Source organism: uncultured Formosa sp. (genome assembly GCF_947500765.1).
Lineage (GTDB): Bacteria > Bacteroidota > Bacteroidia > Flavobacteriales > Flavobacteriaceae > Formosa.
In genome coordinates this window covers 1-115,343 of sequence record NZ_CANMTH010000004.1, presented here as the reverse complement: position 1 = coordinate 115,343, position 115,343 = coordinate 1, and the positions used below count along the sequence as shown (strand labels likewise).

Below are 115,343 nucleotides of genomic sequence, written 5' to 3'. Positions count from 1 at the left end.
AATTGTAAAGTAAGACACATGCGATTGCTAATTTTTTTTTCATTTTATAGCCTTTATAAGTTTTTGTTTGTCAGAAAACAGATAGCATTTAAAGATACCAATTATGTGTTAAAACAGGAAAAAATGCTTTGCGAAATATGACTATAAATCCTTTGTTTTAGTAATCTTTTTTTAGTTAAAAAATCCAAAAAAAATAACAATCATGCTGTTAATAGAAAGCATTTTTGTTTTTTAGTAGAAGTTAAGCCTAAAACCATTTACATATTATGAAAGATATTCACATTAAAGATTTCAAAATAGATTCTAAAATCTCAATAAAAAACTTAGAAACTAAAGTCAATGTACATGCTTCAGATAAAAAGATAGAGAAAGAATTAGAAAAAATTAGAGTGAAATTAGGAGACTTGCAAAATACCATGTACGCTCATGGAAAATATTCCGTTTTAGTGTGTTTTCAAGGTATGGATACCGCAGGAAAAGATAGTTTAATTCGTGAAGTTTTTAAAGATTTTAATGTAAGAGGCATAGATTGTCATAGTTTTAAATCTCCAACAGAATTAGAACTAAAACACGATTATTTATGGCGCCATTACACCCGTTTACCTGCTCGTGGTAAGTTCGGAATTTTTAACAGAACACATTACGAGAATGTATTAGTGACTCGTGTGCATCCAGAATATATTTTAGGTGAAAATATTCCAACAGTAAATAACGTGTCTGATGTTAATGAATCGTTCTGGGATCAACGTTTTGAAGAAATTGTAAATTTCGAGAAACATATTTCAGATAATGGAACTATCATTTTTAAATTCTTTTTAAACTTGTCTAAGGACGAACAACGTGATAGATTAATTCGCCGGTTAGATAAGAAAAACAAAAACTGGAAGTTCTCTCCCGACGATTTAAAGGAACGTGAATTATGGGACGAATATCAGGATTGCTATGAAGATGCTATTAATAGGACTTCTAGTGCTAATGCGCCTTGGTTTAATATTCCAGCAGACGATAAACCTGTAGCGCGCTTAATTGTAGCAAAAATTATTTACGATACATTAAAAGAATACAAAGATATAAAGGAACCAGAATTAGATTCTGAAACATATTCTAATATCAAATTATATAAATCACAGTTGGAGAACGAGTAAGAATTTAAACGTTTTTTAACTATTACTAATAGTTATATTCCCTATAAAAAAAAATTATGAAAAAAATAATCGTCTTAATTGCATTGAGTTTAAGTTGTCATGTTTTTGGTCAAACAGATGCAGAAATGATAAAATCAATCTATAAATCTGCTTTAGTTGAAGGTCAAAGTTATAGCTGGCTAGAAACGTTATCTTTAGATATTGGAGGCCGCTTGTCAGGATCTTTAAATGCCGAACGTGCTGTAGATTGGGGAAAGGAAGAGTTAGAGCAGTTAGGATTAGATAAAGTGTGGTTGCAACCGGTAATGGTGCCAAAATGGGTAAGAGGAGCTAAAGAATATGCTTATATAAGAGCAGGTAGCGGAGAAACAACGAGTGTTAACATTTGTGCATTGGGCGGATCTGTATCTACGAATCCGTTGGGTGTAACGGCGTCTGTTATTGAAGTTCAGAATTTCGAAGATTTAAAGACTTTAGGAGAAGCCGGTGTAAAAGGGAAAATTGTATTCTATAATCGACCAATGCAAGTCGATTTAATTAACACGTTTGAAGCTTATGGTGGTTGTGTAGATCAGCGTTACATGGGAGCTGTACAAGCAGCTAAATATGGGGCAGCTGGAGTTATTGTAAGATCGATGACTTTAAATATAGACGATTTACCACATGCAGGAAGTATGACGTATAACGATTTACCTGTGTCTAAACGTATTCCTTCGGCAGCAATTAGTACTAAAGATGCTAATTTATTAAGTAGTATGTTGAAACTAGATAAGTCTCTTCAGTTTTATTTTAAACAAAACTGTAAACAATTAGAAGATGTAAAATCCTATAATGTGATTGGAGAAATTACAGGTTCTCAATATCCAGATGAATATATTATTGTTGGGGGACACTTAGATTCTTGGGATTTAGGAGATGGCTCTCATGATGATGGTGCTGGAATTGTACAATCTATGGAAGTGCTTAGATTATTTAAAACGTTAAATATTAAACCAAAACATAGCATTCGTGTTGTTATGTTTATGAATGAAGAAAACGGATTAAGAGGAGCAACCGAGTATGCAAAAGTGGCTACAGCTAAAGGAGAAAAACATGTGGTATCTCTAGAAAGTGATTCTGGAGGGTTTACTCCTAGAGGGTTTTCTTTTGATTGTAGTGATGCTACTTTTAATAAAGTATTGAGTTGGAAGCCTATTTTTAAACCCTATTTAATTCACTATTTTGAGCAAGGCGGAACAGGAGCAGACGTTGGTCCGTTAAAAACAGCAGATAATGTAACTGTAGGATTAAGACCGGATTCTCAGCGTTATTTCGATCATCATCATGCGTCTAACGATACGTTTGATGCTGTAAATAAACGTGAATTAGAATTGGGAGCAGCATCTATGGCTTCACTTGTTTATCTATTCGATATTCATGGAATTTAAACAATGCAATTTTAAATGAAAACTTTACTCTCTTTAATTTTAATAATCTTTAGCATGTCTGTTTCTTCACAAAATATAAATACATTACCATATTATCAAATTCCAGATCATCCAGATACATATACAGCAGGAACAGTTACAGCTCGAATGATTGATGGTTTGGGATTCCGGTTTTATTGGGCTACAGAAGGATTAACGCCAAACGATTTAGATTTTAAATTGAAAGCAGATGGACGTCCCATTCTAGATCTTATGACACATGTGTATAGTATGTCGACTATAATTAGAGATGCGGCTTTAAAAGTACCACATACAAGAGAAACGTTTAAAAAGCCTTTGTCTTATTCCGAATTGAGAATGCTTACCTTAAATAACTATAAAAAAGCATCAGATATTTTGAAAAAGGCAGATAATTTAGAGTCTTTTAATATTGTGTTTAAAGGAACTGATAGCGATCGTGTTGTGCCTTTTTGGAATGCGATTAATGGGCCAATAGAAGATTCTGTTTGGCATTGTGGTCAAATAGCGGCATCTAGGCGTATTTCAGGAAACCCAATCAATTCAAATATCAATCATTTTACGGGAACTGTTAGAGAGTAACATATCTTTTCAATAATAAAAAAGCGCTCTTGAAATTGTTCAAGAGCGCTTTTTTATGTTATAAGTTTTATTGTTTCTGCTTATAAATTAATTTCTTTTTTTATGGCTTGATCTAATTCTTCTAAGAGTTTAATAAACTTTGTAACATGTGTTTTTTGATAGTTATAATTTTCTAATTTCTGATTTAGAATATTCCATAATTCTAAGTTGTTAAATACCATATCGAAATTAGACTCAGGACCGCCAACGACTAAGTTTTTTTGTTGTTCTGAGGTTGCAAGTTGGCTATAATTAAAATATTTATTTGTTAACGGAGCAATAATTAATTGATACTCGTTTATATTGTAAAGGTGTTTGGCATTTAAAACTTTAAGTTCAAATTGCATTTTTCTAAATAGCTTCGCAGTTTCTCTGTTTTTTAATTTAGCTACTTTACCAGAATTTATATAGTCTTCTATGGCTGGAAAAGAAAATTCCTGATTTCTAACACGAACTAAAGAGCCAATGTTTTGTTTTAAGAATTTAATAGAATCTTTATTCTTAGTATTTATAATTTGTAAGCAGGTTTTAAAATCTAAAATAAGTTTTTTGTCTTGTTTTAATTTATCACTCCCTAATTCTATTGCAGGAACTATTTCTTTATGCATGCTTAAAAATGTAGCTTGCATTTGCTTTTTTTCTTTGTAATCTTGGTATATTCCGTAAATGGCTAAGGCTAATAAAATGCCTACTTTAACTAAGATTATTTCAACTAATCTGTTTTTTAATACTTTTCCAGATTTGTCTTCATTTATTTTATAATCAACAATTTGTTTTACAAATTTCTTGTCCATAATTAAGCTGGTTGGTTTAGATTCTAAACATACTAAATATTAAAATAAGTTATAGAGCTTTTTTATTTGGTTTTTTTGAGTAGAAAAAGAGATTGAAATTGAAGTATTATTCTCAGTAAAAATGAAATACTACATTAAAACATTAAATAAACATTATAAAATTCATTAATTTTACGCTTCATTTTAACAACTAATATGGATTCTGTAAAAGAAAGTATTAAAGAACTTGGATATATTCCAGTGTCGGAAGAGTCAAAGAATATTGATTATGTCGCGGAAATTAAAAAGCTAAAAACAGAGAAAAACGCTGTTATTTTAGCACATTATTATCAAGAACCAGCCATTCAAGATTTAGCAGATTATGTAGGGGATAGTTTAGGATTATCTTATAAAGCAGCAGAAACAGATGCCGATATTATTGTATTTGCGGGTGTTCATTTTATGGCCGAAACTGCAAAAATTTTAAATCCCACAAAAAAGGTTATACTACCAGACTTAAATGCAGGATGCTCTTTAGCAGATTCTTGTAGTGCTGAAGATTTGGCAACATTCAAGAAAAAATATCCAGACCATATTGTCATTACCTATGTAAATACATCGGCAGAAGTAAAGGCTTTAAGCGATTTATGTTGCACGTCTTCAAATGCAAAAAAAATTGTAGATTCAGTGCCTTTAGATCAACCTATAATTTTTGCTCCAGATAAAAACTTGGGGGCTTGGATACAAAAAGAAACCGGACGCGATATGGTGTTGTGGGATGGTGCATGTATTGTACACGAAGCCTTTTCTATGGATAAGTTATTGGCGGTTCACAAAGAACATCCGAAAGCAAAAATTATTGCACACCCAGAATCTGAAGCTCATTTATTAAAAATAGCAGAATATGTAGGGTCTACAGCTGGACTTATTGATTATGTAAAAAATAGTCCTGCAGACGAATTTATTGTAGCGACAGAAGTTGGTATTTTACACGAAATGCATAAAGAAGTACCAAATAAACTTTTAATTCCAGCTCCAGCAAAAGAGAATAATACTTGTGCATGTAGCGAATGTGCTTATATGAAAATGAATACGCTTGAAAAACTATACACGTGTATGAAATATGAATTACCAGAAGTTAAGGTCGATGAAGCTATTCAAAAAAGAGCTTTAATTCCTATACAACGTATGCTAGAAATTTCTTAATAATAAGCATGAGTCAATATAATACAGATTACCTAATATTAGGATCAGGTGTTGCTGGTCTTACTACAGCCATTCGTTTGGCAAAATCTTTACCAAATAAAGAAATTTTAGTCGTTACTAAAGCGAATAAAAGCGAATCGAATACAAAATATGCCCAGGGCGGAATTGCCGTAGTTTGGGATAAATTTGATTCGTTCGATGATCACATCAAAGACACCATGATTGCAGGAGAATATCACAACGATCCTGAAGTTGTAAAAATGGTTATTGAAGAAGCTCCAGGTTGTATGAGGCAACTTATGTCTTGGGGCGCAGATTTTGATTATAATGGAACGGGAGAATTTGACTTAGGAAAAGAAGGAGGCCATTCTGCTCATCGTATTATTCACCATAAAGATATTACGGGTTTCGAAATAGAGCGTACTCTTTTAGATCAAGTAGCGGGCTTAGAGAATATAAAAGTATTGCCTTATCATTTTGCTATTGATTTGATTACAGATCATCAATTGAGGGATTCTCAATCCGGTGACGATAAAATTAGATGTTACGGTGCATATATAATGAATCAGAAAACTAATGCAATCGAGCCTTATATTGCTAGTAAAACCATTTTATGTGCTGGTGGAATAGGTCAAGTTTATGCATCTACAACCAATCCGTTAATAGCAACAGGAGATGGGATTGCTATGGCATATCGTGCTTTAGCTAATATTAGAGGGATGGAGTTTGTACAATTTCATCCTACAGCTTTATTTGAGCCAGAGCAAAGTCCTGCGTTTTTAATATCTGAAGCTGTACGCGGATTTGGAGCCTATCTTAAAAATAAAAAAGGAGAACGTTTTATGCTTGCTATTGATGAGCGTGGAGAATTAGCACCACGCGATATTGTAGCTAGAGCAATAGATAATGAAATACATACCACAGGAGAACGCCACGTGTATTTAGATTGTACACATTTAGATTACGATGCTTTTATTAAACATTTTCCGAATATCAATGAAAAATGTTTAGGCTTGGGAATAGATATAAGAAAACATATGATTCCTGTAGTACCTGCTTGCCATTACGCATGTGGTGGAGTAGAGGTTAATACGTATGGAGAAACCACTATTGAAGATTTATATGCAGCAGGAGAATGTACTAGTACAGGTTTACATGGTGCAAATCGATTAGCTTCAAACTCATTATTAGAAGCTTTAGTCTATGCAAATCATATTGCAGATCATGTTATAGAAAATGTAGATGAGGTCAAACCTGTAAACGTAAAAGCTCCGGATTGGAACGACGACGGAACATCTACACCAAAGGAATTAATTTTAATTACACATTATAGAAATACAATACAGCATATCATGTCAGATTTAGTTGCTATTGTCAGAACTAATAGTAAACTAAAAGAGGCTACAAAACATTTACGTTATGTAGAGGATTCTACAAGAGACTTATATGTAGGTTCTAAATTATCGGTTCAAATTTGTGAACTTCGTAATTTAAATACTATTGCAAATTTAATTGTAGAACAATCTGCAAGCCGTAAAACAAATATGGGAGGTTTTTATAATTCCGATTTAGTTAAAGAGGAATAAGTCAATTAAAAATAATAAACACATATCCTGCAAGAAAAAACGGATATAAGTCCATTTTAGTTTCTCTTAGCAGGATATTGTATGTTAAGTAAAATTATAAAAAAAGCGTTAACTGTTTAGGTTAACGCTTTTAATTTATAAAGTCACTTCTATTTGATTTTTTATAATATCTTCAAAAGTTTCTCGCTCTCTAATTAGTAAAGCTTTGTCTTTATGCCAAAGTACTTCGGCAGGACGGAAGCGTGAATTATAGTTAGAAGCCATAGAATAACAATATGCTCCAGCATTTTGGAAACCAAGGATGTCACCTTCAGTAATTTCGTTAATTCTGCGATTATTGGCAAATGTATCTGTTTCACAAATATATCCAACTACAGAATAAAAACGTTCGCGTCCTTTAGGGTTTGAAATGTTAGTAATAACATGTTGAGAGCCGTATAACATAGGTCTAATTAAGTGATTAAAACCAGAATCGATTTGTGCAAACACAGTAGATGTTGTTTGTTTTACAGCATTCACTTTTGCTAAAAACACTCCAGATTCACTCACTAAAAATTTACCAGGCTCAAAACCTAAGGTTAATTCTTTTCCGTATTCTTTACAAAACTCATTAAAACGTTTAGATAATTTAGTTCCAAACTCTTCAATGTTAGTTTCAATATCTCCTTTAGAATAAGGGACTTTAAAACCAGATCCGAAGTCTAAGAAATCTAAGTCTTTAAAATGTTTAGCGGTGTCAAATAAAATTTCACTGGCATATAAAAAAACGTCAATATCTAAAATATCGCTTCCTGTATGCATGTGAATTCCGTTTATATGCATGCCTGTATTTTCCACAATTCTTAAAATATGTGGAATTTGATGTACAGAAATACCAAATTTTGAATCGATATGTCCTACAGAGATATTCGCATTTCCACCAGCCATAACATGCGGGTTAATACGAATACAAACAGGAACTTCAGGATGCTTTGTTCCGAATTGTTCTAAAATTGAAAGGTTATCTATATTGATTTGAACCCCCAATTCAGAAGCTTCTTCAATTTCTTCAAGAGATACACCGTTTGGTGTAAATATAATTTGATCTGCAGAAAAACCAGCTTTTAATCCCAATTGGACTTCTTGGATAGATACAGTATCAAGTCCTGCACCAAGATTTTTCATCAATTTAAGGATCGTAATGTTAGATAATGCTTTTACTGCATAATTTACCTTAACCTGTTTCACCTTATTAAATGCAGATGTTAAACGTTTATACTGAGACACTATTTTTTCAGAGTCATACACATACACCGGACTTCCAAAGTCGTTTGCAATTTTTAATAAAGTGTTATTATTCATTTTATGATAAATTAAATTCGCCGCAAATCTATAAAGTTTTTATCAGTTTAAGAGTTATTATTTGTCAAAAAATCAAAGAAAAGAATGTAGTATTAATAATATATGTATTAGATGGTAAAAAATATTGGTTAAAACATATTGGTTGATTACATTTGTGAGGCAATAAATTAAAATACTAATGAACTTACACGAATATCAAGGAAAAGAAATTTTAAATAGTTTTGGCGTACGTATTCAACGCGGGAAAGTAGCACAAAATGCTCAAGACGCTGTTGAAGCTGCAAAAGAATTAACAACAGAGACAGGAACTAGCTGGTTTGTTGTTAAGGCTCAAGTTCACGCTGGTGGACGTGGTAAAGGTGGTGGCGTAAAATTAGCCAAGAGTTTACAAGAAGTAGAAAAAATTTCTGGTGAAATTATAGGTATGGACCTAGTAACACCTCAAACTTCTGCAGAAGGTAAAAGAGTACACCAAGTTTTAATCGCAGAAGATGTGTATTACCCAGGAGAAAGTGAAACAGAAGAATATTACATGTCTGTTTTATTAAACCGTGGTACAGGACGTAACATGATTATGTATTCTACAGAAGGTGGTATGGATATCGAGACTGTTGCAGAAGAAACACCTCATTTAATTTTTACTGAAGAAATAGATCCTGCTGTAGGTGTTTTACCTTTTCAAGCAAGACGTATTGCTTTTAACTTAGGGTTATCTGGAAATGCTTTTAAAGAAATGACAAAATTCGTTACTAATCTGTATACAGCTTACGTAAAGTCAGATTCTTCTTTATTTGAAATTAACCCAGTTTTAAAAACAAGCGATAATAAAATACTTGCTGTAGATGCTAAAGTTACTATTGACGATAATGCATTATACAGACATAAAGATTATTTAGCTTTACGCGATATACGTGAAGAAAGCGCAATTGAAGTTGAAGCAGGAGAACTAGGATTAAATTATGTAGACCTTGACGGAAACGTTGGTTGTATGGTTAACGGTGCTGGTTTAGCAATGGCAACTATGGATTTAATTAAGCAAGCAGGTGGTGAACCAGCTAACTTTTTAGATGTTGGAGGTACTGCTGATGCTGCTCGTGTAGAGGCTGCTTTTAAAATTATTTTAAAAGATCCTAACGTTAAAGCTATCCTTATTAATATATTTGGAGGTATTGTACGTTGCGACAGAGTTGCACAAGGTGTTATTGATGCTTATAAGAACATGGGTAATATTAATGTACCAATTATTGTACGTTTACAAGGAACAAATGCAGATATCGCTAAAGAATTAATTGATAATTCAGGACTGGATGTAATGAGTGCTACTCAATTCCAAGAAGCTGCAGATAAAGTACAACAAGTTTTAGCATAGTCTAAACTTAGTAGTATACTATAAAAATTAAAGCGTCTAACTTAATTGTTAGACGCTTTTTTCTTTGATACTGTTTTGTTAGCATCTGATTTTTTAGAAACTATTTTTTTAGCATCAGTCTTTTTTATAGGCGATTTTTTATCGTCACTTTTCTTAGCTGAAATTTTCTTTGGTAGTGGTCCGCGTAAATGAATTACTAATCCGTTTAAGAAGTTTCTTAAAATTTGGTCACCACATTCCATATACTTTGGATGATCTTCTTTTCTGAAAAAGGCACCTAATTCACTTTTACTGATTCTAAAATCTACTAATTCTAAAATCTTCACGATATCATCATCTCTTAATTTTAGAGCGACACGTAATTTTTTAAGAACATCATTGTTTGTCATATTACTATGTTTTAATTTTTAATTATTGTTACAGAAAAAAGCTTTTTAATTTTATAAATCTACGTTTTTTAGATTTTTTATTATAATTCCAATTTTTACAGTGTTTTTATTCATCTTTCTGCTTCATTCGTATTAAAATGAAATAGGTTTAATTATTTGATAATCAATTTTTTATATTGAATATCTCGTGGTAAATAATACCAAAATATGTTAATGTTAACTATCTAACTATCATGTTTTAAGGGGCTTTAGATAGATAAAGGTTCAAGAAAATCGATTAAATACATTTAATTTTTCGACAAGTTACATTATATCCACGATTATAAAATATCTATTATAATTAACTTTATAATATTAATAAAAAGACTCCCTCTATTATGATAAATCGTGTTGAAAAATTGAGTTTACTATCTGAAATGATTGCATTCGCTAAGACAGATACAAAAATAAAATCTATAGAATATAATTTTCTATTGGGTGTGTCTCAACAACTCGATATTTCTCGAGAGGATTTTGAGTACTTAATGAAACATCCTATCGCTTATAAACATATCTCGTCTTATAGTGAACGTATTGTACAGTTTCACCGTTTGGTGTTGTTAATGAACTTAGATAGCGAACGTACCGAAAAAGATGTTATAAAACTTTTTAACTTTGGATTGCGAATGGGATTAAGTCATGAGTGCATAAATAAAGTATTGTATTTAATGGACGGTTTTCCTAATAAAATTGTTCCACCAGATGTTTTAATCGATATTTTTAAGGTTCAGTACAATTAATATTACGCGATAGATGTAATTTGATTATTCTGCTGTATATTCTCTAAATAAAAATTATTTTGAGTTCCTTTTTAAGAACCAACAAAAAACGGGTATTCTATTTTAATTTTTCAAGTTTATCTTGATACTGTTTTATTTCGTCACGAATTTTAGCGGCTAGCATAAAATCTAAATCTTTAGCAGCGGCTTCCATTAATTTACGCCTATCTCTTATGTTTTGTTCTAATTGAGGTTTCGTTAAATATTCACTTTCTGGTTCGGCAGCTTTTAGAGCTTCTAGTTCGTAACTATATGTACTTACAGAGTTTTTTGCTAAAGCACTGTCTAAACTTTTGTTTAGTGCTTTAGGTACCATATTATGTGCCGTATTGTAATTAATTTGCTTTTCGCGTCTGTAATTAGTTTCGTCTATTGTTTTCTGCATACTTTTAGTCATCTTATCAGCATACATTATAGCTTTACCATTTAAGTTCCTAGCAGCACGACCTACAGTTTGTGTTAGCGATCTTGCCGAACGTAAAAAACCTTCCTTATCTGCATCTAAAATAGCGACTAAGGATACTTCCGGTAAATCTAAACCTTCACGTAATAAGTTTACTCCTACTAAAACATCAAACAAGCCTTTTCTTAGGTCTTGCATAATTTCTACACGTTCTAAGGTATCCACATCACTATGTATATAACGGCAACGAATTTGAATACGATCTAGATATTTCGTTAATTCTTCAGCCATACGTTTGGTTAGTGTTGTTACTAAAGTACGTTCGTCTTTTTCTATGCGAAGTTGAATTTCTTCAATTAAATCATCTATCTGGTTTAAGCTAGGGCGGACTTCAATAATAGGATCTAAAAGTCCAGTTGGTCTAATAATTTGTTCAACAAAAATGCCATCACTTTTTTCTAATTCGTAATCTGCTGGAGTTGCACTCACATAAATAACTTGATTTTGAAGTGCCTCAAATTCCTCAAATTTAAGAGGTCTGTTGTCCATTGCGGCAGGTAATCTAAAACCGTAATCTACCAAGTTTTCTTTTCTACTTCTGTCTCCTCCATACATGGCATGTACTTGCGAAATGGTTACGTGACTTTCGTCTATTACCATTAAAAAATCTTCTGGAAAATAATCTAATAAACAGAACGGTCTAGTTCCGGGGTGTCTGCCATCTAAATATCTTGAATAGTTTTCAATACCCGAACAATATCCCAATTCACGAATCATTTCTAAATCGAATTCTGTACGTTCTTTTAGACGTTTTGCTTCTAGATGTTTTCCTATTTCTTTAAAATAATCGTGTTGTTTTACTAAATCGTCTTGAATATCTTTAATAGCTCCCTGAAGTACATCTGGAGATGTTACAAACATGTTTGCTGGATAAATAGTAAGGCGATCGTATTTTTCAATGATTTCGTTGGTCTGCACATTAAAAGCTTCAATCTCTTCAATTTCATCTCCAAAAAAGTGAATACGGAAAGCATCGTCTGCATAACTTGGAAAAACATCTACAGTATCTCCTTTAATTCTGAAACTTCCATGACTAAATTCGGCTTCTGTTCTAGAGTATAAACTCTGCACCAAACGGTGTAATAATTTGGTTCTAGAGATAACTTGATCGCGTTCTAAAGAAATTACGTTTTTCTGAAATTCTACAGGGTTACCAATACCATATAAGCAAGATACAGAAGCAACTACTAATACATCTCTTCGGCCAGAAAGTAGTGATGAGGTTGTACTTAAACGGAGTTTTTCAATTTCTTCGTTTATAGATAAATCCTTTTCAATATATGTTCCAGAAACTGGAATATAAGCTTCTGGCTGATAATAATCGTAGTAAGAAACGAAGTACTCAACGGCATTATCTGGAAAAAACTGTTTAAATTCTGAATATAATTGTGCTGCCAAAGTTTTGTTATGTGCCAAAACTAGGGTAGGGCGTTGCACTTCTTGAATTACATTGGCAACGGTAAAGGTTTTACCTGAACCTGTAACACCTAAAAGCGTTTGAAATTTTTCGTCGGAGTTTATACCTTGTGTTAATTGCTTAATAGCTGAAGGTTGATCTCCTGTAGGTTCGAATTCTGATTTTATTTTAAATCGCATATTACAAATTTAAACAATTTGAGCGTAGTAAGAATACAAGAAGGTTGACTGTTTTTTTAGCGTTTTAAACTAAAATGAGAATTAAACATCGTACCATTTTTTAATGTTAAAGTAAACCAATAATCATCGGATGGTAAAGGTGTTCCGTTCATGGTTCCATCCCATTCTTCTAGTGTGTTTTTTAATTCTTTCACTAATTTACCATAGCGGTTAAATATTAAGATGGTAGATTGTAGTTCTAATGTGTTTGATGCATTGTCTATCTTCCAAGTGTCATGATAACCATCTCCGTTAGGTGTGAAAAATTTAGGAAAACCTAAAATGTCAAGATCCTTTTCAGAAATTCCGCAACTGTTTTTTACATCTTTTACTTTTACCGTATAATGTCCAGGATAAACGTCTGTAAAATAATTACTACTTTGGTAAGAGATGTAAGGCATACCATCTTTATATAAAGCATATTCATAAGTTCCTAATCCAGTAACACTAACTGTTACAGTATTAATGTCTGTAAGATCTTTTACAGCAATATTGGTTATAGTTGCTGGACCAGATTCTTCCAAGTTAAATGTCGATAATTCTACGCAACGAGTTGTTTTATCTGTAATAACAACTTCATAATCTCCAACAGTATTTAAAGTGTACTGATTACTTGTTGCTCCAGAAATAGCTACGTTATTATTAAGCCATTGGTACGTGTAATTATTTATTTCAGAAGTAGATATTCCTGCATCTAAAGTTGCTAAAGTATCTGAGCAGTAATATACAGTTTGTAGTGTTATAGGTGCGTCTGTAGAGATTAATATAAACGATTGGTCTGTGTAACAACCTGTTTTGCTATTTACAGCACGAGCATAAATAGTTTGATTTTTTACAGTATTTGTATATGCAGTAGGTGCTGCAATAGAAATAGGATTAGATGTTGTTTCTGGATTGGTATTGTAATAAGTTACCTCTGCATTGGTTTCTACAATACCATTGGTTAAATTAAAAACCGATATACCATCATTATAAGGTGTAATAATATCACATACTGTTATGTCTTGTGTTTGTAGTTCTGGAGATGTTATTAATGTAATAGAAAATGTGGTAATTGCGTAACAATTGGTGTTATTTACATTTTCTACTCTTGCATAAATATCTTGCTGACTAAAAAGGTTTTCGTAACTCGTTGGGGTTGTAACTACATTTGTGTTTGCTTCAGCATCTGCTAGTGTTTCAAAATATTTTACTTGATAATTTGCTTCATCTTGATTGCCTAAAATAGCTTCGCTTTTAATGGTTAAATCTATTTGTTCTATACCATCATTACCAAAATCACAAATGTCGTTTAAGTCTGTTGTTGGATTAGCAATAGGAATATCGTAATAGGTTACGTAAGCTTCTCCTTCAATTAGTTCACAAATTGTTGCGCTTGCAGGTGTAATAAGTACTTTATAAAGTCCTTCTTGGTTAACCTCCATTTTCCAAGGTTCAGACAGGTTTGTTAACTCTGTTCCGTTTAAGGTCCATAAGTAATCTGCATTTGTAATCTCTTCGGCTTGTAGTGTATAAATATTTCCAGAGCATAAAGGTAATACACTCGTTTCTACACCATCGCTTGCATGAATGATATCTATTTTTTGATTGAAAAAAGATTGAATAAATGGAGGTAACCCCTGTGTAGAACTATTTCCGTTTAAATCTATAGCATTGTGTTTGTAATTGGCAGATGTTCCTGCTGCATTGGGAGTTTCTATAACGCCTAAATATGGTAATCCTACTTGGTAAGAAGCTGCAAGTGCTCTGTAAATTTTTCCATCAGGACCTAATTGCAAAGCTCCTCTAAATAAACTTCTGTTATCTAAAGTTACTTGAGAGCCTGAAATATCTTCAGCTTCTAAGTCATATTGAATTAAAGAAGATTTGTGATTTGAAGCATTATCAGAATCAGATGCATTATAATCGTTAGACGAATTTACGTATAGGTATTTATTGTTTGATGAAAATTCTACACCGTAAGATTTGTTACTTGTAGTGGTATTAATTGTAAGTTGTTGCTGATTGGTAACAGCTCCTGTATCTGTGTCGAAATCGTATAAAAATAAACCATCGTCCATATTTGCACTTACCATTTTTGTGCCATCTGGAGATAATTTTAATGCGCCACGAGGGTCGGATATGTTAGATACAATTGTAGATTTTACAGGTGTTGTATTAATAGATCTATCATTAATAGAATAGGCGTAAAAGGTGTTGAATACAGATCCACTACTGCCGCTCGCTGTAGACAACGTGATTACCCAAATAGATTGTGTAGAGCAATCTTTAACAACAGCACTTAGTTTTTCTGATCCATAAGAAAGCAGATTTTTGTTTTTTAAAGTTACTTTTCCTAGACCTCCATTTTCTGAAATGTCTACAATAGAGTAATTAAAACCATCATTAGAACTTACTCCGTTTACACTAGATCCTACAGTGAAAACATAATAAATTGTATCGTCATTAGGTTTAGGAACTACAATTGCAGATTGTGTACTAGATGAGTTTCCATATAGCCCTGTTCCATTATCCATAATACTATGATTCTTATTATAAATAATGGATCCGTCTGTGTAAAATAAAAGATTTCCATCTTCGTCAGAAATAGAAGAAGAGCCTTCTAGAGTGTTTAATTTACCATCAGATAAAGCAGAAACTTCTCCTGTATTAGCATCAAAATGTATTCCTGCATTTTCACCAAAATACCAATTGGCAGCTTCGTATTGAGCAAAAAGATAACCATGCATTAAAAATGCAACAACAATAAATAAATATTTCATGAATAAAGGAGTACTAAGCTATTGGTGCCCCTAATATATTACAAATCTCTTTTCATTAATAATTTATGAGATAAAAATATGAAAATAGAAGTCCATGCTAAAACAATAATAATATCTGTACTATGCACCGCATAATCGTAAACCATTTCTGTCTTGTCCGGAAATTTGGTCATCATAACACGTTGGAAAGGTTGTTTTATAAGATTATACATAGATTTTAAAGGGAAAAAACCTTGAACCTTTTCTGCCACTTCCATACTTGTTTGCCATGCTAAAAGCCCGAAAGCAATCCATTCTACTATGTATAAAACAAATAGAGCACCTAAAGCAAAGGCAGAGCGTTTAACCAACATTGCTAAAAATAAACACAAGCTAAAGAAGCCTACAAGTTTTACAAAATAAGCAAGTAAGAAATTGGTCTCTCTAAAAATAATACTCAATTCCGTATAACTTGAATAATATAAACCTATACATAATGTAGCGACACCTATTAAAATGGTTGCTATTAATGAGAAAAATACAATGGTATAGAACTTAGATAGTATAAATTCTTTTTTACTTAAACCATCAATCAGGTTTTGTTTAATGGTCTTGTTGCTGTATTCGTTACCTATCATACTCACTACAACAATAGCAAAGAAAAACTTAAATTGTGAAGCAAAGAATGTAGTGATGTGCCAAATAATAGGGAAATTGAATATTCCTAATTCGCCTAATTCTAAGGTGAATAACCCAAAGAAGTTTATTTTTATAGATGATAATATTAATACTGTAAAGGGTAAAATAAATGAAATAAAAATCAATACTTTACTGGCGCGATTAAGTAGAAGTTTTTGTAATTCTAAATTTAAAAGTCTTAACATAGTTTTGATTTTTGGCTTATTGGTTGTCTGTTAATTGTAAAAATTGTTCTTCTAAACTTTGTTTACGTTTTACTAAATGAGATAAAAAGATACCTTTTTCAAATAAAATTTTGTTTAATTCTAATGCTTCTAAGGGTTCATTTAAAAGCACTTTTAAAATACCGTGATCCTCAGTAATTGTTCCGAAGGTCTCATTTGTTTCTAAAAATGTTTTTAAGGCTGTTTCGTTATCAGATTTTAGTTCAAAAAAACCATGACTAGCAATCATTTCATCTACACGACCTGCGTACAGTTTTACGCCTTTGCGAAGTACTACCACATGAGAGCAAACTTTTTCAACTTCATCTAATAAATGTGAAGCCAATAAAATGGTTGTTCCATTTTGGGCAATTTGTTTTATAATTTCTCTAATTTGATGAATTCCTTGTGGGTCTAATCCGTTTGTAGGTTCATCTAAAATCAATATTTCAGGATCGTTTAATAGTGCAGAGGCAATAGCTAAACGCTGTTTCATCCCTAAAGAAAAGGTTTGGAATTTACTATGCGTTCTATCTAACAGACCTACAATTTCAAGTTTTTCTTCTATTTTACTAAAATCGATGCCCTTAATTTTACAAACTAATTTTAAATTTTGATGAGCTGTCATGTACGGATAGAAATTGGGGCGTTCTATAATAGCTCCAACTTTTTTTAATGCATTGTGTGTAGAAATTGTACCATCAAACCAGCTAAACTCTCCCGATGTTTTATTTACAACATTTAAAACAATACCTAATGTGGTCGATTTTCCGCTTCCGTTAGGTCCTAAAATACCATAAACGTTCCCTTTTTGTATTGTAAACGAAAGATTATTTACGGCGGTAAGTGCGCCGAATTTTTTTGTAAGATTCTGAATTGTGAGTATGCCTGCCAAAATGGATAGTTTTGTGGTTATGTTAGTAAGACGAATATCTATTAAATTTGTTACAAGCTAGTAAAATAAAGCATAAAATTGACTAATTTTGTATTTATGGATGATTTAAAAATATCAAAAAAGAAACCTTCATTTCCTATTATTAAAAAGTTAGATCATTATCTCTCTGAGTATAATAGAAATTTTGAATTGCCTATTTTTTACGACGATTTATTGCGTTTTCAAGGTTCGGTTACGGTTTTTGATAAAGATGATGAGGACACATTGTGGCTTCGTGTTTATTATAATGAATATGACCGTAAGGAGATAGATTTAGCTTTAAAACGGGTATATTCTAATTTGGTGTCTGATGGTAGTGAAAAGATTTTTCAGTTTTTAAATGTAGATTGTATAGACTTTTGCACTTTTGGAAATTCGCAACCATTCAGAGTTAAAGTCCGTAATATTTTAAATGATAACTACACTCATTTTTATATTAAAAAAGCAGATGCATCTCGTATTTATGGTTTGGAATTAGAACATATGTTATCTCCAAATAGCCTTAACTTTTTGGTGTATAAAGATACTTTGATTGAAGAACATATTGCGGGTATACCAGGAGATGTGTTTATAAAAGATATGCTACCAAATTGTACAAAACCTGAAAAAGCCCAAATTGCCAAAGAATTTGTAAAATTTAACGAACGTTGTATGATTCGTTTATTGGGAGATATGCGTTCTTATAACTACGTTGTAATTCCGACTCACGATTTTGATCAGATTGTATATAAAATACGTGCCATAGATTTTGATCAGCAATGTTACGAAGGGAAATTCAATATTTATCGTCCTCAATTTTTTAAAGAAAATTATAATATGGTAAAATTGGTAAAGGAGAGAATTAGTGACACTTCTATAGATCAATATAAAGTTGAAGAGCGTTCTATTATAGCTAAACGTGTTATTAGTTATAAAAAACGTCTTAATAAATTGATTGATTGCATGATGCACGATACATTATCTACAAAAGAAAATATAGAGCAGTTACAGTCTGTAATTTATAACTATACACTAGATATGAATTTTAGACATAGCGAAACCATGGGGGAAATATTAAAGCATGCTTTAGACTTTGTAAAACGTAATTATGAGGATGTTAATATGAGAAAATTGTTGTAATTAATTCCAGTTTTCATCAAAATCTAAGTTGTCGTAATCGTCTAAATCAAGATCGTCTTCAAATTCATCAAAATCGTCTAGTTCATCTTCAGCTTCAAAGTTTCTTTCTGGAACTTCATCAGGAATTTGACCATGAACAAACATTAAGTTCGGGTAATCTACGCCTTCATCTATTTCTGCAATTTCTGCAAGTTCAACGAAGAATGTCCACATGTTGAAGAAGTCGTAAACATAAATTAATTTTGTTTCTTCAGTATTTAAAATATTATCTAGAGTTATATTAGTCATTAAGCTTACAGACTCTTGTCCGTCGCTTAAATCAAATAAAGAAAATTCTTCACCCTGATTCCACTCATCATCACTTTTATAAAAAGAGGCCATTTCATTACCGTCAAAACCAAAAGCTTGAGTAATAATATTATGCAAATCTTCTAAGGTATCATCTTTACGGATTTCTAAATCGCGAAAAACATCCTCTTCTGTGTCGTTGTCTAAGACTACTCTAAATCTATAAATCATACTAAAAAATTAAAAGGCAAATATACTGTTTTTATGATTACTTGCTAAAACGATGTAGCATAAATGTCATGGCTGTTAATAAGAAAAAAGCACCTATTTGATGCATAACTCCTAGCCATACAGGAACGTATAAAATAAGAGTAAAAACACCTAAACAAAACTGAAAGAAAACTAAAATTAAAAGTGCATATATAGCCTTTTTTTGATTATTGGTTAACTGTAATTGTTTCGATTTGTACCATAACAATACAATTAATGATACCACAACTATAGCAAGGATTCTGTGTACAAATTGAATTCCGCTAGGGTTTTCTAAAATGTTGGCTAAAAACGAATCATAAGCATATACGCTTGGGTGTATAAATTTATTTTCGTTCATTAAAGGCCAATGATTGTGTAGTAAACCCGCTTTTAAACCAGCAATAAAAGCACCATATATAATCTGAACTAATAACACGATGTAAGTTGTTATAATAAGGTTTCTGTATTTAGTGTTTACTAATTTTTTATTCGGATATATTAAATCTAAAGCGACCCAAAGTGTTGCTGCAAATGTTAAAAACGCAGCTGTTAAATGAGCTGCAAGTCTAAAGTGACTTACATCAGGCATGTCTACCAAGCCACTTTTAACCATATACCATCCTAAAAAACCTTGAAAAGCACCTAAGCAAAGAAGCACAATAGATTTTTTTATGGTAGATTTTGTAAGTTGTTTGGTGATTAAAAAATATACGAATGGGAAGAAAAAAACCAATCCAATTACACGACCAATTAAACGATGTAGCCATTCCCAAAAGTAAATGCTTTTAAAATCATGGATTGTGAAATGAGAATTGTAATGTTTAAATTCTGGATGTTGTTGGTATAATTTAAAAGCTTCTTGCCATTCTGCATCTCCAATAGGAGGAATAGTTCCTGTAATAAGTTTGTAATTAGAAATTGAAAGTCCGGAGTCTGTTAGGCGTGTAATACCACCTACAATAACCATAATAAAAATTAAAAAACAGCCGGTAAATAACCAGTATATTACATTTTTGTTGTCTTTAGTCTTCATGCCCAAAAGTTTATAATTATGCTTACTGTGTTTATTTGCTTTTTTTTAATTATTCTTTAGAAATTTTTAATCCTAATTTGGCACCTTTTTCTAACATTAATTGAAAAGCAGCTTCGTACTCGTTGGGGATTTCACCTTCCAATATTGCCTCTTTTATAACGTCTTTAATTAAACCAATTTCTTTTGAAGGTTTTAAATTGAAGGTTTCCATAATTTCTTCACCAGAAATTGGTGGCTGGAAATTACGAACATGATCGCGAGCTTCTACTTCAACAATTTTATCTCTTACGATTTTAAAATTATTGTGGTATTTTTTAAATTTCTTCGGATTTTTGGTCGTAATGTCTGCTTCGCATAATGTCATTAAATCTTCAACAGCATTTCCTGCATCAAAAATTAAGCGTCGTACAGCAGAATCTGTTACAATATCTTGAGCTAACACAATAGGTCTTGAACTCATGAATACCATTTTCTGAACAAACTTCATCTTGTCGTTTAAAGGCATTTTTAAACGTTTAAATAAATGATAGGCCATTTTAGAACCTTCAAATTCGTGTCCGTGAAACGTCCAACCTACCTTTTTACTAAACTTTTTTGTGGGTGCTTTCCCTATATCATGTAGTAAAGCGGCCCAACGTAACCAAAGATTATCTGTGTGTTTAGAAATATTATCGACCACTTCTAATGTGTGGTAAAAATTGTCTTTATGTTTTTGTCCTTCAACTTCGTCTATGCCTTTTAAAGCTGTAATTTCTGGAAGAATATAGTATAGTAGTTTTGTTTGTTCTAGAAGTAAAAAACCAATAGATGGAACATTGCTTTCTAAAATTTTATTTAACTCTACAACAATACGCTCTTTAGTAATAATCTTTAAACGGTCACTATTTCTAGTTATGGCATTTAACGATTCGGTTTCTATCTCGAAATTTAATTGTGTAGCAAACCTTATAGCTCGCATCATACGTAACGGATCGTCGCTGTAAGTTATATCAGGATTGAGGGGCGTGCGAATTATTTTATGTTCTAAATCGTGAATCCCATTAAACGGATCTAAAAGATTCCCAAAACGGTTTTCGTCTAAATCTAAAGCCAAAGCATTTATTGTGAAATCACGACGGTTTTGGTCGTCTTCAAGTGTTCCGTCCTCAACAACAGGATTTCTGCTGTCTTCGTTATAAGACTCTTTTCTAGCACCTACAAATTCAATTTCAATATCATTATAACGTAACATGGCGGTACCATACGTTTTAAATACTTGAACTTTAGGTTTGTTTGGTAAGTTTTTTGCGACTTGCCTGGCTAAATCGATACCGCTACCAATGGCAACAATATCGATGTCTTTTGCTGTGCCACGATCTAATATAAAGTCACGTACAAAACCACCAATAACGTAGCTGTCTAATTGCAATTCTTTAGCCGATTGCGAAATTATTTTAAATATGGGGTTCTGTAATGCTGCTTTGTAATTCATGTATTCAATTCCAATTTACAAATCCCAAATTCCAACATGTAGTAGTAAGAGATTTGGTGCTTGAAATTTAAGGTTTTACTTTCGTATAACTTTTACAATACCACTGTTGCTTAATTTAATAATAGACGATGGTTTTGTGTTCTTTTTTTCGTGGGGCAAATTTACGACATAGTCTACACCTTTTAAAATATCGGGAGCGATTTCTTTAAATGATTTTGGAGTAGGGTAACCACTTATATTTGCTGATGTAGAGACAATAGCACCATTACATTTGCGAGAGAGTTGAAAACAAAACTCGTCGTCAGGGATACGAATTGCTATGGTGTTATCTTCGGCGATTAAATTTGGAGCTAGATTTTGGGGCTCGTCGTATATAATTGTTATTGGTTCTTCATGAATATCGAAAATACTATATGCTGCTTCAGGTATTTTTTTTACGTATTTTTTTAGCATTCTATCGTCTGCAACTAAGCAAATGAGTGCTTTACTGTCTTCGCGTTTTTTTAATTTAAATATTTTTTCTACAGCTTCTGGATTAGTCGCGTCGCAACCAATTCCCCAAACGGTATCTGTAGGATAAAGTATTAGTCCTCCTGCTTTAAGAACGGCTACTGCATTTTTAATTTCTGTGTTCATGTGTTTAATTAACTGTGTTTTTTATAATACAAAGTAACCAAAACAATTTTAAATAGGAATCAATTGTTATTAAAAGCAAAAAAGTAATTGTAATTTTGTGTTATGAAATATGTAGTAAATAAAAACTATTTAAGCGCTCAGGAATTCTTAACAGATTGTATTATACATTTTGATACAAAAGGAGAGGATTTTGGTAACCAAAAAAGAAATGCTTTAAAATTATTTAAATTTGAAGCAGAAACTCTAAACTTTAAATCTTTTAAGGTTCCTAATATAGTAAACCAGATTGCATATAAATTTTTTAGAAAAAGTAAAGCTCAACGTTCTTACGAGTATGCTTCTAAGCTTAAAAGTTTAGGAATTAATACTCCAGATCCTATTGCGTATTATGAGTTTTCTACTCCATTTTTGTTTAAAAAGAGTTACTACATTAGTGCACAATTAGAGTGTGATTTAACGTATAGAGAGCTTACACGCGATTTAAATTATCCAGATCATGAAGCTATTTTACGTGCTTTTACAAGGTTTACATACAAGCTTCATGAAAGTCATATTAAATTTTTAGATCATTCTCCAGGAAATACTTTAATTAAAAAAGTAGGTGAGGCGTATGAGTTTTATCTAGTAGATTTAAATAGAATGGAATTTAAAGCCATGTCTTTTGAAGAACGTATTAAGAATTTTTCGCGATTAACTACTCATAAATCTATAGTGAAAACTATGAGTGATGAATATGCTAAAGTTTCTGGTGAAGATTTTAATGCAGTTTTTAGTTTAATGTGGATGGAAACGGAAGCTTTTCAAGAGAAATCTAAAAATAAAAAGGCTTTAAAAAAGAAATTAAAATTCTGGAAAAACTAAGTTTATTCTCTTCCTTTTCTCAATAACCATAATTTTAAATAACGCATAAAAATAACATAAGCCTGTAAGTTACCAATGGTAAAACCTACAAGTCCATCTCTAAATCCTGCCTGTAAAATGTAATGTTTAAAAAATCCCCAAAACGGTTTTATTACAAAATGGTAAGGCGTTAATGTTCCTGTTTTTTTATCGTAATCTTTAGCTTGCCACCATGCATAGCGATTCATTTTTTCTAAATACTTATCGAAAGTAATATAAGTGTTATGATAAAATTTATGCTCTAATTTCCCTACAGAGCCTTTTACTTTAATCTCAGCATGTACATGTTTGTCTTCGTATGTACATAAATCACGTTTAAAGAGACGGATTACTTTGTCGTTTCTCCAACCACTATAATGTACACGTTCTCCCATAAAGTGGTTCATCCTACCAATCCAATAGGCAACATGTTCTGGAGCTTTTAGAGTGTTTAGAATTTCAGTTTTTAATTCAGGAGTAACACGTTCGTCTGCATCTACTAATAAAATCCATTCGTGTTTAGCTTGAGGTATAGCCCAATTTTTTTGAGACGCAGAATATTCATATTCACGACGGATTACTTTGGTTGCTAATTTTAGTGCTTGGTCGTAAGTGCCGTCTGTACTAAAACTGTCTACTACTAATATTTCATCTGCAAAATCTACAGATGAGATCACATCTTTAATATTATGAATCTCATTTCCTGTAGGAATGATCGCTGTAATTTTAGTCATTTTGTTTAGGTAGGTTATATGGGGTGTTAAAACTTTTAAGGGTGAAGTAATTTAAAAGTTTTCGAATTTTATATTTTCGGATTAAATTTAATGGTTTTCGTTTTAAATAACTTTTATCTTCATTTAAAAACGAAATTGTAGCATCTATGACACGTGAACTAGATTTTCCGTCGAAATAAGGGTGTAAGTCTTTAATAAAAATTTCGATGTTTTTTATTAAGTCTTCTGATGGATTTAAAGCTGTATTAAAAGCAGATTCTAGTTCTTTGGCTTGATGTGTATGGATTAGATAATTATGATTGAATGTATGATTAAAAGCTACTACGGGTTTTTGTTGTAATAAAAATTCTTGAATAGCAGAAGTCGTATCTGCAAACATAATATCTGCCTGTTTGTATAAAGGAACTAAATTTGTAGTGTTATGAAAAGTGAAATTTTCACTGTCTAATGCTTGCCATTTCTTTACAATATTTATAGGTGATTTAGGGTGTAATACCATAATGAAATTGAAAGTTCCGGTAGTCGATAATCTTTTAATTTCTTGATAAACATCGTCGTTATAAGCTAAACTTAATCGTTCTGTAAACGTAGAGGCTATCATTACAGTTCTTCCAGATTCTTTTTTAGTAATTGGAAATAAAGGATCTACCTTACTCCAACCGGTTTCAATGACTTTAAAGTTTTTGTGTTTTTTTTCTAATTGTTTAAATATAGAAGTGGTGCTGGGACCTTGAGTACAGTATAAATCAAAAAAACCACGAATGCGGAAGTGTGTAAAGGAATTGGTCTTTTCTGGCCTTTTTTCAGCGTTAAAACCATGAAATACTTGTGCCTTTATACCTGTAATAAAATCAGGAACATAATTAGTTGCAGTTAAAACAATATCTGGTTTATAATTAACTACATCTTTTATATTTTTCAAAACATTAGTTTTTGTATTTAATGCTTTGTATCCATCTTCTAAATCGCTAAACCATTTTACATCGTAACCTCTGCTTTTTATTTCTTCTTCTAAAGGATTACCAATTGGCAATGCATAACTGTAAGATATATATATTAAGAATTTATATTTCAAGGTGATTGTGCTTAAAATTTATAATTAAAAGTCTCTATATCTTCTGCAAACCAAGCTGCCACAATGTTTTTGGTTTCCTCATCATAAAATTGTTTATACCCACTAGGTTTAGTCGAGTTTAGGTGTGGCAAATTGGGATCTATACCAATAGTGTTTGCAACAGCTTTATACTCTTCGTTTAAATTCTCAAAATGAATTATTGTATCTAAATCAATTTCTTCATTATTATTTTTAAGCCAAAACACTTGCGGAGCAAATAAAAGAGGTCGTTTTCCGTAGTAAAAATCGTCTTGTTCAACAAAAACTTTAGTTACCCAATCTTTAAAAGAAATGGGATTATCTTTCATGTTAGATTTATTTGTTTTTGTTCTGAATTTGTACTGAGAGACAACTTTAGCCCATGGATTTCTAACCACTGCAAACTTATAAACACTATCCCATTTTTTCTGCCCAATGTATTTAATAACTTCTTTTACAGTTAAATGCTTACGGTATGCTTTCCCAGTTATACTAATAATACTAGTCCCGCCAGTTTTTGCGATGTGAATGAAAACAAATTTTTTATGTTCTCCACTTTTTACCGGAGAGTTGAAAAATAGACCAATACGGTTATTGATTCTTTTATAAAGTTTTGTTTCCATGTAAATAAATTATTACGCAAAGATAACAAATTGTTTAAGCTTATTTTTTTAGAATCAGGTGTTCTTTATATAATTTGATTTTGAAATCGTGTTTAACTTAAAGAAATTGTTTATGCCAGAAATATCAGTAATATTAAGTACTTATAATGCAGAAGCTTGGTTAGAAAAAGTGTTATGGGGTTATAATTGTCAATTGTTTAAAGATTTTGAAATTGTAATTGCAGATGATGGTTCTAAATCAAGTACCAAAGATTTAATACATAGGTTTAAAAAGACTACGAGTTTACAATTAATTCATATTTGGCAAGAAGATGATGGCTTTCAGAAATCTAAAATTTTAAATAAAGCCATACTTGCTTGTAATGCAGAATATATTGTAATGAGTGATGGTGATTGTATACCTAGATTAGACTTCTTAGAAGTACATAATAAACATAAACAAAGTGGATATTTTTTGTCTGGTGGTTATTTTAAGTTGCCTATGGGGATTTCTAAGAAAATTAAAGAAAAGCATGTGCTTTCTGGTAAATGTTTTAAAATAAAATGGCTTAAGAAACAGGGGCTAAAATCGTCTTTTAAAAATAATAAACTGAATGCAAAAGGTTTTAAATCTGAACTTTTAAATACCGTAACACCGACTAGAATGACATGGAATGGACATAATTCTTCCGGATGGAAGGACGATATATTAGCCGTAAATGGATTTGATGAACGTATGCAATACGGCGGACAGGATAGGGAACTAGGGGAGCGTTTATTTAATTACGGTATAAAATCTAAGCAAATACGTTACAGTGCAGTTTGTGTACATTTAGATCATAAAAGAGGTTATAAAACAGAAGAGTCTATTGCTAAAAATAAAGCGATTAGAAAATACACAAGAGATTCTAAAACGATATGGACCTCCTATGGGATTACTCAAGAAAGTATTGTGCTTACTGCTTAAAACTTTAAATTTAGTGTAAAAGCTTTTATATGGTTAAGATCTCTAAAATTTTTTAATTCCCCTTTTTTTAATAGGGGAATTAAAAAACAAATCAACATGTATTACTAATACTTTTATAACGTTTAATACACTAATTAAACAGCTACATTATTTTCGCGAAGCGCATCGTTTAAAGATGTTTTCTTATTAGTACTTTCTTTACGTTTACCTATAATTAAAGCACATGGTACTTGAAATTCTCCAGCAGGGAATTTTTTAGTGTAACTTCCAGGAATTACTACAGAACGTGCAGGAACTCTACCTTTAGTTTCTACAGGAGTATCTCCGGTAACATCTATAATTTTAGTACTCATTGTTAGTACAACATTTGCACCTAAAACAGCTTCTGTTTCTACATGCACACCTTCAACAACGATACATCTAGATCCTACAAAAACATTATCTTCAATAATAACAGGAGCAGCTTGTAAAGGTTCTAACACCCCACCAATACCAACACCACCAGAAAGGTGAACGTTTTTACCAATTTGTGCGCAACTACCTACAGTAGCCCAAGTATCTACCATAGTACCAGCATCTACATAAGCACCAATGTTTACATAACTAGGCATTAAAATAGCACCTGCAGCGATATAAGCTCCATGACGCGCTACAGCGTGAGGTACTACACGAACTCCTTTTTCAGCATAACCTGTTTTTAACGGAATTTTATCATGGAATTCCAATGGTCCACATTCAATTGTTTCCATTTTCTGGATAGGGAAATAAAGTACAACACCTTTTTTTACCCATTCATTTACTTGCCATCCGTTTTCGGTAGGTTCTGCAACACGTAATTCTCCAGAATCTAAAAGAGAAACTACTTTTTTAATCGCGTTAATAGTTGTTTCTTCGGTTAATAAAGCTCTGTTCTCCCAAGCTTCTTCTATGATAGATTGTAATTCTTTCATTATAATTCTTTAAATTTTTTCAAATATACTTTTATAATTTATCTCCTTAAAACCCAATACATAAAAAAATCCTAAATCTTTATAGATAGAATCTATAATACTTTTGTTTCTTAACACTAACTTTGTATAAAAAAGAAAGAATGGCACGTGTTTTAGCAATAGATTATGGAAAAGTAAGGACTGGAATTGCAATAACCGATGAATTTCAAATGATAGCTTCTGGATTAACAACTGTTAACACTAAAGAATTAATATCGTTTTTGAAAGACTATATTTCTAAAGAAAAAGTAGAACTTTTTGTTGTAGGAGAGCCTAAGCAAATGGATGCTACAGCGTCTGAAAGTGAAGCTTTTATAATCCCTTTTTTACAGAAACTATCTAAAGCTATTCCGCAAATTCCTGTAACACGTGTAGACGAACGTTTCACATCTAAAATGGCCTTTCAAACTATGATTGATAGTGGACTAAAGAAAAAACAACGCAAAAATAAGGCTTTAGTAGACGAAATTAGTGCGACATTAATATTACAGAGTTATTTATCTTCAAAATAATTATGCGATTTTTACAGATTTCTATTAAGTTTTTAGCCTCTTATCGGTAAATAAACAATTTTTAGCTAAATTTTTAACTAAAATGGAAGTTAGATTTTATATTTGCTTCAAATTAGTTAATGCTATGAACTATAATAAGTTATTGTTTTTTGTAATCGTCTTGTGTTTTGGAGCTTTTTCTCTAAATGCTCAGAGTAACGATTTTAATAAAACGGATCAGATTCCATTAGAAATAAAAGATACACCTCTTTTTCAATCCAACACTTTTCTTTTAAAAGAAAAGAAAACCTTAAAAATAGTAAACAGACACAGTGATTTAATCAATACTATAGTTAATTCTAAGATTAAATGTACACTTAATTTCTTCACTATTATAAGAGATGTAGCGGCTTGCTAGCAATAAAATGCTCTTAAAAATTACGACACTGTCTTAAAGGATATTTAATATTATAGGCTATTAACGGTAAGAATTGTATTTTTGCATTTCAAATTTTTATAACGCACAAAAATGATTTTACCAATTGTCGCTTATGGCGATCCCGTATTAAAAAAAGTAGGAGAAGATATTGATGCAGAATATCCGAAGTTAAATGAACTTTTGGATAATATGTTCGAGACTATGTATAATGCATTTGGGGTAGGACTTGCTGCGCCACAAGTAGGTTTGCAAATTCGTTTATTTGTTATAGATACTACACCTTTTGCAGAAGATGAAGATTTATCTGAAGCAGATAAAAAAGCTCTAGAAGGGTTTAAAAAAGTATTTATTAATGCACAAATTACGAAAGAAGAAGGTGATGAGTGGGCATTTAATGAAGGGTGTTTAAGTATTCCAGATGTTCGTGAAGATGTATTTAGAAAACCGTCTATTACAATTGAATATTTGGACGAGAATTTTGAAAAGCATGTTGAAACATACGACGGACTTATGGCACGTGTTATACAACATGAGTATGACCATATAGACGGTATACTGTTTACAGAAAAACTCTCTACATTAAAAAAACGTTTAATAAAAGGACGTTTAGATAATATTTCTAAAGGAAAAATTAGAGTCGATTATAAAATGCGTTTCCCAAAACAAAAAAAGAGACGATAATATTTGTATAACACTTACAAACACAAGATATTTGCGATCTTTTAAAAAATAAATTATGAGCTTAGATAAAGTATTAGCTATTTCAGGAAAACCAGGATTATATAAATTAATCATGCAAACGCGAAACGGATTTATCGCAGAGTCTTTATTAGATAATAAAAGACTTTCTGTAACTATGAATCATAACGTAAGTGTGTTAAGCGAAATTGCTATTTATACATTAACAGAAGAAGTGCCATTAAAAACAGTACTTGAAACTATTGCTACAAAAGAGAGTAATGGTCCTTCAAGTATTAGCCATAAAGACAGTAAGGATAAATTAGAAGAATACTTTTTTGGAATTTTACCAGAATATGATGAAGATCGTGTATATCCAAGCGATATTAAGAAAGTAATTCAATGGTATAATTTACTTCAAAAGAATGATCTTTTAGATTTTACTGAAGAAGAATCTGAAGAAGAAAGTGAAGTAGTAAAAGAAGAATCTGTTTCAGAAAAAGAATAAATTCAAATTTCATATAAACATATTAAAGTCCGACCTCGAGTCGGACTTTTGTTTTTATTACCTTTACTTATCAATAATTTTATCTTTTAAATACATTATGAATACACGTGCCCAACAACTTCAAGCTTTCGATAGATTATTAACCATTATGGACGAATTACGCGAGCAATGTCCGTGGGATAAAAAGCAAACTATGGAGACGCTCCGTCATTTAACCATAGAGGAAACCTACGAACTTGGGGATGCTATTTTAGATAACGATTTACAAGAAATTAAAAAAGAGTTAGGAGACGTATTACTTCATATTGTATTTTATTCTAAAATAGGAAGCGAGACTGAAGCTTTTGATATTGCAGATGTTTGTAACGGTATTTGCGAAAAATTAATAGACAGACATCCTCATATTTATGGAGATGTAAAAGTTGAAAATGAAGAAGACGTAAAACGTAATTGGGAGAATTTAAAGCTTAAAGAAGGTAATAAAAGTGTACTTCAAGGTGTGCCTAATAGTTTGCCTGCTTTGGTTAAAGCTAGCCGAATTCAGGAAAAAGTTTCAGGTGTAGGTTTCGATTGGGAAGAACCACACCAAGTTTGGGATAAAGTTGAAGAAGAACTAGCAGAATTAAAAGTAGAAATAGATAAAGGCAATCAAAAAGAGATGGAAAATGAATTTGGGGATGTGTTATTTTCTCTAGTTAACTACGCACGTTTTCTTAAGATTAATCCTGAAAATGCCTTAGAACGCACAAATAAAAAGTTTAAAAAACGATTTGAATATTTAGAAGCACAAGCAGCTTTAATTAATAAACCATTAAAGGATATGACTCTTGCAGAAATGGATGTATTTTGGGAAGAAGCGAAAAAAATGTAATGTTTTTATAATATCGTAATCCAATACAGTTTTTTCTACGTATATATTAATATGAGTGACATAAATCTTTTATAGATTGAGATTAATAGCATAATCCTTACATTTTAAACTATGTCATTCAGAATTTGTTATTTCTATATAGGTTAGGAAATAATGGTTTAGTTAGTTTAGTTAGTAATTTAATCCTACTTGATACAAGTTATCAAGTAGGATTCAGTTTTTATAAGTGTTTTTTGCTTTCTACTTTCACTTTTTCTTTGGGTCTAATAATCATTCTAAAAGATTGATCTTTATTAATGTAATATCCCATCCAATCGTAAAATGCACGCATTCTGTTTCTAAAATTAACTAGAGACATAATATGAACAAAAATCCATACACACCAAGCTATAAATCCTTTTAGAAAGAATTTATGATCAGGGCCATCTGTCACTGCTTTATTACTACCAATAATGGCCATTGAGCCTTTATCTGTATATTTAAAAGGTTCCCAAGTGTTGTTTTTTAAGTTTTTTCCTAGGCTTTTAGCTTGCTGAATTGCTACTTGTGCTAATTGAGGGTGACCTCCTGGATAGTTTTTATCTCCAATAACTATGGATGTATCACCAATAGCATAAATGTTTTTGTACCCTTCAACTAAATTGAAGGTATTTGTTTTTAAACGCTTTCCGCGACCATAATTTTCTTCCTTAAAACCTTCAAAGGTTCTAGCAGATATTCCTGCAGCCCAAATTAAATTTCTAGAATGTATTTCTGTATTGTCTGAAAGAGACACAACATCGTCTTTAAAATCCTTAACAAAGGTGTTTAGTTTTATAATAACACCGTAGTCTTTTAAATTTTTGTATGTATAACCTTGTGTTTTTTTAGACATTGCAGCAAGAACAGCATCTTGCCCGTCTATAAGATAAATGTTACCTAAATCGCTAGGGTTTAATTCTGGATAATCTTTTTCTAAAATATGCGAACGCATTTCAGAAAATAGTCCAGAAAGTTCAACACCAGTAGGACCTGCTCCTGCAATAACAAACGAAAGTAATGTTTTTCTTCTTTCAGGATCTTGTATTCTTGTTGCGCGCTCTAAACGTGTAAATATCACATTACGTAAGGCTAAGGCATCTGAAATAGTTTTCATTGGTAAACTATTCTCTTCAATATTCTTGTTACCAAAGAAATTGGTTTCTGCACCAGAGGCCATTACTAAAATGTCGTAACTTAATTCTCCGTTACTTAGGATAATTTTGTTTTCATCGGGAACTACTTTTTGTAATTCACCCATGTAAAACTTTACATTGTCATGTTTTCTTAAAATTTTTCTAAACGGATAACTAATGGCAGAAGGTTCCATAAAACCAGCTGCAACTTGATAGAGAAGAGGTGGGAAAAAATTATAATTGTTTAAGTCTACTAAAATAATTTTGTATTGATGTGCTTGTTTTAATTGGTTTATAAATTCTAAACCAGCAAAACCACCACCAACAACTATAATTGTTTTCTTATTTTCCATAATAATAAGGTTAATTTAGTTGAATTAGCGGCAAAGATAATGTGGTTTTTTCTAAAACAAGTATACTTATATATAAGATTATTATAAATTATTTATAAACCTTAAAAGCATAAAAAAACGTCCATTAAAATTGTTTTTAATGGACGTTTCAATACTATTAAAATGCAACTTAGTATAAGGCTTTAATTTTACTAAGTTTTGTTTTCCAGAGAGTTAAAGAATCTTTGTGTCTTGCAATGTTTGCATGTACTTCTTTAACTAAAGGATTATCGTCTTTTACGTTTGTAAAAAACTGTAAATTGTTTTCTAATTGATTAATTTCACTTTTAACTTCATCAATTTTTTTACGAATAAATAAGCGTTCGTTGTCTAGATATCTTGAATCTTCAGCGTTACTAAGTTCGTCTAATTTGTTTTCAAATTTAATGAGTTCTGCTTCGTTACTATCAACTTTTACTTGTTTAAAAAGTTCGTCTAGGGCTTTATTAAATTTACCTTCTATAAAACGTTTGTTACTTGGTACACGACCAATAGCTTTCCAAGCTGTAATTTGAGTTTTAATAGTTTCTAGATCTGCTTCTTTATCGTTTGTAAATTCTATAGTTTTTATATGATCTAAAAGCTCAGTTTTTGCTTTAAAGGCAGTATTTTCAACCTCGTTTTCAGCATTCTTTTTAGAATGTAATTTGTCGAAATAGCCATTACAAGCAGCTTTAAATTGTTTCCAAATTTTATCACTGTCTTTACGTGGCACATGACCAATTTTCTTCCAATCGTTCTGAATGCGTTTCATTAATGGAGTAGTCGTTTCAAAATCGTCACTGTTTTGATTGTCTTCAGCGATTTTGATTAAATCTAATTTTTTTTGAAGATTATCAAATTGTTCCTTTTTTAAATCCTTATAGAACACATTTTTCTTACGGTTAAAAGCTCTAACCGTTTCTTTAAACCTAGCCCAAGTTGCCTCGTTTACTTTTAAAGGTACTTTTCCAGCACTAAAAAATTGTTCTCTTAGTTGCTCTATTTCTTTAATTTTAGCTTGCCAACCGTTGTGAGATTTAGCTCCAGCAGTGGTTAAAGCTTCAATTTTTTCTATAATTTCTATTTTCTTTTCTAAATTCTTTTCGTAAACTTTATCTAGCTCATTATAATATGCTTGGCGCTTATTATGTATAATTTTTGTAGCAGCTTTAAAGCGATTCCAAATCTCTTCACGATATTCTTTAGAAACAGGACCCAACTCTTCTTTCCACATTTTATGAAGTACTTGTAACTCTCTAAAAGAACGATTAGTATCGTCGTCTTGAGCTAATTCTTCAGCACGTTCTATTATTTTTAGTTTTAGGTCTAAATTATGTTTAAAATCTAAATCTCTTAAATCGCGGTTTAAATGAAGAAAATCGTAAAAAATCTCTACATGGTGGTGGTAGCTATTCCATGCATTATTGTATTTGTCTCTAGGAATAGGGCCTGCATTACGCCATTGATCTTGTAAATCTTTAAAATGCTTGTAAGTTGTATTAATGTTTTCTTCTACATTAATTAATCCCTTAATCTCTTCTATAATTTGAAGTCTATTATCTAAATTAGACTTTAAATTTGTTTCTATATTTTTATAATGAGAATGCAGATTACCTCGGTATTCTTTATACGCATCTTTAAAACGTTTTTGAATTGGACTGGAGTAGTAAAAGTCTATTTCGTTACCTCCTTCATTTAAAAACTCTTCCTTCTTTTCGTCTATTAACGTATTAAATTTAGAATTGAATTCGTTTTTAATACCATCAACATGTTCTTTAATGGCCTGAACTTTTTCACCTGAAACTAATTTTTCAAGTTCGATAACCAATGCTTCTAAAGACATTGCATCATATTCCTTAAAAGGAATTGTATGTCTATCATTGTTGCCTTCATCTTCTGCATCTTCTGCATTGGAAGCTTCTATCTCCTCAAAAACTACATCTTCATTTTTTACATCATCTTCTGTTGATGTGGTAATTTCTTTTTGTGATATTTCTTCCGAAGTTGTTGCTATTATTTCTTGCTCTTCGTTTCCGTCTACGTGTTGTAGGTTATCTTGCTCTGACATTTTAAAAAATGTTTGGTTCATTATTATTAGTCTCTAAAGATACTAACAACTCTTATAATTACAAAGTGTTGTTATAGTTTAAATGAAACTGTTTATTGTTTTATAAATTCCAGATTTTCCAGGATTTTTCTGCTTGATTAACAAGCATATTATATCCGTTTAAAATGGTTGCTTTTTGTACTTTTCCTTTTCTTAAAAAAGTAGTTTCTTCTGGATTGTAAATAAGATCAAAAAGTAAATGTTCTGATGTAATATCATTGTAAGGAATATTCGGAGAATCATCTACATTCGGAAATGTACCAACAGGAGAGCAGTTAATAATTAATTTATACTTACCTAAACCTTCAGACATTAACGTGTCGTAACTTATTGTTTGGTCGTTTTTTGGAGATCTAGAGACGTACTTGAATTTTATTTTTAGTTTTTTTAAGGCATAGGCAATGGCTTTACTAGCGCCTCCAGTACCTAGAATTAAAGCATGTTTGTGATGTGGTTTTAAATATGATTCTATAGATTTTTTAAAACCGTAATAATCGGTATTACTTCCTATTAGTTTTCCTTTTTTTGTGATTCTAATAGTGTTTACTGCACCTATTTTTTTAGCCTTTTTGTCTAATTTGTCTAAAAAGGGAATTACTTGTTCTTTATAAGGTATTGTTACATTCAATCCTTTTACCTCTGGATTGTTTTTAAATATTAAAGGAAATTCCGAAATATCATTTAAATCAAAATTTTCATAAGTGGTATCTGTAATATTTAAATCTTCAAATTTTTTTTTAAAATATGTATTTGAAAATGAATACGAAATTTGCTTTCCTAAAAGGCCTAGTTTATTCATGAATTGATCGTGTTTTTTCGCCATACATTTCTAATGCTAATACAATACCTATTCCGAATATAATTAAGGAAATGGCAATAAAAGTTTCAGAATTTAGCTCAGGAATATAGCGAATGTAATTAGTAATAACTTTAGATCCTGTAGAGTCTAAAGCCGGCTCTCCAGATGGTAATGTTTTGAAAATAGTTTCTTTCCATGGCCAAACTACACCTAAAGAACCTACAATAAACCCTATAATAGATGCCATTGTAATACTTTTATGATGTTTTAAAATATAGCTTAAAACATGAGAAAATGTGACTAGTCCTGTTAAAGACCCGAAGGTGAAAACAGTTAAAACTTTTAATAACCGAATACGTATTGGGTTATGTATAAATTCAAAATCCCATTGAAGAATATTTGCAAAGGTATCGTATAATGCATTTACTGAATCTACAAGTAAGAGTACGTAATTTCCAAATAGAATTAAAATGAAGGATCCGGAAAACCCTGGAAGTGTCATTCCTGAAACACTAATTATTCCACAAAAAAATACAAACCAGAGATTATCGTTTTCTTTTGCAGGGTCTAAAAAACTAATGCTAACTCCTAGAGCTGTACCAATAATTAATGCAATTATAGTTTTGTAATTCCAGTCTTTAAAATCTTTACTGATGTAGTAAATGGAGCCGATAATCATTCCAAAGAATACACTCCATACATATAATTCGTAATACTTTATTAAGTAATCTAGAATTTTAGAAATACTAAAATAACTAATTATCATTCCTGAAAAGAGCAGACTTAAAAACCGACCATTTATATATTGGTAGAGACTTCTAAACCTTCCGCTAATAAGAAGTTTTAAAGCTTTACCATTAAATTTTTGAAGAGAATAAATAAACTCTTCATAAAAACCAGAAACAAAAGCAACAACACCACCCGAAATTCCAGGAACTTTATTGGCTGCTCCCATTCCTAATCCTTTTAGAACTAAGAAAATTTTATCTGATAATGTTCTTGTACTTTCCATTAGCTTCTTTTAGTACCAACTCTTTCTAAAATAAAGATAGTTAAAAAACCAGCAATCATTAGACCAATTGCAGGAATTAGATGTGCATTAATTTGGTTCATATCTGCATATATAGATGGTAATGTACTGCGTTCTACTATTGTTTTATAAAGATCGGTAGTTTGAGTTTGTTGTTCAAAAATAGAAAGCGTTCCTAATTTAGAGACTTCAGTAAATGGTAAAATATGTCCAGTGCTTTTTTCTAACACTGTAGTTGTTAGTTTCCAAGGCCATACCTTATTTAGCGATCCAAAAATAAACCCTGTAAGTACAGCTAATGTTGTATTGTGATAGTGTTTAAATAACCATTTTAATAAATGACTAAAACTTAATAATCCGATTAAAGCACCTGAAACAAATAAGATGATTTTCTTTACATCAAAATCATGTAAAGCATCACTAAGCGTTTTATAAGCTCCTAAGATTAGGAGAATAAAAGATCCAGAAATTCCTGGTAATATCATGGCACAAATAGCAATAGCTCCAGCAAAAAACAAGAACCATGGATTTTCTGAGCTATTTAAAGAAGGTAAAGTTGTAATGTAATATGCTAATACAGCACCTGTAATAAGACTAAGAACAGCTGCTATATTCCATTTTTCTATTTGTTTTCCAACAAAAAATATACTTGCTATAATTAGTCCAAAAAAGAAAGACCAAATATAGATAGGGTGGTGTTCTAATAAATATTTAGCAACGCGCATAAACGAGATAAAACTAACAACAATTCCGGAAAGTAGCGCGAGTATAAAATTTCCGTTTAATTGTGTCCAAAACGAACTAAAACCTTGAGTTTTTAATGTTTTAAAAAGAGACAAATTTACACCACTTATGGTTGCAATAAGCTCTTCGTAAATTCCAGAAATAAATGCGATTGTTCCTCCTGATACTCCTGGAACAGCATCGGCAGCTCCCATTGCTAATCCTTTAAGAGAAATGATTAGATAGTCTTTTAATTGTCGTTGCATTTTTAGGTTTTAAATTCGAAACCCAAAGGTATAAATTTTACCCATATTGCATAGACTAATCTTTAGCTTTAAGTGCTTTTTTTACGAGCTTAGATTTATAGGTTTCAGGAAAAAGTTCCTCTATAATAAAAACATACTCAGGGTTATAATGCAATCCGTTTTTTAAATGGAAAGAGGCTTTTTCTAGTTCGTTACTTTTAAAGTATAAACCAGCTAATCGGTATTCGATTTCTGCATTTTCAGGATAAAACTCAGCAGCTTGTAAAAGATTGTAGATTGCCGCTTCAGGTTCTCCTATTTTTATTAAAATATCGCAACGTGTTAACCAGGTATTTAATTCATAATTACCTAATTCTATAGCTTTTTTGTAACCACTTTCTGCTTCTTCTAAAAAGTTTAAGCGGTGGTTTATTTGCGCGTACAATTTCCAATATTTTACATTGTCTCCATCAATACTTATTGCTTTATTTACAAAGTATAACGCTTTTTGATAGTTTTTTTGTTTGCTGTAATATTTTGTAATAGCAACCCAACCTTTATCTAATAATGGGTCTTCGTGTACTGTTTGCTTAAAATATTTAATTGCTTGGTTGTTCTTACCTAATTTCTCGTAACAATGTCCAATACGTAATAATGCAAAAGATGTAGGATCGTCTAATGTTAACGATGTTGAATAGCTTTCTATGGCATCTTCAAATCGTTTTAGTTTTTCAAGTACTTTACCTTTTTCAATATAAGCTCCAACAAAAGTATCGTCTGAAATAATAGCAAAATCATAAGCCGATATTGCTTTTTTGTAACGTTTTAATGCAAAATATTGTTTACCTAGTTGGTGCCAAGCGACTTCGCTATATGGATTTTTATCTAAGTAAATATTAAGATATTTAATAGCTTCTTCAAATTGTTCCATAAATTCGAAACAATAAATCATATTATAAAGGGCCGAATAATCTTCAAGATCTTCTTCTAAGCACTTAATGAAACTATCTTTTGCTTCTTCAAATTTATCAAGGAATAAATATTCCATTCCTATTAAGGAGTATAAATCTGCAGTTTCTTCAGATAAATGAAGTGCTTTTTTTAAGACATCAATAGCTTGTTCGTGCAGATCTTTTTTAGATAAAATATTCGCTTTTTGAATATAAATCTCTTCGTTAAGAGGCTCTAAAGTATACAAGTCGTTTAACATTGTATCTGCCTGTTCTAATTTATTTTCGAAGACAAAAACTTCAATTTTAAAAAGTTTTAAATTAGTACATGTAGGATGTTGGTCTAGACCTAATTTTATGGCTTTTTTAGCCAATGCAATTTTTCCTAAATCTAAATAATAATGTATGATATTCTCAAACTCTTCAGAATCAAAAAACAAAACATGATTTGTTTTAAGCATCGATTCAAATTTAGTTAAAGGTAATTCGTTGTTATTAGGACTGAACTCCATAGGCAGCTGTATATGGTTTCTTATACCATTAAATGTAATGCTCAAATTTAAGCATAATTAAAAAAAAAGGTAATTGTTTTCAACAAAGTAATCAACAGTACTTGTGTTTTGTGAAAAATAATGACTTTATGTTATTGATATTTAGTGTTTTATGGTATTTAAAATGTCGATAAGTATCTTGCATCCAGCTTCTATTTCTTTATTAGAAATGGTTAAAGGCGGCGTAATTCGTATAGCTCTAGGTTCAAATAACAACCAAAAAGCGATTAATCCTTGGTTCTGAGCTTCGAGTATAACTTGATTAGTGATGTCTTCGCTTGTAGTTAAGGCTGCAAGCATTAGACCTCGTCCTCGTATTTCTGTAATTAAAGGATGCTGTAATAGGTGTCTAATTAATTGCTCTTTTTCTAAAGCTTCTGCCATTAAATTAGTTTCGGTTATTTCTTTTAAAGTGGCTAGTGCTGCAGCTGCAATTACCGGATGTCCGCCAAAGGTTGTAATGTGCCCCATTTTAGGATCTTCCTTAAGCAGACTCATAAGTTTGGTTGATGCTGTGAATGCTCCAATTGGCATACCGCCACCTAAGCCTTTTCCTGTTACTAATATATCTGGTGTGCAATTGTAATTTTCGAACCCAAAGAGTTTTCCTGTTCTTCCAATTCCAGGTTGTATTTCATCTAAAATTAAAAGTGCTCCTACAGTTTCGCATCTTGCTTTTACTTTAGTTAAATAATCATCTTTTGGTTCTATAAATCCAGCTCCACCTTGTATGGTTTCTAAAATAACAGCAGCAGTTTTAATTGTAATTTCTTTTAAATCAGCTTCGTTATTAAATGTAATTAATTTTGTTCCCGGAACTAAAGGTCTGTAGGCTTGTTTACGATCTTCATAACCCATTACACTCATGGATCCCATAGTGTTTCCATGATAAGCGTGTTTTGCAGCTATAATTTCGCTACGGCCAGTAGCTCGTTTCGCTAATTTAAGAGCTCCTTCAATTGCTTCTGTTCCGGAGTTTACAAGATAGGTTTGCTCTAAAGGTTCTGGTGTGTGTGAGGCAAAAAACTCGGCTAAATCTACAGCTGGTTTTTGTATATATTCCCCATACACCATAACATGCATATATTTGTCTATTTGGTCTTTTATGGCATTTATAACTTTAGGGTGACAATGTCCTAAGCTGCATGCAGACACACCAGCAACAAAATCTAAATATGCTTTATTATTGGTGTCGTATATATAAGACCCTTTTGCATGAGATATTTCCATAGCCAAGGGAAACGGTGATGTTTGTGCTTGATATTTGAAAAATTGGTCTTTCATTATATTAAGGTGCTTTTTCTAAAGTTGCAGGTTTTTTTAAAGGTTGTATTATATCTTGAATAGAATCTTTACTAGGGATATGTCTTGATGCTTTAGAAGGATTTTGAAGATTTTTAGATTTATTACTTTCTTCAGCTTCTTCTGCTCGATTTATTAAATCTTCATCAAAAAATTCTTCTTGAGGAATATAGTCTTCTAAGCCTTTTATTATGGGAAGATTTAGAGGTGGATCGTCTTTAAATAAATCTTCTACACTTTTCGGTCGCTCTTCTTCTCTCCAATCGAAACCTTTCAATTTTGTAGCATTTGCAGGATATTTAGATTTAGGAAATAAGCTTCCGTCTACCTGATTAATCTTTTTTAATTCATTAATTTCATTACCCTCAAAATACATGGAAATGCTAGCCGATTTAGATTTTTCAATCCCGATTAATTCTTGTTCATCGTTTCTAGCATAGTAAATAGATTCTGCATTTCTAATAATATCGACTTGATGTAATTGATTCTTTTCATTAAATAATCCATACAATCGTTGCCCCTTTATTTGATTAAATCCATCTCCAACAGTATCCTTACTTATAATAAAAGCGTTTTCAAATACGATTAACGAATCTAATTTTTCTTCTATAGGATTGGATTTAATATGAATAGTATCACCTGTCATTTGGTTTCCAAAATTCCATAGAATTGGTCGGCGTTTTACAGCAAAATTATCTTTAGGGGATAATCTAGACAAGTTAATAAGTTGCGTTAAACCTGTTTCTTGATTAATATGAATCGAATCTGCTTTTCCGCTCATGTCTGATTTATACATTTTAACATTTCTAAATGCGCGTGTAATTCTATGTTCAGGTTTTCCTGTAACCATAAGTGTATCACTATGAATATATAATGAATCATTTTCTTGTACAGAAATAGCCAAAGCTCTTTTTGTAATAAAAACAGAATCTTTTGCTCTGTACACCTCTGCATAATGTCCTTTTATAAGGCTGTTATTTAAGGTGTCGGTTACTGTAATATTATTGGTTGCAGAGGCAAAATTTTTATTTCTGTCGAAATATAAACTATCGCCTTCAATGGTTCTGTTATCGTAATCTATACGTGAGTTTTTTATAAAATATCCAATGTCTTTTGTGGTGTCGTAAAAACCGCGTTCACAATATATTTTAGAAGAAGATCCTGTAATTGTGCTAGGACCGTACATATATGCTAAAGCATTTTCTGTATAATAATCTAATTGTTCTGTTTCTAGAACATATTGTGGGTTTACAAGTTTAACATCGTTTACGAATTGGTATTTTTTTACATCCATATAATACCGTCCAATTTTACTTGTTATTGTTCCTGAAGAATCACGAACTACAGTTCCTCCGGTTTTATAAAAGGATTGTTGTTTTGCACGATCAAAATACAAGGTGTCTGTTGTTAAGACAGAACTTGGTTCTGTTAATACCACATCTCCGCTTGCAAATGCTAATTTAGTTTTACCGCTATATTCTACATATTTGGCGTCCATGTTAATGGTATCACCTTGTTTCATTTTTACATGACCATATGCTTCTATAAAATCTTCATTACTATAAAAAATAGCTTGATCGCACCACATATTTACTCCTTCGTGTATAATATGTATCTGACCAGAATCGTCTCGTGTTAAGATTTTAGCACCTGGATATTTTTCCTCACTAGAAGTTAGGAACCCAGAATATTCAATTTTAATACGTTTTTGTTGCTGCGCATTTAGTTTTACAAACGAGATAAAAAAGAATATAAAAAATATATAGAGTATTGGAGCTGTTTTCAATTTAAAATATTTGTGGCAAAAATAAGGATATAAATGATTTTCGATAACGATTTGTAAAACATTTAAGATAAAAAAGACCTGTTTAAAATAAATTTAAACAGGTCTTTATAAAGGTTCTAAAACTAAATCTTATCTAAAAATAGTTTCTTTTCTATCTGGACCTACAGAAACAATAGTAATAGGTGTTTCTAAGGCTTTTTCTAAAAATTCGATATAAGTGTTTAATGTTTTTGGAAGTTGAGAGTCTTCAGACATTTTTGTTAAATCTTCGCTCCAACCTTCAAAATCAGTGTAAATAGGCTCTACGTTTTCTGGCTCGATATTGTAAGGGAAATGTTCTATAACTTCGCCTTTATATTTATACGCAGTACACACTTTTAATGTTTTAAAACCAGATAATACATCTGCTTTCATCATCATAAGTTGTGTTACTCCATTTACTTGACAAGCATATTTTAAAGAAACAAGATCTAACCAACCACAACGACGTGCACGTCCTGTTGTTGCTCCAAATTCATGTCCTACTTTAGCCATAGTTGCACCATCCTCGTCGAATAATTCTGTTGGGAATGGTCCTGAACCTACACGAGTTGTGTAAGCTTTGAAAATCCCGAAGACTTCTCCAATTTGATTTGGAGCGACACCTAAACCAGTACAAGCACCAGCAGCAGTAGTGTTACTAGATGTTACGAAAGGATAGGTTCCAAAATCGATATCTAGAAGCGACCCTTGTGCTCCTTCTGCAAGAATAGTTTTTCCTGCTTTTTGTTGTTGGTAAACGTATTCTTCAGAATCGATGAAAGTTAAAGATTTTAAAAGTTTTACCGCTTCAAAAAATTCAGTTTCAAGTTCATCTAAATCATACTGAATTTCAGCATTGTAAAAATCGATCATTGCTTCGTGCTTATCAGCTAAAGCTCTGTAGCGATCTTTCCAATCGATTAATTCTAAATCTCCAACACGTAAACCATTCCGTCCGGTTTTGTCCATATAAGTTGGGCCAATTCCTTTTAATGTAGAACCAATTTTGGCTTTTCCTTTAGAAGCTTCACTTGCAGCATCTAATAAACGGTGTGTTGGTAAGATAATGTGAGCTTTACGAGAGATAAGAAGAGATTTTCTGTAATCTACTTTTTGCTCTTCAAGCTTATCTAATTCTTTTTTAAAAATTACTGGATCAATAACGACGCCATTACCCACTAGATTTTTGGCATCCTCGTGGAAAATTCCAGAAGGAATAGTGTGTAAAACGTGTTTTTTGCCATTGAAGACTAAAGTGTGTCCTGCATTTGGACCTCCTTGAAAACGTGCGATAATGTTGTATTTAGAGGTAAGCACATCAACAATTTTTCCTTTGCCTTCGTCACCCCATTGTAACCCTAGTAGTAAATCTACTGCCATTTTAAAGATATATTATTTGGTTGTTGTTTTTCTGTTGCCATAAAAATATAGCGAATGATTTTTAATTTCGATATCAAAAACCTCTTCAATAGTTTTTTTTATGGATTGAATTCTTGGATCGCAAAATTCGATAACTTCACCGGTATCTGTAAGGATAACGTGATCGTGTTGTTTATCGAAATACGATTTTTCGTAATGTGCTTGATTTTGTCCAAACTGATGTTTTCTTACTAAGCTACAATCTAAAAGAAGCTCAATAGTATTGTAAAGGGTAGCACGACTAACACGATATTTTTTATTTTTCATGTTAAGATATAGAGATTCTATATCGAAGTGCACTTCACTATCGTATATTTCTTGAAGTATAGCATAACGTTCCGGTGTTTTTCGGTGCCCGTTATCTTCTAAGAATTTGGTGAAGACATTCTTTACAATGTCCTGATTTTTTGTATCTGATTTTAAACTCATAATTTCAACCGCAAATTTACGTATATTTTTAGACTCTAGACACTTTATCTATACCATTAATTTTTTTAAGATTCGTAACTAATTTATTCAGCATTGAATTATTCTTAACAATTACATTCAATTTACCTGAGAATAAGCCATCATTTGTTTTAAAACTTAGACTTTTAATATTCACATGCATGTTCGAAGAAATGATTTTAGTGATTTCGTTAACGATACCAATATTGTCTATTCCTGATAAAATTATTTGCGCAGAATATGCTTGCTGAGACGAATCTATCCATTTGGCTTGAATTATTCTATATGCGTAATTAGATTGTAAAGATACAGCATTCGGACAGTTTTTCTTGTGTACTTTTATACCTTCATTTACAGAAATAAATCCAAATACTTGGTCTCCTGGAATGGGGTTACAACAGTTAGAAAGTTTATAATCTAATTTTTCTTCTTCGTCTCCAAAAACAAGTAAATCGTATTTTGAAATAACTTCGTCTTTCTCAAGGTCTTCTTTAGATACATTTGCGCGTCGTGTAATTTTATTTTTAAAGAAACTTACAAGTGCATTGCTTCTAGAAGATGCATACGATTTTAACATGGTATTGTCTATGGCTCCTAAACCAATACGATAAAATAAATCTAAACTGGTTTTAAGTTTAAAGAAATGAACCAATTCGTTAACCGATTTTTCGTTGAGTTCAATTTTAAGTTGTTTTAATTTACGTCTTAAAATTTCTTTACCGTCTTCTCCAATTAATTTTTTATCTTCTTTTAATGCCGATTTAATCTTACCTCTTGCTTTTGCAGTAGTGGCATAATCTAACCAGTTTGCATTTGGTTTAGAATTGTCTGAAGTTAAAATATCGACTTGATCACCACTGTTTAGTTTATAACTAAGTGGTACTAATTTTCCGTTTACTTTGGCTCCACGAGTTCGCATACCAACTTCGGTATGTATATTGAATGCAAAATCTAAAGGTGTTGCATCTTTTGGCAACGATTTTAAATCTCCTTTAGGTGTAAAAACAAATATTTCTTTAGAATATAGATTCAGTTTAAATTGTTCTACAAAATCTACAGCATTAGTTTCGTTACTTTCTAGTGCTTCTTGTAGTTTTGCGACCCAAGTATCTAAACTATCTTCTTTATTAGTTCCTTGTTTATATTTGTAATGAGCCGCATAACCTTTTTCTGCGATTTCGTTCATGCGCTCACTTCTAATTTGAACTTCTACCCAACGTCCTTTTGGTCCCATTACAGTAATATGGAGTGCTTCGTAACCGGTAGATTTAGGTGAAGAAATCCAGTCGCGTAATCGGATAGGGTTTGGACGAAAATGATCTGTAACGATTGAATAAATTTTCCAAGCTAGGAATTTCTCATTAGCAGTATCACTTTTATAAATTATTCTAACAGCGAACTTATCGTATACCTCATCGAAAGACACGCCTTGCTTCATCATTTTTCTACGGATAGAAAAAATAGATTTCGGACGCCCTTTAATCGTGTAATGTAAGCCTTCTCTATCTAATGATTTTTGAATCAGTTCGTTAAACTCTCTTATGTATTCGTCTTGTTCTTCTTTACTTTCTTTTATTTTGTTTAGAATATCAAAATAAACTTCGGGTTCGGTGTATTTTAAACCTAAATCTTCTAATTCTGTTTTAATATTATAGAGTCCAATACGGTGTGCTAAAGGTGCATAAATATATAGTGTCTCGCTCGCAATTTTAATTTGCTTGTCGGGCCGCATAGAGTCCATCGTTTGCATATTGTGCAAACGGTCTGCAATTTTTATAATGATAACACGTACGTCGTCATTTAAAGTAAGCAACATTTTTCTGAAATTCTCTGCTTGCAACGATACGTCTTCCATATCTTTTTGCATGGAAGATATTTTTGTTAAGCCATCTACAATACGTGCAACGGTTTTCCCAAAAAGGTTTTCAATGTCTTCTATGCTGTAATTGGGATTGTCTTCTACAACATCGTGTAAAAGTGCAGCTGCAATACAGGTTGCATCTAACCCAATTTCTTTTGCTACAAGTCGGGCAACAGCAATAGGGTGAAAAATATAAGCTTCGCCAGATTTTCTACGTTGATCACTATGGGCCTCAACAGCGACGTCGAACGCTTTTCGAATTAGTTTTTTATCATCATCACTAAGGGTACGGTAACTAACTTTTAAAAGGTCTTTATAAGCTCTTGCAATAGCTGTATTTTCTTGTTCTATTTCGTCATCTGTCATATACTAAAAGTAGTATAAAGAATATTAATTTACAACAGTTTTATGTTTTTTCGATAGAAGCGTTTTGTGTTGTATTTATCAGGAAGTTAAAGATTTTATTACCATTTTCATTCCTGTAGAAGCCTTTTCTTTTATGGTTTTAACATGTTTGTCATGGATAGTAGCAGGATTAGGATCTATATAATATATTGGAGTTCCTGGTTTAACAAAATCTTTTAAGCCCGCAGCAGGATACACTTGCATAGAAGTTCCTATAATAATTAAAATATCTGCAGTTTTACAAACTTCAACAGCTAAATCTATCATAGGTACAGCTTCTCCAAACCATACAATATGTGGTCTAATTTGATGTCCTTTTGCGCACAAATCACCAAGTTTCATGTCTTTATCCCAAGGTATAATTTCATTGTTTTCTATACTTCTGGCTTTCAGTAATTCTCCGTGTAAGTGAATTACGTTTGTACTTCCTGCTCGTTCATGTAAATCGTCTACATTTTGAGTAATAATGGTCACTTTGTAATCTTTTTCTAAACTCGCCAAGTCGTAATGGGCACTATTTGGTTTTACTTGTAGCAGTTGTTTCCTACGTTCATTATAAAAATTTAATACTAATTCGGGATTTTTTGCAAACCCTTCAGGTGTTGCAACTTCCATAACATCATGGCCTTCCCATAAACCATCTGCGTCTCTAAAGGTCTTTAAACCACTCTCGGCACTAACTCCAGCACCACTTAGTACAACTATATGTTTCATAATCTAAAAATAAGAAATCATTTTTATAAATTCGAAGATTTATAAACTTGAATTTATAGTAATGATCGATTTACAACTTCTAGAGCATTTAGAGTCTATTATCACGCCAGAGCGCAAAGCCCGTTTTGATACTGTGTTACCACAACGGACTAAACATTTTACGGTAGCAACAGAAGATGTCTATCAATTACACAATACTAGTGCTGTTATTAGAAGTTGCGATGTTTTTGGCATTCAGGAAGTTAATATTGTAGAAGAACGCAATTCTAAACAAATAGATCGAGAGATTGCAATGGGGGCGCAAAAATGGGTCGATTTAAATAGATATAATCACGTTAAAGATTGTATTACAGATTTAAAACAGAAAGGCTATCAGATTGTGGCTACGACTCCGCATCAAAACGATTGTGAACTACATAATTTTGATGTTACTAAACCTGCTTGTTTTTTCTTTGGAAGAGAAACAGAGGGTTTGTCTCAAACTGTAATAGATGAAGCCGATTCTTTTTTAAAAATCCCAATGGTTGGTTTTACAGAGAGTTTGAATATTTCGGTTTCAGCAGCAATTATCTTACAGCATGTAACAACTAAATTAAAACAGACTGATATTGATTGGAGACTTTCTGAAGACGAGCAATTAGAAAAGCGTATGGATTGGATAAAGAAAACAATTAAAAGTTATGATGAGATTGTTGAACATTTTTATAAGAATGTGAGTAAATAATTAATTACTATTATGGTTCGATTTTTGATAAACACTAAGAATAAAACCTTTATTAGCCTTTAGGCTACTATAATTTAACACTTTATACTTTATAACTAACTATTATGTTAAATACTAAATTATCAATTTTTATAACAGGTATTTTACTTGTTTGTTCAATGTCTACTTACGCTCAATTAGTGAGTACAAATACAGAATTAGCAACAGCTATATCTAATGCCTCAGCAGGGACAACTATTACACTTGCTAATGCAACATGGAAAGATGTGCATTTAAATATTAATAAAACTGGAACTGAAGAATCTCCTGTAACTATTCAAGCAGAAACGCCTGGATTAGTGTTTTTTGAAGGAAATTCTTATGTTGAAATGGGAGGAGAGTATATTGTTTTTAAAGATGTAGTATTTCAAAATCCTTCAAATCTTGATACAGATAACCCTGTTGTAGAATTTAAGTCGTCTAATGATTGTAATCATTGTACCGTAACCAATATAAAAATAGATAATTATAATGGGACGCAGGCACAAGAGGAAGATACTTTTAAATGGATTTTGTTAAGAGGAACACATAATGAGGTGAGTTACTCGTCGTTTATTGGAAAACATGGCGTTGGAAGCATAATTAACGATAACAGAAGTTCTACAGCTGCTAATTATCATAAAATTCATCATAACTATTTTGCAGACCGCACACCTGTGGGTGAGATTAATGATTTAAACGATCAAGATGCCATTAGACTTGGAAGTAGTTCTACATCTTTATCAGATTCTTATACCGAAGTTTACAATAACTATTTCTATAATTTTAGTGGAGAAATTGAAGTGATTTCAAACAAAAGCGGAAAGAATAAATACTATAATAATACATTCGATGATTATCAAGGAGCTTTAACTTTGCGTCATGGTAATGGTTGCGAAGTGTATAATAATTTCTTTTTTGCAAATAAAAATGAATTTACTGGAGGGATTCGTGTAATGGGAGAAAATCACCTGATTTACAATAATTATATTGAAGGGATTAACTCTAAAAAACCGGACGGGTCTACTTCTGGAGGAACTGGTGGAATTAACGTATCTAACGGGAAACCAAATAGTGCTTTAAATGAATATTATCAGGTTAAAAACGTAAGCATTGTAAACAATACATTAGTAAATTGTGATTATGGGTTAAGAATTGGAACTAAAATTAAAAGTACTAATACGCTTGCTCCAGAAAACTTAGTTGTAGCGAATAATGTGATTTATGAAAACACAACCAAAGCCATTCAGCTAACAACAGATCCTATTGGCGATTTATCAAAAATTGAAGGTAATATCAAACAAAATGGGGCTTGGGATATAACTACAGATACAGATTTTAATATAAATGTAAGTTCAGGTTTGTTAGCTTCTAATACCGGTTTTTATAGAGTTGTTTCAGGAAGTGCAGCTGTAGATTCAGGAGTAGGATTGTATTCTTTTTTAACATCAGATATTTTAGAAGGTGAAAGACAAGATGCTTTTGATGCAGGTGCAGAAGAATTAAATGCAGGAGGAACTATGTTTCCTTATAGTCAATCTGATGTAGGCATTACCGTTGGGTTCGGATCTAATATAACCTTAGGAATTGGAAATGTTATAAAATTAGAACAGAACCTTAAAATCTATCCTATACCATCTAATGGTGCTGTTTTAAATATTTCGTTAGATAATCGACCTTTAGGTAATGTAGAAATATCAGATATGTCTGGGCGACTAATTATTAAAGAAAATTTTAATTTGTCTAAAGCTGTAATAGATATTCAAAATCTTAAAGCAGGAACTTATATTGTGAAAGTTCAAGATGTTTCTAAAAAAATAGTGATAAGATAAGGTGAATTATTTTTCTATTATAATTAATCTATGTTAGATGCTCTTAGTTTTAAGAGCATCTTTTTTTATAATATGTCAATTACTACGTTTGTAATGTAAGCTAGAAAAAAAAGTATAAAAAAACAGACTAAGAAAGAAATGTCCTAGTCTGATTTTAGTTGATTAATAGCACTTTTATATTGTTTGAAACAATATTATTGGTTTATTATAAAACGTTTAGAATATTTAAAATATCTTATTGTCTTATAAGTTATTGCTAAATTATAGATTTTATTAAAACCTCACAATGCGTAGGTTTACGTAGTTTTAAATATGATGTTTTGATAGTCAGCAAATGAGATACCAATGTTTTTTTTGAAAAGGGCTTCAAGATTGATACCTGAACATTGATAATGTATCTTTAGTTCAGGTAAGGATATGCTTTTGTTTTGACTATGCAAATGAATCAAAATATTATCAAGTATAGTTGGTGTTATCGTTTTAAATTTAACAGAAGATAAACTAGACAAAAAATCTTTTGGTTTTTTAGAAGTTGCTTTAATTTTATATTTCATCAAATAACCAACATAAGTAGGTCTGCATTTTACTATGTAATATATACTATACGTATCTGAATTTAATATTAAAGGTGTAATAAATGGTTTGTAGTATAGTGTAGTGCCTGTTTTTTCTAACTTAAAAATAATATAGCTATAGCCATCGGGTTGTATTTTATAAGTTTCTTTATTGTGTAACTCAATAGAAAAAACGTTTAAAATCCAATAGTTATTCGGTGTAAAGAAGGAATGAATACTAATGATGGTAATTTATATTTAATGCGTGTCAAAGTTATTAATTATACGATTAAAATAATATACGTAAGACTACGTATTAAAGGTGTTTGGATGGTTTTTTAACCAGATAAAGAGTGCATTTTGGTTCGTGGTATCTATTTCTAACTTTTTAATTATATTACTTCTGTGTTTTTCTACTGTACGTTTAGAAATAAATAACTCTTCAGCTATTTGTGTGCTAGTTAGGTTTTTGTCTAAATATTTTAAAATTTTTAGTTCAGTCGCACTCAGTTTATTTAAGTTCGTGTCTAGATTGGTTTTAAAATGTGTATTGTTTTTTAATTTTTCACCTATATAATTTGTGTTATTTTTTAGGCTTTCTAGGCATGATTCTAATTCTTCTAAAGCGCTATCTTTTGTAATGTAACCATGAATGGTTTCTCCAATTTGTTTTAAAATAGCTTCTTGTTTGTGTAAGGTTAAAATAACAACTTTAGTTGCAAGGTTCTTACGTTTTATTTCTTGCGCAATTTCTAGACCGTTTAGTTTTGGCATGTCAAAATCTAGAATAGCAATATCCGGTTTAAGTTCTACTATTTTATTATAAGCACTATTACCATCGGTTGCCGTATCAATAACTTTAAACCATTTTTTTTCTAAAAATTCTTTAGTACCGTTTAATAATAAAGGATGGTCGTCTGCAAGAATAATAGTAGTTGACATGGTTTAATTTTTTTGAATTTTAATTTGAATGGTTGTGCCTTTTTCTTTTACTGAATTAATACTTAGTTGTGCACCAATAAGTTGAGCGCGTTCTTTTATGGTTTTCATTCCCAAACTATTAAGTAATTCAGTGTTTTGTGTGACATCAAAACCAATACCATTATCTTTTATTTCGAAAAGGACTGCTTCTTTTAAATTTTCTATGCGTATTGCGCAGGCTTTTGCTTCAGAGTGTTTTTCAACATTATTTAAACATTCTTGAATCATACGATAAATAAAAATTTCTTTATCTTTTGAAATATCTAAGATTTCAACCTCAATATCTTCAGAATAAAATATCTTTGAATTAATCTGAAAATTTTCTATCGTATTTTTTATCGATTTTATTAATCCTAGCTTTTCAAACTGAAAGGGATGTAATTGTTGTGATATATTTCTAACTTCATCTATAGCGTGATCAACCAGAGCGGTGTCTGTATTGTTTTCACTTTCTAAGAAAATTTTATTCTTGATAAGTAACAAACTCTGACCAATACTATCATGTAGTTCACTCGAAATACGTTTGCGTTCGGCTTCTACACTATGAATTAAATCTTCTGCAAATATTTTTTGAAGTTCAACATTTTTTTGTGAATATTTACGAGAACGCCATAAATAAATGATTGAAAATAAAGCAATAAGAATAATTATACTTAGCCACATTAATTGTGCTTTACGAGTGTGTTGTTCGTCTAACAATTTTATCTCACTGTTCTGATCCTTTATTTTTTGGTCGCGTTTATTGGTTTCGTAAAGCGTTTGGTAATAGCTTAAAGCATTATTTTTCTGAACAGATTTTAAGGAATCTTCAATCTTCTTAGACGCTTTTAAATGTGTGTAAGCACCTTCATATAAATTTAATTTTTCGTAAACTTTAGCTAATAATGTCTCTGCATCTTCTATGCTTTCAATATTATTGGATTTTTTTACAAGGTCTAGATATTGTAAATTCCATTGTAATGCAGTATTGTAATCTTTTTCAGCATACGCTAAATGACTGCATGCTCTATAGTAGTAATTTTCATAAATACCTTCAATGTTTCTTTGGTCTTGTTTTAACATTTTTAAATACGACTTAGCCTTGGCTATGCTATCGTTTTCAGCATAAGCAATAACTAAAACGTTTAAAAGTATAGGATTAAAAAATTCGTAGTTATCCGATTTTTTATTTACGGTAACGGCTTTATATAAATTTTCTATACGCTCTTTTTGTAGATTTTGTTTTTTATAATCTGAAGCCGTATTAACGTATAAAGAAACAAGTAATCCATAATTTTTAGTCAATTCGGCTAGCGCTATGGCTTGATCGCGTTCTTCTTTTGCTTCTTTTAAAAAACCATTAGTACTGTATAAAATAGATAAGGCATTTTTAGAGGCAATAATATTAAAGGTGTCCTTCGCTGTAACAAAAATATTGGAGGCCTTTTGCAAGTGTTGCGATGCTTTAGGAAACTGACCTTCGTCCATAAAAGCGTAACCTTGGTTTAAGATAGCAAAGGCTTTAAGGCGTTCGTTTCCGGCCTTTTCTGCATATGTTATTGCCTTATCGTAATAAGACATGGCTGTGTCTATTTCTTTTGCAAAATAAAAACTATCTCCAGCATCTATATATATACCAGCCACATTTCTGTCTGTGATATGGTCTTTTACAGCCTTAAAATATTTATTGAAAACGATAATTCCTGTTTCAGGTTCTCCTAAAACATTATTGTAATAATTTATAAGATTTTGAGTCGTGTTGGAGGCTAGATTAAAGGAGTCTAATTCAATAGCATAATCTATAGTCACTCGAGCGATGGAGTCGAAGCCCAGTTCTGTTTTCTGAAAAACAAGTTCGGTTAAACTATCAAGTAGTTTTAGTTTTTCTACTTTATTGTTCTCAGATTTTATTTGCACTTTCAACGCATCAACGTCAAGTTGATGCGTTGTGTTTTGTGCAAGTATAATTGTGTTAGTCAGTAATATAAAGACTAGTACTATATATTTCATTCACTCCGTTTATAAAAACGAATGTAATGAAATTTATTGTTTATTCCCGTCAATCCATTTTTTAGCATTTTCAAATGCTTCTAACCAAGGAGAAACCTCGTCGGTTCTGCCTGCAGGATAGTTTGCCCAGTTCCATTGAAATGTAGAACGTTCTATATGTGGCATAGTTACTAAATGTCTTCCTGAAGCGTCACACATCATGGCCGTATTAAAGTCCGAGCCATTAGGATTTGCAGGATAACTTTCGTAACCGTATTTCGCTACAATGTTGTATTGGCTTTCTTCTTTAGGAAGGTTAAATTTTCCTTCTCCGTGAGAAATCCAAACACCAAGTGTGCTTCCTTCTAAACTCGATAACATTACAGAATTGTTTTTCTGAATTTTCACTGAAGTAAATGAACTCTCGTGTTTATGCGAGTCGTTATGTAACATTTTCCCGTGAACGTCGTGTTCTGGATTAATCAATTCTAATTCCATCCAAAGTTGACATCCATTACAGATTCCAACAGAAAGCGTATCGTCTCTTTTAAAGAAGTTTTCTAATGCCGTTTTGGCTTTTTCATTATACATAAAAGCACCAGCCCAACCTTTAGCAGAACCTAAAACATCTGAGTTTGAGAATCCACCAACGGCACCAATAAACTGAATATCTTCAAGTGTTTCACGACCAGAAATTAAATCGGTCATGTGTACATCTTTCACATCAAAACCAGCTAAATACATGGCATTTGCCATTTCACGTTCAGAATTACTTCCCTTTTCACGAATAATAGCAGCCTTTGGTTTTGGCTGACTAGTATCTATTGTAGGACGCTTCCCTGTGAAATGTTTTGGGAATGTATATTGTAATGGCTGATTTTTATAATTTGCATAACGCGCATCAGCAACATTGTTTTTGGTTTGTTTTTGGTCTAATAAATAAGATGTTTTGTACCATACATCTCTTAATTCGGCAACATCAAAAGCGAATACATCTTCGTTGTTTTTAATGTTTATTTTACCAGACGCATTAGCTGTTCCAATTTTAAATACTTCAATATTGTTTTCAGCTAAAATAGATTCTACTGAAGCATCTGCTTGAAAAACAAGTCCTGCATTTTCAGAGAATAATATCTTAAGTGAATCTTCTTCATTTAAAGCTGTGAAATCATAATCGGCTCCTAAGTTTACATCAGCAAAACACAATTCTAATAGAGTTGTGATTAACCCACCTGAAGCAACATCGTGTCCAGCTTCAATTTTATCCGCTTTAATTAAGTCCTGAATCGCATTAAACGCATTCTTAACAAAGTCTGTATTCTTAACATCTGGGGTATCGTTTCCAATAGCGTTTAATGCTTGGAAGAATGAACTACCACCTAATTTAAAGTCATCTTGAGAGATGTTGATGTAGTAAATATTTCCGCCATCAGCTTTTAAAAGCGGTTCAACAACTTTAGAAATTTCATTACAGTTTCCAGCAGCAGAAATAATTACCGTTCCAGGAGCAATAACCTCTTCGTTAGGATATTTTTGCTTCATAGACAATGAATCTTTTCCTGTCGGTACGTTAATTCCTAAGTCGATTGCAAATTCTGAAACGGCTTGCACAGCTTTGTATAATCTCGCGTCTTCACCTTCATTTTTACAAGGCCACATCCAGTTTGCAGATAACGATACACTTTTTAAATTATCTTTTAAAGGTGCCCAAACAATATTGGTAAGCGATTCTGTAATGGCATTTCTACTACCGGCATCTGGCTGTATTAAAGCCGAAATAGGCGCGTGCCCAATAGAGGTTGCGATACCTTCTTTTCCGTTAAAATCTAGTGCCATAACACCAACGTTGTTTAACGGAATTTGTAATGGGCCAACACATTGTTGTTTGGCTACTTTACCACCAACACATCTATCTACTTTGTTAGTTAACCAATCTTTACAAGCTACAGCTTCTAACTGCAACACTTGCTCTAAATAAATTTTTAAGTTTTTAGATTTGTAACGCGGATTTTTATATTTTCTGACAATGGTATTGTCGGTCATTATGGTTTTAGGCGAACTTCCAAACATATCTTCTAATGCTAAATCCATTGGCTTTTCACCAGTTGTTTTAGACTCGAAAGTAAAGCGGTCGTTTCCGGTAACTTCTCCAACATCGTAAATCGGAGAACGTTCTCGATCTGCAATTTTATGTAAAGTTTCTAAATGTTTTTCAGCAATAACTAATCCCATACGTTCTTGAGATTCGTTACCAATAATTTCTTTAGCCGATAGGGTAGGGTCTCCAACAGGTAAACTGTCTAAATTGATTTTCCCTCCTGTATCTTCTACCAATTCTGAAAGACAATTTAAATGTCCTCCAGCTCCATGATCGTGAATAGATACAATAAAGTTTTCGTCACTTTCTACCATACCACGTACAGCGTTAGCAGCACGTTTTTGCATTTCTGGATTAGACCGTTGTACCGCATTTAACTCGATACCCGATTCGAATTCTCCAGTATCTGCAGAAGATACTGCAGCACCACCCATTCCAATACGGTAGTTTTCTCCACCAAGAATAACAATTTTATCGCCTTCTTTTGGTGTGTCTTTTAAGGCTTGGTCTGCTTTACCGTAACCAATACCTCCAGCTTGCATAATGACTTTATCAAAACCTAATTTTCTAGGGTTTGCAGTACTAGATGATGCATTCTCATTGTGTTCGAATGTAAGTACAGAACCTGTAATTAACGGTTGTCCGAATTTGTTTCCAAAGTCGGATGCACCATTACTGGCTTTTATTAAAATATCCATTGGTGTTTGGTATAACCAGGGACGTGCTTGTGTTTTTTGTTCCCACGGACGGTTTTCTTCTAAACGCGAATACGACGTCATGTAAACTGCTGTTCCTGCTAGAGGTAAAGAGCCTTTTCCTCCTGCAAGTCTATCGCGAATCTCTCCTCCAGAACCAGTTGCAGCACCATTAAAAGGCTCTACTGTGGTTGGGAAGTTGTGAGTTTCTGCTTTTAATGAAATTACAGATTCGTAATTTTTTGTTTCGTAAAAATCAGGTTTGTCTGCTGTTTTAGGCGCAAATTGCTCTACAACTGGACCTTTTACAAACGCGACATTATCTTTATAAGCTGAAACAATATCGTTAGGATTTTTGTTTGATGTTTCACGAATCATTTTAAATAATGACACCTCTTTTTCTTCACAATCGATAACAAATGTTCCGTTGAAAATTTTATGACGACAGTGCTCTGAATTGACTTGCGAAAATCCGAAGACTTCAGAATCTGTTAACGGACGCCCAATTTTCTTAGCAACACCTTCTAGATACGTCACTTCTTCATCACTTAAAGACAACCCTTCTTGTGCATTGTAAGCGGCAATGTCTTCAATATTTAAAACCGGTTCTGGTTTAATATCAATTGTAAATGAGTCTTGATTTAATTCGTTGAATTTTTGAGAAATCATCGGATCGAAATCTGAAAAATCTTCAGCGACAGCTTCAAATTCTTCAATTCTAATAATGTCTGTGATACCCATATTTTGAGTAATTTCAACAGCATTTGTACTCCAAGGCGTAATCATAGCGGCACGAGGACCAACAAAAAAAGCATCGATTGATGCTTGTTCTAACTTAGGCTGGTTGCCAAAAAGCCACGATAATTTTGAAATAGTTTCAGTCGATAATTCTTTAACTGTTTGTACAGCAAATAATTTGCCGTTTACGTTTCCAAAGAAATGAATCATATAATGAGGTTTGTATTATTTTTTTAAGAAAGGACAAAATTAGTGTTTTTTAGCGATATTTTTTCAAAAAATCATGCAGTCTTTTTTTTCGGTAGTTACAGCCTTTTACCCATAAAAAAAGCGACCAATTTGGTCGCTTTTATATGAGCTATAATAAGGTTTAGTTTTTAATTAACTTCTTACTAATTGTAGCGTTGTCTTGTGTCATTCTTAAAATATAAACACCAGATTGTAAGTTTTTAGTATCAATACTAGTGTTAGCTTGTATAGTTTTAGAAATAACAAGTTTTCCTAACATATTATAAATACTAATCTGAGTTGCTTCTCCGTTTGGTAATGCAATGTTTAAAGTGGAATTTACTGGGTTAGGGTATACTTTAATGCTTGATAAAGCATCTTCTTCAATACTTAAAGCAGCATCGTAACACGTCCATTTTAAATCATCAATCATTACACGATCTGAAGAAGAAGATATGTTATTTAAAGTTACTGATACATTACCTGAAACATTGATGTTTTCAATGGTTGTAATTTGTTCTTCTTCACCGTAAGGGATTTGTCCAACGACAGTACCGTTAACAACTAAGTCGAATGTTCCAGAACCACCACTAAATGTACGTAAAGTTGTTACTGTTAACGAACCAATACCTCCAGAGGTTTCTGGAGCTGTTAAAACACCATTTCTAATCGTGATAACTTTGCTAGAATTGTTACTTAAGTCTATTCTTGCGCCAGTTGCATTCCATTCTAATCCGTTATCTCCTGTCCACGTTCTATCTCCGTATTGGCTATCGTTTAAATCTTGAGTAGATGTTAAGTTAGTAAACGTTTCTTCTGTACAGTAATCAGAATTTGTGTTTTCATAACAAGTCCAAGCTAAATTGTCTATTGCCACACGATCTGAACTTGTAGCTTTGTTATTAAATATAATAGTAACATCACCTGCAATATTAATATCTTCGATAGTTGTTGTTTCTGCAAATTCAGTATAAGGAATTTGTCCAACTACAGTACCGTTAACAACTAAATCGAAAGTTCCGGAACCGCCACCAAATACACGTAGTGTTGTTACTGTTAATGAACCTATACCACCAGAAGTTTCAGCAGCAGTTAAAATACCGTCTCTAATACAAATTGCTTTAGTATCATCTATAGTTTGGTCTATTCTAGTGTCTGTAGCAGACCACGTTAAACCATTGTCTCCTGTCCAAGTTACTTCATCATAGTACGTATTAGCATCTCCAGTAATATTTTCAAAACTTTCAGAAGTACAGTATTCAAAAACAACCGCTTCAGACGTTGTTACAGATACAGATGATGTTGTTGCAGATACGTTTGCTGCTGCATCTTCTGCAGAGATAGAAAATGCATAGGTGGTGTTAGCAGATAAATCTGAAATTGTAATAGTATTCGTATATGCTTTTGTTAAGAATGTACCATCTACATAAACATTATAAGACGCTACAGCAATATTATCTGTAGAGGCTGTCCATGTTAAAGTTACACCAGCTTCAGTAACATCGCTATATGCTAAATCTGTAGGCATTGTTGGTGCTTCTGTATCAGTAACAGCAGTGTTTCCATCCCATAAATTTTGTGCATCTTCTCCTCCCCAAATAGCAGTTGCTAAATATGGGTTATCAATAAAAGGATTTCTGTTTCCTTGTGCATACGTGTTATCTGTGTTTCCGTGGTAGGTGTTTCTTTGTTTTTCGAAGTCTGAAACAGGATCTTCTATGTTCCATTCTAAGAACAAATCAATCATGTCGTCAGGTGTACTAGCAGAACTTCCAAAACCTACGTTTGAAGGTAAGCATTGTTCACCATATCTAATATACATGTACATAATAATACGTGCGCAATCTCCTTTCCATTCATCTCCAGGATACCAACCATCTGTGGTTGCAAAAGATGTTCCTGTACCATCAGCAAACTTTAAATTTCCACGGTCAGAATTTCTTCCAATATCACTAGGACGTAGCATTTGTGCGTCAGATCCAGGACCTTCAGTACCTAAATTAGGAGTTCCTAAAGATTTAGCATAAATGTGTTCACGATTCCATTGCCCTGTGTTTCCTCCGTTATTTGTTTTAGATCGACTTCTATCTGTAGATGTACTTCCATCCGTATCGTCATAACCATACACTAAGAGTACGTTATCACTATTGTCAGGATCAACATCTGTAACTTTTAAAGCTTCCCAAACACCAGGAGTATACGTTAATTTATTAACGTGTTTTGCAATTGTTACAGCACTTAAGTCTGCTTTAAGATCGACTCCTGTTTTAGTGAAATTAACCGTGTTGTAATACGATTGTAAATCATCTGGAGGAGTTAGTTGAGCAAAGCCCAATGCGGTTATAAAAAGTAAAGAAAAAGTAATGTAAAAGTGTTTCATAAATAAGTGTTTAAAGTTAAATTAATTTGATTTTTGGCTCAATTTACAAAATAAAAAAGCTAGTAAAGAAAAATCTCTACTAGCTCGTAATAATTGTTTGAATATTTTTTGTGTTACTGTCTCTTAAGTAACGCCATATAAAATCCGTCAAATCCTGTTTTGTGAGCGTAGACATTATCGTCGCGCACTAAGGTAAAATCTTTTCCAAATTCTGATGTTAAGAAAATATCAACTTGTTGTCTGTTTTCAGACGGTAATACAGAACATGTTGCATAAACCATTTGTCCGCCTGACTTTACCATTCTAGAGTATTTTTGAATAATTTCTTGTTGCGTTGCGCGAATTTTATCTAAAAATTCAGGTTGTAATTTCCACTTCGCATCAGGATTTCTTCTTAAAACACCTAATCCAGAGCAAGGTGCATCGATTAAAACACGGTCTGCTTTATCGTAAAGTTTTTTAATAACCTTAGACGAGTCTATATGACGAGGTTCAATATTATGAGCACCATCACGTTTTGCTCGACGTTTTAATTCATGTAATTTATTTGCATAAATGTCTAAAGCAATAATCTGACCTTTATTTTCCATTAAAGATGCTAAGTGTAATGTTTTTCCACCAGCACCAGCACATGTATCTATAACACGCATACCTGGTTTAACTTCTAAATAAGCAGCCACTAATTGAGACGATGCATCTTGTACTTCAAAATGTCCGTTTTTAAAAGATTCCGTAGTAAATACGTTTGCTCTCTCTTTTAATTTAAGTGCAGCAGGATATCCTTTAACAAATTCTGTTTCAATATCGTTGTCAAAAAGATCGGCTTGTAACTTGTCTTTAGTGATTTTTAGAGTGTTTGTTCTTAAAACAACCTCTGCTTGTTGGTTTAAAGCAGCAATCTCTTTTGTCCAAAGTTCTTCACCTAATTCTCTAGCACCAATTTCATCCATCCAATCTGGAATAGATTCTTTGAATTTTCTTATTTTAGAAAGTTCATCAAAACGTCCTTTAATTTTACGTGTAGGCGTATTTTCAAAATAAGTCCAATCAGGTAGTTTTATACCTTTTAATGTTGCCCATACGGCAAACATTCTCCAAATATTATCTCTATCGTATGGTTCTTTTACTTCTGCTATTTCAGCATATAGGCGTTTCCAACGTACGATTTCGTAAGTTGTTTCGGCTACAAAGCCACGGTCGCGACTTCCCCAGCGTTTATCGCGTTTTAATAATTGTTGTACTACTTTGTCGGCATAAATTCCTTCGTTAAAAATTAGCATTAATCCGTCTACTACCGCAAAGCATAAATTTCTATGTAATCGCATTTTGTGTATTTAAGGACACAAAGGTAAGTTTAATTAATTATTTTTAGCGAAAATTTTAATAAATGCGACTAATAGCTAGCCTTTTACTTATTGTTTTAATAAGTTCTTGTAAACAAGATGTTCAAAAAACTGTTAAAACCTATAATTCTGTTAATGTTCAGGATATTTATAACGACTCTATAAGTGTGCGAGCGATAGAACTTATGGGCGATGGTACTTTAACCTTTGCCGCAAATCAAGGGGCTTATGGATTATATTTTCCGAAGAAAGAACAATGGGCAACGTCTAAGCTACTTCACGATTCTGTGCCGTTACATTTTAGAGCGGTTGCACATACAGCTAACGATTTTTTTATGTTGAGTATTGAAAGTCCTGCGTTGTTATATAAAACGGGAGACGATGGTAGCATGAAATTGGTGTATAAAGAGGAAGGAGAAGGCGTGTTTTATGATGCCATGACGTTTTGGAATGATAAAGAAGGGCTTGCTGTAGGCGATAGTGTTAATGGTTGTTTGTCTATTATAATAACACGAGATGGCGGAGAAACATGGACGAAATTAACTTGTGATATTTTACCTGAATCTTTAGAAGGAGAAGGCGCGTTTGCAGCAAGTAATACTAATATAAAAGTGTTAGGAGACAAAGCTTGGATTGCAACTACAAGCGGAACAATGTATTTTACAGGAAATAAAGGAAAGTCTTGGGTTAGTATGGATACACCTATGTTAAATACAGAAGCGACTCAGGGGATTTATTCTATAGATTTTTACGATGATTATAATGGTTTTGCAGTTGGTGGAGATTATACTAAACCAGATATAAATACAACGAATAAAATGAAAACTTCTAATGGAGGAACAACATGGGAGTTAGTTGCTAATGGACAAGCGCCAGGATATAAAAGTTGCGTGCAATACATTCCTAATCATGAAGCACAAGGGTTAGTTGCTGTTAGTTTTAAAGGTATAGATCTATCTAATGATGGTGGCTTAACCTGGAAACACATTAGTGATGAATCGTTCTATACCATTAGATTTGTGAACGATTCTTTAGCTTATGCGGCAGGACAAGGTCGTATTTCTAAATTAGAATTTAAAGAATAAATATATTTACAACCTAGTCTATACAGAATTTGTATTAGATATATTCTGATAATAAATATTTCTATCTATTGAAACAAAGCTTTAAGTAAAGAAAATCCCTTTAAATATTAAAATTGTAAAAAGTACTTTACATGACCTTTTGCGCTAGATATTTTTGGACTTCATACACATTTATGCTTTTATTGAACTTTTTGCTTACAGATGGTAAATTTTCACTTGATATCCAAATTTTTAATTCGGCATCTAAATCGAATGTTCCTGCAGTTTCTAAAGAGAATCTAGAAATACTTTTATAAGGCATCGATCTGTATTCTTGTTTACTTCCAGTAAGCCCTTGTACATCAATTATAATTAAACGTTTGTTTGTAAACATAAAAGTGTCTCGTAAAAGTTTAAATCCTAATTCTACATGTTCTCCGTCAATAAGTAATCGGCTGTATTTCTCGTTTAATTGTTCAGGAGAAACTTCAGAAGCATTTCCTAATATTTTGTTGAATAATCCCATAATGTATATTGATTTCTGCTTAAAAAAAATGATTAAGCTGTGTATGGTTGTTTACTGTTGTCACAAATATATTTTTTTTAAATAAATATACTATGATTTTTTAACAGGTTTCAAGTTGTATTGTCGTAAAATTCAGAAAAAATTAAAATTAAAAGTCTATAAAAATGAATATGATTATAATTTAATTTATTTCATAAAAGAGTTGTAAAACAAGCTAAAACAATTAGTTTTAATCCCTTTTTTAGTATATAAATCGGTATTTTTGATGTGTAAAATAATCACAGATAATACAAATATCTGACGTCGAAATATATTTTTATTTATGAATTATAAAGCCGTAATTTTCGATTTAGATGGCACTTTAGTAGACTCTATTGAAGACCTAGCCGATGCCATGAATATCGTTTTAAAGAATAATAATTTTCCTATTCATTTACTTAATTCTTATCCTTCATTTATAGGGCATGGCATTCGCACTTTAGTAAAGAGGGCCTTACCCGAATCTGAAAGAAGTGAGGCGAAAATAGATATCTACTACAAAGAAATGATTGCCGTTTACGCTAAAAATTGTACCAATAAAACACATCCTTATAATGGTATTTCAGATTTGTTAAATGCCTTGACTACAAAGGGGCTAAAATTAGGTGTGTTTTCTAATAAAGCAGAAGATTTTACAAAGCGAGTGGTTGAGGTTGTGTTATCTCAATGGAATTTTGAAGCTGTTATAGGGTTAACCACAGAAGCACTTAAAAAACCAAATCCTCTAAAAGCAATTCAGTTTAGTGAAACGATTGGAGTTTCTCCTGAAGCATTTTTGTTTGTGGGAGATTCAGGTGTCGATATGCAAACAGGTACTAAGGCTGGTATGCATGCTGTTGGCGTATTATGGGGATTTAGAGATGAAAAAGAATTGCGTGCAGATGGAGCAAAAACGATATTAAAGCACCCGTTAGATTTATTAAAAATATTAGAATAAATAATTTAAAAAATAATAAGTAATATGAGGCAAGTTGTGATAATCATGGGATGTTTGCTTTTTGGTGAATTTTTTGTGTATTTAACAGGAATTAAAATGCCATCGAGTATAATAGGTATGTTGCTTTTAACTCTGTCTTTAGAAAGGGGATGGGTTAAGTTAGATTGGGTTCGTGGGCTTAGTAATTTTTTAACTCAGAATATGGCCTTTTTCTTTGTGCCTCCGGGGGTAGCAATTATGTTGTATTTAGATTTAATTAAGGCATCTTTTTGGCCTATAATTGTAGCATCTACATTAGGAACAATAATTGTTTTTGCGTGTACAGGTTGGACGCATCAATTATTTATGAAGCATAAAAAAAACTTTAAAAAAAATAAGCAATCTTAAGTACAGATTATGAATGCGATATTAAACTCAGATATTTTTATTCTTACTTTAACCTTTGTGGCTTATTTCTTGGCACAAACCATTCAGATAAAGACTAAATCAATATTTTTAAATCCGGTATTACTTTCAATTATTTTTATCATTGGTTTTCTAACTGTTTTTAAAATAGATTTCGAATCCTATCATCAAGGAAGTAGAATGATCGAATTCTTGTTAAAACCTGCAATTGTAGCATTGGGAGTGCCTTTATATCAGCAATTAGAAAAAATAAAGAAACAAGCCATTCCTATTATTATGTCTCAGTTGGTAGGTTGTATAGCAGGAATTGTTTCGGTGGTATTAATCGCTAAAGCTATGGGAGCTCCAAAGGAAATTATATTTTCAATTGCTCCAAAATCAGTGACTACACCTATTGCTATAGAGGTCTCTAAAACATTAGGTGGTATTCCGCCGTTAACAGCTTCTGTTGTTATTTTATTCGGAATATTAGGTTCTATTTTTGGATATGAAATCATGAAAATATCACGTATAAAAAGTTCTATAGCACAAGGGATTTCTATGGGAACAGCAGCACATGTTTTAGGAGCTTCTAAATCTATGGAAATTAGTGGTAATTTTGGTGCACTTTCTAGTATAGGACTAATTGTAAATGGAATATTTACAGCATTTTTGGCGCCTTATATTATTGCTTTTTTAGGAATTTGGATCGATTTCTAAAGTACATACAGTGTTTAATAACAAAAAAGGCTTCACAAATTTGTGAAGCCTTTTTTATGGTTTTTAATACAGGTTTTTACTCCTTAATACTTTTTATATAAGTTTCTAATTGTTTACCATATTTAGAAGCTTTAACTTCAGGTGTAAGGGAAACATTAATGGTGTCTAACCATTTTATGTTAGCATCATAAATTTCTGAAAGTGCCAAATAAGGAGCAATTTCAGAGTCTTTATGGTTTATTGCATAGTTAACAGTAAATAAATATTTACGTTTAATTAGACTTGCATCAGTTTTATTAACTTTATCTAATTTAATCGAATCTTTTGCTTTTGTTGCTTCAAATTTTTCTTTAATTAAATCTAAACGTGCATTTTTTATTTTTGTATTAAATTCATTGTAATCATCTAAAAGCGATTGGTTTTTAGAACCTGATATTTCTGCATCTACAATAAAATGTTTTAGTGTCGTTTTTATATCTATTATTCCTGCTTCAGCAAAAAATGGTATACGTTCGTAAGATTTGTCATGCTTATTTAAAACCAAGTAATAAATTTCAGGAGAGTCTACTTGTCCGTGTAATTCAAAATTTTCATTACCATTAATTTTTATAGAATCTAAAGCAACTAAAGCAGAATCTTCTATTTTTTGAAGGTAAACAGTTCCTTTTTTTAAACCTTTAACATGTGCGTTTACCGTTAAGTTTCCTTGATCTTTTCCGCAAGACACTACGATTAATAAAAGGAGTAAAATAGATAAGTTTTTCATTTTTATGATTGAATTTAGGAAGGCAAATATCTTATAATTTTTTGTTAAAAACTAGTTGACAGCAACGATTTTCATTAACTCGGTACAAAGAATAGCTCCATATGTACCTACTACATATCCAAACACTGCTAAAAGAGCTCCTACAGAGGCTAAAGATGGGTGAAATGCAGCAGCAACAACAGGAGCAGAGGCAGCACCACCAACATTGGCTTGGCTTCCCACAGCTAAGAAAAAATATGGTGCTTTAATAAGTTTGGCAACTATTATAAGTAAAACGGCATGAATAATCATCCAAACCAAACCAATTAAAATTAATCCTGGGTTTTCGAATAATTTAGTTAAATCCATTTTCATTCCTATGGTTGCTACTAATATGTATATAAAAACGCTACCAATTTTACTTGCTCCAGCACCTTCATAATTTTTAGCTTTTGTAAATGATAATAATATTCCGATGACTGTTGCTAGTGTAATTAACCAAAAGAAACTGCTTCCAAATGAAGATAACGGACTTTTAGTATCACTTACTACGGAAAAGTTTTCTGTTAAAAAAGATGAAATAAATTCAGAACCTAGATGTGATAATCCTACAGCTCCAAAAGCAAATACTAGAATCATCATATAATCATTTAATGTTGGCACTTTAGTTGTTTTTTCACTAAAGCTTTGAACTTTTCTTTGTAATTCGTCTATTGCAGTATTGTCGGCCTTTAACCAATTATCTATGCTTTTACGTTTACCAATTCCTAGTAGAATTAAAGCCATCCAAAAATTAGCAATTACAATATCTACTAATACCATACCACCATATAATTCTTGATTATATTGGTAAATTTCTAACATTGCAGCCTGGTTTGGTCCTCCGCCAATCCAACTTCCAGCGAGTGTAGAAAGTCCACGCCAAACAGCATCAAAACCAGCACCTCCAACCGTAGATGGAGAAATAGCCGAAATAAGTAATATTGCAATAGGTCCACCAATTACAATTCCTATGGTTCCTGTAAAAAACATGATTAATGCTTTCCAACCTAAATTAAAAATGGCCTTAAGGTCTATACTAATGGTCATTAACACTAAAGCTGCTGGTAAAAAGTATCTGCTAGCAATAAAATAAGTTTGAGAAGTGTCTGCAGAAATAATACCCAAAGAGTTAAAAATAGCGGGTATTAAATAACACATTAATAGTCCAGGAATGTACTTGTAAAATGTTTTCCAAAACTTGGTTTTTTTGGCTTCTGTAAAAAATACAAATCCAAGCGAAAGCATTAAAATACCAAACACAATGGCATCATTAGTGAATAGGGGTGTGTTTTCCATAAAAAATTGTTAAAGTTGCAAAATAGCAAATTTGAGGGTTAAAAAAAAGATGTTGTATTTAAAGTTTGGCACGAAGATTGCTTTTTATATGTTAATTATTATGATAACAAATATTAGAGTGTGGTTACTTTAATATTTTAGTAATAATTTTTCATATTGGTTGGTTAGTTAGTGAAAAAGCATCCCTCGAGGATGCTTTTTTTTTACTTATTATTTTGAATAAAATCTACAATACTTGTTACCAATTCAGGAGAAATAGTTCGTTCTGGTTCATTATAGGATTTAGAATTTTCTATACCCTCACCTTCAATAGTTACAAATATATGATTCATGTTTTTTATAAGTTTCATTGTAGCTTTTGGAGCCGCTGCTTTTAACTTTTTTGCATCTTCAACCTTAACTTGTATATCGTTAGTCCCATTTATAATTAATATAGGGATGTTTAATTTTTTAATTTCATCTTGAGGATTATAAGTCATCCAGTTTGAGATAAAGGGTTGTACATCTAAATTGAAAATGGATGCTAAAACAGTAGGGAAATCTGTAGTTGTTTCTCCTGTTTTTAAAATAGCAAATACTTTTTTAGAATCCTCCAGATATATTGGTGCATTAGTAGAGAGTTGCTCTAAAATAATCTGATCAATAGGCTCTCCTGGTCCCGAAATAGAAATATAACCATCTGCTTTATCTTTAGATATTATCATACCAATTAAACTGCCTTGGCTATGACCTATAATATAGATGTTATTAAAAGTGTTTTTAGATTTAAAAAAATCTAATACATCTTCTGCATCCGATATAAAATCATCAAATTTAATAGATTTATCGATGGTGTTATTTTTTATTTGCTTCACGATACGTTTATCATACCTAAATGTAGCAATGTTATTTAATGTAAGTTGTTGTGCCAATTTTTTTAGTGAATTGTTTTTTAAGAAATTCTGATTTCCATCTCTGTCCGTAGGGCCAGAACCTCCAATAATAATGGCAAGATTAGGATTAGTTGTATTTAGTGGTGTTAATAATGTTCCGTCAATGAGCTCTGTAATACTAAGGTTTTCTGTATTGAATTGTTTTTCTTGTGCGTGTGAGAAAATTGAACATACAAATAGGATTAATATGAATTGGTATTTCATAGTATTTGGAGGTTTTAACTTTAATTGTAAATAACGTACTCTTTCCAAATTTAAACTAATAGCGTAGAATCAAACGAGAATCTCTAAGTTATTTATATTCAATAGAATTTATAATGTGAGTTTTTACTTCTAGTAATAGTGTTTTTTGTTAAAAAAATACGCATTTCATCGAAATAATATGTATTTTATCTATGTTTTTGAATTTAAATTTTACTTTTAAAGTATGCTGAAATTTTTTTGGTAATGGATTAATTAATTAATTAATATTTGCATTGTGTCGTTGATTGTGGTTTCCTAAATCTAATAACATTATATAACGTGCAAATAATAGAAAACCAAGGTTGAGGGACCTTGGTTTTTTTTATTTAATAAATTGTTCTAAATGTAAGATTAATACGCTGTCCTATTTTCTTTTGTGTTTTAGGTAATTGATGAAGCCAATGCTCTTGTGTGCCACCTTTCATAAGTAGTAAGCTTCCATGATTTAGTGTTATTTTTTGTTTTAAACACGCATTTTCTTTGTGCTTAAAATGAAACATACGTTCTGCACCAAAAGATACAGATGCAATTACTGGATATTTGCCAAGTTCTTTCTCATTATCTGCATGCCAACCATTACTGTCTTGTCCATCTCGGTATAAATTGCATAAACAACTTGTAAAGTTATGATGAGTTTCTATTTCAATTTTTGACTTGATATTCGATAACGTTTCTGAAAACATATAAGGTGTCATTTGTATTCCAGAATATGTATATGGTTTGTCGTTATTAGCATATAAGGCTGTAAGTCTAGGTTGAGGAAGTGTTTTTCCAAATATGGTAATATCATCTTGTTGCCAAGCAATAGCATTTAAAAGCACATGATATAATTGATCTGCTTCTGTTTGTGAAAAAAATGCAGGATAATATATAACCTCTGCATCTTTCATATTTAAAGGTATTGTTTCATCTTTAAAAAGCATACTTATATATTTATATAAAAATAAGCCCAGTACATTAAAATAAACTGTATTGGGATACGTAAAATTAAAATCCATTTAGGTACTCCAGCCCCATTTTTTTCGTTTTTAAGCATATAAAAATGAACGAGTAAAAACACAAGTAGCATGGCTATAATTCCATAAATAGCAATCGATTTTAACGTCGAAATACATAAACAAATGCCTAAAGCAATTTCAAAAATACCACTTAAAGCTACCAATAATTTAGGATTTGGTAAATAATTAGGCATAATTTTCAAATAGGTATTAGGCTTTACAAAGTGTAAAATTCCAGCAACAACATATAAAAAAGACAGGAGATATAAATGCCAAGGATACACCATAGGAGAAAATTATTTTATCTAATTTAGCGTTAAATCTCGATGTCATGAAATTTAAAGTAGCCTTTTTATATTTTCTAATAAGTAGTTCTGTTTTTGCACAATTACCAAAAGGATTTGTATATGTAAAAGATGTAGTGCCAAGTATACAGCTTGAATTACGGTATTGTACTGATTATAATTTTGTTGGCGAACCAATTTATGGTTATTACAATGCTGTAGGTATTGTGACTTCTGAAACGGCCGATGCATTACATGCTGTACAAAAAGAATTAGAAACACAAAACTTATCACTTAAAATTTATGATGCTTACAGACCACAAGAAGCAGTGAATCATTTTATAAAATGGGCAAAAAATGTAAATGATACATTGATGAAGCCTCACTTTTACCCAAATGTAGATAAACATTATTTGTTTAGAGATGGATATATTGCTTCAAAATCTAGACACAGCAGTGGGAGCACAGTAGATTTAACGATTGTAAATGCAGAAACTGGTAAAAACTTAGATATGGGATCGCCTTTCGATTTTTTTGGAGAGCCTTCTTGGGTAGCGTACTCTAAATTAACCACTAAACAAAAAGAGAATAGAATACTTTTGCAGCGTGTGATGCAAAAACATGGATTTAGAAGCTATAGCAAAGAGTGGTGGCATTTTACGCTAAGAAACGAGCCCTTTAAAAATCAATATTTTAACTTTCCTGTGGAATAGTTCATGCCTTAGTTAACGTGTAATTTTGTATCCAAGGAATATCTGTCTCGAAAAATGTTATAGTTGTCGCTATAACTTCTGATGTTGCATTTTTTGGCGATTTATAATCTAATCTCGCCTTATAATGTGTTAAATTTAAGTCGTCTTTAGAAGGATTACTCGTTTTATTTGAATTAAAAGAGAGATCACTTTTACTGAAATTTACCAAGTTCCGTATCAGTTTTAAGTTCTTTTTGTGGAGCTTTAGATAATTCAATAAATTTATAATAAGTGTGTCTATAGACACCGTCGGGATTTAATGAAATAGAATATGTAAGTGCATTTAAATCAGTAGGTTTTATATTATATTTATAATTGTCTGTAGCAATAACTGCTTGGTCTATTATGGTAAAAGAGGATATAATAATTAAAAATAATAAAATTCTTTTCGTCTTAATTTTTTTAATACCAACGTTTCTTTTTCTTTTTAGAGGCTTCAGATTTTCTACCTTTTTTGTGTTTACTTCCGCCTTGTTTTTTATGAACTTCTGGTTTTGCTTTAGGATCCAGTAAATACGGGTGATTTTCTTCAATTGCAATTTCTCTTTGAATTAATTGCTGAATAGATTTTATATAAGTTTTCTCGTCTGCTGAACAAAATGAATACGACATTCCTGTTTTTCCTGCACGACCTGTACGTCCAATACGGTGTACATAAGTTTCAGGAATGTTTGGAATATCAAAATTAATAACCACATCTAAATCGTCTATATCAATTCCACGAGCAGCAACATCTGTAGCAATTAAAATATTAGAATCTCCATTTTTAAAATTACTTAAAGCTGCTTGTCTGTCACTTTGTGTTTTATCTCCATGAAAGCTTTCAACCTTAAAACCGTTTCTAATTAAGGTTTGTTCTAATTTATCGACACCAAATTTTGTACGTCTAAAAATCAGCATATTTCCTTTAAAGGTGTTTCTTAAAAGGTGTAAACACAATTCTATTTTTTTAGGTTTCGGTACGTAAAACAATAATTGAGAAACACTTTTAGCAGCCGAAGATGTAGGAGAAACTTCTACACGCTCTGGGGTCTTTAAGATGGTTTTCGCTAACTGTTCTACCTTAAAAGGCATGGTTGCAGAAAAGAGTAAGATTTGTTTTTCACTAGTACACAGACGTTCAATTTTTTTAACATCGTCTATAAAGCCCATGTCTAACATTAAATCAGCTTCATCTAACACTAAAGTCTGAACAAAATCTAAGTTAACAACATCTTGTTTATGTAAATCTAGCAAACGACCTGGAGTAGCTATTAAAATATCAACTCCCTTTTTTAAGATTTCAATTTGTGGTTCTATAGATGCGCCTCCAAAAACAACAGCACTTTTTAAATTGGTGTATTTACTGTATTTTTTAAAATTTTCTTCTATTTGGATTGCTAATTCTCGTGTCGGACTTATAATTAGTGCCTTAATTTTTTTTCCGTGTTTTGGCGCGTCTTGATTGTCGAAAAACAATTGAAGAATAGGTAAAGCAAAAGCAGCCGTTTTTCCTGTTCCTGTTTGTGCAGAAGCAATAACATCTTTTCCTTCTAATATAAAAGGAATGGTTTTTTCTTGAATCAGAGTTGGTTCATTGTAACCAGATTCGGCAATAGCGCGTAAAAGCGGTCTGTTAAGGTGTAAGTCTTTAAACGACATAGATTTAATAAATAAGATTGCAACAAAGATAGTGTAAAAGCCAAGAGAAATGATGACTTTGTATTATTTACGCAAAAAGCTTCTGGATTTAGCTAAAAATCTTCACGTATTTTTCGGTCGATTTTTTTAAATTTTCAGAAAGTCCTTTTAACCAAATCAGTTGGTTGTAAATTAAATGAGCTTCTTGTAAATCGTTAAGTAAGGCTTTATCTATTGTAGTTATCCCTTTTTCAATTTCTTTATTTCGTTTTTTTGATAGCTTCTGAAAGTTATGAAGCAACTTGTCTTCAGCCTCAGAAATGTAAGAATCTTTATGTAATGGCTCTGGTTCTTGTTTATCTAATATGGCGAAAGTATAATCTAAATTGGTTTTAATGTGATTGATAAAAATATCGAATTGTTTTGAAGCATCTCTGGTGTCGTGATTCTGAATAAAACTACCTAAAGAGGCAACAGCGGCCAAAAATGTATGATTTAAAGTTACAATATTATAAATTAAATCTAATTCAATTTGTTTTGATTTTGGATCTTGGGTCATGCGCTGAAAGGCAGCATTTAAATTTGCTACAGCCAAAAAAGCTTCTTTTCTGGGTACTTTATAATTTATATTATCAGTGTTTTTACTGTGGTATAAATTTTTAGTTGCGATTAAGTAAATGGTGTTGTTTTTAATAACAGACTCTATAACATCGTTCAAGTTTTTGTATTCCCAATTTGGCCATAAAAAATAAGTAGCACAAAGAGAAATTAGAGCACCTATTAGAGTGTCTAGCACTCTAAATTTAACAACAATCATGGCGTTTGGGTCTAGCAAGGCGTATACAAATATAATGTACATGGTAATAAAAGTTGCACCAACTCTATAATTTTGCTGAATTAAAGAAAAACCAAACATAAGTGAAACAGCTGCTAAAACCGCATACACAATTGGATTAGACGTGAGCATAATAATTGCAATTGCAAAAATAGCACCAATTAAGGTGCCTAATATTCTGTTTTTTGTGCGCTCTTTGGTAAGACCATAATTAGGACGCATAATAACAATAATGGTTAAAATAATCCAATATGCATTTCTAATTTCAAAAAACTGACCAAGTAAAAAGGCAACTAAAAGCGAAATAGTTAAACGTAACGTATGTCTGAAAATAGGTGATTTTAAACTAATATTCTCAAAGAAAATATTAGGGGAATATTCTTGAGAGGTTATAAATTGTGCTGCCTCAGTACTTTTTAATTTTAAATGAGAAGCATCGTTTACATTGGCCATAACACGTCTTATAGAACGTATTTCGTACAATAGCTTTTTTTGATAATCATATAAATTATGAAGCATCATTGCGCCTTCTCTGGCTTTAGGAAGTTGCACATCGTCTACATAATGTTTAATTCCTTTATGAGCTTTATTCAAAGCTTTTAAAAGTTTGTTTTTTGTTGGAATTTTATCACCTTTTATAACAGATTCTGAAAGCATTATTAAATGATTACCCATTACAAAATTTAAATTCTTAAAGGGTTTTAAATGCTGTTTACGTTCGCTAAAGTGTGCATTTATTTTTGTGTAATCTAAATTGTTTGCGAGTGCTAATTCAAAAATATCGACTAGAGATATAAAAATCAGTAATCGTTTTTCATCAAAATGAGACCGTCCAGATCGTTTACGTTCAGTAAGTAACATTTCTCTTAATGTTTCGTGCTTTTCACTAATTTGAGTTTGAAGTGAAAATAATTCATTTTGAAGTTTTGTTCTTTTCGATTTTTTTGTGATTAGTTTCGCTCTAATTTTAAGGTATTTCCCTGTTAATAATAGGGTTTGAGAAATAACTTGATCTTCATCTTTTTTAGGATTTACCCAATGCAAAAACAATGAAAATAGTAAATACCAAAGTCCACCACATGCTGTTAAAGCCGAGTGTATTAAGATTTCTGAAGATGATTCTTTCTTAACACCTAAAGCAATAACAATAGCCAGTAATCCAGAAAAAGCAATTAAAGATCCTCTAAAGCCATAAGCAGATATTAACGAAATAAATAAAGTTAATATAGTAAGTAGTACAATTAAAACAGGTAAAAAAGGTTTTGCAAAGAGTATAATGCAAGTGGTAAATGTTGTAATTATAACACTAAGTAATATGCCGTTTATTTTACGTTTTAAGCTGCCAGGAATATCGCTAGGTGCATTTAAAAATATACCTATGGCAACAGAAGGGGCATATGCAAATATACCTATAGAATAAAAGAATAATAAAGGAATTAGAATAGAGAGTGTAATAAGAAGACCGCGGTAAAAATTGGATCCCTTAAAGAATAATTCTATAGATTTTAAATAGTCCTTTATCATGTGTGTAATTCATGAGTAAAGATAACTTACAAAAGTTTTATTTCAATATAATTAGGCTAGTTTTTTACGTATTCAATCTTTCTAAATCGTAGTGCATTCCAGTTTTTAGAAAGTTTTATTTTACGCACAGGCTGTAAACTATAATCTTTGATTTCATCCCACGCGTCGTGATTATATAATTCTAAAATATAAGATTTAGAGGTTTCATTAGGAAAAGCAATCCATAGTATAGAATCGTCTGTTAGCTTTGGAAATAGTGTTAACATCTGATTGAATAATTCTTGTTTATTTGTAACAAATAAAACCGCGCAAGACACGCTAGATGTTTTTAATAGAGAACCTAAAATAGAGCAATCTAAGCAACTGGTAAGTGTAGCAAATTCTTCGGGTTCGTTTAAGACCAGAATTTCATCTTGTTTATGAAGTTGTAATCTTTCAATAGCTGTTTTCATAACTTTAAATTACTGATTATTTTAAAGTTAGTGAAAATATAAAGGAGAGCCTAAATAATTTTAAGTCAGTTTTTAGGCTTAAATCAGATTAACGATTATTTATATGAGGAGATTTTTCAAGAACAACCTCAGTTACAAAGTAGTTACTGTCACCCCATATAAAAAAGGTTTTGTAGCGTTCTGTATATTTAATCTTTACGTATTTACCTTGTAGTTCATTTAATTTTTCAATGACTTCTTTATCATCATCAAGTATAGAAAAAGAAAAAATTTGAGCACCACTAATACCTTGACTAATTTCGCCTTCCCATGTTTTAAAAAAGACTCCTTTCTGACTAATTTTTATAAGTTCACCAGCTCGAGTACCAGTGCTATAAGGTACATAGTAAATAAATGCCATGTATGCAGAGGCTATAAGTGCTAAGCCTAAAAAGACTAAAAATAATGTTTTCTTCATCAAAAAAATATAAGATATAAAAAGTAAAATTAATGTATTTTTTTCATTCAACACAGATAAATTTTATAAGTACTCAATAAAACTTTCTAATAGTATAGCGCATTTTAATATTTATAATATCGATTTTTAAAAAATAATAATCATTTCAACATTAATAACCTAGTGTATTAATAGTCAATGTATCTCGTTTTAAAAAGATTAAAAGAACATATTGGTTCAAAGTGTGTTTTTGTTAAACATTTATGAAAAAAAGCTTAAATTTTTAATGATCTTACCTTATTAAGGTTGTCTAAATTTGTATTTTTGTTAACCATTTTAAAAAAGAATCAAAAAAAACTTTATGAATTCATACGATGTAGCCATTATCGGATCAGGACCTGGAGGATATGTAGCAGCGATTCGTTGCGCACAACTAGGCATGAAAACTGCAATAATAGAAAAATATTCAACACTTGGTGGAACCTGTTTAAATGTAGGTTGTATTCCAAGTAAAGCCTTACTAGATTCATCTCACCATTATGACGATGCAATCAAACATTTTGAGGCACATGGGATTGAAATTCCTGGTGAAATAAAAGTGAATCTTGAAAAAATGATTGCACGTAAGCAATCTGTCGTAGATCAAACTACTGGAGGTATCGACTTCTTAATGAAGAAGAATAACATTGATGTTTATCAAGGTATTGGTGCTTTTAAGGATGCTACACACATTACTATTTCTGGTGAGGAAACTACCGAAATTGAAGCAAAAAACACAATCATTGCTACGGGAAGTAAACCTTCTAACTTACCATTTATCAATATTGATAAAGAGCGTATCATTACATCTACCGAAGCTTTAAAACTAAAAGAAGTACCAAAACATTTAATAGTAATTGGTGGTGGTGTTATTGGTTTAGAATTAGGTCAAGTTTACAAGCGTCTTGGTTCAGAAGTTTCTGTAGTAGAATTCATGGATCGCATTATCCCAACTATGGATGCTGGTCTATCTAAAGAATTAAACAAAGTATTAAAGAAACAGAAATTCAAAATAAACGTGTCTCACAAAGTAAAATCTGTAGAGCGTGTTGGTGATGAAGTTATCGTGAAAGCTGATAATAAAAAAGGAGAAGAAGTAGAATTTAAAGGAGACTATTGTTTAGTATCTGTTGGACGTCGTCCATATACAGATGGCTTAAACGCTGAAGCTGCTGGAGTGAAACTTACAGACCGTGGACAAATAGAAGTAAACGACCATTTACAAACTAGTGCATCTAATATTTATGCTATTGGTGATGTTGTAAAAGGTGCAATGTTGGCACATAAAGCAGAAGAAGAAGGTACCTTTGTAGCTGAAACTATTGCTGGACAAAAACCACATATCGATTATAACTTAATCCCAGGTGTCGTTTACACATGGCCAGAAGTTGCAACTGTTGGTAAAACAGAGGAGCAATTAAAAGAAGCCGGCGTAGAATACAAAGTTGGATCGTTCCCAATGCGTGCTTTAGGTAGAAGTAGAGCAAGTATGGATTTAGACGGATTTGTAAAAATTCTTGCAGATAAAACTACAGATGAAATTTTAGGTGTACATATGGTTGGTGCTCGTGCTGCCGATATGATTGCCGAAGCGGTTGTAGCTATGGAGTACAGAGCTAGTGCAGAAGATGTATCTAGAATGTCTCATGCACATCCTACATTTACAGAAGCAATTAAAGAAGCGGCTTTAGCTGCAACTGCAGATCGTGCTTTACATATTTAAGAAGCAAAATTAAAATTGTATAAAATAAAAAGCAACCTATTTAGGTTGCTTTTTATTTTAAAAGTATATTGAATTTTTAATGTATTTTGAAATCACTTTTTTTAAATGAGTGTGTAAAAGAATTAATTCTCAATCTTTTTTACAGTGTTCTTTCTTAAGAGTAGTAACGGAAGAGAAATTCCAATTGCAATAGAAATAAGTATAAATACCATGGTGAATCCGTTTGAAACCATATCATTAATTAAAGCTTCTTTTTTTGAAGCATCATTTTCTGTCATAAGAAAGTTCATAATAGCTAATACCGTTTCGTAAGCAAAATAACCAGGAATCATTGGTATACAAGGAGGAATACAAAAAACAACAGGCGGGTGATGGATTTTATGTGCAATTGGCATGCCTACAAATCCAACAAAAAGAATCCCTAATAAGGTTGATAGAATAATATTTACTCCAAAATTAAGAAGTGTAAATTTAATAAGCCCTGCGAAAAAGCCCAAAGCAAATACGGTAATTATAGTCGATTTTGGGATGTTAAATAAAACGCCAAAACCAACAGCTGCAATTCCAGACCAGATAGAAACTTCGATAAGTTTTAAAAGTATTTCTGACATGGTTAGTTTAAATTAAAAATTAGCATTGAAACAAATAAACCCAGTGCTATTGCAAGTACCATCATCGATCCTGTAGTAAATCGAACCAATCCGTTTATAATGTTATTATCTAGAAAATCTGTAAACGAGTTTATTAAAGGTACTCCAGGAACTAGATATAAAACAGAGGTAGCTAAGGCTGTAGCTGGTTTTGCACCAATATTTAATTTAATTCCAATAGAAGCAATAGAAGAGGCTATAAGCGATCCTATAAAAATTCTTAGATATACGTTATAATTTTTTCGATGTGTCCATTGTAAAACGAGTAAGCCAATAAATGTGCTAACAAAAGACACTAACATATTTAAGTAATCGCCTTTAAAAATATTACAAAAACCAGCACCAGCAAAACTTACAGCAACTGTAACTAGTAATTGAGGATATCTTTTAAGTTGTTTAATTTTTTCAATCTCTTCAGAAATTTTTTCTATTTTCCAATTGTATTGTAAAGCTTTCCAACTTATTTTACTTATCGCAGAAATTGCAGAAAAATTAAGAGCAAGACCAGGTATATTTCTTACTCGAGTACAACTTTCAGAAGAATCTTCTTTGTATAAAGTCATTATTAAACTTTTCTGACTGATAAAAAAAGAAGCATTGTAACCAAGACTATCTGCAAAGCGCTTAATATTTAAATTAACACGAATGGTATTGGCTCCAGAAACCATTAATAATGATGCGATTTCTAAAAGGAGATTTGTAGTTTTTATTAATTCTTTTGAGGAATCCATATCACGTAAGAATTCAATTTTGTCACGCGAATTTAATCTTTTGTTTAGAATAAATTAAGTGATTTAAGATATTTTAAAATAAGATAGAATTGGTCTAATTATGCAAAAATTAAGAAGATGTTTCTTTCTTTTTCTGAAGAGATTTTTTCTTTTGTTTTACAATAGAATTAGCCCATAGTTTGGCTTCAGAAATAATTTCAAAAGTGATATACGTTTTCTTTGAAAACATACGCTCTACTTTTGTATTATTTAAAGCAGTTGGTCTGTTTGTAACTATAGCAAAACCTATTAAATTTTCAATTTTTGAAGCTTCTAGATATACAGAAGGATCTACAGAGTAGGAATGTCTTCGATTTGAAATATAAGCAAATGGTTTGCCTTTGTAATATTCTTTAGCAATATTTACAAGAATAGCATTGTCCTTGGTTGTAATAGTTACTCCCTCATTCATTTCAGCCAAAACATAATTTTCGTATAATTTTAGTGAACCAAATTCATATGTGAGTAACCGTTTCATCGAAAAAAAATGTTTTTAATGGTTAAAATATACTACAAAGATATCGAGATTTCGAGTGAATAAATAGGTTAATAGTTTATAATTGTTTATTTTACCTTTTTATACGGTAAACGGTATTTTTTTTAAAAAAATAATGTTTCCGTGATAGGATAGGCGATTAATTTTGTTTTTTAACCTGTTCTGGAGTATTAAAAAGGTTTACGTTTTTACCTAAAAGACACTAAAAAAGCCGATGTAAAATATTTACATCGGCTTTTTTAGTATGGTATAATTAATATATTTTATTAGAAAATATCGTTAAGTAATTTCGCTAAGCGGATACCTCCTTTTTGAAGTTGAGAACGTGCTATAGTCAGGTTATTATAAGCATATTTATAGCCTAAATTATCACCTGTTTTTACATCCTTGTATACTGTGTTTGCTAAAGCATGAGTTTCGTTTACCCAGTCGGTAATTGTTCCTGCTTCAATACCTTTAATTTGTTCTTTGGACAAAGCATCAGCATTAGCTGCTAATTCTGTATAACTCATGTCAAAACCATTAATCATGTCGCTATCCCAAACCCGGTGTAAATTGGTGCTTTTACCCATCCATTTTACTTTTATATCGTTTCCTCCTTTATCTTCTGCTAATCCAGCATGCATAGGTTGGTGAATGTCTCCTATAATATGTATAAGTAACTTTAAATAGAATGCTTTATCTTCATCACTAGCATTCTTGTCTTTTAATACCTGAATGCAATATTCTGCTCCAGTAACGGCATCTCCTTTAGGATTTTTTTCTGAATCCTGATAAGATTGATTTGCTTCCATATTAACATAATGCCATGTGCCAAATTCTCTATAACGATCATCAGATTTTATTTCATCTCCGTAAGTAGAGACAAAAGATAAAGAATGTCTTTTTAATAACTTTTTAATGGCACGTTTAGTACTTCCTTTTAAATAGGTGTCTGCGATTTTTCCTACAGTACGATGACCTGTTGGTCCCCATTCTGGAGCAGGTTTCTCATTGGCTTGAATTGGAGTAATTATTAAAAGGGCTAAGCTAAGTAATGCAATATATCTCAGTTTCATATTTGTAAAATCGAACTTATTTTTTGAATTTATTGTTTTTATTATAATTTTTATCACCTCGTGTTTTAGGCTTTTTATATTTTTTAGCTATTTCACGACGGTAAGAACCTCCTAAGTTTTCTTTGCTGTTTTTTTCTTTCTTTTCGTGAAAAGCAGGGCCAGGAGCATCTTGATCTCTACGTTTTGTAGGGTTATTACGTTCTTTAATTTTAACGCGTTCTTCCTCTAGTAACTCTGTAGAAATTTCAACATCTTCAGGTGTTTCTGTAAGAGGAATAGTCATTTTCATTAAGGCTTCAATACGTGCTAAAGCATCTTGTTCTTTTTCTGTAGAAAATAAAATAGCATGACCTTCGCGTTCTGCACGACCTGTTCTACCAATTCTATGAATATAGTTTTCCGGATAATCAGGTGTGTCAAAATTAATAACGTGAGTAATATTATCAATATCTAAACCACGTGCCATAACATCGGTAGCAACTAAAATTCTATTGTCTCCACTTCTAAATTGCTCGATACTTCTTAAACGGTAATTTTGAGTTTTATTAGAGTGAATTACACAACTTTCTTCACTAAAAGTTTCGTCTAAAGCTTCAAAGAGACGATCTGCCATGCGTTTAAATCCAACAAAAATTAATACTTTATTAAAAGTCTCTTTATCTTGAAGAATAGCATTTAGCAAGTTAACTTTAGTATAAAAGTTAGGGACGTTATAACGTTCTTGAGCAATGTTATCTAAAGGGGTTCCAGAAATAGCTATAGAAACACGTTGTGGCGTTATAAAGAAATCGTCAATTAAATCGTCTACATCTTGCGTCATCGTTGCCGAAAACATAATGTTTTGGCGACGTTCTGGAAGAATATCGAAAATATTAATTAACTGATGTCTAAATCCTAAATCTAGCATCACATCAACTTCATCAATCACTAATTTCTGAATCGATTTTAATTGTAACACACGGCTCACTGCCAAGTCGTATAGTCGTCCTGGCGTGGCAACTAATATATCTACACCCTGAGCAATTTGCTGTTTTTGGGTGTTAATATTTGTTCCTCCGTATACGCCCAAAACGCGGGTATTAATGTATTTTGAAAGTTTTTCAATTTCATCAACCACTTGAACTACTAATTCTCTAGTAGGTACTAGAACTAGTATTCTAGGCGTATCTTGTTTAGAAAATTTTAGGTTTTTAAGAATAGGAAGCATGTAGGCAAAGGTTTTTCCTGTACCAGTTTGTGCAATACCAACCACATCTTTTCCAGAACTTACCACTCCAAAAGCTTCTGCTTGTATAGGTGTTGGAGTTGTAAAGCCTAGATCGTCTAGTGCGTTGTATAGTGGGGTGTTTAAATTTAAATCTTGAAAATTCACTTATTGTAAAATTAGTCTGCAAAGTTAGGGCTATTATTCCTTTTAAACTAGATGCTTTTTGTCTATTTCAATGGTGTAAGCTGCTTTAAATGTTTGTTTTGCCTCTAAAGTTTGTATCCCTTCTTTTGTTTTAAAGTCTTGATTATGCGATTCGTTATCGGCAATTCCTAGCCATGGTTCTATACAAACATAATTAGCATGTGGTTTTGCCCAAATTCCTAAATAAGGAAAATCAGGGTAATCAACCGTTAGAATTGTACCGTTTGTTTTACTTTTTAGTGCTACTTTTCTAGATTTTAAATCTTTGAAAATCAAAGCATCTTCGTTAAATAAATCGTAGTGTAACGGAATTGTACTCTCTTTTGTAATAACAGAAAATGTTTTATTTGAAACTAAACCCAAGTCCATATTCAAGGCATAAGATTCAGACGTTTCTTTCTGTTCGAATTCTAAGTAATAATCGGTATAATCTTCATTTTCGTACACTGGGCATTTAAAAGCAGGATGTCCGCCAACAGAAAAGTATAATGTTTTATTATCTAAATTTTCAACAATATGAGTCACTTTTATCGTGTTTTCAATCAATTCAAACACAATTGTGAACTTGAATTTAAACGGATATTTTTTTAAAGATGCTTCACTGTAAAGCAATGAGAACGCAATTTTTGTTGCCGTTTGCTCCTCTAGTATCATGTCTGGATTGTGTCTTATTATACCATGTTTAGTCATATTATAAGATTCACCCTCAAAAGTCATGGTATCATCCTTTAACGCACCAATTATGGGAAAGAGGTTAGGTGCAAAGTTTTCCCAAATACCAGGGTTTGCATCCCACATAAACTGATTGGTATTGTTTACGGCACTAATTTCGCAAAGTTCAGCTCCTGTCTGTTTTACGGCAATTTTTAAAAATTTATTTTGTAAAGTATACATTGAAAAAAGATTTAAACAAAAATACAAATCTGATTCTATTTTAAAGAAACTAACTAACTTTACCTAGAAATTATTTACAATTTGCGCCATATAAACACTAGACATATTACCGATATCATCGGCTTTAAAGATCGACTTTTACATTGGAGCCAGCAGTTTGACGATGTGGTTTGGATGGATTCTAACCAATACGATACGTCGTATTCTAGTTTCGATGCTATTCTTGCTGTAGACGGATTTACAAGTATACAAACCGATTATTTAGAGGCCTTCGATAAATTACAAGAGTATCAAGAGTCTACTAAAGATTGGGTTTTTGGTTACTTAACTTACGATGTTAAAAATAGCATTGAAAAGTTAAAATCTGATAATTTTGATGGTTTAGAATTTTCTGATATGTTCTTCTTTCAACCCAAAAAGATATTTCTAATTAAAGGAAATCAGCTTGAAATTCAATATTTGAATATGGTTGATGAAGAAGTTGAATCTGATTTTGAAGCCATTTGTAACTTCCAAAATCAAGATACAGTTTCCAAATCCGATTCTATTAAAATAAAACTGCGTATTCATAAAGAAGCCTATTTTGAAAAGGTAAACAATATGCTGGCACATATAAATCGTGGCGATATTTACGAAGCTAATTTTTGTCAGGAGTTTTATGCAGAAACTGCAGAGATTAATCCATTAGATATTTACTTAAAACTAAATAATGTTTCTAAACCGCCATTCGCTACTTTTTTTAAACAATATGATAAGTTTTTAATGTCTGCCTCTCCAGAGCGTTATATTAAAAAGGAAGGCCATACAATTATTTCGCAACCTATAAAAGGAACAGCTAAACGTTCTGCAGATGTTTTGGAAGATGAACAGTTAAAACGCAATCTTGAGCAAAATGAAAAAGAACGTGCCGAAAATATTATGATTGTAGATTTGGTTCGTAACGACTTATCTAAAACAGCAATTAGAGGTTCTGTAACAGTAGAAGAGTTGTGTAAAGTGTACACCTTTCCGCAGGTGCACCAAATGATTTCTACGGTAACCTCTAAAATTACCGAAGGCACAAACCCTGTAGATGTATTAAAAACAACATTTCCAATGGGAAGTATGACAGGTGCACCTAAATTGTCTGCAATGAAAATTATTGAAGATTTAGAAGAAACCAAACGCGGCTTATATTCAGGTACAGTTGGTTATTTTACACCCGATGGCGATTTCGATTTTAATGTTATTATTCGTAGTATTTTATATAATCAATCTAAAAAATATGTATCGTATTCTGTAGGAGGTGCCATTACTTCTAAAAGTAATCCTGCCAGCGAATACGAAGAATGTTTGGTAAAAGCCAAAGCGATGCGCGATGTTTTAGAACGTTAGAAGTCTAATTAAAATTTAAGACAATTTACATATTAAGTTGTGTATTAAATCGTGTATAAATAAAACCTCGCTTTTTTAAAAGTGTATCTTTGTAGTATGGTGAATACATTTAAAAAGCACATAAACGAGCATCTTCCGTTTCTTAAAAATAAGAAATTAATACTTACTATTTCTGGCGGAATTGATAGTGTAGTATTAGCTTATTTATGTCATGATTTAGAATTAAATATAGCGTTAGCACATTGTAATTTTAATCTAAGAGGTGAAGAAAGCGATGCAGATGAAGCTTTTCTGGTAAATTTAGCAAACGATTTAGATTTAGAACTTTTTATTGAAAGCTTCGATACGAAACAATATGCCGAAGATGCTAAGCTCTCTATACAAATGGCTGCTCGTGAGTTAAGATACCGATGGTTTGATGAATTGGTAGATTTACTGCATTTTGATTATGTATTAACGGCACATCATGCAGATGATAATTTGGAAACATTTTTAATCAATTTATCACGCGGAACTGGAATTGAAGGCTTAACCGGAATTCCTGAAGTTAACAATTATATTGTTCGCCCATTATTGCCGTTTTCTCGAAATGAAATTATAGAATATGCAAAATCTAATCAAATAAAGTGGAGAGAAGATAGTAGTAATAGTTCGACCAAATATTTACGAAATAAATTACGTCACGATGTTATTCCTGTATTAAAAGACATTAATCCGCAATGGCTTCAAAATTTTAAAATGACTCAAGATCATTTACAAGATTCTAAAATTTTGATAGATGATTATATGACTCAAGTCTATAAGGATGTAGTAAGTTTTAATGATGATATTATAAAATTCGATGTCGTTAAATTATTAAAATATCCAAATCCTAAACCTTATCTATACGCGCTATTAAAGTCTTACAAATTTACAGCTTGGGACGATATTTATAATTTGTTAGAAGCACAATCCGGAAAACAAGTGTTTTCTGAGACACATAGATTACTTAAAAATCGTGACTTTTTAATTTTAAGCGTAAAAGATGATCAAGAAGAGGTTTCAGAATTAAATTATGAAGTTTCGGAAGATTTAAATCCTATTGAAACTACGTTTGGAACCCTTCAATTTGACATAGTTCCAGAATTACAAACATCACCAAACAACACTATTTTTGTAGATAAAGATTTACTCACGTTTCCATTAACCATTAGAAAAAAGAAACAAGGCGATTATTTTTTTCCTTTAGGCATGCGTGGAAAGAAGAAAATTAGTAAATATTTTAAAGATGAAAAATTATCACTTTTAGAAAAAGAAGACGCTTGGCTTGTATGTTCTAATAATAAAATTGTTTGGGTGATAGGTAGACGAAGCGATAATCGATTTAAGGTTACAGCAGACACGAAACAGATTTTAAAGATTTCGTGTAAATAATTCTATTGATTATTACTTTGTTTTTAATTTGTTTTCATTCAGATAGTTAGTTCATTTTTAGTACTTTTAGATAAACGAACTATTTTATGCTCAAAAAAGTATTTGGAAGCGCTGTCTTTGGTGTAGATGCTACAACCATTATGGTAGAAGTGAACGTAGATTCTGGTATTGGCTACCATTTGGTAGGTTTACCAGACAATGCCATTAAAGAAAGTAACTTCAGGATAGCCGCCGCGCTACAAAACAATGGTTATAAAATTCCAGGGAAGAAAATTATAATAAATATGTCGCCTGCCGATTTACGAAAGGAAGGTTCTGCATACGATCTAACCTTAGCTTTAGGTATTTTAGCCGCTACAAAACAAATTCCAGCCGAAGGTTTAGAAGACTATATTATTATGGGAGAGCTGTCTTTAGATGGTACATTACAACCTATAAAAGGAGCTTTACCAATTGCACTACAAGCTAGAAAAGAAGGTTTTAAAGGTTTTATTTTGCCTGTTCAAAATGCTAAAGAAGCCGCGATTGTAAACGATTTAAATGTGTTTGGAGTCGAGTCTATAAAAGAAGTAATCGATTTTTTTAAAGATGGAAAACCCTTAGAACGAACCATAATTAATACAAGAGAAGAGTTTTATAAGAATTTAGATTTCCCTGAATTTGACTTTGCAGATGTTAAAGGTCAGGAAAGTATAAAACGATGCATGGAAATTGCAGCTGCTGGCGGACATAATATTATATTAATTGGGCCTCCAGGTTCTGGAAAAACCATGTTAGCAAAACGATTACCTTCTATTTTACCTCCAATGACATTACATGAAGCTTTAGAAACTACAAAAATTCATTCTGTGGTTGGTCGTGTAAAAGCACATTTAGGATTAATGTCTCAGCGTCCTTTTAGAAGTCCCCACCACACAATTTCGAATGTTGCACTTGTTGGTGGTGGAAGTTATCCTCAACCAGGAGAAATTTCATTATCACATAATGGCGTGTTGTTTTTAGATGAATTACCAGAATTTAAACGCGATGTATTAGAAGTTATGCGTCAGCCATTAGAAGATCGCGAAGTCACGATTTCTAGAGCAAAATTTACAGTAACATATCCTAGTAGTTTTATGTTGGTTGCGAGTATGAACCCGAGTCCGAGTGGTTATTTTAACGATCCAAGTGCACCTGTTACGTCTTCTGCATCAGAAATGCAGCGGTATTTAGGTAAGATTTCTGGTCCTTTATTAGATCGTATCGATATTCATATTGAAGTAACACCTGTACCTTTCGAAAAACTTTCGGAAGACAGAAAAGGAGAATCTTCAATGATCATTCGTGAACGTGTAACCAAAGCTAGAAAACATCAGACAGAACGGTTTAAAGATATTGAGAATGTACATTATAATGCACAAATGAATACCAAACACATTCGTATTTATTGTAAACTAGATGAGACGTCTAAGCTGTTATTAAAAACGGCTATGGAACGTTTAAATTTATCGGCTAGAGCATACGATAGGATTTTAAAAGTTTCTCGTACAATTGCAGATTTAGAAAATTCTGAAGATGTAAAAGGAGCACATATTAGTGAAGCAATACAGTATAGAAGCCTAGATCGAGAAGGGTGGTTGGGTTGATGAAGGAATAATGTAGTTCAATCAAATATAATTTGTACTTTTAAATCTTGTCCCCAAATGTTATCATCTACTTTAATTTTTTAAAGAAACATACATGAGTAAAGAATTAAAAAAAGTATCAAAACCAAAAGGATTGATAACACCAGAAGAAGCAAAAATTTTAGATAAAGCATATAATCCTAGATATGACTTATTAAGTAACTCTGTTTTAAAAAGAAAGGATAATCGTTCTACCTGGTATGCTTTAGAAGAGATTGAAACATTTTTAGCTTATGCCAAACAACAGGCAAGTGATTTAGGATATAGTTTAGATGGAATTAGAATTTATGAAGGTGCATATCCAGAAGTAAAAGGAGTAGCAGGTTATACAACTATGTTTATGATTCCTACTGGGACTTCAAAAAAAATAAAAAAATCTATTTTAAAATCTACATCTTCAGAAAGTGAAGATATACCAGAAGGAGATGGTCTTAATATGGGGCAAGGTGGTAATCCGCCTGAAGCAAATTATCCTCAATAGTTTATTATATGCAAGAGTTTTTAAGAAACTACTATTGGATTTTAAGCTTAATGGTAGAAGCTATTGCAGCTATAACAGCATTAATTTGTTATAAAAAATATAAACATACCACGGCAAAATATTTCATTTATTTTTTACTATATGTATTTATTTGCGAAACTATTGCGCTATATCCTAATCTCGTTAAAAATGGGATTTTAAGTTTTTTAGAAGATACCGTTTTTAGAAGAAATTTCTGGTGGAGTACATTATTTTGGTGTGTTGGAAGCCCCTTATTTTATATGTTTTTTTATTTAAAATTAATAAAATCAACTAAAATAAAAAAGGTTGTAAAGATTTTAGCTGTTGTGTTTATATTGTTTTCTATAGGTACAATTGTTTTAAATTTAGATGATTTTTTTATTAGCTTTTCTATCCCCATTTTAATTTTTGGAGAATTTATTATTTTATTCTTAGCAAGTGTATATTTTTATGAAATGTTGCAATCTGATGATATTATAAATTTTTATAAATCTATTTATTTTTACATTAGTAGTATTGTTTTTGTTTGGCTGTTAATTACAACACCTTTAGTGTTTTATGATATCTATTTTACAACTGCAGATTGGAATTTTATTATTTTAAAATGGCAAATATTTTTGTTGGCCAACATATTTATGTATTTAACTTTTAGTTTTTCTTTATTATGGTGCAATCCGGAGAACCGTTAGTAAGCACATCTGCCGAAAGGTATTTATTAATTTATATGATTGGGGTACTGTTTATTGTTTGTACACTCATTATTGTGTTCTTTATTGTATTTCAAAAACGAAAAAACAAGTTGTTATTAGATAAAATTAAGCAACAACGTTTATTTGAAGAAGAAATTGTTAAAACACAAATTGAAATTCAAGAACAAACCTTAAAAAATATAGGACAAGATTTACACGATAATGTAGGCCAATTATTATCTGTAGCTAACATGCAGTTAAGCATGCTTGCTAAACAAGTAGGCACCGAATTACAAGCATCTTTTTTAGAAAGTAAAGATTTAGTGAAGGAGAGTTTACAAGAATTGCGGTCTCTTTCAAAATCATTGAATAGTGATGTTATTGCACATCGTGGATTTCAAGAATCTATAAATACAGAAATAGAACGTTTTAATAAATTAAACTTAATTAATACAGAGTTAATTATAAAAGGAGATGCTAATTTTTTCGAAAATGCAAAAGATAGTATTATACTTTTTAGAATATTACAAGAGTTTTTCTCTAATACAATCAGATATTCTGAAGCTTCTTCTTTAAAAGTATATATTAATTATACACACGAGTATGTGTCAATTGAAGCCTCAGACGATGGCGTAGGATTCAATATAAACGAGATTGAAAAAGGTTCAGGTTTAATAAATATGAAAAGTCGTGCAGAGCTTATTCATGCAGATTTTAATTTGTCTTCCAAGCCTAAAGAAGGCGTTACTCTTCAAATAAAATATCCGTATCGTTCTAACTAATCTGTAAAACGGTTTTCAAAATCATATGTATTTGAATGTCGTTTTATAGATATTTATATTCAAAGGTATTATCCGTTTTAAAATGTAGTATAGCTTTAATTTAATATTAAATAAGAATACTATTATTATAGTGTAATCAATTTAAAATCATATATTTATAAAGTTGTCTTTTAAGATGTTTCTTGAAAGACATAAATCATTTTTGTAAGATTAATTAATAGCAATTCAAAAACGATTGTAGGATTATAATTTATAAACAAGATATATCATAGCCTGATTTGTATAAAATTAGGCTGAGATGATAGTTAATTGTTATTAATAATAGCCCCACAATGAATAGCTAACTAATAAAATTAAACAGAAATGAAAAAATTAGTATTTGTATTATTTGGTATTCTTATAGGCGTGCTTGGTTCTCATTTAATGAAACAAAATAGTCCTAATTTACAAATGAATATAAATGAAGACGTGAATAAACCAATAGATGTTGGAAAGAAGGCACCAAAAGATTTAAAAAGACCAAAAGGAATTATTACTACAAAACGTGCCAAAGCATTATCTAAAGGCTACGATTCTAGATATAAATTAATAAATAAAAGTATAGATCGAGAAGATAATCGTTCGGTATGGTTCTCTATAGAAGAGATAGAAAGCTTTTTGGAATACACAAAATATGAAGCTGAAAACTTATTAGATAAAAAATATACTGTTAATGGAGTGCGTGTGTATTTAGCAACCTATCCAGAGAACAATCCAGATCAATATAAAGCAGGATATACTACCGTATTTATGGTCTCCACTTACGATGCTACAATTTCTAAAAGTAGCGTTTTTCCTGTAAATACTGTATTAAAAATTGCCGATATTCCAGAAGGTTCACCTTTAAACGAAGGCGAGCTCGGACGTCCACCAAGTAGTACATATCCAAATTAGTAGATAAAGTATGGGCGATTTTTTTCTTAAATATTATTCAGAATTAACTAAAGGTTTTGAATATACCGCACTTATTATTGGGCTTGTAACCTACAGAAAATATAAAAACACACCCATAAAATATTTCATCTTATTTATATTTTATTCTGTCTTCGTAGAAATAGGAGGAAGCATCCCTATACATTTAAATCCAGGGGGTGTTTTTGAAAATTATGGGTACCTCTTAAAATATAAGTTTTTTTACTCTAATTATTGGTGGTATGGTTTGTTTTGGACCATTGGTAGTGTTTTATTTTGGTCATTTTTTTACCAACAAATTATACATATTAAAAACTATAAAACGGTTTTAAATTTTAGCACCTACGTATTTGTTGTTTGTATTAGTATTTATACGTTAATACACATTGATCAGTTTTTTAAAACGGTTTTAACATTCAATAAAATGTTTGGCTCTATTATTATTTTAATAGCTATTGTACTTTATTTTTTAAATGTGTTACAAAGTGATATTATCTTATCATTTTATAAATCCATTTATTTTTACATAAGTATGAGTTTATTTTTTTGGTGGATAATTACCATGCCTCTTTATTTCTATCAGAAATTTGTATTTGTAGATAGTACAGAGCTTATAAAATTAATAAGTCTCACTAGATTATTTGCAAATGCAATAATGTACGGCACTTTTACTTTAGCGTTGGCGTTTTGTAAACCAGAAAAATCGTTACACTTATGATATTGTCTATTTTAAATGATTCTATCGTAGAGGTATATGTGGTTACAGATTCTGAACGCCATTTTTTGATCTATATGATTGGTGTTTTAGTAGTACTTGTAAGTATTTTTATATTGTTTTTTTTAATATTTCAGAAACGAAAAAATAAATTATTACAAGAAAAATTAAAGCAACAACAACTTTTTGAAGAAGAAATATCTAAAACACAAATAGAAATTCAGGAAGAAATTTTAAAGAATATCGGACAGGATTTACACGATAATGTTGGTCAGTTATTATCTGTAGCCAATATGCAACTTAGTGTATTAATGCATGAGGTAAGCTCAGATTTACAAGATTCTTTTATGGAAAGTAAACATTTGGTGAAAGAAAGTTTACAAGAATTACGTTCGCTTTCAAAATTACTAAATAGTGATGTTATTGTATATCGAGGATTAGAAGAATCTGTAAACACAGAAATTAAGCGGTTTAATACATTAGGATTGATTAATGCTAAACTTACTGTTGAAGGTGATTCTAGTCATTTTAAAAAGGGAAAAGATAGCATTATTTTGTTCAGAATATTACAAGAGTTTTTCTCGAATACCATAAAATATTCTGAAGCCTCTTTACTAGAAGTGAATATTAGTTTTAAACCAGGATTTATAATTATAAAAGCAAATGATGATGGTGTGGGATTTGATATTAATAATATTGAAAAAGGATCTGGCCTTATAAATATGAAAAGTAGAGCAAAGCTAATTCGTGCAGATTTAAAAATAACATCTAAACTAAAAGAAGGTGTACAACTTGAAATAAAATATAAATATCGTTCTGTATAATTTATAAGCAAGCATCCCAAACCGGATCTTTAGGTAGAGGAGCAGTAATATAAATATCTTCTTTTGTTACTGGATGAATAAATTGAATATGCCTTGCATGTAAATGTATACTTGCATCCTTATTACTTCTATCTGCACCATATTTTAAATCGCCTTTAATAATACAACCAATATTAGAAAGCTGACATCTAATTTGATGATGGCGTCCTGTCTCTAATTCAATTTCAAGCAGTATATAACGATCTAACTTTTTTAGTAGTGTATAATGTAAAATGGCCTTTTTACTATCTTCTATTTCTTTGATGTAGGCTGTAGATTTATTGTTTTTTGGATTTTTTTTCAACCAATTAACTAACGTATCTTTTTCTTTTGGCGGTGCGCTATGTACCAAAGCCCAATAGGTTTTATCTATTTCTTTTTTTACAAACATCGCATTTAATCGCGTTAATGCTTTACTTGTTTTAGCAAAAATAACCAAACCTGTTGTTGGACGATCTAGACGGTGTACAACACCCAAATAAACGTTGCCTGGTTTGTTGTATTTGTCCTTTATATACTCTTTTACAACGTCGCTTAGTGGTTTGTCTCCTGTTTTATCTCCTTGTACAATGTCTCCTGCACGTTTATTTATCACTATAATATGATTGTCTTCAAAAAGAACTTGGAGATTAGATTTGTTGGATATAATTTTTTCAGCCACTAATTCGCGAATGTTTAATTTGTTAGTTTACTTAATCTAATATTGTTCGTCTTCGTTAGGAAAATCTACAGATTTAACATCTGTAACATATTGAGATAGGGCATTGGTCATATCTTCATATAAATTTAAATAGCGACGTAAAAATCTAGGATGAAATTCTTTAGTCATTCCAATCATATCATGAAGTACTAAAACTTGTCCGTCTACACCATTACCAGCACCAATTCCAATAACAGGGATTGTTAAACTTTCAGCAACTTCTTTAGCTAGCTTAGCAGGAATTTTTTCAAGAACAATAGCAAAACAACCTGCTTTTTGTAACATTAAAGCGTCTTGTTTTAATTTTTTAGCTTCTTCTTCTTCCTTAGCACGTACTGTAAACGTACCAAATTTATATATAGATTGAGGTGTTAATCCTAGGTGTCCCATAACAGGAATACCCGCGTTTAAAATGCGTTTAATAGATTCTTTAATTTCTTTACCGCCTTCTACTTTTATAGAATGAGCGCCACTTTCCTTCATAATTCTAATGGCAGAACGTAATGCTTCTTTAGGGTCACTTTGGTAACTTCCAAAAGGTAAGTCGACAACAATTAATGCTCGACTTACTCCGCGAACTACAGAAGATGCATGATAAATCATTTGGTCTAAAGTAATGGGTAAGGTGGTTTGATAACCAGCCATAACATTACTCGCAGAATCACCTACAAGAATAACATCTAAGCCTGCACCATCAACAATTCTGGCCATTGTATAATCGTAAGCTGTTAGCATAGAAATTTTTTCTCCATTAGCTTTCATATCACTTAATGTTTTTACAGTGACTTTTTTGTAATCTTTTTGTGCTGCAGACATTTTTTATAAATTTTAGAATGTAAAAATACTGAGTTTTTGAGAACTAATGAAGAATATCTCTATTAATTCCTTAAAAATAGTATAAAAAAATAGGGGTTAAATAATGAATAATTAAATGGTGTGTTTTAGAATTGAAAATAGATAAAAGGCTGAAAATCGCTAGAATACGCTTGATAACAAATAATTCCCGTAAATGCACCTAGTAAAATTTTCACAAAAACAGGACTTTTAGCATAAAACTCTTCTATTGAGGTTTTTATGTTTTGTGGTAGCCAATGTGTAATATAACCTATAGCCATAACCCAAAATACAGTTTGATAATGAATCAATAAATCTACGGCATGTATCCAATCCATATTATGTATAACTTGAGAAAACCATCTAGAAATATGCCCCATACTTTCTCCTCTAAAATAAATACGCGTAAACGTAATAAAGATAAAGGTGATTAATATTTTCCAACAACGCACATACCATTGATTTTTGAATTCGTAAGGACTTATTTTTCTCCAGAATTTGTAAACTACAATACCCAATCCGTTTAATCCTCCCCAGATTACAAATTTCCAAGACGCTCCATGCCATAATCCTCCAATTAACATGGTTAGCATTAAGTTAATATTAGTATTAATATGATTTCTGACTTTGTAATTATAAAGAGATATAATAAATAGAACTAACGAAACTATAAGAATGGTACTTACTATAATCATGTTTCTAAAAGCAATCATAGTACCAAGTAAAATGATACTTAATATAATGTAAGATGCGTAACTTCCTTTTCTATTTCCTCCAAGCGGAATGTATAAGTAATCGCGTAACCATGTTGATAAAGAAATATGCCAACGTTTCCAGAAATCGCCAGCATTAGTAGCTTTATACGGAGAATTAAAGTTTACAGGTAACTCAAATCCCATAAGTAGAGCGAGGCCGATAGCAATATCTGTATACCCTGAAAAGTCACCATATATTTGGAGTGAATATCCAATCATGGCCATAATATTGGCAAAACCAGAAAACATTTCTGGTGTATCGAAAACACGATCTAGAAAATGCATGGCAATAAAATCTGCAAAAAGCATTTTCTTAATAAGTCCTTTTAAAATTAAATATGTTCCTGTATCGAAGTGATGTTTGGTTAGTAAAGTTGGCTTTGATATTTGAGGCACAAAACTTTCTGCTCTAACAATTGGTCCAGCTACTAACTGCGGAAAAAAACTGACGAAAAAACCAAAATCTAGAATAGAATTTAAAGGTTTGAGTTTCTTTCTGTAAATATCTACACTATAGCTTATAGTTTGAAAGGTGTAAAACGAAATTCCAACAGGGAGGATAATCTTATCAACTGTAAAATAATTCTGATTGTTAAAGCTGTTTCCCCACTGTGCTAATAGATTAAATACTTCGTAGTTGGTGCTAAAAAGCGTATTGAATGCATCGGTAAAAAAGTATGCATATTTAAAATAGCAAAGGACAAATAAGTTAATGAAAACACTTAACGTGACTAGAGTTAAACGTTTATTTTTGTTTTCACTTTTATAAATATTTTTACCTATAAAGAAGTCGACTAGTGTACTGAAAATTAAAATTCCAATGAATAAGCCACTCGTTTTATAATAGAAAAATAGAGATATAAAGAATAAATACGAATTTCGGAGTGGTATCTTTTTATAGATTAATGCAAATATAAAATAAGCCACAGCAAAGAATATCCAGAAGTTTACTTGCGTAAATATTAAAGGAAAATCTTCCGAAAAAGTAAAAATATCGTATAACCTATTCATCTAAATTTTTAAAATGATTAAGTAAAAGTGTTTTGTCTTTTCCAGACGATTCTGCCCAAGCATCTACCAATGCTTTTATAAATAAATCGGCTTTTATACTATACCCTAGATTTGTAAAATGAATACGATCACTAGGCATTAATTTAGCTTTATACCAGTTGTTAGACGCACCCAAACCTCCCATAATACTATATAAATCCCAAACAGCCATTCTGTATTTTTGAGTTAATTCTAATATAATTCGTTGTTGGGTTGCTGTATTAGGATTAGCATAAGATTTTTTATAATAGTCGTCGTTGGGTACGGTTAATAAAATAGCGCATTGCGGATTGGCACGTTGAATCATTTGTATGAAACTTTCGTAATAGTCTCTAAATTTTTCAGCATTAAAATCTTTTTTCGGCATATAGGCATCATTTGTACCTATAGAAATAATAAACATATCAGGTTGGTAAAGTTGTAGCTGTTTTTCAAAATAAGCAGCACGTTCATACCATGCAAAACTAGCCCCATTTACACCTATAGTTGTGTATTCAATACCAGGATCGTCATTCATAAATTCCATTCCCATTAATAAAAACTCTGGAGACACAGAGGTAGGATCTTTAATTTTAATTTGTAATGCAACGGAGTCTACAGTTCTGTTAAAACGATATTCTTTATACATACCTTCAAGATTTATGGTATCTGAACTCACCAAAGTAGAATCTGAAATATTTAAATCGTAATCTTCCATCCAAGTATTATAGAATACGCGTAACTTGTTAAAAGTGTATGGCTTTTTTGTATAGTTTTTGTAATTAGCTTTTACATAGATTTTATCTTCAATACCTCTAAAAGCAGCACTTACACCAGATAATCCCCAGGCGACACTGTCTTTTCTTACCGAACATCTGTAGCCTTGCCATTGATCGTTATCTGCTTCTATTCTGTAATTTGTTGGATTATTAGTGTGTGCTAAATGGAATGGGTATACAAAACCACGTTGCCCTAAGGAAACATCATTCATGTTTTGTAGGTAGGTTCTTATTTTATTAGAATAAATGTCGGCTTGAATATGAGAACCTCCAATATGAAAGATGTGTATATTCTTCTTTTTTCCAGCATAAACACTATCTAAATCGTTAAATAACTTTTTAAAATATGGCGATTCTGAAGCATATTGAAAAGTGTTTGCTTTAAAATTTATAAGGTGTCCGTACTTGGGAGTAATACTATCTAAAATATAATCTTGTGCCAAAGTGGACATCGACATTAAAAGAGAAAGTACTAAAATTTTAATTTTCATTATTTGTTTGTTAAGTCCATATACAATGAGAGAAAGAATAATTCTGAAATTATCCTCGTTCCCGAAAGTGAAAAATGTGTGTAATCACTTGCTGCTAATTTTTGGTCTACCCAATATTGCATAGAGTTTTCGCCACCCATAGCATTATAAGTATTCCAATAGGCTATATCGTTGTGCTTACACATGTCTTGTAATTTATTGATTAAATAGGGTAGAAGCGGGTAGGTTTTCATCTGTCCATTTTCTGTTGTAGTCATATCTGCAGGGCCAATATAAATAATGCTAGCATTATTTGTTTTTCGTCTTAACCAGTTGATATGATTTTTTAAATACCCAACATACTGTTCGACTTCTAAAGAATCTTTTACATAAGGTACTGCGTTTCCTCCGTATTGAAAAATTAGAATATTAGGATCTAATTCTTTATACATCTGAGAAAAGTTTTTACTGTTTAATCCTGCAAAAACAGTTCCTGCAGAGCCTCGCATAGCTACATTATCTAGTAACACACCTTCGTCTCCATCAAGTGTTAATCCGTAAAAATCGGCACTCATTTTTCCTTCTAATTCAAAAGTCAACTCAGTTGGTGTTTGTGCTAGTTTTATTTTGAAATCGTGATATTCTCCATCAGCAATTAAAATGCCTTCCTTAATAAGTGTACCATTGGCGAATACCTTTATAGTTATAGGAAGTTGAGCATTTCCGTAATGAAACCCAATAGTTGTAAACTTACGCATACGACGATATGTTTTTACTGAAGGTTTAACGGTAATCTTAGCTTTTTCAATTTTTAAGGTATCTGTATTGATGCTATCTGCGACAATATCATAATAGGGTGTAAATCTTGAAAATGTAGTGTAAGCACCATATTTTTTATGATCGAAACGTTTTACTGTACGATCGAAAGTAGCATGGCGTGTCCAGTTCTTTGAAGCTATAACAACAGAACTTATATTATCGTAAACCTGAGCTATAGGTGTAAAACCAGGGCCGTTACCTCCGTATAAATTCTGAAGTTTATTTCTAATGTAACCAGACATACGGTCTCCTTCTATTTGAGAATCGCCATAATGTATAATTCGGCATTGAGAAGCATTGAGTTGTGTTTTTAAATGAGATAGAAACTCATCTTTATTTTTAGGGTATGAAATACGCTGAATTTTAGAAGTATCAATTTTCGAAAGATTAGGGATTTTAGGAACAGTGTCTTTCTTCTTAATTTCAACAAAAATGTCTTCTTCCTCCTCTTCAATTATAACTTCAATATTGTTTACTATACTATCTACCGCTTTTGTTTTGCTTTTATTAGATTCAGCTTTGGGAGTTAGTAAAAATGCTGCTGTTGTAGGGTATTTAATTGTCTGTCCGAGAAGTGTAATTCCGTCTTCAGATTTTCCGTTAGGTAATGTTTTTGATGTACTAAAATAAGTGGCCCCAAACATGATCAATAACGTGATACAAATGTATAAGCATATTTTAAAGGGGCTGTAATTCATCTAAACGTTAAGCAGTGTATATTGTAAAACTCTATATTATAAATATATAATGTATGCGAGATATAAACAAAAGTAAAGTATAGTTTAACAATCAGATAAATTTACTCCAACAGCCAAACCGCCTTCCGAAGTTTCTTTGTACTTGGAATTCATATCTTTAGCGGTTTCCCACATGGTAGAAATTACTTTGTCTAAAGGTACTTTTACATTATTTGGGTCTGTTTCTAGCGCTAATTCGGCAGCATTAATGGCTTTTATGGCTCCCATAGAGTTACGTTCTATACATGGAATTTGAACTAAACCACCAATAGGATCGCAAGTTAGACCTAAATGATGCTCCATAGCAATTTCTGCAGCGACTAAAACTTGTTCTGGAGTTCCGCCTAAAAGTTCGGTTAATGCACCTGCAGCCATTGCCGAGGATACACCAATTTCGGCTTGACAACCACCCATAGCAGCAGAAATAGTAGCCCCTTTTTTAAAGAGACTTCCTATTTCTCCAGCAACAAGTAAGAATTTTTTAATGTGCTCGAAATCGGCTTCATGATTTTCAATAACTAAATAATACATTAATACAGCTGGAATTACACCTGCACTTCCGTTTGTTGGTGCTGTAACCACACGACCAAGAGCGGCATTAACTTCGTTTACTGCTAGAGCAAAACAACTTACCCATTTAAGAATTTGTCTAAACTTTACTTCTGTGGTTCTAATTGTTTGCAGCCATTCTTCTGGATCACTATATGGTAAATCACCGTTTAATTTCTTGTGCATGTCATAGGCACGTCTGCGTACGTTAAGTCCGCCTGGTAAATTACCTTCTGTATGGCAACCTGTATACATGCATTCTAACATGGTGTCCCAAATACGCTTTAATTCAGAATCTATAACTTCTGGTTCTCGTAATGATTTTTCGTTTTCAAGAACAACACCCGAAATAGGTAAATTTAACTGATGGCAAAAGTCTAATAATTTAACACCGTTATCTATAGGATAGGGGAGTGTACAGTAAAAGATAATTTTGTTGGCTTTTGCATTTTTTCGTTCTTCTTTTACTACAAAACCACCACCAATAGAATAAAAAGTCGATTTATATTTTCGTCCTTTTATGGTTGCTGAAAAAGATAATCCGTTTGAATGAAACGGAAGGAATTTTTTATTGTAAACAATATCTGTAGTCGGATTAAAAGCAATCTCTTTTTCATTATTAAAATGAAGAATATTATTTGTTTTAATTGAAGTAATAATATTGTTAATAGAATCTGTAGGAATATATTCAGGATCTGCACCTGTAAGACCAAGCATAATTGCTAAATCTGTAGCGTGACCTTTACCTGTTAATGATAATGAACCATAAAGGTCGATTGTGATTTTTTCAACTTTATGAAATTTGTTAGCTGATTTTAACTCCAGAATCCAGCGTTCGGCCGCACGCCAAGGCCCTAAAGTATGAGAACTAGACGGGCCAACACCTATCTTTAACATATCAAAAACTGAAATAATTTCCATTTACAAAATCGGTTTATTGGTTTCAAATATACAAGAACTTTCTCTTGAATTAGATGTTATTTGTGGTGGAAATATTAAAAAATGAGAAATAAAAAAGCCTGACTATTCAAGTATTAATTTTCTTGTATAGTCAGGCTTTAATGATAATTTTGTTATTTGTTTTCTTCTAATTCCATAATTAAGTTTGCTATTAAAGCGGTCCAACCTGTTTGGTGTGAGGCGCCAAGTCCTTTACCTGTATCTCCATTGAAAAATTCATAAAACAGATGTTGTTTTTTAAATTCTTTGTTCGTAGTGAATAAATGATTAGGATCGTCTGAGTGATACTGATACTTTCCATCTTCATTCACTTCAAAAAGCTTAATTAATCGTTTTGAAAGTTCGTTAGCAATTTCATTTAAATTCATTTTATTACCTGAACCTGTAGGAAATTCATATAAATATTTATTACCATAAAAGGAATAATATTTACGTAACGATTGGATTATCATATAATTTAAAGGCATCCAAATAGGGCCTCGCCAATTAGAATTTCCTCCAAACATATTCGATCTACTTTCTCCTGGTTCATATTGAATTTGGTGATGTCCATGAAATTCAAAAACAAACGGATGTTTTTCGTGATATTTAGATAAGGAACGAATTCCGTATTCAGATAAAAATTCATTTTCATCTAATAGGCGTTTTAATAGATGCTCGAGTCTAAAACCACGCATGATTGAAAACAGGTAGTTTCCATCGGTATTAGCTTCTTCTATACGGGATATTAATGATGCTAAATCTGGACGTGTTCTAACTATTTCTGCAACTTTTCCTTTAAATACTTTTAACGAATCAAAAAGTTCTTTATTAATAACTTCGATAGCAAAAAGCGGAATAATTCCAACCAATGACCTTACTTTCATGCGATCTGTTAATCCAGAAGACATTTCGACAACATCGTAATAAAAATTATCTTCATTATCCCATAGCGATATATTGTTTTTACCAATATGGTGCATTGCCCAAGCAATATTTAAGAAATGTCTGAAGAATTTTGCAGCAAAGTCTTCATATGTTTTATTTGTTTTTGCTAATTCTAAAGACATACGCAGTAAGTTTAGCGTAAACATAGCCATCCAACTTGTTGCGTCTGCTTGTTGCATTCTTGTAATACCTTCAGGCATATGGTTTCTATCGAAAACACCAATATTGTCTAAACCTAAAAATCCGCCTTCAAAAAGGTCTGTTCCATTAGAATCTTTTTGGTTAACCCACCACGTAAAGTTTACTAGTAGTTTTTGAAATGCTTTTTCTAAAAACGCTGTATCTCCAGTACCTGTTCGCTCTTTATCTTTTTCGTAAACATTCCAGACGGCCCATGAGTGCACCGGAGGATTTACATCGCTAAAGTTCCATTCGTAAGCAGGAATTTGCCCGTTAGGGTGCATGTAATTTTCTTGTAAAACCAAGATTAATTGTTCTTTTGCAAAATACGGATCTATTTCTGCAAAAGAAGCCATGTGAAAAGCCAGATCCCAAGCGGCATACCACGGATATTCCCATTTGTCTGGCATAGAAATTACATGTCTATTGGTTAGGTGTTGCCAGTTAAAATTTCTCGCATCCGAACGATGTGGTGGCGTTTCTTTAGGACCACCGAAAAGCCATTTATAGACGTCGTAATAATAAAATTGTTTGGTCCATAATAATCCGGAAAACGCTTTTTTAGCAATGTTTTGATGGGCTTCTGGGATATCTTTTTTTATAATATCATCATAGAACGCTTCGCATTCTTCAATTCGTTGTTTAAAGGTGTCTTCAAACGTAGACCATGGATCTTGAACAGGTTTTTTACTAAGTCTAATTCTTACACTTTTTTCTTCGCCAGCTTTTAAATTAAATTTATGCCAAACCGCCATTTTAGATCCTTTTTTTTCAGGATTAACGGTGGTTTTGTTATCTACAACGTGATCGTTTATTCCATCTTTAACATAGTCTACTATATTAGGGACATTATAAATACGTTCGTTATTTGTTTCGTTTTCACAAAAAAGTTGTTCTCCGTTTTCATGATATAAAAAGTATCTACCGTTTCTTCCACTTTTAGTTTCTACACAATCCTTGGCTATAGAGTCTATGCTAGGTCTTGTAAAACGTTTATTGTGTTTCCAAAAGTTTCTATACCAAAGATGAGGTAGGACATGAATCTCGGCAGTTTCTTTTCCTCGATTAACAATTGTTACTTTCATTAAAATATCGTCTACATCAGCTTTTGCATATTCAATAAAACAATCGAAATAGGCATTGTTTTTAAAACTATCTGTATCTAATAATTCGAATTCAGGTTCTTCTCTGTTACGTTTTGTGTTTACTAAATCGTCGTAAGGATATTCGTTCTGCGGATATTTGTAAAGGTATTTGCAATAAGAATGTGTTGGTGTTGATACTTGATGAAAGTATAGTTCTTTTACATCTTCACCATGATTTCCTTGATCGTTTGTGAGTCCAAATAAACGTTCTTTTAAAATGGGATCTTTTCCATTCCAAAATGCTGGAGCTAAACATAATATTTCTCTAGAATCGCAAAATCCTCCAATACCTTCTTCACCCCATCTGTAGGCATTACTACGTGCTTTTTCATGATTTACAAAATCCCAAGCATGACCATGTTCACTATAGTCTTCACGTACGGTTCCCCATTGTCTTTCTGCAAGATATGGTCCCCATTTTTTCCAATTTTTATAAGTGTCAGAAACTGCTAATCGTTCTGATTCCTGAGTTATTTTACTCATATGTACTTTAATTTTTTTGGAATTAATAATTTTATACCTAATTTATTTAAAATGTATTTCAGTTTATAAATAGGCAATGTGTAAAAGTAAGATTTATTTATATATGAGATAAGGTGAGCCTTCAGTATTGTTTATTTACTATTCTTAATATAAAATTGTTTTCATTTTCTTAAAAAGACATATTGTAATTTATAAAACTGATAGTAATTATTTAAAAAAACTACGAAGTAATAGTGAGCCGTTTTAAAAACAAGGTGTTTTTATATACTATAGTGGGTAAAAGGAGGCTTGTATCTCCTTGAGTTGCACTTTATGTTTTAAAAAGATTCTCCTATTCTGAAATAAATTCCCCAATCCCCTTTACCAACAGCAGCGTCTAAACCAATATTAAATTTTACAGCTTCAAACGCTCTATATCTATAACCAATACCTACACCAGGATAGGCTTTCCAATCAAAATCTTTTGTGTCTGAACCGTAAAGTGTTGCTACACCAGCAAAACCAACAAGTCCCATTTTTTTACCAAAATTATAACGGTATTCACCCTGTAAAGCCATTTTTCCATCACCACGATACTTTCCTTCTGAATATCCGCGAATATCTTTGTTACCAATAGTTACCTGCTGTTGAAAAGCAATACTACCTAGCCCAAATTGTCCAGAAAATCGTGCTGCAATTACATCTTTTCCATTTTTTAAACGGAAATAAGTATTGTATTCCGAGAGTATTTTATTTGCTTTAACATCGTTGCCAAACCAGGTTGGATACGATAAATATCTTAATAGGGCTTTTGCTCCAGTGCTTGGATAATATACATTGTTTCGGGTATCGTACAAACTATTTAGTTCTATAGCGTTTGTTTGTGTAACATTTTCAGGTTGTACATCGTCTTGGTAATCGGTATTATAATTGGCATGTGTATAAGTAACGCCACCGTATAAGTTGTTTATAATTTTTCTTTGCATACCAATACTTACTATAGTAACTTCTGTTCCGTAATCGTAAAACCCAGGAAGTTCGTTATCAGTCATGTAAAACTGAGAATTTTTATCACCTGTCATAACAAAAAATTTACCTCGCCATGTATCTTCTTTATAATACCATTTATTAAAAAATGAAATAAAATAGGAGTTGTTTGTGGAATAAACGACAGACATTCCTGATAAAGATTTTGGAGAAATGGTGTCTTTACGATCTAATTTGTATATGGCCATAGGAATTGCTCCAATCATAAATTTTAAATTTCTGTTGTAGCTTATAAAAGGCATTACAGTAACATCAAATTGTTTTTCTGTAACGGTATTTTTTGTTTTAAGACTATCTGTATTAGTTTGTTGAGAATAACTACTAACAATGCAGTTTAAAGTGAGCAAAGCAAGAATAAAATAATTTCTCATGAAATAGTAATCTAATTTTTGGTTTCAATATACTATGATTTTTCCTAATTAATTAGATTTTATTTTCATTGAAGGGCAATAGATTTTTAAATATTAGCACTACTTGGTATTAACTCGTGGGGATTTTTGGTGTTAGGTGTATGTGAACAATTATTATTTTTATGCTATTTTATTAGAGTCCGATAAGTGTATTTAAGTCTAGAATCGCAATGTTAAAATTTAATCGGGCAGAGAATGCATCTTGTTTTGCTTTATCTAGAGAGAATTTAGTTTCTAATAGTTCTTTTTTAGTGAGTAATCCAGATTCTAATCCATCTTTTTTAATTCTGTATTCTTCTAATCTAAATGTATAAGCTTCATTAGCCACTTCCATTAATTTTTGAGCTTGCACGGCATTGCGATATCCTTTTTCAATATTTCCATTTATTGTAGAAATGGTATGTTCAGCGTAAGCTTTTGCTTGGTTTTGTTTAGATATGCTTTCTCCTAATTGTGCTCTGTCTTTTACGAAACCTAGAATATTCCATGTTAAGTTTAAGCCTAAGAAATAGTTTGTGTCTGGAAGTTCTGATATTATACCTTGGTAAGTCACACCTCCAACAATTCCTAAATCTGGTAAATATGCATTTTTAGAAGCTTTAGTTCCGTAGTTAGCAGCCTCTATTTGTTTTTTTGCACCTAATAATTCATTATTATTTTTAGCTTGGGTTAAATAATAATTTTTAGAATTTAATTGATACGTTTTTATTGGTTGATCTCCCAGTTTAAAATTAATGCTATCGGGAAGCATTAAGGTTGTTTTTAAATCGACCATATAATTTTCTAAAGCAATTTGCTCTAAAAGATATTCATGTTTTTTATCGGCAAGGTCTGCTTTAAGTCCTATAACATTTACTTCTTGAGTCTTTTTTGCAAGTAAGGCACTCTCTTGGTCGTAAAGTTTAGCTTCAGCCCAATCGATATTTGTTTGAGCTGTTTCTAATTTTTTCTCTTGAATTCTAACAGCATAATATAATTTTTCAATACTATTTTCAATTTTAGATTCTGCAGCTTTCAATTTAAAACGCTCAACTTCAACTTGGGCTTCAATAGTTTTTACGCCATTATTAACTCGCAATAATTGAGTAATGGGTTGGTAGGCAAATAAACCGCCTATTAATATATCTTGTTTACTTTCATATACCGTTAAATTTTCTGTAGGGATAGGAATGTCTGCAATGGTCCCTAATCCTCCTTGAGAGATTACTAAATTTTCATTATTAAAGTTATGAAAGTAATTCCCTGAAAGATATAACATAGGTAAACTATTAGCTGCAACTTCATCTTTTTTGAAATTGAGTTCGTTTACTTTTTCTTGTTGAATTTCGAGTAATTTATTTTGAGATAATGCCATTTGTTTAGCATCATCTAAAGATAAAACCTCTTGAGTTTGTGCTTCTACAATGCAAGAAAATAGTAGCGCAACGCAAAGGAAACACAAGTTATATGTTGTATTCTTAATCATAATATTAAGATTCTTTGATAGTAAGATGAGACAGATCTTTGGGTTTTATAAAACAAATATAAAGTACAGGAATACTAAGTAATGCAGTAACCATAGACCAAATAACACCAACAGCTAATACACTGGCAAGTGGGCTCCACATTGGGGATCCTGAAATTATCATTGGTAACACACCTATAGCTGCAGCCATAGCTGTTAAGAATATTGGGCGGAGTCGTCGTTTACCAGCTTCGATAGCGGCTTGAGGGATGGTTTCTCCTTTTTTAATTAATTCGTTTGTGTAATCAATTAATATTATAGCATTTCTAACCACAACTCCTGAAAGACTTATTAGCCCTACAAATGCTGTAAATCCAAAATCGTTTCCTGTAATTACCAATCCAAGGAATGCGCCAAATAAACTTAGCGGGATAGTAAGCATGACTAAAAATGTTTCTTTTAAATTTTTAAATTGAAATAATAAAATGAGAAATATTAGTACAATACTAATACCTAAAGCCACAATCATTTGATTGAAGGTTTCTTTTTTATTTTCAAATTCACCACCATATTTAATATGATATCCTTTAGGTAATTCGACTTTTTTTATGTCTTTTTTTGCTCCTTTTAAAATGTTATCAGGTAAATAACCTTCTTGTACATCACTTAAAACAGACATGGTTCGAATCCCATTTCTACGAATAATGCGTCCTGTATGCCATTGAGGAGTTAAAGTCGCTATTTGACGTAAAGGGACAGAAGCACCTGTAACAGGCGAAGGTAAATAGGTGTTTGCTAGATTGTCGAAGTTTTTACGGTCGTTTTCACTTAATCTAAATACCAAACTAACCGGTGTGCTTCCTTCGTAAATTGTACTTATAGGTGCGCCTGAGAATCCGACATATAATGTTTTAGCAATACTTTCTGTCGTGAATCCTAATCTGCTAGCTTCTGGTTTTAGTTTAATATCTATACCATAATAATTTTCATGAAAGTTATTACGTACATTCAAATTACCACTTGTGTGTTTTAAAATTTCTGTAATTTGAGCCCCTATTTTTTCTATGGTATTAATATCGTCTCCAGAAATTCTTATTTCAACAGGAGCCAAATATGGTGTTCCTTGTTGCATTAATTGTACTATTGGCAGCCCATTTGGAACCAAATGATTGGTTCTTTCTGTTAAGTCTGCAGCTAAAGATTCTGCAGTATGCTCGTCTGTGGTATTAATAAGAATTTGAGCAAAATTAGTCGTGGGTACTTCTGGAGAAAAATTATAATAGAATCGTGGTGCACTTTTGCCAGTGAATGTTGCGTAAGAAGTTACTCTGTCGTCACCTTTAATTGTTTGTTCTATTTTTTTTATTGCTTCGTGAGTTTTTTCAATCTTAGTTCCGGTAGGCATCCAGAGATTAACAACAAATTGATTACGTTCTGCAGCAGGGAAGAATTTTTGAGGAATAACAAAATACATTCCAACACCAACGGCAATAACAATTAAGCTTCCTATAATTACAGATTTAGGAATAGTTACACATTTATCAATTATTATGTTGTACATGTTTTGCATTCGATCTAAAATCGAAGGCTTCTTATTTTCATTATTAGAATCTGGTTCATGTAGTCCTTTTTTTATAAAATGGTTACATAATATAGGTGTAAACAACATGGCAACAACAAATGAAGACCCTAAAGCAATTGTTACGGTAATAGGAAGTGCAAATATAAATTCTCCTACAGATCCGCTTAAAATAACCATAGGTAAAAATGCTGCAATAATAGTTACAGTGGCTGTGAGTACAGGAATAATTAATTCGGTTGCACTTTTCCATGCAGCAGTTGCTGGAGGTATGCCCTCATCTAAAAGTTCTACGTAATTGTCGGCTATAACAATTGCATCGTCTACTACCATTCCTAGAACAACAATAAGTGCTGCCAGAGATACTTGGTGTAATTCAATGCCAAAAGCATGAAGTGTTGCAAATGTCATGGCCACCGTCATAGGTATTGCCATAGCAGCGACTAACGCAATTCTAAATGGTAAAAGCAATAATATAACAATGATTACTGCTACAATAGCAATAAAAAATTCGCGAATAAAATGCCCTACATTATTATCGACAATAGTAGGCTGATCAATAATTTTTTCAATTTTAATATCTGAAGGCATTTGGGATAAGGCGTCGTCAATTTGTAATTGAACAGATTCACCAAAATCGACAATATTATTACCTTCCTGCATTTGTATGGATAAAATAATAGCAGGACTTCCGTTTACTCCAATGTACGAGGTAGGTTCTTCATATTGTCTTTTTATATCTGCGACATCTTTAACTCGTATAATGTCTCCATTATCGGCAGTACCTATAACTTGTTCTGCAATCTCGTCTTCAGTGGCATAGTAACTTGTGGTGTAAAAAGGTACTTCGTTTTGATCTGTAGATAAACTTCCAGAAGGATATAGGTTGTTTTGAGACTGTAATATGTTAATCACGTCGTTAAATCTAACGCCATATTGAGCTAGTTTTTCTGAACTAGATGTAATTACAATTTCTTGTTTTTGTTCACCAATACGTTTTATTTTGGAGACCGCTCTAATATTTCGGAGTTTATCTTCAATTTTTTTAGCGTAATTCTCTAACTCTAAATAGTCTCCGTTTTTGGCTGTAATTCCTAGTACTATGGCTTCTGTATCACCAAAATCTGAATTAATAACCGGGCCAATAACGCCTTTAGGAAGTTCTAATTGTTTGGTTAATTGAAGAGCAACGGTTAATTTATTCCAAAATACATCAGGATCTTTTACCCATTCTTCTAATTCTACTTGAACAACCATAAGTCCGTCTCGTGAAGTAGAAAATGTTTTACGTTTTCTAACTTCTGAAAACTGAAATAATGTTTTTTCTATGGTTTTGGTAACTTGATCTTCTACCTGAGTCGAATTGGCTCCAGGAAAATAAGCAAGAACCAAACCCTGTCTTACCGTAATCTTAGGATCTTCTCTTCTTGGCATAGTTAGTAAAGAAAAAATACCTACTACAAATATGATGGCTAGAACAGCAATCGTAACTTGTTTATACTTTAATGATGATTGGATTAAATTCATTGAAAGTTAATTATAGTTTACAAGAGTACCGTCGGTTAATTTTTGTGTTCCAGAGGTGACAATAGTTTCTCCTTCTTTTAAACCAGAAGTGATTTCAATATTATTTTTATGAAGTTTTCCAATAGAAATGTCGCGTTTAAACACTTTATTAGTAGCTTCATCTACTACAAAAACATAGGCTTTGTTATCTGTGTCTTTTAAGATGGCTTGACCAGGAACTAAAAGTTTTTGTTGTTCTAAATCTGAATTAATTTCTATTTGAGCAATCATGCCAGGTAAAATTTGATGATTTGGATTGTCAATTTCTATTTTTGCATTGTATGTTCTTGTTTTAGCTTCTGCAGCCAATCCAACTTCAACCACTTTACCTTTAAAAATAGTGTCTAAGGCATAAATGGTAACTTCTGCATCTTGTTTAAGTTTTATTAAATTTATTTCATCTCCAGGAACCGCTGCATTAATTTTTACACGGTCTATATCTCCTAAACCAAAAACAGGCATGCCTTTATCTATAACTTCGCCTTCAGAAACACCTTTCTTTAAAAGTACTCCAGATATAGGTGCATAAATTTTGGAGTGATAAATGTTTTTAGTGTTTATCTCCTGATTCGCTTCTGCTTGTTGAAGTCCGGCTTTAACTTGTATAAAATCTGCATCACTTAAACTATTACGTTCGTGCATGATTTTTAAACGATTGTATTTATCTTGAACCTCTAATAATTTTCCGTTTGCAGCCTTAAGTCCGATTTGATAATCAGAATCATCTAGACTGGCTAATAATGTTCCTTTTTTTATAGATTCACCTTCGTTAATGGCGATGTAATTTATTTTTCCAGCAACCATAAAGCCAAGCCTTATTGTTGTGTTTGCTTCTACATTTCCGCTTAATGATATCGTGTTTAAAACAGAATCATTTTTAACTTTTAATACTTCTACATAAATAGGATCGTCTTTAGTCTGTTCTTCTCCCTGCGATTTACAGCTGGAAGTTAATAAGAGTATTGTTAGGACGAAGTATGTAAATATTGGAGTAAATTTGTTTAATCGCATATTTTATATAGCATTAAATAGGACACATAAAAGTACGATTTTCTATACAAATAGCACAAATACTTTTTTGTTGAATTAAAAAAACAAGTAGAATTAAAAAACTCTTTATTAGCAAGAGCTTTTTTTATGATTTATGTAATGCTGAACAGAAAAGCTTACTTTATTATAAGTTTTTTTCTTTTTATTATCTGTTTTAAGTCTATATGTTCCTTTAGAAATATCAGGAATGTTAAGCGGTTTAATATTTTCTTTAGAAAGCACGAACCTTTTATGTGAATCGTATAGGTTAAAATCTCCTTCTTTCTTAAAATTTTAATCTCTATTAGCATTCATCTAAATAAAATTTACAAACCTATTTAAGTATTACTATAGCTTCTTAAAAATATATAAACGAATAAGCATAGTAGTCTTTTAATTGAGTGTTTTCTTGTTTATAAAAAAAAGTAGATGCTGTTTGTGCCGCAAGTCTGACACAATATTTGAATAAACATAGGGCTAAAGTTAGTTGAGTGAAGTAGAGATTGTCTTGTCTGATACTGCGATAAAATAGATTTGTGACAGCTTGTCAGTATGAAAAGAGTTGGCACAATGATTGAAATAAGCAAAGGGAAATAAGAATAAATTCAACAACATTAAAATATATAGTAATTATGAGTAAAATTATTGGAATCGATTTAGGAACTACAAACTCTTGTGTGTCTGTAATGGAAGGTAACGAGCCTGTAGTAATTCCTAACGCAGAAGGTAAACGCACAACTCCATCTGTAATTGCTTTTGTAGAAGGCGGTGAGATTAAAGTTGGTGACCCTGCAAAAAGACAAGCAGTAACTAACCCAACAAAAACGGTTTCTTCTATTAAACGTTTTATGGGGAATAAATATTCTGAATCTTTAAAAGAATCAGAACGTGTACCTTATAAAGTAGTAAAAGGTGACAACGATACTCCAAGAGTAGATATTGATGGTCGTTTATATACGCCACAAGAATTATCAGCAATGATTCTTCAAAAAATGAAAAAAACAGCTGAAGACTATTTAGGAACAACAGTTTCTGAAGCTGTTATTACTGTACCAGCTTACTTTAACGATAGTCAACGTCAAGCTACAAAAGAAGCAGGAGAGATTGCAGGTTTAAAAGTTCGTAGAATTATTAACGAACCAACTGCAGCAGCTTTAGCTTACGGTATGGATAAAAAAGGTACAGACCAAAAAATAGTTGTATTTGACTTTGGTGGTGGTACGCATGATGTATCTATCCTTGAATTAGGAGATGGTGTATTTGAAGTATTATCTACAGATGGTGATACGCACTTAGGTGGAGACGACGTAGATGAAAAAATCATTAGCTGGTTAGCTGAAGAGTTTAAATCTGAAGAAGAAATCGACTTACGTAAAGACCCAATGGCTTTACAACGTTTAAAAGAAGCTGCTGAAAAAGCTAAAATTGAATTATCATCTTCTGCTCAAACAGAAATCAATTTACCTTATATTACAGCAACTGCTAGCGGACCAAAACACTTAGTTCGTACATTATCTAGAGCTAAATTCGAACAATTAATTGACGATTTAGTTAAACGTACTATCGAACCTTGTAAAACAGCATTAAAAGCTGCTGGATTATCTATCGGAGATATCGATGAGATTATTTTAGTAGGAGGTTCTACACGTATCCCAGCGGTACAATCTGCAGTAGAGAAATTCTTTGGAAAAACACCAAGTAAAGGTGTTAACCCAGATGAGGTTGTATCTTTAGGAGCAGGTATCCAAGGAGGTGTATTAACAGGAGATGTAAAAGATGTATTATTATTAGATGTTACGCCTTTATCTTTAGGTATCGAAACTATGGGTAATGTCATGACTAAGCTTATTGAAGCGAATACAACGATTCCTACTAAGAAATCGCAAGTATTCTCTACAGCTGCAGATAATCAACCATCAGTAGAGATTCACGTATTACAAGGTGAACGTGCTATGGCAGGAGATAACAAAACAATTGGACGTTTTCACTTAGATGGTATTCCACCAGCAAAAAGAGGAACTCCACAAATTGAAGTAACTTTTGATATTGATGCAAATGGTATTATTCATGTAACTGCAGGAGACAAAGCTACTGGTAAAACTCAAGATATTCGTATTGAAGCATCTTCAGGATTAACAGAAGAAGAAATCCAAAAAATGAAAGCTGATGCTGAAGCTAACGCTGAGTCTGATAAATTAGCTAAAGAAACTGCAGATAAATTAAATGCTGCTGATGCAATGATTTTCCAAACAGAAAGTCAACTTGAAGAATTTGGTGATAAATTATCAGCTGATAAAAAACAACCTATCGAAGATGCTTTAGCCGAATTAAAAACAGCTTTTGAAACTAAAGATATCGCAGTTATCGATCCAGCTTTAGAGAAAATTAATGAAGCTTGGAAAGTCGCTAGCGAAGAAATGTACAAAGCACAAGCAGAAGGACAAGGTGGAGCACAACCAGGACCAGACGCAAGTAGCGAAGGACAAGCTAACGAAGGTAGCGATGTTGAAGATGTAGACTTTGAAGAAGTAAAGTAATCTAAACACAATATAGATCATTTAAAAGCAACCCTAATCGGTTGCTTTTTTTGTTTTATAGGGATGCTTTAACAGAGCTACGTTTAATTTAAATTAAACAGAAGCAAAACAGCAGGGAAGTCTTAGATTTAAGCTGTTTTGCAGAGTGTATAAGATTTGTACTCTTAATTGATTTAAAAGAAAAGGAGGTATATTGAATAGAAAACGGGTATATATGCTAATTACATTATGTGATAGATAATATGATAAATCTTAGCGATTAATAAGCTATGAAATTATTCGTTTTGTTAAAACTTGTATCTCAAAATAAAGCATAAAAAAACCGACTCTTTTCAGAATCGGTTTAATTTTATAAGCGAAATGTTATACAATTAGGCTAACGCCTTATTTTACTTTTTCTACTATTGCTTTAAAAGCCTCAGGGTTATTCATCGCTAAATCAGCTAAAACCTTACGGTTTAATTCGATTTGATTAGCTTTTAATTTACCCATGAATTGAGAATAAGTTAATCCGTATTGTCTAGCTCCTGCGTTAATACGCGTGATCCATAGAGCACGGAATGTTCTCTTTTTATTTCTACGGTCTCTGTATGAATAAAGCATTGCTTTATCAACCGCATTTTTTGCTACTGTCCAAACGTTTTTACGACGTCCGAAGTAACCTTTTGCTTGCTTAAGAACCTTTTTTCTTCTGGCTCTTTTTGCTACTGAGTTTACTGATCTTGGCATTTCTTAAATGTGTTTTGTAGTAGGCGGTCAATTGTCATTGACACTTTTTATAATTTTGCCTAACTCCAGGGTTATTAAATTGTTTTAACCAATTAAAACAAATATTACTTTAAACGTAATAAGGTTTTAATATTGCTCTCATCTGCTTTAGAAACTAAACCATCATGAGTTAATTTAAGCTTACGCTTTTTAGACTTCTTTGTTAAGATGTGACTTTTAAAAGCATGCTTTCTTTTAATCTTACCAGTACCTGTTAACTTGAAACGTTTTTTGGCACTAGATTTTGTTTTCATTTTAGGCATTTTGTTCTCCTAGTTTTAAATTATTTCGCTTACTATTTTAAACCTGAGTTATTCAGGATTTACTTTGATTTCTTTGGAGCAATAAACATCGTCATACGTTTACCTTCCAATCTTGGCATTTGTTCTACTTTACCGTATTCTTCAAGATCTTGTGCTAAACGCAATAATAAAATCTGACCTTGTTCTTTAAATACAATAGAACGTCCTTTAAAGAATACGAAAGCTTTAAGCTTAGCACCTTCTTTTAAGAATTTTTCTGCGTGTTTCTTTTTAAATTCATAATCATGGTCATCGGTTTGTGGACCAAAACGAATTTCTTTAACTATAACTTTAGTGGCCTTGGATTTTAAAGCTTTATCACGTTTCTTTTGTTCGTAAAGAAACTTCTTATAATCCATAACCTTACAAACAGGCGGCACCGCTTTAGGTGAAATTTCAACAAGGTCAAGCTCTTGCTCTTCGGCAATGGCTAGGGCCTTTCGAGTTGGATACACTCCAACCTCTACATTGTCACCTACTAATCTAACTTCTTCAACTCTAATCTTAGAATTGATTCTATGCTGATCTTCTTTTTCAACCCTTCTCGGGGCTTGTTTTTTTCTACGTATTGCTATGGCTGTAAAATTTTAGTTAAACTTATTTAAAATTGTTTTAATGTTTTATTCGTCTCTGTTTCGACAATTTTGGCGAATTCTTCAATAGAAATACTTCCTAAATCTTCTCCACCGTGTTGACGTACAGATATTTTGTTTTCTTGCTCTTCTGTCTCGCCAATAATGATCATATAAGGGATCTTCTTCATCTCCGCTTCTCTAATCTTCTTTCCAATAGTCTCATTTCTATGATCTACGAGGGCGCGAATTTCGTGATTTTCTAGCACATTTAAAACTTTTTCGGCGTATTTTTCATATTTCTCGCTAATAGATAATATTATAGCCTGATCTGGCATTAACCAAAGCGGGAAATTACCACCTGTATGTTCTAGTAAAATGGCGATAAAACGCTCCATACTTCCAAAAGGTGCACGGTGAATCATTACTGGCCTGTGCATTTCATTATCACTTCCTTTGTAAGATAATTCAAAACGTTCCGGTAAATTGTAATCGACTTGAATTGTTCCTAATTGCCATTGTCTACCTAGTGCATCTTTCACCATAAAGTCTAATTTAGGGCCGTAGAAAGCAGCTTCTCCAGATTCTATAACATAGTTAAGGCCTTTGTCTTCCGCAGCGCTTATAATAGCTTGTTCTGCTTTTTCCCAGTTCTCAACATTACCTATATATTTGTCAGGATTATTCAAATCTCTAACTGATACTTGTGCAGTAAAGTTTTCGAAACCTAAAGAACCAAAAACATAAAGAACTAAATCTATAACATTTTTAAATTCTGTGTCTAATTGGTCTGGTGTACAGAATATATGTGCATCATCTTGAGTAAATCCTCTAACACGAGTTAAACCGTGTAGTTCTCCACTTTGTTCGTAACGGTAAACAGTTCCAAATTCTGCAAAACGTTTAGGTAAATCTTTATAAGACCATTGTGTACTGTTGTATATCTCGCAGTGATGTGGGCAATTCATTGGTTTTAATAAAAACTCTTCACCTTCTTTAGGTGTTTTAATTGGCTGAAAACTGTCTTCACCATATTTAGCGTAATGTCCAGAAGTTACATATAGTTCTTTCTGTCCTATATGTGGAGTCACAACCATTTCGTAACCAGCTTTCTTTTGTGCTTTCTTTAAAAAGTTTTCTAAACGCTCTCTCAACTCAGCTCCTTTTGGTAACCATAAAGGTAAACCTTGTCCCACTTTAGCAGAGAATGTAAATAACTCTAATTCTTTACCTAGTTTTCTATGGTCACGTTTTTTAGCTTCCTCTAATAAATGAAGGTATTCTGTAAGCTCTTTTTGTTTAGGAAACGAGATTCCGTAAACACGTGTAAGTTGAGGTTTGTTTTCATCTCCTCTCCAATACGCACCAGCAACAGATAATACTTTTACGGCCTTTATTATACCTGTATTAGGAATATGACCACCACGACATAAATCTGTAAATGTAGAATGGTCGCAGAATGTTATTGTACCATCTTCTAGGTTTTCAATTAGTTCTGTTTTGTATTCATTGTTTTTATAAGCTTCTAAAGCTTCTGCTTTAGAAATAGCTCTCATATTAAAGGTATGTTTACCACGAGCAATTTCTAACATTTTAGATTCTATGGTTTTAAAGTCTTTGTCAGACACCACGTGTTCTCCAAAATCTACATCGTAATAAAATCCATTGTCAATAGCAGGACCAATAGTAAGTTTAGCACCTGGGTATAATTCTTCTATAGCTTGCGCAAGAACGTGTGCAGAAGAGTGCCAAAATGCTTTTTTTCCTTCGTCGTTATTCCATGTATATAAAATCAAAGAACCATCGGTTGTTAAAGGCGTCACGGTTTCAATGGTTGTACCATTAAAATTTGCAGAAATAACATTTCTAGCGAACCCTTCGCTTATGCTTTTAGCGACATCCATCGGAGTAGCGTTTTGCTCAAACGATTTTACGCTTCCATCAGGTAAAGTGATTTGTATCATACTAATTGTTTTATTTGAATCTACAAAGATAATGGTATGCGTAAACTCATGCAATAATATTGAAAGTTATATTCAATTTAAATACCGGTTTTATTTCAAGAAGCTTAAAAAGGTGTTTTACAAGCATATTTTAGTTTTTAGCTTCATTGTAATAAGATTGATATTGATATTTTTTTAGGAAATTTTTTATAGCGATACAAATATCTGTTTTAAAGTAAAATATTTTTTCGTAACCGTCTTCAAATTTTGAAATCTCATAGTCATATTTCTATAATAATACGATCTGGTTATCACTATGTAAATCTGTCAATATATAATATAAAAAACATATAATTTCAGTTTAATATTAATGATTGTTTTTTGAATATATTTTTTCAAATTTAATCATGTGAAATGAGTTTTAAACGTCATAAAAACATTAGATATGGATATTTTTTAATTTATGAATTATATTATAAAAAGGTGTTTTTAATATATTAAAATTAAATATATGTGCATTTTTATGATGTATTTTGTGTTTGTTTACTTAATTATAATATATTTGTTTTAAACAAACGTATAATTTACGTTTGTTTAAAACAAACAATTACAAACTAACTACCATGAAAATTAAAAGCAATCAAATAAGAATCGATTTTGTTTCTAAATTTAAAAATGAAAAATATGTAAGTCAGAGGTTGTATGTTGTTCCTCTGTTTTTATTACTCTTGTTTAGTTCTAACTTTATTTCTGCGCAAGTTGAAATAGATGCAGACAATTATCAACCGTTTAGTGTAGGAGCGCATCTGAAGAATATGCATACATGGCACGGATCTGTAGTGCATCCAGGCGCTGTAATCGCTGCTAACCTTGAATATAATTCATATAACAAGAAATTTACTTTTGGTTTTTGGGGAGGAGCTAGTTTTTCTAGTGTGGATGTTTATAATGAAAGTTTGGAAGATAATATAGCGGCCTACTATAAGGAGTTTTCTATATATACAAAATACCTAGTGTCTGATAAGTTTTTTATAGAAGCAGTATCTCATAATAATTATACTGGAGTAGAAGAACGTGGAGATGAATTACATTATTGGAGTTATGATAAAACACAAGGATATAATTTTGTCGATGTTAATTTTGGATATAATATATCGCCTAATACGTTATTGTATTTAGCAACTATAGTAGGAGGAGGGTCTGGTGATTATGAAATACAATCAAATGGTGACTTAAAAAATTCTTGGACCCAATATTTTGAAATTAGCAGTAAGGTGTGGGAGAATAAAAATTCTAATCTGTCTCTTTTTGTTGGTGGAGCCTGGTCTTTCTTTACAGACAAAACATTTTATACAGAAGATGGAGGTAATATTGTTAATGTAGGTGCTACGTTTACTAAAAATTTTAGTATTGTAAATTATAAGGTGCCTGTTGCGGTAACAGCGATGTGGAACCCAGAAGCACAGAAAACCGTATTGCAATTAGATATAGCATTGTTTTAACTATATACCTTGTATATAAGAGTAGAAGAAGTTGTTTTTATGTTTTTACTACATACCCATATAATGACATATTATATATAGGATTGTTGTTTCTTATTTTATGTTTAAAGTATTGCTTCTTATTATATAAGTTTTGTAAGTATAGGCTGATTAATCGAATATCTGGGTACGCTGATTTTGTGTAGAAAATATTAGTGTTCTTGCTTGAGTTGAATGAAGACTGATGTGTTTTATATAAGTAATCTTTGTAGAAGATGTTCTATTGAATAAACAAGATGAAGTTACTAAGAGAGGGGCATGTGTATAGTCAACCTATAAATAGATTTGTTTTGACGGATAATAGTGATTCGATAGTTTCTATTCTTTAAATCTGATGAAATGACTATATAATAGGTGTGCTTTGATAGAAAAAAACATGATTTATCATCTAAAAGCAATTGTCCTTTGTTGTTGGTGAAATAAACGCATTCGTAACAATCTACTAACCTAGTCTTTACGTTTTATTTCAAAATAAACCGTAAATAAATTAGTTGTATAGAAATAAAAGTATGTATATTTGCACCCGCTTAGCGACGCAACTACGGTAGTAAGCTAGGTAAAATGTTCATTA

At 31.7% G+C, this 115,343-nt stretch carries 99 protein-coding genes (1 of these 99 running past the window's edge); 34 read left to right on the top strand and 65 right to left on the bottom strand.

Annotation, left to right across the window (positions count from 1 at the left end):
* Nucleotides 1-43: the 5' portion of a CotH kinase family protein gene (locus tag Q1B05_RS09400; RefSeq protein WP_299779957.1), read on the bottom strand. 1,643 nt of this gene lie to the left of the window's left edge; 43 of the gene's 1,686 nt are visible here — the first part of the coding sequence; its start codon is at nucleotides 41-43; its stop codon lies off the left edge, out of view.
* A gap of 223 nt (nucleotides 44-266) precedes the next feature.
* On the opposite strand from Q1B05_RS09400, the gene Q1B05_RS09395 reads away from it, so the two are divergent.
* Genes Q1B05_RS09395 through Q1B05_RS09385 form a run of 3 tightly spaced genes read left to right on the top strand, consistent with a single transcriptional unit; the run spans nucleotide 267 to nucleotide 3,172 of the window.
* Entirely contained in the window at nucleotides 267-1,145 is an 879-nt protein-coding gene (locus Q1B05_RS09395) for a PPK2 family polyphosphate kinase (RefSeq protein WP_299779955.1), read from the top strand.
* 56 nt (nucleotides 1,146-1,201) lie between these two features.
* Nucleotides 1,202-2,572, top strand: coding sequence for a M28 family peptidase (locus tag Q1B05_RS09390; protein ID WP_299779954.1), 1,371 nt, complete (start codon nucleotides 1,202-1,204; stop codon nucleotides 2,570-2,572).
* A gap of 15 nt (nucleotides 2,573-2,587) precedes the next feature.
* A complete protein-coding gene (locus Q1B05_RS09385) occupies nucleotides 2,588-3,172 on the top strand; it encodes a hypothetical protein (protein ID WP_299779953.1) in 585 nt (194 codons plus the stop codon).
* Between the two features lie 80 nt (nucleotides 3,173-3,252).
* On the opposite strand, the gene Q1B05_RS09380 is transcribed toward Q1B05_RS09385, so the two are convergent.
* Nucleotides 3,253-4,005, bottom strand: a complete 753-nt coding sequence (locus Q1B05_RS09380) for a hypothetical protein (protein WP_299779952.1) — start codon at nucleotides 4,003-4,005, stop codon at nucleotides 3,253-3,255.
* A gap of 195 nt (nucleotides 4,006-4,200) precedes the next feature.
* Here Q1B05_RS09380 and nadA point away from each other — a divergent pair, with 195 nt between their 5' ends.
* Nucleotides 4,201-5,190, top strand: a complete 990-nt coding sequence (gene nadA, locus Q1B05_RS09375; RefSeq protein ID WP_299779951.1) for a quinolinate synthase NadA — start codon at nucleotides 4,201-4,203, stop codon at nucleotides 5,188-5,190.
* Nucleotides 5,191-5,198: 8 nt separating this feature from the next.
* Nucleotides 5,199-6,776: an L-aspartate oxidase gene (gene nadB / locus Q1B05_RS09370; protein WP_299779949.1), complete on the top strand. Its 1,578-nt coding sequence runs from the start codon at nucleotides 5,199-5,201 to the stop codon at nucleotides 6,774-6,776.
* A 135-nt stretch (nucleotides 6,777-6,911) separates the two neighbouring features.
* On the opposite strand, the gene lysA is transcribed toward nadB, so the two are convergent.
* On the bottom strand, nucleotides 6,912-8,117 hold the full coding sequence (lysA, locus tag Q1B05_RS09365) for a diaminopimelate decarboxylase (RefSeq protein ID WP_299779947.1): 1,206 nt from the start codon (nucleotides 8,115-8,117) through the stop codon (nucleotides 6,912-6,914).
* A 178-nt stretch (nucleotides 8,118-8,295) separates the two neighbouring features.
* On the opposite strand from lysA, the gene sucC reads away from it, so the two are divergent.
* A complete protein-coding gene (gene sucC / locus Q1B05_RS09360; protein WP_299779945.1) occupies nucleotides 8,296-9,486 on the top strand; it encodes an ADP-forming succinate--CoA ligase subunit beta in 1,191 nt (396 codons plus the stop codon).
* 41 nt (nucleotides 9,487-9,527) lie between these two features.
* On the opposite strand, the gene Q1B05_RS09355 is transcribed toward sucC, so the two are convergent.
* On the bottom strand, nucleotides 9,528-9,875 hold the full coding sequence (locus tag Q1B05_RS09355; protein ID WP_299779943.1) for a DUF1456 family protein: 348 nt from the start codon (nucleotides 9,873-9,875) through the stop codon (nucleotides 9,528-9,530).
* Between the two features lie 377 nt (nucleotides 9,876-10,252).
* Here Q1B05_RS09355 and Q1B05_RS09350 point away from each other — a divergent pair, with 377 nt between their 5' ends.
* Complete coding sequence (locus tag Q1B05_RS09350) at nucleotides 10,253-10,654, top strand: TerB family tellurite resistance protein (protein ID WP_299779941.1); 402 nt, start codon at nucleotides 10,253-10,255, stop codon at nucleotides 10,652-10,654.
* A gap of 97 nt (nucleotides 10,655-10,751) precedes the next feature.
* Here Q1B05_RS09350 and uvrB read toward each other — a convergent pair whose 3' ends face one another.
* From uvrB to Q1B05_RS09330, 4 genes are read right to left on the bottom strand one after another with little or no spacing between them, the layout of a single operon-like run.
* A complete protein-coding gene (uvrB, locus tag Q1B05_RS09345; RefSeq protein ID WP_299779939.1) occupies nucleotides 10,752-12,752 on the bottom strand; it encodes an excinuclease ABC subunit UvrB in 2,001 nt (666 codons plus the stop codon).
* Between the two features lie 56 nt (nucleotides 12,753-12,808).
* Nucleotides 12,809-15,553, bottom strand: a complete 2,745-nt coding sequence (locus tag Q1B05_RS09340) for a T9SS type B sorting domain-containing protein (protein WP_299779937.1) — start codon at nucleotides 15,551-15,553, stop codon at nucleotides 12,809-12,811.
* 38 nt (nucleotides 15,554-15,591) lie between these two features.
* Nucleotides 15,592-16,416 carry an ABC transporter permease subunit gene (locus Q1B05_RS09335; protein WP_299779935.1) on the bottom strand — a complete coding sequence of 275 codons (825 nt, stop codon included), beginning with the start codon at nucleotides 16,414-16,416 and terminating at the stop codon, nucleotides 15,592-15,594.
* Nucleotides 16,417-16,432: 16 nt separating this feature from the next.
* Nucleotides 16,433-17,329, bottom strand: a complete 897-nt coding sequence (locus tag Q1B05_RS09330) for an ATP-binding cassette domain-containing protein (protein WP_299779933.1) — start codon at nucleotides 17,327-17,329, stop codon at nucleotides 16,433-16,435.
* Between the two features lie 96 nt (nucleotides 17,330-17,425).
* Between Q1B05_RS09330 and Q1B05_RS09325 the strand changes: the two genes are divergently transcribed.
* Nucleotides 17,426-18,487, top strand: coding sequence for a hypothetical protein (locus tag Q1B05_RS09325; protein ID WP_299780460.1), 1,062 nt, complete (start codon nucleotides 17,426-17,428; stop codon nucleotides 18,485-18,487).
* On the opposite strand, the gene Q1B05_RS09320 is transcribed toward Q1B05_RS09325, so the two are convergent.
* The 4 genes from Q1B05_RS09320 to Q1B05_RS09305 all read right to left on the bottom strand — a co-directional run bounded on the left by Q1B05_RS09320 (nucleotide 18,488) and on the right by Q1B05_RS09305 (nucleotide 22,167).
* Complete coding sequence (locus tag Q1B05_RS09320) at nucleotides 18,488-19,006, bottom strand: hypothetical protein (protein ID WP_299779931.1); 519 nt, start codon at nucleotides 19,004-19,006, stop codon at nucleotides 18,488-18,490. It abuts the gene before it with no gap.
* A gap of 37 nt (nucleotides 19,007-19,043) precedes the next feature.
* Nucleotides 19,044-20,060 carry a COX15/CtaA family protein gene (locus tag Q1B05_RS09315; RefSeq protein ID WP_299779929.1) on the bottom strand — a complete coding sequence of 339 codons (1,017 nt, stop codon included), beginning with the start codon at nucleotides 20,058-20,060 and terminating at the stop codon, nucleotides 19,044-19,046.
* A 49-nt stretch (nucleotides 20,061-20,109) separates the two neighbouring features.
* Entirely contained in the window at nucleotides 20,110-21,531 is a 1,422-nt protein-coding gene (locus tag Q1B05_RS09310; RefSeq protein WP_299779927.1) for an HD domain-containing protein, read from the bottom strand.
* 75 nt (nucleotides 21,532-21,606) lie between these two features.
* Nucleotides 21,607-22,167, bottom strand: coding sequence for an L-threonylcarbamoyladenylate synthase (locus tag Q1B05_RS09305; RefSeq protein WP_299779925.1), 561 nt, complete (start codon nucleotides 22,165-22,167; stop codon nucleotides 21,607-21,609).
* Nucleotides 22,168-22,269: 102 nt separating this feature from the next.
* Between Q1B05_RS09305 and Q1B05_RS09300 the strand changes: the two genes are divergently transcribed.
* Nucleotides 22,270-23,028, top strand: a complete 759-nt coding sequence (locus Q1B05_RS09300) for a lipopolysaccharide kinase InaA family protein (protein ID WP_299779923.1) — start codon at nucleotides 22,270-22,272, stop codon at nucleotides 23,026-23,028.
* Nucleotides 23,029-23,030: 2 nt separating this feature from the next.
* Here Q1B05_RS09300 and Q1B05_RS09295 read toward each other — a convergent pair whose 3' ends face one another.
* Genes Q1B05_RS09295 through Q1B05_RS09285 form a run of 3 tightly spaced genes read right to left on the bottom strand, consistent with a single transcriptional unit; the run spans nucleotide 23,031 to nucleotide 25,496 of the window.
* Nucleotides 23,031-23,780: a glycosyltransferase family 2 protein gene (locus Q1B05_RS09295; RefSeq protein WP_299779921.1), complete on the bottom strand. Its 750-nt coding sequence runs from the start codon at nucleotides 23,778-23,780 to the stop codon at nucleotides 23,031-23,033.
* The gene (locus Q1B05_RS09290) at nucleotides 23,773-24,855 is read right to left on the bottom strand and encodes a CDP-glycerol glycerophosphotransferase (protein ID WP_299779919.1); all 1,083 of its coding nucleotides are present in this window, start codon (nucleotides 24,853-24,855) and stop codon (nucleotides 23,773-23,775) included. The genes Q1B05_RS09295 and Q1B05_RS09290 overlap by 8 nt, the downstream gene beginning before the upstream one ends.
* A gap of 11 nt (nucleotides 24,856-24,866) precedes the next feature.
* Nucleotides 24,867-25,496 (bottom strand): sulfotransferase family 2 domain-containing protein, encoded by a 630-nt coding sequence (locus Q1B05_RS09285; protein WP_299779917.1) that lies wholly within the window; start codon nucleotides 25,494-25,496, stop codon nucleotides 24,867-24,869.
* A gap of 112 nt (nucleotides 25,497-25,608) precedes the next feature.
* On the opposite strand from Q1B05_RS09285, the gene Q1B05_RS09280 reads away from it, so the two are divergent.
* The gene (locus tag Q1B05_RS09280; protein ID WP_299779915.1) at nucleotides 25,609-26,442 is read left to right on the top strand and encodes a glycosyltransferase family 2 protein; all 834 of its coding nucleotides are present in this window, start codon (nucleotides 25,609-25,611) and stop codon (nucleotides 26,440-26,442) included.
* 134 nt (nucleotides 26,443-26,576) lie between these two features.
* Here Q1B05_RS09280 and Q1B05_RS09275 read toward each other — a convergent pair whose 3' ends face one another.
* Nucleotides 26,577-27,392, bottom strand: a complete 816-nt coding sequence (locus Q1B05_RS09275) for a 2,3,4,5-tetrahydropyridine-2,6-dicarboxylate N-succinyltransferase (RefSeq protein ID WP_299779913.1) — start codon at nucleotides 27,390-27,392, stop codon at nucleotides 26,577-26,579.
* Between the two features lie 140 nt (nucleotides 27,393-27,532).
* Here Q1B05_RS09275 and ruvX point away from each other — a divergent pair, with 140 nt between their 5' ends.
* The 5 genes from ruvX to mazG all read left to right on the top strand — a co-directional run bounded on the left by ruvX (nucleotide 27,533) and on the right by mazG (nucleotide 30,418).
* Nucleotides 27,533-27,943: a Holliday junction resolvase RuvX gene (ruvX, locus tag Q1B05_RS09270; protein ID WP_299779911.1), complete on the top strand. Its 411-nt coding sequence runs from the start codon at nucleotides 27,533-27,535 to the stop codon at nucleotides 27,941-27,943.
* Between the two features lie 124 nt (nucleotides 27,944-28,067).
* Nucleotides 28,068-28,340 carry a hypothetical protein gene (locus Q1B05_RS09265; protein WP_299779909.1) on the top strand — a complete coding sequence of 91 codons (273 nt, stop codon included), beginning with the start codon at nucleotides 28,068-28,070 and terminating at the stop codon, nucleotides 28,338-28,340.
* Between the two features lie 111 nt (nucleotides 28,341-28,451).
* On the top strand, nucleotides 28,452-29,042 hold the full coding sequence (gene def / locus Q1B05_RS09260) for a peptide deformylase (protein WP_299779907.1): 591 nt from the start codon (nucleotides 28,452-28,454) through the stop codon (nucleotides 29,040-29,042).
* 55 nt (nucleotides 29,043-29,097) lie between these two features.
* Nucleotides 29,098-29,547, top strand: coding sequence for a DUF5606 domain-containing protein (locus Q1B05_RS09255; RefSeq protein ID WP_299779905.1), 450 nt, complete (start codon nucleotides 29,098-29,100; stop codon nucleotides 29,545-29,547).
* A 97-nt stretch (nucleotides 29,548-29,644) separates the two neighbouring features.
* The gene (gene mazG / locus Q1B05_RS09250; protein WP_299779903.1) at nucleotides 29,645-30,418 is read left to right on the top strand and encodes a nucleoside triphosphate pyrophosphohydrolase; all 774 of its coding nucleotides are present in this window, start codon (nucleotides 29,645-29,647) and stop codon (nucleotides 30,416-30,418) included.
* Between the two features lie 220 nt (nucleotides 30,419-30,638).
* Here mazG and Q1B05_RS09245 read toward each other — a convergent pair whose 3' ends face one another.
* From Q1B05_RS09245 to Q1B05_RS09190, 12 genes are all read right to left on the bottom strand, one after another.
* Nucleotides 30,639-31,925 (bottom strand): NAD(P)/FAD-dependent oxidoreductase, encoded by a 1,287-nt coding sequence (locus tag Q1B05_RS09245; protein WP_299779901.1) that lies wholly within the window; start codon nucleotides 31,923-31,925, stop codon nucleotides 30,639-30,641.
* A 169-nt stretch (nucleotides 31,926-32,094) separates the two neighbouring features.
* Complete coding sequence (locus tag Q1B05_RS09240) at nucleotides 32,095-34,014, bottom strand: DUF349 domain-containing protein (protein ID WP_299779899.1); 1,920 nt, start codon at nucleotides 34,012-34,014, stop codon at nucleotides 32,095-32,097.
* Between the two features lie 100 nt (nucleotides 34,015-34,114).
* A complete protein-coding gene (locus Q1B05_RS09235) occupies nucleotides 34,115-34,876 on the bottom strand; it encodes a shikimate dehydrogenase (RefSeq protein ID WP_299779897.1) in 762 nt (253 codons plus the stop codon).
* Nucleotides 34,845-35,864 carry a DUF368 domain-containing protein gene (locus tag Q1B05_RS09230; protein WP_299779895.1) on the bottom strand — a complete coding sequence of 340 codons (1,020 nt, stop codon included), beginning with the start codon at nucleotides 35,862-35,864 and terminating at the stop codon, nucleotides 34,845-34,847. Before Q1B05_RS09230 ends, Q1B05_RS09235 begins: the two co-directional genes overlap by 32 nt.
* Nucleotides 35,864-36,871 (bottom strand): DUF368 domain-containing protein, encoded by a 1,008-nt coding sequence (locus tag Q1B05_RS09225; RefSeq protein ID WP_299779893.1) that lies wholly within the window; start codon nucleotides 36,869-36,871, stop codon nucleotides 35,864-35,866. The genes Q1B05_RS09230 and Q1B05_RS09225 overlap by 1 nt, the downstream gene beginning before the upstream one ends.
* 55 nt (nucleotides 36,872-36,926) lie before the next feature.
* Nucleotides 36,927-38,312: a tetratricopeptide repeat protein gene (locus tag Q1B05_RS09220; RefSeq protein ID WP_299779891.1), complete on the bottom strand. Its 1,386-nt coding sequence runs from the start codon at nucleotides 38,310-38,312 to the stop codon at nucleotides 36,927-36,929.
* A 141-nt stretch (nucleotides 38,313-38,453) separates the two neighbouring features.
* Nucleotides 38,454-39,635: an aspartate aminotransferase family protein gene (locus Q1B05_RS09215; protein WP_299779889.1), complete on the bottom strand. Its 1,182-nt coding sequence runs from the start codon at nucleotides 39,633-39,635 to the stop codon at nucleotides 38,454-38,456.
* A gap of 4 nt (nucleotides 39,636-39,639) precedes the next feature.
* Entirely contained in the window at nucleotides 39,640-41,439 is a 1,800-nt protein-coding gene (locus Q1B05_RS09210) for an OstA-like protein (RefSeq protein ID WP_299779887.1), read from the bottom strand.
* Between the two features lie 129 nt (nucleotides 41,440-41,568).
* Entirely contained in the window at nucleotides 41,569-42,840 is a 1,272-nt protein-coding gene (locus Q1B05_RS09205; protein ID WP_299779885.1) for an adenylosuccinate synthase, read from the bottom strand.
* Between the two features lie 12 nt (nucleotides 42,841-42,852).
* Nucleotides 42,853-43,308 carry a Fur family transcriptional regulator gene (locus Q1B05_RS09200; RefSeq protein WP_299779883.1) on the bottom strand — a complete coding sequence of 152 codons (456 nt, stop codon included), beginning with the start codon at nucleotides 43,306-43,308 and terminating at the stop codon, nucleotides 42,853-42,855.
* Between the two features lie 28 nt (nucleotides 43,309-43,336).
* Nucleotides 43,337-45,553: a RelA/SpoT family protein gene (locus Q1B05_RS09195; protein ID WP_299779881.1), complete on the bottom strand. Its 2,217-nt coding sequence runs from the start codon at nucleotides 45,551-45,553 to the stop codon at nucleotides 43,337-43,339.
* Between the two features lie 78 nt (nucleotides 45,554-45,631).
* Nucleotides 45,632-46,306 carry an NAD-dependent deacylase gene (locus Q1B05_RS09190; protein ID WP_299779879.1) on the bottom strand — a complete coding sequence of 225 codons (675 nt, stop codon included), beginning with the start codon at nucleotides 46,304-46,306 and terminating at the stop codon, nucleotides 45,632-45,634.
* A 61-nt stretch (nucleotides 46,307-46,367) separates the two neighbouring features.
* Here Q1B05_RS09190 and Q1B05_RS09185 point away from each other — a divergent pair, with 61 nt between their 5' ends.
* Together Q1B05_RS09185 and Q1B05_RS09180 are read left to right on the top strand one after the other, a co-directional pair.
* Nucleotides 46,368-47,030: an RNA methyltransferase gene (locus tag Q1B05_RS09185; RefSeq protein ID WP_299779877.1), complete on the top strand. Its 663-nt coding sequence runs from the start codon at nucleotides 46,368-46,370 to the stop codon at nucleotides 47,028-47,030.
* Between the two features lie 104 nt (nucleotides 47,031-47,134).
* The gene (locus tag Q1B05_RS09180; RefSeq protein ID WP_299779875.1) at nucleotides 47,135-48,880 is read left to right on the top strand and encodes a chondroitinase-B domain-containing protein; all 1,746 of its coding nucleotides are present in this window, start codon (nucleotides 47,135-47,137) and stop codon (nucleotides 48,878-48,880) included.
* A gap of 863 nt (nucleotides 48,881-49,743) precedes the next feature.
* Here the strand turns inward: Q1B05_RS09180 and Q1B05_RS09175 are convergent.
* From Q1B05_RS09175 to Q1B05_RS09155, 5 genes are all read right to left on the bottom strand, one after another.
* Nucleotides 49,744-50,376 (bottom strand): response regulator transcription factor, encoded by a 633-nt coding sequence (locus tag Q1B05_RS09175; RefSeq protein WP_299779873.1) that lies wholly within the window; start codon nucleotides 50,374-50,376, stop codon nucleotides 49,744-49,746.
* A 3-nt stretch (nucleotides 50,377-50,379) separates the two neighbouring features.
* On the bottom strand, nucleotides 50,380-52,404 hold the full coding sequence (locus tag Q1B05_RS09170) for a sensor histidine kinase (RefSeq protein WP_299779872.1): 2,025 nt from the start codon (nucleotides 52,402-52,404) through the stop codon (nucleotides 50,380-50,382).
* Nucleotides 52,405-52,437: 33 nt separating this feature from the next.
* Complete coding sequence (gene purL / locus Q1B05_RS09165) at nucleotides 52,438-56,124, bottom strand: phosphoribosylformylglycinamidine synthase (RefSeq protein ID WP_299779870.1); 3,687 nt, start codon at nucleotides 56,122-56,124, stop codon at nucleotides 52,438-52,440.
* Between the two features lie 160 nt (nucleotides 56,125-56,284).
* Nucleotides 56,285-58,522, bottom strand: a complete 2,238-nt coding sequence (locus tag Q1B05_RS09160) for an endonuclease (RefSeq protein ID WP_299779868.1) — start codon at nucleotides 58,520-58,522, stop codon at nucleotides 56,285-56,287.
* Nucleotides 58,523-58,635: 113 nt separating this feature from the next.
* Complete coding sequence (locus Q1B05_RS09155) at nucleotides 58,636-59,847, bottom strand: RsmB/NOP family class I SAM-dependent RNA methyltransferase (RefSeq protein WP_299779866.1); 1,212 nt, start codon at nucleotides 59,845-59,847, stop codon at nucleotides 58,636-58,638.
* A gap of 62 nt (nucleotides 59,848-59,909) precedes the next feature.
* Here Q1B05_RS09155 and Q1B05_RS09150 point away from each other — a divergent pair, with 62 nt between their 5' ends.
* A complete protein-coding gene (locus tag Q1B05_RS09150; RefSeq protein WP_299779864.1) occupies nucleotides 59,910-60,950 on the top strand; it encodes an oxidoreductase in 1,041 nt (346 codons plus the stop codon).
* A gap of 127 nt (nucleotides 60,951-61,077) precedes the next feature.
* On the opposite strand, the gene Q1B05_RS09145 is transcribed toward Q1B05_RS09150, so the two are convergent.
* Entirely contained in the window at nucleotides 61,078-61,455 is a 378-nt protein-coding gene (locus Q1B05_RS09145) for a PH domain-containing protein (protein ID WP_299779862.1), read from the bottom strand.
* Nucleotides 61,456-61,777: 322 nt separating this feature from the next.
* Here Q1B05_RS09145 and Q1B05_RS09140 point away from each other — a divergent pair, with 322 nt between their 5' ends.
* The 3 genes from Q1B05_RS09140 to Q1B05_RS09130 are packed head-to-tail and all read left to right on the top strand — an operon-like array spanning nucleotide 61,778 to nucleotide 63,535.
* On the top strand, nucleotides 61,778-62,431 hold the full coding sequence (locus Q1B05_RS09140) for an HAD family hydrolase (RefSeq protein WP_299779860.1): 654 nt from the start codon (nucleotides 61,778-61,780) through the stop codon (nucleotides 62,429-62,431).
* Between the two features lie 24 nt (nucleotides 62,432-62,455).
* Nucleotides 62,456-62,818, top strand: a complete 363-nt coding sequence (locus Q1B05_RS09135) for a CidA/LrgA family protein (RefSeq protein ID WP_299779859.1) — start codon at nucleotides 62,456-62,458, stop codon at nucleotides 62,816-62,818.
* A 9-nt stretch (nucleotides 62,819-62,827) separates the two neighbouring features.
* A complete protein-coding gene (locus Q1B05_RS09130) occupies nucleotides 62,828-63,535 on the top strand; it encodes an LrgB family protein (RefSeq protein ID WP_299779857.1) in 708 nt (235 codons plus the stop codon).
* Between the two features lie 76 nt (nucleotides 63,536-63,611).
* Here the strand turns inward: Q1B05_RS09130 and Q1B05_RS09125 are convergent, their stop codons facing one another.
* From Q1B05_RS09125 to Q1B05_RS09105, 5 genes are all read right to left on the bottom strand, one after another.
* Nucleotides 63,612-64,301: a DUF4369 domain-containing protein gene (locus tag Q1B05_RS09125; protein ID WP_299779855.1), complete on the bottom strand. Its 690-nt coding sequence runs from the start codon at nucleotides 64,299-64,301 to the stop codon at nucleotides 63,612-63,614.
* A gap of 51 nt (nucleotides 64,302-64,352) precedes the next feature.
* Nucleotides 64,353-65,618 (bottom strand): DUF819 family protein, encoded by a 1,266-nt coding sequence (locus Q1B05_RS09120; RefSeq protein ID WP_299779853.1) that lies wholly within the window; start codon nucleotides 65,616-65,618, stop codon nucleotides 64,353-64,355.
* Between the two features lie 203 nt (nucleotides 65,619-65,821).
* Nucleotides 65,822-66,754 (bottom strand): alpha/beta hydrolase, encoded by a 933-nt coding sequence (locus Q1B05_RS09115; protein ID WP_299779851.1) that lies wholly within the window; start codon nucleotides 66,752-66,754, stop codon nucleotides 65,822-65,824.
* A 365-nt stretch (nucleotides 66,755-67,119) separates the two neighbouring features.
* The gene (locus Q1B05_RS09110) at nucleotides 67,120-67,716 is read right to left on the bottom strand and encodes an alpha-ketoglutarate-dependent dioxygenase AlkB (protein WP_299779849.1); all 597 of its coding nucleotides are present in this window, start codon (nucleotides 67,714-67,716) and stop codon (nucleotides 67,120-67,122) included.
* A gap of 2 nt (nucleotides 67,717-67,718) precedes the next feature.
* Complete coding sequence (locus Q1B05_RS09105) at nucleotides 67,719-68,078, bottom strand: MauE/DoxX family redox-associated membrane protein (RefSeq protein ID WP_299779847.1); 360 nt, start codon at nucleotides 68,076-68,078, stop codon at nucleotides 67,719-67,721.
* A 44-nt stretch (nucleotides 68,079-68,122) separates the two neighbouring features.
* Between Q1B05_RS09105 and Q1B05_RS09100 the strand changes: the two genes are divergently transcribed.
* Complete coding sequence (locus tag Q1B05_RS09100; RefSeq protein ID WP_299779845.1) at nucleotides 68,123-68,788, top strand: M15 family metallopeptidase; 666 nt, start codon at nucleotides 68,123-68,125, stop codon at nucleotides 68,786-68,788.
* A 1-nt stretch (nucleotide 68,789) separates the two neighbouring features.
* Here the strand turns inward: Q1B05_RS09100 and Q1B05_RS09095 are convergent, their stop codons facing one another.
* The 5 genes from Q1B05_RS09095 to Q1B05_RS09075 form a co-directional block, all read right to left on the bottom strand.
* The gene (locus tag Q1B05_RS09095; protein WP_299779843.1) at nucleotides 68,790-68,996 is read right to left on the bottom strand and encodes a hypothetical protein; all 207 of its coding nucleotides are present in this window, start codon (nucleotides 68,994-68,996) and stop codon (nucleotides 68,790-68,792) included.
* Nucleotides 68,997-69,229: 233 nt separating this feature from the next.
* Nucleotides 69,230-70,468, bottom strand: a complete 1,239-nt coding sequence (locus Q1B05_RS09090; protein ID WP_299779841.1) for a DEAD/DEAH box helicase — start codon at nucleotides 70,466-70,468, stop codon at nucleotides 69,230-69,232.
* Nucleotides 70,469-70,556: 88 nt separating this feature from the next.
* Complete coding sequence (locus tag Q1B05_RS09085; RefSeq protein ID WP_299779839.1) at nucleotides 70,557-72,806, bottom strand: FUSC family membrane protein; 2,250 nt, start codon at nucleotides 72,804-72,806, stop codon at nucleotides 70,557-70,559.
* 56 nt (nucleotides 72,807-72,862) lie between these two features.
* A complete protein-coding gene (locus tag Q1B05_RS09080) occupies nucleotides 72,863-73,258 on the bottom strand; it encodes a hypothetical protein (RefSeq protein ID WP_299779837.1) in 396 nt (131 codons plus the stop codon).
* A gap of 88 nt (nucleotides 73,259-73,346) precedes the next feature.
* Nucleotides 73,347-73,715 carry a 6-phosphogluconate dehydrogenase gene (locus Q1B05_RS09075; protein WP_299779835.1) on the bottom strand — a complete coding sequence of 123 codons (369 nt, stop codon included), beginning with the start codon at nucleotides 73,713-73,715 and terminating at the stop codon, nucleotides 73,347-73,349.
* Between the two features lie 340 nt (nucleotides 73,716-74,055).
* Between Q1B05_RS09075 and lpdA the strand changes: the two genes are divergently transcribed.
* Nucleotides 74,056-75,456, top strand: a complete 1,401-nt coding sequence (gene lpdA, locus Q1B05_RS09070; RefSeq protein ID WP_299779833.1) for a dihydrolipoyl dehydrogenase — start codon at nucleotides 74,056-74,058, stop codon at nucleotides 75,454-75,456.
* 122 nt (nucleotides 75,457-75,578) lie between these two features.
* Here the strand turns inward: lpdA and Q1B05_RS09065 are convergent, their stop codons facing one another.
* The 6 genes from Q1B05_RS09065 to Q1B05_RS09040 all read right to left on the bottom strand — a co-directional run bounded on the left by Q1B05_RS09065 (nucleotide 75,579) and on the right by Q1B05_RS09040 (nucleotide 80,735).
* Entirely contained in the window at nucleotides 75,579-76,067 is a 489-nt protein-coding gene (locus Q1B05_RS09065; RefSeq protein WP_299779831.1) for a threonine/serine exporter family protein, read from the bottom strand.
* Between the two features lie 2 nt (nucleotides 76,068-76,069).
* Entirely contained in the window at nucleotides 76,070-76,837 is a 768-nt protein-coding gene (locus Q1B05_RS09060) for a threonine/serine exporter ThrE family protein (protein ID WP_299779829.1), read from the bottom strand.
* A gap of 109 nt (nucleotides 76,838-76,946) precedes the next feature.
* On the bottom strand, nucleotides 76,947-77,354 hold the full coding sequence (locus Q1B05_RS09055) for a hypothetical protein (protein WP_299779827.1): 408 nt from the start codon (nucleotides 77,352-77,354) through the stop codon (nucleotides 76,947-76,949).
* A 284-nt stretch (nucleotides 77,355-77,638) separates the two neighbouring features.
* Nucleotides 77,639-78,430, bottom strand: coding sequence for a S1/P1 nuclease (locus tag Q1B05_RS09050; RefSeq protein ID WP_299779825.1), 792 nt, complete (start codon nucleotides 78,428-78,430; stop codon nucleotides 77,639-77,641).
* Between the two features lie 16 nt (nucleotides 78,431-78,446).
* Nucleotides 78,447-79,802, bottom strand: a complete 1,356-nt coding sequence (locus tag Q1B05_RS09045; RefSeq protein ID WP_299779823.1) for a DEAD/DEAH box helicase — start codon at nucleotides 79,800-79,802, stop codon at nucleotides 78,447-78,449.
* Between the two features lie 42 nt (nucleotides 79,803-79,844).
* Nucleotides 79,845-80,735, bottom strand: a complete 891-nt coding sequence (locus Q1B05_RS09040; protein ID WP_299779821.1) for an aldose 1-epimerase family protein — start codon at nucleotides 80,733-80,735, stop codon at nucleotides 79,845-79,847.
* A gap of 81 nt (nucleotides 80,736-80,816) precedes the next feature.
* Between Q1B05_RS09040 and pabB the strand changes: the two genes are divergently transcribed.
* The 9 genes from pabB to Q1B05_RS08995 all read left to right on the top strand — a co-directional run bounded on the left by pabB (nucleotide 80,817) and on the right by Q1B05_RS08995 (nucleotide 89,649).
* The gene (gene pabB / locus Q1B05_RS09035) at nucleotides 80,817-82,109 is read left to right on the top strand and encodes an aminodeoxychorismate synthase component I (protein WP_299779819.1); all 1,293 of its coding nucleotides are present in this window, start codon (nucleotides 80,817-80,819) and stop codon (nucleotides 82,107-82,109) included.
* Between the two features lie 96 nt (nucleotides 82,110-82,205).
* Complete coding sequence (tilS, locus tag Q1B05_RS09030; protein WP_299779817.1) at nucleotides 82,206-83,522, top strand: tRNA lysidine(34) synthetase TilS; 1,317 nt, start codon at nucleotides 82,206-82,208, stop codon at nucleotides 83,520-83,522.
* Between the two features lie 86 nt (nucleotides 83,523-83,608).
* The gene (locus Q1B05_RS09025; RefSeq protein ID WP_299779815.1) at nucleotides 83,609-85,147 is read left to right on the top strand and encodes a YifB family Mg chelatase-like AAA ATPase; all 1,539 of its coding nucleotides are present in this window, start codon (nucleotides 83,609-83,611) and stop codon (nucleotides 85,145-85,147) included.
* A gap of 94 nt (nucleotides 85,148-85,241) precedes the next feature.
* The gene (locus tag Q1B05_RS09020; RefSeq protein WP_299779813.1) at nucleotides 85,242-85,667 is read left to right on the top strand and encodes a hypothetical protein; all 426 of its coding nucleotides are present in this window, start codon (nucleotides 85,242-85,244) and stop codon (nucleotides 85,665-85,667) included.
* Between the two features lie 8 nt (nucleotides 85,668-85,675).
* Nucleotides 85,676-86,377, top strand: coding sequence for a hypothetical protein (locus tag Q1B05_RS09015; RefSeq protein ID WP_299779811.1), 702 nt, complete (start codon nucleotides 85,676-85,678; stop codon nucleotides 86,375-86,377).
* On the top strand, nucleotides 86,353-87,159 hold the full coding sequence (locus Q1B05_RS09010) for a histidine kinase (protein WP_299779809.1): 807 nt from the start codon (nucleotides 86,353-86,355) through the stop codon (nucleotides 87,157-87,159). The genes Q1B05_RS09015 and Q1B05_RS09010 overlap by 25 nt, the downstream gene beginning before the upstream one ends.
* Before the next feature lie 363 nt (nucleotides 87,160-87,522).
* Nucleotides 87,523-88,092, top strand: coding sequence for a hypothetical protein (locus Q1B05_RS09005; protein WP_299779807.1), 570 nt, complete (start codon nucleotides 87,523-87,525; stop codon nucleotides 88,090-88,092).
* A 10-nt stretch (nucleotides 88,093-88,102) separates the two neighbouring features.
* Complete coding sequence (locus Q1B05_RS09000) at nucleotides 88,103-88,828, top strand: hypothetical protein (protein WP_299779805.1); 726 nt, start codon at nucleotides 88,103-88,105, stop codon at nucleotides 88,826-88,828.
* Nucleotides 88,825-89,649, top strand: coding sequence for a histidine kinase (locus Q1B05_RS08995; protein ID WP_299779803.1), 825 nt, complete (start codon nucleotides 88,825-88,827; stop codon nucleotides 89,647-89,649). The genes Q1B05_RS09000 and Q1B05_RS08995 overlap by 4 nt, the downstream gene beginning before the upstream one ends.
* 1 nt (nucleotide 89,650) lies before the next feature.
* On the opposite strand, the gene Q1B05_RS08990 is transcribed toward Q1B05_RS08995, so the two are convergent.
* The 11 genes from Q1B05_RS08990 to Q1B05_RS08940 form a co-directional block, all read right to left on the bottom strand.
* Complete coding sequence (locus tag Q1B05_RS08990) at nucleotides 89,651-90,349, bottom strand: RluA family pseudouridine synthase (RefSeq protein ID WP_299779801.1); 699 nt, start codon at nucleotides 90,347-90,349, stop codon at nucleotides 89,651-89,653.
* Nucleotides 90,350-90,385: 36 nt separating this feature from the next.
* Nucleotides 90,386-91,204 (bottom strand): 3-methyl-2-oxobutanoate hydroxymethyltransferase, encoded by an 819-nt coding sequence (panB, locus tag Q1B05_RS08985; RefSeq protein ID WP_299779799.1) that lies wholly within the window; start codon nucleotides 91,202-91,204, stop codon nucleotides 90,386-90,388.
* Between the two features lie 125 nt (nucleotides 91,205-91,329).
* A complete protein-coding gene (locus Q1B05_RS08980) occupies nucleotides 91,330-92,988 on the bottom strand; it encodes an MBOAT family O-acyltransferase (RefSeq protein WP_299779797.1) in 1,659 nt (552 codons plus the stop codon).
* The gene (locus Q1B05_RS08975; protein WP_299779794.1) at nucleotides 92,981-94,276 is read right to left on the bottom strand and encodes a GDSL-type esterase/lipase family protein; all 1,296 of its coding nucleotides are present in this window, start codon (nucleotides 94,274-94,276) and stop codon (nucleotides 92,981-92,983) included. Before Q1B05_RS08975 ends, Q1B05_RS08980 begins: the two co-directional genes overlap by 8 nt.
* Entirely contained in the window at nucleotides 94,276-95,718 is a 1,443-nt protein-coding gene (locus Q1B05_RS08970) for a lipase (RefSeq protein ID WP_299779792.1), read from the bottom strand. The genes Q1B05_RS08975 and Q1B05_RS08970 overlap by 1 nt, the downstream gene beginning before the upstream one ends.
* A 138-nt stretch (nucleotides 95,719-95,856) precedes the next feature.
* A complete protein-coding gene (locus Q1B05_RS08965; RefSeq protein WP_299779790.1) occupies nucleotides 95,857-97,281 on the bottom strand; it encodes an L-serine ammonia-lyase in 1,425 nt (474 codons plus the stop codon).
* Nucleotides 97,282-97,433: 152 nt separating this feature from the next.
* Nucleotides 97,434-100,055 (bottom strand): glucosidase, encoded by a 2,622-nt coding sequence (locus Q1B05_RS08960; RefSeq protein ID WP_299779788.1) that lies wholly within the window; start codon nucleotides 100,053-100,055, stop codon nucleotides 97,434-97,436.
* A 317-nt stretch (nucleotides 100,056-100,372) separates the two neighbouring features.
* Nucleotides 100,373-101,452 carry a BamA/TamA family outer membrane protein gene (locus Q1B05_RS08955; protein ID WP_299779786.1) on the bottom strand — a complete coding sequence of 360 codons (1,080 nt, stop codon included), beginning with the start codon at nucleotides 101,450-101,452 and terminating at the stop codon, nucleotides 100,373-100,375.
* A gap of 172 nt (nucleotides 101,453-101,624) precedes the next feature.
* Entirely contained in the window at nucleotides 101,625-102,956 is a 1,332-nt protein-coding gene (locus tag Q1B05_RS08950) for a TolC family protein (RefSeq protein WP_299779784.1), read from the bottom strand.
* Nucleotides 102,957-102,960: 4 nt separating this feature from the next.
* A complete protein-coding gene (locus Q1B05_RS08945; RefSeq protein ID WP_299779782.1) occupies nucleotides 102,961-106,041 on the bottom strand; it encodes an efflux RND transporter permease subunit in 3,081 nt (1,026 codons plus the stop codon).
* Nucleotides 106,042-106,047: 6 nt separating this feature from the next.
* Nucleotides 106,048-107,091, bottom strand: coding sequence for an efflux RND transporter periplasmic adaptor subunit (locus tag Q1B05_RS08940; protein WP_299779780.1), 1,044 nt, complete (start codon nucleotides 107,089-107,091; stop codon nucleotides 106,048-106,050).
* A 650-nt stretch (nucleotides 107,092-107,741) separates the two neighbouring features.
* Here Q1B05_RS08940 and dnaK point away from each other — a divergent pair.
* Complete coding sequence (gene dnaK, locus Q1B05_RS08935) at nucleotides 107,742-109,646, top strand: molecular chaperone DnaK (protein WP_299779778.1); 1,905 nt, start codon at nucleotides 107,742-107,744, stop codon at nucleotides 109,644-109,646.
* A gap of 384 nt (nucleotides 109,647-110,030) precedes the next feature.
* On the opposite strand, the gene rplT is transcribed toward dnaK, so the two are convergent.
* The 4 genes from rplT to thrS all read right to left on the bottom strand — a co-directional run bounded on the left by rplT (nucleotide 110,031) and on the right by thrS (nucleotide 113,252).
* Nucleotides 110,031-110,375 (bottom strand): 50S ribosomal protein L20, encoded by a 345-nt coding sequence (gene rplT, locus Q1B05_RS08930; RefSeq protein WP_299779776.1) that lies wholly within the window; start codon nucleotides 110,373-110,375, stop codon nucleotides 110,031-110,033.
* Nucleotides 110,376-110,479: 104 nt separating this feature from the next.
* Nucleotides 110,480-110,677 carry a 50S ribosomal protein L35 gene (rpmI, locus tag Q1B05_RS08925; protein WP_299779773.1) on the bottom strand — a complete coding sequence of 66 codons (198 nt, stop codon included), beginning with the start codon at nucleotides 110,675-110,677 and terminating at the stop codon, nucleotides 110,480-110,482.
* Between the two features lie 59 nt (nucleotides 110,678-110,736).
* Nucleotides 110,737-111,285 carry a translation initiation factor IF-3 gene (gene infC, locus Q1B05_RS08920; protein ID WP_299780459.1) on the bottom strand — a complete coding sequence of 183 codons (549 nt, stop codon included), beginning with the start codon at nucleotides 111,283-111,285 and terminating at the stop codon, nucleotides 110,737-110,739.
* Nucleotides 111,286-111,317: 32 nt separating this feature from the next.
* Entirely contained in the window at nucleotides 111,318-113,252 is a 1,935-nt protein-coding gene (gene thrS / locus Q1B05_RS08915) for a threonine--tRNA ligase (RefSeq protein ID WP_299779771.1), read from the bottom strand.
* A gap of 602 nt (nucleotides 113,253-113,854) precedes the next feature.
* On the opposite strand from thrS, the gene Q1B05_RS08910 reads away from it, so the two are divergent.
* On the top strand, nucleotides 113,855-114,733 hold the full coding sequence (locus Q1B05_RS08910; RefSeq protein WP_299779769.1) for a hypothetical protein: 879 nt from the start codon (nucleotides 113,855-113,857) through the stop codon (nucleotides 114,731-114,733).
* Nucleotides 114,734-115,343: the final 610 nt, after the last annotated feature.

What these genes read in the sequence shown, in the direction of transcription:
- Q1B05_RS09395 (WP_299779955.1), top strand. Translation starts at nt 267, where the DNA reads ATGAAAGATATTCACATTAAAGATTTCAAAATAGATTCTAAAATCTCA.
- Q1B05_RS09390 (WP_299779954.1), top strand. Translation starts at nt 1,202, where the DNA reads ATGAAAAAAATAATCGTCTTAATTGCATTGAGTTTAAGTTGTCATGTT.
- Q1B05_RS09385 (WP_299779953.1), top strand. Translation starts at nt 2,588, where the DNA reads ATGAAAACTTTACTCTCTTTAATTTTAATAATCTTTAGCATGTCTGTT.
- Q1B05_RS09380 (WP_299779952.1), bottom strand. Translation starts at nt 4,005, where the DNA reads ATGGACAAGAAATTTGTAAAACAAATTGTTGATTATAAAATAAATGAA.
- nadA (WP_299779951.1), top strand. Translation starts at nt 4,201, where the DNA reads ATGGATTCTGTAAAAGAAAGTATTAAAGAACTTGGATATATTCCAGTG.
- nadB (WP_299779949.1), top strand. Translation starts at nt 5,199, where the DNA reads ATGAGTCAATATAATACAGATTACCTAATATTAGGATCAGGTGTTGCT.
- lysA (WP_299779947.1), bottom strand. Translation starts at nt 8,117, where the DNA reads ATGAATAATAACACTTTATTAAAAATTGCAAACGACTTTGGAAGTCCG.
- sucC (WP_299779945.1), top strand. Translation starts at nt 8,296, where the DNA reads ATGAACTTACACGAATATCAAGGAAAAGAAATTTTAAATAGTTTTGGC.
- Q1B05_RS09355 (WP_299779943.1), bottom strand. Translation starts at nt 9,875, where the DNA reads ATGACAAACAATGATGTTCTTAAAAAATTACGTGTCGCTCTAAAATTA.
- Q1B05_RS09350 (WP_299779941.1), top strand. Translation starts at nt 10,253, where the DNA reads ATGATAAATCGTGTTGAAAAATTGAGTTTACTATCTGAAATGATTGCA.
- uvrB (WP_299779939.1), bottom strand. Translation starts at nt 12,752, where the DNA reads ATGCGATTTAAAATAAAATCAGAATTCGAACCTACAGGAGATCAACCT.
- Q1B05_RS09340 (WP_299779937.1), bottom strand. Translation starts at nt 15,553, where the DNA reads ATGAAATATTTATTTATTGTTGTTGCATTTTTAATGCATGGTTATCTT.
- Q1B05_RS09335 (WP_299779935.1), bottom strand. Translation starts at nt 16,416, where the DNA reads ATGTTAAGACTTTTAAATTTAGAATTACAAAAACTTCTACTTAATCGC.
- Q1B05_RS09325 (WP_299780460.1), top strand. Translation starts at nt 17,426, where the DNA reads ATGGATGATTTAAAAATATCAAAAAAGAAACCTTCATTTCCTATTATT.
- Q1B05_RS09320 (WP_299779931.1), bottom strand. Translation starts at nt 19,006, where the DNA reads ATGATTTATAGATTTAGAGTAGTCTTAGACAACGACACAGAAGAGGAT.
- Q1B05_RS09315 (WP_299779929.1), bottom strand. Translation starts at nt 20,060, where the DNA reads ATGAAGACTAAAGACAACAAAAATGTAATATACTGGTTATTTACCGGC.
- Q1B05_RS09310 (WP_299779927.1), bottom strand. Translation starts at nt 21,531, where the DNA reads ATGAATTACAAAGCAGCATTACAGAACCCCATATTTAAAATAATTTCG.
- Q1B05_RS09305 (WP_299779925.1), bottom strand. Translation starts at nt 22,167, where the DNA reads ATGAACACAGAAATTAAAAATGCAGTAGCCGTTCTTAAAGCAGGAGGA.
- Q1B05_RS09300 (WP_299779923.1), top strand. Translation starts at nt 22,270, where the DNA reads ATGAAATATGTAGTAAATAAAAACTATTTAAGCGCTCAGGAATTCTTA.
- Q1B05_RS09295 (WP_299779921.1), bottom strand. Translation starts at nt 23,780, where the DNA reads ATGACTAAAATTACAGCGATCATTCCTACAGGAAATGAGATTCATAAT.
- Q1B05_RS09285 (WP_299779917.1), bottom strand. Translation starts at nt 25,496, where the DNA reads ATGGAAACAAAACTTTATAAAAGAATCAATAACCGTATTGGTCTATTT.
- Q1B05_RS09280 (WP_299779915.1), top strand. Translation starts at nt 25,609, where the DNA reads ATGCCAGAAATATCAGTAATATTAAGTACTTATAATGCAGAAGCTTGG.
- Q1B05_RS09275 (WP_299779913.1), bottom strand. Translation starts at nt 27,392, where the DNA reads ATGAAAGAATTACAATCTATCATAGAAGAAGCTTGGGAGAACAGAGCT.
- ruvX (WP_299779911.1), top strand. Translation starts at nt 27,533, where the DNA reads ATGGCACGTGTTTTAGCAATAGATTATGGAAAAGTAAGGACTGGAATT.
- Q1B05_RS09265 (WP_299779909.1), top strand. Translation starts at nt 28,068, where the DNA reads ATGAACTATAATAAGTTATTGTTTTTTGTAATCGTCTTGTGTTTTGGA.
- def (WP_299779907.1), top strand. Translation starts at nt 28,452, where the DNA reads ATGATTTTACCAATTGTCGCTTATGGCGATCCCGTATTAAAAAAAGTA.
- Q1B05_RS09255 (WP_299779905.1), top strand. Translation starts at nt 29,098, where the DNA reads ATGAGCTTAGATAAAGTATTAGCTATTTCAGGAAAACCAGGATTATAT.
- mazG (WP_299779903.1), top strand. Translation starts at nt 29,645, where the DNA reads ATGAATACACGTGCCCAACAACTTCAAGCTTTCGATAGATTATTAACC.
- Q1B05_RS09245 (WP_299779901.1), bottom strand. Translation starts at nt 31,925, where the DNA reads ATGGAAAATAAGAAAACAATTATAGTTGTTGGTGGTGGTTTTGCTGGT.
- Q1B05_RS09240 (WP_299779899.1), bottom strand. Translation starts at nt 34,014, where the DNA reads ATGTCAGAGCAAGATAACCTACAACACGTAGACGGAAACGAAGAGCAA.
- Q1B05_RS09235 (WP_299779897.1), bottom strand. Translation starts at nt 34,876, where the DNA reads ATGGCGAAAAAACACGATCAATTCATGAATAAACTAGGCCTTTTAGGA.
- Q1B05_RS09230 (WP_299779895.1), bottom strand. Translation starts at nt 35,864, where the DNA reads ATGGAAAGTACAAGAACATTATCAGATAAAATTTTCTTAGTTCTAAAA.
- Q1B05_RS09225 (WP_299779893.1), bottom strand. Translation starts at nt 36,871, where the DNA reads ATGCAACGACAATTAAAAGACTATCTAATCATTTCTCTTAAAGGATTA.
- Q1B05_RS09220 (WP_299779891.1), bottom strand. Translation starts at nt 38,312, where the DNA reads ATGGAGTTCAGTCCTAATAACAACGAATTACCTTTAACTAAATTTGAA.
- Q1B05_RS09215 (WP_299779889.1), bottom strand. Translation starts at nt 39,635, where the DNA reads ATGAAAGACCAATTTTTCAAATATCAAGCACAAACATCACCGTTTCCC.
- Q1B05_RS09205 (WP_299779885.1), bottom strand. Translation starts at nt 42,840, where the DNA reads ATGGCAGTAGATTTACTACTAGGGTTACAATGGGGTGACGAAGGCAAA.
- Q1B05_RS09200 (WP_299779883.1), bottom strand. Translation starts at nt 43,308, where the DNA reads ATGAGTTTAAAATCAGATACAAAAAATCAGGACATTGTAAAGAATGTC.
- Q1B05_RS09195 (WP_299779881.1), bottom strand. Translation starts at nt 45,553, where the DNA reads ATGACAGATGACGAAATAGAACAAGAAAATACAGCTATTGCAAGAGCT.
- Q1B05_RS09190 (WP_299779879.1), bottom strand. Translation starts at nt 46,306, where the DNA reads ATGAAACATATAGTTGTACTAAGTGGTGCTGGAGTTAGTGCCGAGAGT.
- Q1B05_RS09185 (WP_299779877.1), top strand. Translation starts at nt 46,368, where the DNA reads ATGATCGATTTACAACTTCTAGAGCATTTAGAGTCTATTATCACGCCA.
- Q1B05_RS09180 (WP_299779875.1), top strand. Translation starts at nt 47,135, where the DNA reads ATGTTAAATACTAAATTATCAATTTTTATAACAGGTATTTTACTTGTT.
- Q1B05_RS09175 (WP_299779873.1), bottom strand. Translation starts at nt 50,376, where the DNA reads ATGTCAACTACTATTATTCTTGCAGACGACCATCCTTTATTATTAAAC.
- Q1B05_RS09170 (WP_299779872.1), bottom strand. Translation starts at nt 52,404, where the DNA reads ATGAAATATATAGTACTAGTCTTTATATTACTGACTAACACAATTATA.
- purL (WP_299779870.1), bottom strand. Translation starts at nt 56,124, where the DNA reads ATGATTCATTTCTTTGGAAACGTAAACGGCAAATTATTTGCTGTACAA.
- Q1B05_RS09160 (WP_299779868.1), bottom strand. Translation starts at nt 58,522, where the DNA reads ATGAAACACTTTTACATTACTTTTTCTTTACTTTTTATAACCGCATTG.
- Q1B05_RS09155 (WP_299779866.1), bottom strand. Translation starts at nt 59,847, where the DNA reads ATGCGATTACATAGAAATTTATGCTTTGCGGTAGTAGACGGATTAATG.
- Q1B05_RS09150 (WP_299779864.1), top strand. Translation starts at nt 59,910, where the DNA reads ATGCGACTAATAGCTAGCCTTTTACTTATTGTTTTAATAAGTTCTTGT.
- Q1B05_RS09145 (WP_299779862.1), bottom strand. Translation starts at nt 61,455, where the DNA reads ATGGGATTATTCAACAAAATATTAGGAAATGCTTCTGAAGTTTCTCCT.
- Q1B05_RS09140 (WP_299779860.1), top strand. Translation starts at nt 61,778, where the DNA reads ATGAATTATAAAGCCGTAATTTTCGATTTAGATGGCACTTTAGTAGAC.
- Q1B05_RS09135 (WP_299779859.1), top strand. Translation starts at nt 62,456, where the DNA reads ATGAGGCAAGTTGTGATAATCATGGGATGTTTGCTTTTTGGTGAATTT.
- Q1B05_RS09130 (WP_299779857.1), top strand. Translation starts at nt 62,828, where the DNA reads ATGAATGCGATATTAAACTCAGATATTTTTATTCTTACTTTAACCTTT.
- Q1B05_RS09125 (WP_299779855.1), bottom strand. Translation starts at nt 64,301, where the DNA reads ATGAAAAACTTATCTATTTTACTCCTTTTATTAATCGTAGTGTCTTGC.
- Q1B05_RS09120 (WP_299779853.1), bottom strand. Translation starts at nt 65,618, where the DNA reads ATGGAAAACACACCCCTATTCACTAATGATGCCATTGTGTTTGGTATT.
- Q1B05_RS09115 (WP_299779851.1), bottom strand. Translation starts at nt 66,754, where the DNA reads ATGAAATACCAATTCATATTAATCCTATTTGTATGTTCAATTTTCTCA.
- Q1B05_RS09110 (WP_299779849.1), bottom strand. Translation starts at nt 67,716, where the DNA reads ATGCTTTTTAAAGATGAAACAATACCTTTAAATATGAAAGATGCAGAG.
- Q1B05_RS09105 (WP_299779847.1), bottom strand. Translation starts at nt 68,078, where the DNA reads ATGGTGTATCCTTGGCATTTATATCTCCTGTCTTTTTTATATGTTGTT.
- Q1B05_RS09100 (WP_299779845.1), top strand. Translation starts at nt 68,123, where the DNA reads ATGAAATTTAAAGTAGCCTTTTTATATTTTCTAATAAGTAGTTCTGTT.
- Q1B05_RS09090 (WP_299779841.1), bottom strand. Translation starts at nt 70,468, where the DNA reads ATGTCGTTTAAAGACTTACACCTTAACAGACCGCTTTTACGCGCTATT.
- Q1B05_RS09085 (WP_299779839.1), bottom strand. Translation starts at nt 72,806, where the DNA reads ATGATAAAGGACTATTTAAAATCTATAGAATTATTCTTTAAGGGATCC.
- Q1B05_RS09080 (WP_299779837.1), bottom strand. Translation starts at nt 73,258, where the DNA reads ATGAAAACAGCTATTGAAAGATTACAACTTCATAAACAAGATGAAATT.
- Q1B05_RS09075 (WP_299779835.1), bottom strand. Translation starts at nt 73,715, where the DNA reads ATGAAGAAAACATTATTTTTAGTCTTTTTAGGCTTAGCACTTATAGCC.
- lpdA (WP_299779833.1), top strand. Translation starts at nt 74,056, where the DNA reads ATGAATTCATACGATGTAGCCATTATCGGATCAGGACCTGGAGGATAT.
- Q1B05_RS09065 (WP_299779831.1), bottom strand. Translation starts at nt 76,067, where the DNA reads ATGTCAGAAATACTTTTAAAACTTATCGAAGTTTCTATCTGGTCTGGA.
- Q1B05_RS09060 (WP_299779829.1), bottom strand. Translation starts at nt 76,837, where the DNA reads ATGGATTCCTCAAAAGAATTAATAAAAACTACAAATCTCCTTTTAGAA.
- Q1B05_RS09055 (WP_299779827.1), bottom strand. Translation starts at nt 77,354, where the DNA reads ATGAAACGGTTACTCACATATGAATTTGGTTCACTAAAATTATACGAA.
- Q1B05_RS09050 (WP_299779825.1), bottom strand. Translation starts at nt 78,430, where the DNA reads ATGAAACTGAGATATATTGCATTACTTAGCTTAGCCCTTTTAATAATT.
- Q1B05_RS09040 (WP_299779821.1), bottom strand. Translation starts at nt 80,735, where the DNA reads ATGTATACTTTACAAAATAAATTTTTAAAAATTGCCGTAAAACAGACA.
- tilS (WP_299779817.1), top strand. Translation starts at nt 82,206, where the DNA reads ATGGTGAATACATTTAAAAAGCACATAAACGAGCATCTTCCGTTTCTT.
- Q1B05_RS09025 (WP_299779815.1), top strand. Translation starts at nt 83,609, where the DNA reads ATGCTCAAAAAAGTATTTGGAAGCGCTGTCTTTGGTGTAGATGCTACA.
- Q1B05_RS09020 (WP_299779813.1), top strand. Translation starts at nt 85,242, where the DNA reads ATGAGTAAAGAATTAAAAAAAGTATCAAAACCAAAAGGATTGATAACA.
- Q1B05_RS09015 (WP_299779811.1), top strand. Translation starts at nt 85,676, where the DNA reads ATGCAAGAGTTTTTAAGAAACTACTATTGGATTTTAAGCTTAATGGTA.
- Q1B05_RS09010 (WP_299779809.1), top strand. Translation starts at nt 86,353, where the DNA reads ATGGTGCAATCCGGAGAACCGTTAGTAAGCACATCTGCCGAAAGGTAT.
- Q1B05_RS09005 (WP_299779807.1), top strand. Translation starts at nt 87,523, where the DNA reads ATGAAAAAATTAGTATTTGTATTATTTGGTATTCTTATAGGCGTGCTT.
- Q1B05_RS09000 (WP_299779805.1), top strand. Translation starts at nt 88,103, where the DNA reads ATGGGCGATTTTTTTCTTAAATATTATTCAGAATTAACTAAAGGTTTT.
- Q1B05_RS08995 (WP_299779803.1), top strand. Translation starts at nt 88,825, where the DNA reads ATGATATTGTCTATTTTAAATGATTCTATCGTAGAGGTATATGTGGTT.
- panB (WP_299779799.1), bottom strand. Translation starts at nt 91,204, where the DNA reads ATGTCTGCAGCACAAAAAGATTACAAAAAAGTCACTGTAAAAACATTA.
- Q1B05_RS08980 (WP_299779797.1), bottom strand. Translation starts at nt 92,988, where the DNA reads ATGAATAGGTTATACGATATTTTTACTTTTTCGGAAGATTTTCCTTTA.
- Q1B05_RS08975 (WP_299779794.1), bottom strand. Translation starts at nt 94,276, where the DNA reads ATGAAAATTAAAATTTTAGTACTTTCTCTTTTAATGTCGATGTCCACT.
- Q1B05_RS08970 (WP_299779792.1), bottom strand. Translation starts at nt 95,718, where the DNA reads ATGTTTGGGGCCACTTATTTTAGTACATCAAAAACATTACCTAACGGA.
- Q1B05_RS08965 (WP_299779790.1), bottom strand. Translation starts at nt 97,281, where the DNA reads ATGGAAATTATTTCAGTTTTTGATATGTTAAAGATAGGTGTTGGCCCG.
- Q1B05_RS08960 (WP_299779788.1), bottom strand. Translation starts at nt 100,055, where the DNA reads ATGAGTAAAATAACTCAGGAATCAGAACGATTAGCAGTTTCTGACACT.
- Q1B05_RS08955 (WP_299779786.1), bottom strand. Translation starts at nt 101,452, where the DNA reads ATGAGAAATTATTTTATTCTTGCTTTGCTCACTTTAAACTGCATTGTT.
- Q1B05_RS08950 (WP_299779784.1), bottom strand. Translation starts at nt 102,956, where the DNA reads ATGATTAAGAATACAACATATAACTTGTGTTTCCTTTGCGTTGCGCTA.
- Q1B05_RS08945 (WP_299779782.1), bottom strand. Translation starts at nt 106,041, where the DNA reads ATGAATTTAATCCAATCATCATTAAAGTATAAACAAGTTACGATTGCT.
- Q1B05_RS08940 (WP_299779780.1), bottom strand. Translation starts at nt 107,091, where the DNA reads ATGCGATTAAACAAATTTACTCCAATATTTACATACTTCGTCCTAACA.
- dnaK (WP_299779778.1), top strand. Translation starts at nt 107,742, where the DNA reads ATGAGTAAAATTATTGGAATCGATTTAGGAACTACAAACTCTTGTGTG.
- rplT (WP_299779776.1), bottom strand. Translation starts at nt 110,375, where the DNA reads ATGCCAAGATCAGTAAACTCAGTAGCAAAAAGAGCCAGAAGAAAAAAG.
- rpmI (WP_299779773.1), bottom strand. Translation starts at nt 110,677, where the DNA reads ATGCCTAAAATGAAAACAAAATCTAGTGCCAAAAAACGTTTCAAGTTA.
- thrS (WP_299779771.1), bottom strand. Translation starts at nt 113,252, where the DNA reads ATGATACAAATCACTTTACCTGATGGAAGCGTAAAATCGTTTGAGCAA.
- Q1B05_RS08910 (WP_299779769.1), top strand. Translation starts at nt 113,855, where the DNA reads ATGAAAATTAAAAGCAATCAAATAAGAATCGATTTTGTTTCTAAATTT.